Source organism: Flavobacterium ardleyense, assembly GCF_042686085.1.
GTDB lineage: Bacteria > Bacteroidota > Bacteroidia > Flavobacteriales > Flavobacteriaceae > Flavobacterium > Flavobacterium ardleyense.
In genome coordinates this window covers 115,344-230,686 of record NZ_JBHUOL010000018.1, presented here as the reverse complement: position 1 = coordinate 230,686, position 115,343 = coordinate 115,344, and the positions used below count along the sequence as shown (strand labels likewise).

At 32.5% G+C, this 115,343-nt stretch carries 117 protein-coding genes, 1 other RNA gene and 11 pseudogenes (1 of these 129 only partly in view); 95 read left to right on the top strand and 34 right to left on the bottom strand.

Features of this window, described 5'->3' with window-relative positions:
• Nucleotides 1-6 precede the first annotated feature (6 nt).
• The 3 genes from nhaC to ACFSX9_RS10985 all read right to left on the bottom strand — a co-directional run bounded on the left by nhaC (nt 7) and on the right by ACFSX9_RS10985 (nt 5,051).
• A complete protein-coding gene (gene nhaC, locus ACFSX9_RS10995; protein WP_379807591.1) occupies nt 7-1,464 on the bottom strand; it encodes a Na+/H+ antiporter NhaC in 1,458 nt (485 codons plus the stop codon).
• 104 nt (nt 1,465-1,568) lie between these two features.
• Nucleotides 1,569-3,740 carry a S9 family peptidase gene (locus ACFSX9_RS10990; RefSeq protein WP_379807589.1) on the bottom strand — a complete coding sequence of 724 codons (2,172 nt, stop codon included), beginning with the start codon at nt 3,738-3,740 and terminating at the stop codon, nt 1,569-1,571.
• A 108-nt stretch (nt 3,741-3,848) separates the two neighbouring features.
• Entirely contained in the window at nt 3,849-5,051 is a 1,203-nt protein-coding gene (locus tag ACFSX9_RS10985) for an aminotransferase class I/II-fold pyridoxal phosphate-dependent enzyme (RefSeq protein WP_379807587.1), read from the bottom strand.
• A gap of 180 nt (nt 5,052-5,231) precedes the next feature.
• Between ACFSX9_RS10985 and ACFSX9_RS10980 the strand changes: the two genes are divergently transcribed.
• The 3 genes from ACFSX9_RS10980 to ACFSX9_RS10970 all read left to right on the top strand — a co-directional run bounded on the left by ACFSX9_RS10980 (nt 5,232) and on the right by ACFSX9_RS10970 (nt 7,692).
• Nucleotides 5,232-5,684, top strand: a complete 453-nt coding sequence (locus ACFSX9_RS10980) for an Lrp/AsnC family transcriptional regulator (RefSeq protein ID WP_379807585.1) — start codon at nt 5,232-5,234, stop codon at nt 5,682-5,684.
• A 101-nt stretch (nt 5,685-5,785) separates the two neighbouring features.
• Entirely contained in the window at nt 5,786-7,189 is a 1,404-nt protein-coding gene (lpdA, locus tag ACFSX9_RS10975) for a dihydrolipoyl dehydrogenase (protein ID WP_379807583.1), read from the top strand.
• A gap of 32 nt (nt 7,190-7,221) precedes the next feature.
• On the top strand, nt 7,222-7,692 hold the full coding sequence (locus ACFSX9_RS10970) for a hypothetical protein (protein ID WP_379807581.1): 471 nt from the start codon (nt 7,222-7,224) through the stop codon (nt 7,690-7,692).
• A gap of 94 nt (nt 7,693-7,786) precedes the next feature.
• Here ACFSX9_RS10970 and ACFSX9_RS10965 read toward each other — a convergent pair whose 3' ends face one another.
• Nucleotides 7,787-8,680: a DUF4349 domain-containing protein gene (locus ACFSX9_RS10965; RefSeq protein ID WP_379807579.1), complete on the bottom strand. Its 894-nt coding sequence runs from the start codon at nt 8,678-8,680 to the stop codon at nt 7,787-7,789.
• A 183-nt stretch (nt 8,681-8,863) separates the two neighbouring features.
• Between ACFSX9_RS10965 and ACFSX9_RS10960 the strand changes: the two genes are divergently transcribed.
• The 3 genes from ACFSX9_RS10960 to ACFSX9_RS10950 are packed head-to-tail and all read left to right on the top strand — an operon-like array spanning nt 8,864 to nt 13,537.
• Nucleotides 8,864-10,162 carry an anthranilate synthase component I family protein gene (locus ACFSX9_RS10960; RefSeq protein ID WP_379807577.1) on the top strand — a complete coding sequence of 433 codons (1,299 nt, stop codon included), beginning with the start codon at nt 8,864-8,866 and terminating at the stop codon, nt 10,160-10,162.
• A 16-nt stretch (nt 10,163-10,178) separates the two neighbouring features.
• Nucleotides 10,179-11,483 carry a tRNA lysidine(34) synthetase TilS gene (gene tilS / locus ACFSX9_RS10955; protein ID WP_379807575.1) on the top strand — a complete coding sequence of 435 codons (1,305 nt, stop codon included), beginning with the start codon at nt 10,179-10,181 and terminating at the stop codon, nt 11,481-11,483.
• Nucleotides 11,484-11,485: 2 nt separating this feature from the next.
• Nucleotides 11,486-13,537, top strand: coding sequence for a protein-disulfide reductase DsbD family protein (locus ACFSX9_RS10950; RefSeq protein ID WP_379807573.1), 2,052 nt, complete (start codon nt 11,486-11,488; stop codon nt 13,535-13,537).
• Nucleotides 13,538-13,625: 88 nt separating this feature from the next.
• Here ACFSX9_RS10950 and ACFSX9_RS10945 read toward each other — a convergent pair whose 3' ends face one another.
• Both ACFSX9_RS10945 and ACFSX9_RS10940 read right to left on the bottom strand, forming a co-directional pair.
• On the bottom strand, nt 13,626-14,699 hold the full coding sequence (locus ACFSX9_RS10945) for an alanine/ornithine racemase family PLP-dependent enzyme (RefSeq protein ID WP_379807571.1): 1,074 nt from the start codon (nt 14,697-14,699) through the stop codon (nt 13,626-13,628).
• Between the two features lie 3 nt (nt 14,700-14,702).
• Nucleotides 14,703-15,140, bottom strand: coding sequence for a GNAT family N-acetyltransferase (locus ACFSX9_RS10940; RefSeq protein WP_379807569.1), 438 nt, complete (start codon nt 15,138-15,140; stop codon nt 14,703-14,705).
• A 312-nt stretch (nt 15,141-15,452) separates the two neighbouring features.
• Between ACFSX9_RS10940 and ACFSX9_RS10935 the strand changes: the two genes are divergently transcribed.
• Nucleotides 15,453-16,988, top strand: coding sequence for a YifB family Mg chelatase-like AAA ATPase (locus ACFSX9_RS10935; protein WP_379807567.1), 1,536 nt, complete (start codon nt 15,453-15,455; stop codon nt 16,986-16,988).
• An 88-nt stretch (nt 16,989-17,076) separates the two neighbouring features.
• Here the strand turns inward: ACFSX9_RS10935 and ACFSX9_RS10930 are convergent, their stop codons facing one another.
• The 8 genes from ACFSX9_RS10930 to panB all read right to left on the bottom strand — a co-directional run bounded on the left by ACFSX9_RS10930 (nt 17,077) and on the right by panB (nt 25,079).
• Nucleotides 17,077-17,493, bottom strand: coding sequence for a DUF2452 domain-containing protein (locus tag ACFSX9_RS10930; protein ID WP_379807565.1), 417 nt, complete (start codon nt 17,491-17,493; stop codon nt 17,077-17,079).
• Nucleotides 17,490-17,780: a TIGR03643 family protein gene (locus tag ACFSX9_RS10925; RefSeq protein ID WP_379807563.1), complete on the bottom strand. Its 291-nt coding sequence runs from the start codon at nt 17,778-17,780 to the stop codon at nt 17,490-17,492. Before ACFSX9_RS10925 ends, ACFSX9_RS10930 begins: the two co-directional genes overlap by 4 nt.
• Before the next feature lie 515 nt (nt 17,781-18,295).
• Nucleotides 18,296-19,150 carry a KPN_02809 family neutral zinc metallopeptidase gene (gene ypfJ / locus ACFSX9_RS10920; protein ID WP_379807561.1) on the bottom strand — a complete coding sequence of 285 codons (855 nt, stop codon included), beginning with the start codon at nt 19,148-19,150 and terminating at the stop codon, nt 18,296-18,298.
• Nucleotides 19,151-19,240: 90 nt separating this feature from the next.
• The gene (locus ACFSX9_RS10915; protein ID WP_379807559.1) at nt 19,241-20,011 is read right to left on the bottom strand and encodes a DUF2189 domain-containing protein; all 771 of its coding nucleotides are present in this window, start codon (nt 20,009-20,011) and stop codon (nt 19,241-19,243) included.
• 88 nt (nt 20,012-20,099) lie between these two features.
• Nucleotides 20,100-21,455, bottom strand: coding sequence for a hypothetical protein (locus ACFSX9_RS10910; RefSeq protein WP_379807557.1), 1,356 nt, complete (start codon nt 21,453-21,455; stop codon nt 20,100-20,102).
• A gap of 4 nt (nt 21,456-21,459) precedes the next feature.
• Complete coding sequence (locus tag ACFSX9_RS10905; RefSeq protein ID WP_379807555.1) at nt 21,460-23,463, bottom strand: response regulator; 2,004 nt, start codon at nt 23,461-23,463, stop codon at nt 21,460-21,462.
• Between the two features lie 60 nt (nt 23,464-23,523).
• Nucleotides 23,524-24,222, bottom strand: a complete 699-nt coding sequence (locus ACFSX9_RS10900; protein WP_379807553.1) for an RluA family pseudouridine synthase — start codon at nt 24,220-24,222, stop codon at nt 23,524-23,526.
• Nucleotides 24,223-24,260: 38 nt separating this feature from the next.
• Nucleotides 24,261-25,079 (bottom strand): 3-methyl-2-oxobutanoate hydroxymethyltransferase, encoded by an 819-nt coding sequence (panB, locus tag ACFSX9_RS10895; protein WP_379807551.1) that lies wholly within the window; start codon nt 25,077-25,079, stop codon nt 24,261-24,263.
• A gap of 133 nt (nt 25,080-25,212) precedes the next feature.
• Here panB and ACFSX9_RS10890 point away from each other — a divergent pair, with 133 nt between their 5' ends.
• The 3 genes from ACFSX9_RS10890 (at nt 25,213) to ACFSX9_RS10880 (ending at nt 26,500) form a co-directional block, all read left to right on the top strand.
• On the top strand, nt 25,213-25,365 hold the full coding sequence (locus ACFSX9_RS10890; protein ID WP_379807549.1) for a hypothetical protein: 153 nt from the start codon (nt 25,213-25,215) through the stop codon (nt 25,363-25,365).
• A gap of 66 nt (nt 25,366-25,431) precedes the next feature.
• Complete coding sequence (locus tag ACFSX9_RS10885; protein WP_379807547.1) at nt 25,432-25,665, top strand: hypothetical protein; 234 nt, start codon at nt 25,432-25,434, stop codon at nt 25,663-25,665.
• Nucleotides 25,646-26,500 (top strand): SLC13 family permease, encoded by an 855-nt coding sequence (locus ACFSX9_RS10880; protein ID WP_379807545.1) that lies wholly within the window; start codon nt 25,646-25,648, stop codon nt 26,498-26,500. The genes ACFSX9_RS10885 and ACFSX9_RS10880 overlap by 20 nt, the downstream gene beginning before the upstream one ends.
• 80 nt (nt 26,501-26,580) lie before the next feature.
• On the opposite strand, the gene ACFSX9_RS10875 is transcribed toward ACFSX9_RS10880, so the two are convergent.
• The 3 genes from ACFSX9_RS10875 to ACFSX9_RS10865 form a co-directional block, all read right to left on the bottom strand.
• Nucleotides 26,581-27,561, bottom strand: coding sequence for a YeiH family protein (locus ACFSX9_RS10875; protein ID WP_379807543.1), 981 nt, complete (start codon nt 27,559-27,561; stop codon nt 26,581-26,583).
• Between the two features lie 74 nt (nt 27,562-27,635).
• A complete protein-coding gene (locus ACFSX9_RS10870) occupies nt 27,636-28,532 on the bottom strand; it encodes a LysR substrate-binding domain-containing protein (protein ID WP_379807541.1) in 897 nt (298 codons plus the stop codon).
• 12 nt (nt 28,533-28,544) lie between these two features.
• Nucleotides 28,545-29,960 carry an L-serine ammonia-lyase gene (locus ACFSX9_RS10865; RefSeq protein WP_379807539.1) on the bottom strand — a complete coding sequence of 472 codons (1,416 nt, stop codon included), beginning with the start codon at nt 29,958-29,960 and terminating at the stop codon, nt 28,545-28,547.
• Between the two features lie 368 nt (nt 29,961-30,328).
• Here ACFSX9_RS10865 and ACFSX9_RS10860 point away from each other — a divergent pair, with 368 nt between their 5' ends.
• The 61 genes and pseudogenes from ACFSX9_RS10860 (at nt 30,329) to ACFSX9_RS10560 (ending at nt 71,327) form a co-directional block, all read left to right on the top strand.
• On the top strand, nt 30,329-31,246 hold the full coding sequence (locus tag ACFSX9_RS10860; RefSeq protein ID WP_379807537.1) for a neutral zinc metallopeptidase: 918 nt from the start codon (nt 30,329-30,331) through the stop codon (nt 31,244-31,246).
• Nucleotides 31,247-32,091: 845 nt separating this feature from the next.
• Entirely contained in the window at nt 32,092-33,441 is a 1,350-nt protein-coding gene (locus ACFSX9_RS10855) for an Asp23/Gls24 family envelope stress response protein (RefSeq protein ID WP_379807535.1), read from the top strand.
• Nucleotides 33,431-34,774 (top strand): hypothetical protein, encoded by a 1,344-nt coding sequence (locus ACFSX9_RS10850; RefSeq protein ID WP_379807533.1) that lies wholly within the window; start codon nt 33,431-33,433, stop codon nt 34,772-34,774. Before ACFSX9_RS10855 ends, ACFSX9_RS10850 begins: the two co-directional genes overlap by 11 nt.
• Nucleotides 34,775-35,158: 384 nt before the next feature.
• A complete protein-coding gene (locus ACFSX9_RS10845) occupies nt 35,159-36,952 on the top strand; it encodes a type VI secretion system Vgr family protein (RefSeq protein ID WP_379807531.1) in 1,794 nt (597 codons plus the stop codon).
• 8 nt (nt 36,953-36,960) lie between these two features.
• Nucleotides 36,961-38,304, top strand: a complete 1,344-nt coding sequence (locus ACFSX9_RS10840; RefSeq protein ID WP_379807529.1) for a hypothetical protein — start codon at nt 36,961-36,963, stop codon at nt 38,302-38,304.
• A 188-nt stretch (nt 38,305-38,492) separates the two neighbouring features.
• Entirely contained in the window at nt 38,493-38,753 is a 261-nt protein-coding gene (locus ACFSX9_RS10835) for an Imm17 family immunity protein (RefSeq protein WP_379807527.1), read from the top strand.
• Nucleotides 38,753-43,219, top strand: a complete 4,467-nt coding sequence (locus tag ACFSX9_RS10830) for an RHS repeat-associated core domain-containing protein (RefSeq protein ID WP_379807525.1) — start codon at nt 38,753-38,755, stop codon at nt 43,217-43,219. The genes ACFSX9_RS10835 and ACFSX9_RS10830 overlap by 1 nt, the downstream gene beginning before the upstream one ends.
• Nucleotides 43,210-43,470, top strand: a complete 261-nt coding sequence (locus ACFSX9_RS10825) for a hypothetical protein (protein WP_379807523.1) — start codon at nt 43,210-43,212, stop codon at nt 43,468-43,470. Before ACFSX9_RS10830 ends, ACFSX9_RS10825 begins: the two co-directional genes overlap by 10 nt.
• A 283-nt stretch (nt 43,471-43,753) precedes the next feature.
• Nucleotides 43,754-43,909 carry a hypothetical protein gene (locus tag ACFSX9_RS10820; protein ID WP_379807521.1) on the top strand — a complete coding sequence of 52 codons (156 nt, stop codon included), beginning with the start codon at nt 43,754-43,756 and terminating at the stop codon, nt 43,907-43,909.
• 41 nt (nt 43,910-43,950) lie between these two features.
• Nucleotides 43,951-44,646 (top strand): RHS repeat-associated core domain-containing protein, encoded by a 696-nt coding sequence (locus tag ACFSX9_RS10815; RefSeq protein WP_379807519.1) that lies wholly within the window; start codon nt 43,951-43,953, stop codon nt 44,644-44,646.
• Between the two features lie 14 nt (nt 44,647-44,660).
• Nucleotides 44,661-45,002 carry a DUF7668 domain-containing protein gene (locus tag ACFSX9_RS10810; protein WP_379807517.1) on the top strand — a complete coding sequence of 114 codons (342 nt, stop codon included), beginning with the start codon at nt 44,661-44,663 and terminating at the stop codon, nt 45,000-45,002.
• Nucleotides 45,003-45,317: 315 nt separating this feature from the next.
• The gene (locus tag ACFSX9_RS10805) at nt 45,318-45,605 is read left to right on the top strand and encodes a hypothetical protein (RefSeq protein WP_379807515.1); all 288 of its coding nucleotides are present in this window, start codon (nt 45,318-45,320) and stop codon (nt 45,603-45,605) included.
• 245 nt (nt 45,606-45,850) lie between these two features.
• Nucleotides 45,851-46,072, top strand: coding sequence for an RHS repeat domain-containing protein (locus ACFSX9_RS10800; protein WP_379807513.1), 222 nt, complete (start codon nt 45,851-45,853; stop codon nt 46,070-46,072).
• 27 nt (nt 46,073-46,099) lie between these two features.
• Nucleotides 46,100-46,615: pseudogene (locus ACFSX9_RS10795) on the top strand (RHS repeat-associated core domain-containing protein); the annotation flags it as partial.
• 2 nt (nt 46,616-46,617) lie between these two features.
• The gene (locus ACFSX9_RS10790; protein ID WP_379807511.1) at nt 46,618-47,502 is read left to right on the top strand and encodes a hypothetical protein; all 885 of its coding nucleotides are present in this window, start codon (nt 46,618-46,620) and stop codon (nt 47,500-47,502) included.
• Between the two features lie 129 nt (nt 47,503-47,631).
• Nucleotides 47,632-47,865, top strand: a complete 234-nt coding sequence (locus ACFSX9_RS10785) for an RHS repeat domain-containing protein (protein ID WP_379807509.1) — start codon at nt 47,632-47,634, stop codon at nt 47,863-47,865.
• 16 nt (nt 47,866-47,881) lie between these two features.
• Nucleotides 47,882-48,004: pseudogene (locus tag ACFSX9_RS10780) on the top strand (RHS repeat-associated core domain-containing protein); the annotation flags it as partial.
• Entirely contained in the window at nt 47,999-48,370 is a 372-nt protein-coding gene (locus tag ACFSX9_RS10775; RefSeq protein WP_379808327.1) for an AHH domain-containing protein, read from the top strand. The pseudogene ACFSX9_RS10780 and the gene ACFSX9_RS10775, both read left to right, overlap by 6 nt.
• A gap of 9 nt (nt 48,371-48,379) precedes the next feature.
• Nucleotides 48,380-48,931 (top strand): Imm43 family immunity protein, encoded by a 552-nt coding sequence (locus tag ACFSX9_RS10770; RefSeq protein ID WP_379807507.1) that lies wholly within the window; start codon nt 48,380-48,382, stop codon nt 48,929-48,931.
• Nucleotides 48,932-49,163: 232 nt separating this feature from the next.
• Nucleotides 49,164-49,988, top strand: coding sequence for an RHS repeat domain-containing protein (locus ACFSX9_RS10765; protein WP_379807505.1), 825 nt, complete (start codon nt 49,164-49,166; stop codon nt 49,986-49,988).
• A gap of 11 nt (nt 49,989-49,999) precedes the next feature.
• Complete coding sequence (locus ACFSX9_RS10760; RefSeq protein ID WP_379807503.1) at nt 50,000-50,506, top strand: CPCC family cysteine-rich protein; 507 nt, start codon at nt 50,000-50,002, stop codon at nt 50,504-50,506.
• Nucleotides 50,507-51,024: 518 nt separating this feature from the next.
• Nucleotides 51,025-51,237: pseudogene (locus ACFSX9_RS10755) on the top strand (RHS repeat-associated core domain-containing protein); the annotation flags it as partial.
• 12 nt (nt 51,238-51,249) lie between these two features.
• Entirely contained in the window at nt 51,250-51,465 is a 216-nt protein-coding gene (locus tag ACFSX9_RS10750; protein WP_379807501.1) for a polymorphic toxin type 50 domain-containing protein, read from the top strand.
• A gap of 13 nt (nt 51,466-51,478) precedes the next feature.
• A complete protein-coding gene (locus ACFSX9_RS10745; RefSeq protein WP_379807499.1) occupies nt 51,479-51,769 on the top strand; it encodes a hypothetical protein in 291 nt (96 codons plus the stop codon).
• A 154-nt stretch (nt 51,770-51,923) separates the two neighbouring features.
• Nucleotides 51,924-52,214, top strand: coding sequence for a hypothetical protein (locus ACFSX9_RS10740; RefSeq protein WP_379807497.1), 291 nt, complete (start codon nt 51,924-51,926; stop codon nt 52,212-52,214).
• A 1-nt stretch (nt 52,215) separates the two neighbouring features.
• The gene (locus ACFSX9_RS10735) at nt 52,216-52,626 is read left to right on the top strand and encodes a hypothetical protein (RefSeq protein WP_379807495.1); all 411 of its coding nucleotides are present in this window, start codon (nt 52,216-52,218) and stop codon (nt 52,624-52,626) included.
• A gap of 209 nt (nt 52,627-52,835) precedes the next feature.
• A complete protein-coding gene (locus tag ACFSX9_RS10730; protein WP_379807493.1) occupies nt 52,836-53,153 on the top strand; it encodes an RHS repeat domain-containing protein in 318 nt (105 codons plus the stop codon).
• Complete coding sequence (locus ACFSX9_RS10725) at nt 53,129-53,347, top strand: RHS repeat-associated core domain-containing protein (protein WP_379808325.1); 219 nt, start codon at nt 53,129-53,131, stop codon at nt 53,345-53,347. The genes ACFSX9_RS10730 and ACFSX9_RS10725 overlap by 25 nt, the downstream gene beginning before the upstream one ends.
• A gap of 292 nt (nt 53,348-53,639) precedes the next feature.
• Nucleotides 53,640-53,948 carry a hypothetical protein gene (locus ACFSX9_RS10720; RefSeq protein WP_379807491.1) on the top strand — a complete coding sequence of 103 codons (309 nt, stop codon included), beginning with the start codon at nt 53,640-53,642 and terminating at the stop codon, nt 53,946-53,948.
• Nucleotides 53,949-54,149: 201 nt separating this feature from the next.
• The gene (locus tag ACFSX9_RS10715; protein WP_379807489.1) at nt 54,150-54,815 is read left to right on the top strand and encodes an RHS repeat domain-containing protein; all 666 of its coding nucleotides are present in this window, start codon (nt 54,150-54,152) and stop codon (nt 54,813-54,815) included.
• A 57-nt stretch (nt 54,816-54,872) separates the two neighbouring features.
• Nucleotides 54,873-55,334, top strand: a complete 462-nt coding sequence (locus ACFSX9_RS10710) for an SMI1/KNR4 family protein (RefSeq protein WP_379807487.1) — start codon at nt 54,873-54,875, stop codon at nt 55,332-55,334.
• 232 nt (nt 55,335-55,566) lie between these two features.
• Nucleotides 55,567-55,905 (top strand): RHS repeat domain-containing protein, encoded by a 339-nt coding sequence (locus ACFSX9_RS10705; protein WP_379807485.1) that lies wholly within the window; start codon nt 55,567-55,569, stop codon nt 55,903-55,905.
• A 27-nt stretch (nt 55,906-55,932) separates the two neighbouring features.
• Nucleotides 55,933-56,241 (top strand): annotated as a pseudogene (locus tag ACFSX9_RS10700) (RHS repeat-associated core domain-containing protein); the annotation flags it as partial.
• Between the two features lie 195 nt (nt 56,242-56,436).
• A complete protein-coding gene (locus ACFSX9_RS10695) occupies nt 56,437-56,850 on the top strand; it encodes a hypothetical protein (RefSeq protein ID WP_379807483.1) in 414 nt (137 codons plus the stop codon).
• Between the two features lie 187 nt (nt 56,851-57,037).
• Nucleotides 57,038-57,259, top strand: coding sequence for an RHS repeat domain-containing protein (locus ACFSX9_RS10690; RefSeq protein ID WP_379807481.1), 222 nt, complete (start codon nt 57,038-57,040; stop codon nt 57,257-57,259).
• Between the two features lie 27 nt (nt 57,260-57,286).
• A pseudogene (locus tag ACFSX9_RS10685) lies at nt 57,287-57,472 on the top strand (RHS repeat-associated core domain-containing protein); the annotation flags it as partial.
• Nucleotides 57,473-57,484: 12 nt separating this feature from the next.
• A complete protein-coding gene (locus tag ACFSX9_RS10680) occupies nt 57,485-57,730 on the top strand; it encodes a hypothetical protein (protein ID WP_379807479.1) in 246 nt (81 codons plus the stop codon).
• A 42-nt stretch (nt 57,731-57,772) separates the two neighbouring features.
• Nucleotides 57,773-58,051, top strand: a complete 279-nt coding sequence (locus ACFSX9_RS10675; RefSeq protein ID WP_379807477.1) for a hypothetical protein — start codon at nt 57,773-57,775, stop codon at nt 58,049-58,051.
• Between the two features lie 138 nt (nt 58,052-58,189).
• On the top strand, nt 58,190-58,645 hold the full coding sequence (locus tag ACFSX9_RS10670; protein ID WP_379807475.1) for a hypothetical protein: 456 nt from the start codon (nt 58,190-58,192) through the stop codon (nt 58,643-58,645).
• 173 nt (nt 58,646-58,818) lie between these two features.
• Complete coding sequence (locus tag ACFSX9_RS10665) at nt 58,819-59,532, top strand: RHS repeat domain-containing protein (protein ID WP_379807473.1); 714 nt, start codon at nt 58,819-58,821, stop codon at nt 59,530-59,532.
• Nucleotides 59,533-59,546: 14 nt separating this feature from the next.
• Nucleotides 59,547-60,230 carry an Imm43 family immunity protein gene (locus ACFSX9_RS10660; protein WP_379807471.1) on the top strand — a complete coding sequence of 228 codons (684 nt, stop codon included), beginning with the start codon at nt 59,547-59,549 and terminating at the stop codon, nt 60,228-60,230.
• A 130-nt stretch (nt 60,231-60,360) separates the two neighbouring features.
• A complete protein-coding gene (locus tag ACFSX9_RS10655) occupies nt 60,361-60,582 on the top strand; it encodes an RHS repeat domain-containing protein (protein WP_379807469.1) in 222 nt (73 codons plus the stop codon).
• A gap of 27 nt (nt 60,583-60,609) precedes the next feature.
• Nucleotides 60,610-60,843 (top strand): annotated as a pseudogene (locus tag ACFSX9_RS10650) (RHS repeat-associated core domain-containing protein); the annotation flags it as partial.
• Nucleotides 60,844-61,117: 274 nt separating this feature from the next.
• A complete protein-coding gene (locus tag ACFSX9_RS10645; RefSeq protein WP_379807467.1) occupies nt 61,118-61,480 on the top strand; it encodes a VOC family protein in 363 nt (120 codons plus the stop codon).
• Between the two features lie 193 nt (nt 61,481-61,673).
• Nucleotides 61,674-61,895 (top strand): RHS repeat domain-containing protein, encoded by a 222-nt coding sequence (locus tag ACFSX9_RS10640; protein WP_379807465.1) that lies wholly within the window; start codon nt 61,674-61,676, stop codon nt 61,893-61,895.
• 27 nt (nt 61,896-61,922) lie between these two features.
• A pseudogene (locus ACFSX9_RS10635) lies at nt 61,923-62,045 on the top strand (RHS repeat-associated core domain-containing protein); the annotation flags it as partial.
• Between the two features lie 170 nt (nt 62,046-62,215).
• Nucleotides 62,216-62,380 (top strand): annotated as a pseudogene (locus ACFSX9_RS10630) (ribonuclease domain-containing protein); the annotation flags it as partial.
• Nucleotides 62,381-62,385: 5 nt separating this feature from the next.
• A complete protein-coding gene (locus ACFSX9_RS10625) occupies nt 62,386-62,682 on the top strand; it encodes a barstar family protein (RefSeq protein WP_379807463.1) in 297 nt (98 codons plus the stop codon).
• A 489-nt stretch (nt 62,683-63,171) separates the two neighbouring features.
• A pseudogene (locus tag ACFSX9_RS10620) lies at nt 63,172-63,294 on the top strand (RHS repeat-associated core domain-containing protein); the annotation flags it as partial.
• A gap of 69 nt (nt 63,295-63,363) precedes the next feature.
• The gene (locus ACFSX9_RS10615; RefSeq protein WP_379807461.1) at nt 63,364-63,618 is read left to right on the top strand and encodes a hypothetical protein; all 255 of its coding nucleotides are present in this window, start codon (nt 63,364-63,366) and stop codon (nt 63,616-63,618) included.
• Nucleotide 63,619: 1 nt separating this feature from the next.
• Nucleotides 63,620-64,069 carry a hypothetical protein gene (locus ACFSX9_RS10610; protein ID WP_379807459.1) on the top strand — a complete coding sequence of 150 codons (450 nt, stop codon included), beginning with the start codon at nt 63,620-63,622 and terminating at the stop codon, nt 64,067-64,069.
• A gap of 309 nt (nt 64,070-64,378) precedes the next feature.
• The gene (locus tag ACFSX9_RS10605) at nt 64,379-64,717 is read left to right on the top strand and encodes an RHS repeat domain-containing protein (RefSeq protein ID WP_379807457.1); all 339 of its coding nucleotides are present in this window, start codon (nt 64,379-64,381) and stop codon (nt 64,715-64,717) included.
• Nucleotides 64,718-64,744: 27 nt separating this feature from the next.
• Nucleotides 64,745-65,212, top strand: a pseudogene (locus ACFSX9_RS10600) (RHS repeat-associated core domain-containing protein); the annotation flags it as partial.
• A 10-nt stretch (nt 65,213-65,222) separates the two neighbouring features.
• The gene (locus tag ACFSX9_RS10595) at nt 65,223-65,693 is read left to right on the top strand and encodes a hypothetical protein (protein WP_379807455.1); all 471 of its coding nucleotides are present in this window, start codon (nt 65,223-65,225) and stop codon (nt 65,691-65,693) included.
• A gap of 45 nt (nt 65,694-65,738) precedes the next feature.
• Nucleotides 65,739-66,026: a hypothetical protein gene (locus tag ACFSX9_RS10590; protein WP_379807453.1), complete on the top strand. Its 288-nt coding sequence runs from the start codon at nt 65,739-65,741 to the stop codon at nt 66,024-66,026.
• Nucleotides 66,027-66,077: 51 nt separating this feature from the next.
• Nucleotides 66,078-66,299, top strand: coding sequence for an RHS repeat domain-containing protein (locus ACFSX9_RS10585; RefSeq protein WP_379807451.1), 222 nt, complete (start codon nt 66,078-66,080; stop codon nt 66,297-66,299).
• Nucleotides 66,300-66,323: 24 nt separating this feature from the next.
• Nucleotides 66,324-66,392, top strand: a pseudogene (locus tag ACFSX9_RS10580) (RHS repeat-associated core domain-containing protein); the annotation flags it as partial.
• Between the two features lie 119 nt (nt 66,393-66,511).
• A complete protein-coding gene (locus tag ACFSX9_RS10575; RefSeq protein ID WP_379807449.1) occupies nt 66,512-67,420 on the top strand; it encodes an EamA family transporter in 909 nt (302 codons plus the stop codon).
• Nucleotides 67,421-67,556: 136 nt separating this feature from the next.
• Nucleotides 67,557-69,437, top strand: coding sequence for a molecular chaperone DnaK (dnaK, locus tag ACFSX9_RS10570; protein WP_379807447.1), 1,881 nt, complete (start codon nt 67,557-67,559; stop codon nt 69,435-69,437).
• 76 nt (nt 69,438-69,513) lie between these two features.
• Nucleotides 69,514-70,590 carry a T9SS type A sorting domain-containing protein gene (locus ACFSX9_RS10565; RefSeq protein WP_379807445.1) on the top strand — a complete coding sequence of 359 codons (1,077 nt, stop codon included), beginning with the start codon at nt 69,514-69,516 and terminating at the stop codon, nt 70,588-70,590.
• 101 nt (nt 70,591-70,691) lie between these two features.
• Nucleotides 70,692-71,327 (top strand): hypothetical protein, encoded by a 636-nt coding sequence (locus ACFSX9_RS10560; protein WP_379807443.1) that lies wholly within the window; start codon nt 70,692-70,694, stop codon nt 71,325-71,327.
• Between the two features lie 51 nt (nt 71,328-71,378).
• On the opposite strand, the gene ACFSX9_RS10555 is transcribed toward ACFSX9_RS10560, so the two are convergent.
• Nucleotides 71,379-73,916 (bottom strand): zinc-dependent metalloprotease, encoded by a 2,538-nt coding sequence (locus ACFSX9_RS10555; RefSeq protein WP_379807441.1) that lies wholly within the window; start codon nt 73,914-73,916, stop codon nt 71,379-71,381.
• A gap of 180 nt (nt 73,917-74,096) precedes the next feature.
• Between ACFSX9_RS10555 and ACFSX9_RS10550 the strand changes: the two genes are divergently transcribed.
• From ACFSX9_RS10550 to ACFSX9_RS10540, 3 genes are all read left to right on the top strand, one after another.
• The gene (locus tag ACFSX9_RS10550) at nt 74,097-75,047 is read left to right on the top strand and encodes an NAD(P)H-dependent flavin oxidoreductase (RefSeq protein WP_379807439.1); all 951 of its coding nucleotides are present in this window, start codon (nt 74,097-74,099) and stop codon (nt 75,045-75,047) included.
• Between the two features lie 36 nt (nt 75,048-75,083).
• The gene (locus ACFSX9_RS10545; protein WP_379807437.1) at nt 75,084-75,470 is read left to right on the top strand and encodes a hypothetical protein; all 387 of its coding nucleotides are present in this window, start codon (nt 75,084-75,086) and stop codon (nt 75,468-75,470) included.
• 87 nt (nt 75,471-75,557) lie between these two features.
• Nucleotides 75,558-76,025, top strand: coding sequence for a hypothetical protein (locus ACFSX9_RS10540; RefSeq protein ID WP_379807435.1), 468 nt, complete (start codon nt 75,558-75,560; stop codon nt 76,023-76,025).
• A gap of 54 nt (nt 76,026-76,079) precedes the next feature.
• Here ACFSX9_RS10540 and ACFSX9_RS10535 read toward each other — a convergent pair whose 3' ends face one another.
• Nucleotides 76,080-77,123: a glutaminyl-peptide cyclotransferase gene (locus ACFSX9_RS10535; protein ID WP_379807433.1), complete on the bottom strand. Its 1,044-nt coding sequence runs from the start codon at nt 77,121-77,123 to the stop codon at nt 76,080-76,082.
• Nucleotides 77,124-77,211: 88 nt separating this feature from the next.
• On the opposite strand from ACFSX9_RS10535, the gene ffs reads away from it, so the two are divergent.
• The 3 genes from ffs (at nt 77,212) to fsa (ending at nt 78,968) form a co-directional block, all read left to right on the top strand.
• Nucleotides 77,212-77,309: signal recognition particle sRNA small type (ffs, locus tag ACFSX9_RS10530), an RNA gene on the top strand.
• A 75-nt stretch (nt 77,310-77,384) separates the two neighbouring features.
• Entirely contained in the window at nt 77,385-78,188 is an 804-nt protein-coding gene (locus tag ACFSX9_RS10525) for an SDR family oxidoreductase (protein WP_379807431.1), read from the top strand.
• Nucleotides 78,189-78,311: 123 nt separating this feature from the next.
• Nucleotides 78,312-78,968: a fructose-6-phosphate aldolase gene (fsa, locus tag ACFSX9_RS10520; RefSeq protein ID WP_379807429.1), complete on the top strand. Its 657-nt coding sequence runs from the start codon at nt 78,312-78,314 to the stop codon at nt 78,966-78,968.
• Between the two features lie 78 nt (nt 78,969-79,046).
• Here the strand turns inward: fsa and ACFSX9_RS10515 are convergent, their stop codons facing one another.
• The gene (locus ACFSX9_RS10515) at nt 79,047-80,447 is read right to left on the bottom strand and encodes a TlpA family protein disulfide reductase (RefSeq protein WP_379807427.1); all 1,401 of its coding nucleotides are present in this window, start codon (nt 80,445-80,447) and stop codon (nt 79,047-79,049) included.
• Between the two features lie 154 nt (nt 80,448-80,601).
• Here ACFSX9_RS10515 and ACFSX9_RS10510 point away from each other — a divergent pair, with 154 nt between their 5' ends.
• The 10 genes from ACFSX9_RS10510 to ACFSX9_RS10465 all read left to right on the top strand — a co-directional run bounded on the left by ACFSX9_RS10510 (nt 80,602) and on the right by ACFSX9_RS10465 (nt 90,598).
• Nucleotides 80,602-82,221 carry an ABC-F family ATP-binding cassette domain-containing protein gene (locus ACFSX9_RS10510; RefSeq protein ID WP_379807425.1) on the top strand — a complete coding sequence of 540 codons (1,620 nt, stop codon included), beginning with the start codon at nt 80,602-80,604 and terminating at the stop codon, nt 82,219-82,221.
• 50 nt (nt 82,222-82,271) lie between these two features.
• Nucleotides 82,272-83,795 (top strand): hypothetical protein, encoded by a 1,524-nt coding sequence (locus ACFSX9_RS10505; RefSeq protein WP_379807423.1) that lies wholly within the window; start codon nt 82,272-82,274, stop codon nt 83,793-83,795.
• A 126-nt stretch (nt 83,796-83,921) separates the two neighbouring features.
• Nucleotides 83,922-84,461 (top strand): bifunctional pyr operon transcriptional regulator/uracil phosphoribosyltransferase PyrR, encoded by a 540-nt coding sequence (gene pyrR / locus ACFSX9_RS10500; RefSeq protein WP_379807421.1) that lies wholly within the window; start codon nt 83,922-83,924, stop codon nt 84,459-84,461.
• Between the two features lie 28 nt (nt 84,462-84,489).
• Nucleotides 84,490-85,419 (top strand): aspartate carbamoyltransferase catalytic subunit, encoded by a 930-nt coding sequence (locus ACFSX9_RS10495; protein ID WP_379807419.1) that lies wholly within the window; start codon nt 84,490-84,492, stop codon nt 85,417-85,419.
• Between the two features lie 38 nt (nt 85,420-85,457).
• Nucleotides 85,458-85,790, top strand: a complete 333-nt coding sequence (locus ACFSX9_RS10490) for a ribonuclease Z (RefSeq protein WP_379807417.1) — start codon at nt 85,458-85,460, stop codon at nt 85,788-85,790.
• A gap of 391 nt (nt 85,791-86,181) precedes the next feature.
• Nucleotides 86,182-87,573 (top strand): NAD(P)-binding domain-containing protein, encoded by a 1,392-nt coding sequence (locus tag ACFSX9_RS10485; RefSeq protein WP_379807415.1) that lies wholly within the window; start codon nt 86,182-86,184, stop codon nt 87,571-87,573.
• 181 nt (nt 87,574-87,754) lie between these two features.
• Complete coding sequence (gene parS / locus ACFSX9_RS10480) at nt 87,755-88,288, top strand: type II RES/Xre toxin-antitoxin system antitoxin (protein ID WP_379807413.1); 534 nt, start codon at nt 87,755-87,757, stop codon at nt 88,286-88,288.
• Nucleotides 88,288-88,755 (top strand): RES family NAD+ phosphorylase, encoded by a 468-nt coding sequence (locus ACFSX9_RS10475; RefSeq protein ID WP_379807411.1) that lies wholly within the window; start codon nt 88,288-88,290, stop codon nt 88,753-88,755. Before parS ends, ACFSX9_RS10475 begins: the two co-directional genes overlap by 1 nt.
• A gap of 168 nt (nt 88,756-88,923) precedes the next feature.
• Complete coding sequence (locus ACFSX9_RS10470) at nt 88,924-89,829, top strand: ribonuclease Z (RefSeq protein ID WP_379807409.1); 906 nt, start codon at nt 88,924-88,926, stop codon at nt 89,827-89,829.
• A 112-nt stretch (nt 89,830-89,941) separates the two neighbouring features.
• Nucleotides 89,942-90,598, top strand: coding sequence for an HAD family hydrolase (locus ACFSX9_RS10465; RefSeq protein WP_379807407.1), 657 nt, complete (start codon nt 89,942-89,944; stop codon nt 90,596-90,598).
• Here ACFSX9_RS10465 and ACFSX9_RS10460 read toward each other — a convergent pair.
• From ACFSX9_RS10460 to ACFSX9_RS10440, 5 genes are all read right to left on the bottom strand, one after another.
• Nucleotides 90,595-92,055, bottom strand: coding sequence for a cryptochrome/deoxyribodipyrimidine photo-lyase family protein (locus tag ACFSX9_RS10460; RefSeq protein WP_379807405.1), 1,461 nt, complete (start codon nt 92,053-92,055; stop codon nt 90,595-90,597). The genes ACFSX9_RS10465 and ACFSX9_RS10460 overlap by 4 nt on opposite strands.
• Nucleotides 92,056-92,158: 103 nt before the next feature.
• Complete coding sequence (locus ACFSX9_RS10455) at nt 92,159-93,445, bottom strand: cryptochrome/photolyase family protein (RefSeq protein ID WP_379807403.1); 1,287 nt, start codon at nt 93,443-93,445, stop codon at nt 92,159-92,161.
• A gap of 87 nt (nt 93,446-93,532) precedes the next feature.
• Entirely contained in the window at nt 93,533-94,228 is a 696-nt protein-coding gene (locus ACFSX9_RS10450) for an SDR family NAD(P)-dependent oxidoreductase (protein WP_379807401.1), read from the bottom strand.
• 1 nt (nt 94,229) lies between these two features.
• Nucleotides 94,230-94,625 carry a hydroxyisourate hydrolase gene (gene uraH, locus ACFSX9_RS10445; RefSeq protein WP_379807399.1) on the bottom strand — a complete coding sequence of 132 codons (396 nt, stop codon included), beginning with the start codon at nt 94,623-94,625 and terminating at the stop codon, nt 94,230-94,232.
• A 5-nt stretch (nt 94,626-94,630) separates the two neighbouring features.
• Nucleotides 94,631-95,098, bottom strand: a complete 468-nt coding sequence (locus tag ACFSX9_RS10440) for an SRPBCC family protein (RefSeq protein WP_379807397.1) — start codon at nt 95,096-95,098, stop codon at nt 94,631-94,633.
• A gap of 139 nt (nt 95,099-95,237) precedes the next feature.
• Between ACFSX9_RS10440 and ACFSX9_RS10435 the strand changes: the two genes are divergently transcribed.
• Complete coding sequence (locus ACFSX9_RS10435; RefSeq protein WP_379807395.1) at nt 95,238-96,089, top strand: DUF2911 domain-containing protein; 852 nt, start codon at nt 95,238-95,240, stop codon at nt 96,087-96,089.
• A 679-nt stretch (nt 96,090-96,768) separates the two neighbouring features.
• Here the strand turns inward: ACFSX9_RS10435 and ACFSX9_RS10430 are convergent.
• Nucleotides 96,769-97,101, bottom strand: coding sequence for a DUF4870 domain-containing protein (locus tag ACFSX9_RS10430; RefSeq protein ID WP_379807393.1), 333 nt, complete (start codon nt 97,099-97,101; stop codon nt 96,769-96,771).
• 599 nt (nt 97,102-97,700) lie between these two features.
• On the opposite strand from ACFSX9_RS10430, the gene ACFSX9_RS10425 reads away from it, so the two are divergent.
• The 6 genes from ACFSX9_RS10425 to ACFSX9_RS10400 all read left to right on the top strand — a co-directional run bounded on the left by ACFSX9_RS10425 (nt 97,701) and on the right by ACFSX9_RS10400 (nt 103,021).
• Nucleotides 97,701-98,318 carry a hypothetical protein gene (locus ACFSX9_RS10425; protein ID WP_379807391.1) on the top strand — a complete coding sequence of 206 codons (618 nt, stop codon included), beginning with the start codon at nt 97,701-97,703 and terminating at the stop codon, nt 98,316-98,318.
• Nucleotides 98,319-98,418: 100 nt separating this feature from the next.
• Nucleotides 98,419-99,375, top strand: coding sequence for an SPFH domain-containing protein (locus tag ACFSX9_RS10420; RefSeq protein ID WP_379807389.1), 957 nt, complete (start codon nt 98,419-98,421; stop codon nt 99,373-99,375).
• 569 nt (nt 99,376-99,944) lie between these two features.
• Complete coding sequence (locus ACFSX9_RS10415; RefSeq protein WP_379807387.1) at nt 99,945-100,193, top strand: hypothetical protein; 249 nt, start codon at nt 99,945-99,947, stop codon at nt 100,191-100,193.
• Nucleotides 100,194-100,199: 6 nt separating this feature from the next.
• Nucleotides 100,200-101,135: a hypothetical protein gene (locus tag ACFSX9_RS10410; protein WP_379807385.1), complete on the top strand. Its 936-nt coding sequence runs from the start codon at nt 100,200-100,202 to the stop codon at nt 101,133-101,135.
• Nucleotides 101,136-101,155: 20 nt separating this feature from the next.
• Nucleotides 101,156-102,028, top strand: a complete 873-nt coding sequence (locus ACFSX9_RS10405; RefSeq protein WP_379807383.1) for a DUF6620 family protein — start codon at nt 101,156-101,158, stop codon at nt 102,026-102,028.
• 66 nt (nt 102,029-102,094) lie between these two features.
• Complete coding sequence (locus ACFSX9_RS10400) at nt 102,095-103,021, top strand: hypothetical protein (RefSeq protein WP_379807381.1); 927 nt, start codon at nt 102,095-102,097, stop codon at nt 103,019-103,021.
• A 67-nt stretch (nt 103,022-103,088) separates the two neighbouring features.
• Here ACFSX9_RS10400 and ACFSX9_RS10395 read toward each other — a convergent pair whose 3' ends face one another.
• From ACFSX9_RS10395 to pheT, 8 genes are all read right to left on the bottom strand, one after another.
• On the bottom strand, nt 103,089-104,771 hold the full coding sequence (locus ACFSX9_RS10395) for a sodium:solute symporter (protein WP_379807379.1): 1,683 nt from the start codon (nt 104,769-104,771) through the stop codon (nt 103,089-103,091).
• 209 nt (nt 104,772-104,980) lie between these two features.
• On the bottom strand, nt 104,981-107,428 hold the full coding sequence (locus ACFSX9_RS10390; protein ID WP_379807377.1) for a PIG-L family deacetylase: 2,448 nt from the start codon (nt 107,426-107,428) through the stop codon (nt 104,981-104,983).
• 84 nt (nt 107,429-107,512) lie between these two features.
• Nucleotides 107,513-108,049, bottom strand: coding sequence for a mechanosensitive ion channel domain-containing protein (locus ACFSX9_RS10385; RefSeq protein ID WP_379807375.1), 537 nt, complete (start codon nt 108,047-108,049; stop codon nt 107,513-107,515).
• The gene (locus ACFSX9_RS10380; protein WP_379807373.1) at nt 108,042-108,626 is read right to left on the bottom strand and encodes a Maf-like protein; all 585 of its coding nucleotides are present in this window, start codon (nt 108,624-108,626) and stop codon (nt 108,042-108,044) included. Before ACFSX9_RS10380 ends, ACFSX9_RS10385 begins: the two co-directional genes overlap by 8 nt.
• Entirely contained in the window at nt 108,619-109,536 is a 918-nt protein-coding gene (locus ACFSX9_RS10375; protein ID WP_379807371.1) for a geranylgeranylglycerol-phosphate geranylgeranyltransferase, read from the bottom strand. Before ACFSX9_RS10375 ends, ACFSX9_RS10380 begins: the two co-directional genes overlap by 8 nt.
• 142 nt (nt 109,537-109,678) lie before the next feature.
• The gene (locus tag ACFSX9_RS10370; RefSeq protein ID WP_379807369.1) at nt 109,679-110,209 is read right to left on the bottom strand and encodes a KdsC family phosphatase; all 531 of its coding nucleotides are present in this window, start codon (nt 110,207-110,209) and stop codon (nt 109,679-109,681) included.
• Nucleotides 110,193-110,951 (bottom strand): Rossmann-like and DUF2520 domain-containing protein, encoded by a 759-nt coding sequence (locus tag ACFSX9_RS10365; RefSeq protein WP_379807367.1) that lies wholly within the window; start codon nt 110,949-110,951, stop codon nt 110,193-110,195. The genes ACFSX9_RS10370 and ACFSX9_RS10365 overlap by 17 nt, the downstream gene beginning before the upstream one ends.
• Nucleotides 110,952-111,069: 118 nt before the next feature.
• Nucleotides 111,070-113,499: a phenylalanine--tRNA ligase subunit beta gene (pheT, locus tag ACFSX9_RS10360; protein WP_379807365.1), complete on the bottom strand. Its 2,430-nt coding sequence runs from the start codon at nt 113,497-113,499 to the stop codon at nt 111,070-111,072.
• Nucleotides 113,500-113,831: 332 nt separating this feature from the next.
• Between pheT and ACFSX9_RS10355 the strand changes: the two genes are divergently transcribed.
• A protein-coding gene (locus ACFSX9_RS10355) for a cation-translocating P-type ATPase (RefSeq protein ID WP_379807363.1) crosses the window boundary here: on the top strand, nt 113,832-115,343 show its 5' portion. It continues 993 nt past the right edge of the window; 1,512 of the gene's 2,505 nt are visible here — the first part of the coding sequence; the start codon lies at nt 113,832-113,834; the stop codon falls past the right edge of the window.

Below are 115,343 nucleotides of genomic sequence, written 5' to 3'. Positions count from 1 at the left end.
TGTTTTTTATTTTTTAATACTTGAAACTAATAGTTTTATTTTAATATTGAATGCCGCAAAAATTAAGGTCATTACTGGACTCAATAAATTGAAGAAAGCATAAGGTAAATAATCAAATGTATCTACTTGTAATGTACTAGATTGATAGGCTCCACATGTATTCCAAGGAATTAATACAGAAGTGACTGTTCCAGAATCTTCTAAAGTCCTACTTAAGTTTTCAGGTGCTAAACCTTTATCTTCATAAGCTTTTTTAAACATTTTACCAGGAACTACAATCGCTAAATATTGGTCAGATGCAGTAATGTTTAAAGCTAAACAACTTCCAACAGTGGCAGCAAATAATCCAAAAGTCGTTTTAGCTAAACTCAGTAATGATTGACTTATTCTTGCTAAAGCTCCAATAGCATCCATTATGCCACCAAAAACCATTGCACAAATAATTAACCATATTGTACCTAGCATTTTTTGCATTCCTCCCGATTTGAATAACTCTTTTAAAGTTTCATTTTCAGTTGGGATTACTGAATCTATTGTAATTGCATTTAGAATTCCTTTATATGCATTTGCAAAATTTAAATTTTTGCCTCCAGATAGCATTAAAACAATTTCTGGTTGAAAAATTAATGCAAACACAGCGGCCAAAAGTGTACCTATTAATAAAGCAATTAAAGGTTCTGTTTTTTTGATGATTAATCCAATTACAATAACTGGAACTAAAAATAACCAAGGTGTAATGTGAAATGATTTTTGAATATCAGCTAATAATGCACTTGAATCTGCAACACCTTTAATATCAATTGTAAGCCCAAGAATTGTAAATAAAATGAATGAAATAATAAATGTAGGTGTTGTAGTTAAAGTCATGTATTTAATATGCGTAAACAAATCTGTTCCAGCCATTGCAGGGGCTAAATTTGTTGTATCAGACATTGGTGAAAGTTTATCTCCAAAATAAGCTCCAGAAATAACCGCTCCGGCTACCATTCCCAAAGGAAAACCAATTGCTCCACCAATTCCTATTAATGCAATACCAACCGTTGCAGACGTTGTCCAAGAACTTCCTGTCGCAATAGAAATAACCGCACAAATAATTAAAGTCGCAGGTAGGAAAATAGATGGACTTAAAATTTGTAATCCGTAATAAATCATTGATGGAATAATTCCGCTTATTAACCAAGTACCAGCAAGTGCACCTACCATTAATAAGATTAAAATAGCTCCAGACGTAGATTTAATATTTTCAGCAACTTCATCAATCATTTTTTGAAAAGAAACTTTATTTAAAAAACCCATAATTGCTGCTACAGATGCACCTAATAATAGTATAAATTGATTGCTTCCACCAAGTGCATCATCACCAAAAATATAAACATTATAACCTAGCATTAGTACAAGAGCAAATACAGGAATTAATGCTTCCCAAATATTTAATTCTTTATTTGAATTTATTTTTGTATCCATTTATTTTTATTTGAGTCCGCAATATAGAAAAATGCTTTTTATTATAAAAACATATCACAAAAAAGAAATCCGCTGTGATATACAACGGATTTGATTTTTAATGTTTATTTTTTTAAGTGAATATCAAAATAATCTGCAATTTTAGCATACATATGAATTCTGTCTTTTCCACCCACATTGTGTTCGTGGTTTGGATATAAGAAATAATCTACTTGTTTGCCTGCTTTGATACATGCTTCCACAAAATTCATACTGTGTTGCTGTACAACTACTGGATCTTGCGCTCCGTGAATGATTAATAAACGTCCTTTTAAATCGTTTGCTTTGTTTAATAAAGACGATTTTTCATAACCTTCAGGATTTTCCTGTGGCATATCCATATAACGTTCTCCGTACATAATTTCGTAATATTTCCAGTCCATTACAGGTCCTCCTGCAACACCAACTTTAAAGGTTTCGTTGTGTTTCGTCATTAAACTAGTCGTCATAAAACCACCATAACTCCAACCGAAAACTCCAATTTTATCAGCATCTACAAATGATTTTGATTTTAGGAATTCAATTCCTTTCATTTGGTCTTCCATTTCATTTACACCCAAATTTCTATGCGTTACTTCACAGAATTTTTTTCCACGCGCATCACTTCCTCTGTTATCTAAAGTGAAAACTACATAACCTTGTTGTGCCATGTATAAATCGAAATAACCCGCACCACCTAACCAACGATTACTAACCAATTGTGCGTGAGAACCTCCATAAACATACACCATTACAGGATATTTTTTAGTAGCATCAAAGTTTGTTGGATAAATAATTCTTCCGTTTAATGGCGTTGTTCCATCTGGAGAAGTTAAGGTTACAAATTCAATTTTTGGTAAATCAATTTTTTCAGTAAATGGATTTTCGGATTTTACCAAAGATTTATTTAGCTTTTTATTTTTGATGTTTACAATCGCAATTTCATTTGGTGTAGTCAAATTACTGAATTGGTCTAAAATCATTGTGCCATCAGAAGAAACGGAAGCATTATGCATTCCAGCAACAGTTGTCAACTGAATTGTTTTTCCTGATTTTAAATCAACTTGAAATAATTGACGATCCAAACCATTATTAGATGTTCCTATGTAATTTATTTTTGTATTCTTCGCATCAAAACCTAGCATATTTGAAACGATAACGTCTTTAAAACCTAAGTTTTTCAATAATTTTCCGTCTGTAGAATACAAATACATTTGATTGTATCCGTTAAAATCCGTTTGGTAAATAAATTGTTTTGGATTGTTGGGTACAAAAGTTAAAGCGTGTTGTGGTTCTACCCAAGTTGTTGCTTTTTCTTCGAATAATGTCTTTACGAAAGCACCTGTTTTAGCATCATATTTATTGAATTTCAGATGATTTTGCTCTCTATTTAAAATGCCAATATAAATATGATTTCCCGTTGGATCCCAAGAAACCATCGTTAAGAATTGCTCTACTGGTTCACCTGTTTTAATGGTTAATTTATTTCCCGAAGCCACATCATAAACTACCAAAGTCACGTTTTCGCTAGTCATTCCAGCCATCGGATATTTGATATCTTTATTAACAGCTTCGCGTTCGTTCCAATTCGTTAGTGGATAATTTCCCACCATCGACTCATCTTTTCTGTAATATGCTAATTGCGTTCCCGCTTCATTCCACCACATTCCGCGATCAATTCCAAATTCTTGACGATGCGTATTGCTTGAACCATTAATAATTCCTTTATTTTCATCCGAAGTAACTTCAATAATTTTTCCTTCAGCCGAAGTTATTCTGATGTTATTTCCTTCCAACCAAGCAATGTTGTTGTTCGATGCGAATTTTGCTTCTGAACCTTCATTTGAATAGCTGACAGCCGAAGTAATTTGCTTAGAAACTACATCATAAATTACTTTATAATTGTTTTTCTTCCCAGCTACTTCCGTTTCAAAAGTGTTATTAGATTTCCATTCGATTGCATACGGAAACATTCGCAATGCAAATTCATCTGAAGTTATTTTTGATTTTAAAGCTGATTCAAAATCTGATTTTGTTGCTAAAGTGGTTGCTTCCCAATTATTGCCAGCGCTTTTTTCAGATAAAGTCGAATAATCAGTACTTAAATAAGTGATTGATTGTGAATCTTTACGCCATTGTTGGGCATTTAAAGAGGTTGGTGCATATTTCCGTGGACCAAAAACAGTTTCATCTATTGTGAAATTTTGAGCTACCGCAAAACTTCCGACCAATAGAAAGCTTAAAATGTATTTTTTCATTACAACTATAAATTTATTCTTTATTAGTTCTCAAATATACGGAATTGTTACAAAAAAATCCGATTCAGTGACGAATCGGATTTTAAAATATATTAATGTGGTGCTGAATTATAAAATTCCTAATTCAACCATGCACTGTTTCATCATTTGGTACGTTCTTTCGATATCGTTATCTAAACCAATTGAAATACGAACTAAACCATCGGTTAATCCCATTTCTTTTTGTTCGTCTAAAGGAATTTCAGATGAAGTTGAAGTTCCTGGAGCACTGAATAATGTTTTGAAGAATCCTAAACTAACTGCTAAATACCCTAAGTTTCTATTTTGCATTAATTCCATCAACGCATTCGCTTTGTCTAAAGTTCCCACATCAATTGTCATCATTCCTCCAAAACCATATTCTGGATTGATCATAGTTTTATAGATTTCGTGACTTGGGTGACTTTTTAATCCTGGATAAACTGTCTTAATTCCAGCTTCTTCAAACTTAGTCGATAAATAAAGTGCATTGTGACTGTGTTGTTTGATACGTAAATGTAAAGTTCTTAAGTTTTTCATCACTGACGCCGAACGCATACTATCCATTGTAGGACCTAAAAGCATACTTGCTCCCGAATTCACATTCTTCAAGTCATTAATAAACTCTTGTGAAGCACAAGTTACACCACCAACTGTATCACTACTTCCGTTGATGTATTTTGTTAATGAATGAATTACAATATCAGCACCTAACTTAATAGGAGTAACTGATAAAGGTGAAAATGTATTGTCAACTACTAATTTAAGATTGTGTTTTTTTGCAATTTTTGATAACGAAGCAATATCAGCAACTTCTAATAATGGATTACTTACGGTTTCGCAGTACAAAACTTTTGTATTTTTAGTAATTGCTGCTTCTACAACGTCTAATTTTGTGATGTCAACAAAGGAAGTAGTAACTCCCATTCTTGGAGCGAAATTTTTCAAAAAGGCATAAGTTCCACCATAAATCGTTCTACTTGAAACAATATGATCACCGTTTCCACACAATTGTAATAGGGTAGGAGTAATCGCTCCCATTCCTGAAGCAGAAACATTTGCTGATTCTGTTCCTTCCATTGCTGCCAAAGCTCTGTCTAAATACAAATTACTTGGCGAAGAATGACGAGAATAGAGGTAACAGCCCTCTGCATTTCCTTCAAAAGTGTCGAACATTGTCTTTGCTGAAAGAAAAGTATAAGTAGAACTATCTGATATTGAAGGATTTACCCCTCCGAATTCGCCAAAATATTGTAAATCTTGAATATTGTCAGCTGGATTGAATTTTTCCATAACTTTGGTTTTTTGTTGCTTAATAAAAATCAAAAATGCAAATTTTAAATTTATTTTTCAACGTTACCCCTAAAAATTAGATTTTTATTTTATTAATGTTATTATTTGTAGATATATTTTCTAGTAAAATCACTTTTAGGTTGTTTTTTCACTATATTACATTAATTAAAATTTTAAAAAATGGACGCCATTGACAAAAAATTACTAGGATTACTTCAAAGAGACACTAAAAAGACGACAAAAGAATTATCGATGGTTTTAAACCTTTCGGTAACTGCTGTATATGAAAGGATTAAAAAATTAGAAAGGGAAGGTATAATTAAAAAATATGTTGCCATTTTAGATCGAAATAAAATAGAAAAATCATTTGTGGTTTTTTGCCATATTAAACTGGTGCAACATACAAAAGATTTAATTCAAATTTTTGAAACAGAAGTAGTAAAGTTAGATGAAGTTTTAGAATGTTTTCATGTTAGTGGTGATTATGACTATATATTAAAGGTAAACGTAAAAGATATGGATGAATATCGCGAATTTATGGTTACTAAACTTACAGGTCTACAACATATAGGAAGTACGCACAGTTCATTTATGATTGGAGAAGTTAAAAACTCTACTGAATTTACTTTATAAAAGGCTGTAATATTTTTACCAAGATACTAACTGATAATTAATTCTAAAAGCGTTACTTTTGTATCCGAAAATAAGTTAAACAATAAACTTTATATAAAATCATGAGTCAATTTGATGTAACCATTATCGGTTCTGGACCTGGAGGATATGTTGCGGCTATCCGTTGTGCACAATTAGGTTTTAAAACAGCAATTATTGAAAAATATTCAACTCTTGGAGGAACTTGTTTAAATGTAGGATGTATTCCATCTAAAGCATTACTTGCTTCTTCACATCATTATGCTGAATTTAAACATTTTGCAGATCACGGAATTGAAGTTTCGGGAGAAGTTAAAATCAATTTAGAAAAAATGATTGGTCGTAAACAAGCAATTGTAGACCAAACAAGTGGTGGTGTTAAGTTCTTAATGGACAAAAATAACATTACTGTTTTTGAAGGTTTAGGTTCGTTTGAGAGCGCTACTTCAGTAAAAGTAACAAAAGCAGACGGTTCATCAGAAGTGATTGAATCTAAAAATATTATTATAGCGACGGGTTCAAAACCGTCAAACTTACCTTTTATCAAATTAGATAAAGAAAGAATTATTACTTCGACAGAAGCTTTGAAATTAAAAGAAGTTCCTAAGCATTTAGTAGTAATCGGTGGTGGTGTGATCGGAATTGAGTTAGGTCAAGTTTATTTACGATTAGGAGCTCAGGTTTCTGTAGTTGAATATATGGATAGAATTATTCCTGGAATGGATGCTGCTTTATCTAAAGAATTGACTAAATCGTTGAAAAAACAAGGCATGAAATTCTACACTTCTCACAAAGTGCAATCTGTGGAAAGAAGTGGCGATGCTGTAACGGTAAAAGCAGAAAACGCAAAAGGAGAAATCATTACTTTAGAAGGTGATTATTCTTTAGTTTCTGTAGGTCGTCGTCCTTACACAGATGGTTTAAACGCTGAAAAAGCAGGAGTAAAAGTTACAGAAAGAGGAATGATTGAAGTAAACGATCATTTACAAACTTCGGCTTCAAATATTTATGCAATTGGTGATGTAGTTCGTGGTGCAATGTTAGCGCACAAAGCGGAAGAAGAAGGAACAATGGTTGCTGAAATTTTAGCGGGGCAAAAACCACATATCGATTATAACTTAATCCCAGGAGTAGTTTACACATGGCCAGAAGTTGCTGCTGTTGGAAAAACAGAAGAGCAATTAAAAGCAGAAGGTGTTGATTACAAAGCAGGAAGTTTTCCTTTCAAAGCGTTAGGAAGAGCAAGAGCTGGTGGTGATTTAGACGGATTTGTGAAAATCTTAGCTGATGCAAAAACAGATGAAGTTTTAGGAGTTCATATGATTGGTGCGCGTTGTGCAGACTTAATCGCAGAAGCGGTTGTAGCGATGGAATTTAGAGCAAGTGCAGAAGATATTTCAAGAATGTCTCATGCACATCCTACGTATGCTGAAGCTATTAAAGAAGCTGCATTAGCAGCAACTGATAACAGAGCTTTACACGTATAATTGGTATCGGAAATTGATATAAAAAAGAGACGATGAAAAAAATTCTAACCCTATCAATAATTTTTGCTTCAACTAGCATGACGTTAACTTCTTGCAATTGGGCGAAGGAAAAAACTAAAACTGCAATTAGCAAAACAGGCGAAGTTGTGGGTAAAACAGGGTCAGAATTTGGAAATGGTGTTTATAACGGAATTAAAAAGAGTTTCGAAAATGATATAGAAATTTCAGAAGATTTAAAAAAAGCCGGATTTCAAATCGGAGAAGTAACAATCAACTCTACGGATTCTACATCAGACAATGTGCTAACTGTTTATGCAATTTTTAATCAAAAATTTGACAAGAATATTAGAATAAAAGTCTATAACGAAGAGGGTAAAGAATACGGAAGAACTTCTGAAAATATTAAAGGCGAAAAAGGAGATGCTGAATATATTGACTTTAATTTTGGAACACGAGTAAAGATTGGAGCTAAGGGAAATATTAAAATTGAACAAATCGAATAGGAATATTTTCAAGAGTTACTAAAAATACAAAATCCCAAATTCCATTTATTTACTGGAATCTGGGATTTTTTTGTAAAAATTTAAATTTTGAAATTTACTTTTTAATAAATTTTTTATAACCGAAAAAACCTAAAATCCCAAGTAAAAATAAAGGCCAAAGCATTACAATAGTGGCTATTATATTTTCAAAGACAAACCAACCTGTTTTTAAACTATCTAAAATTTGTAAACCAATATTTGGACGGTACGAATTGATGCTTTTTTCATTAGCAATCATTTCTTGCTTGATGCTTTCGTCCTGATAAATGTTTACTGTAATGGTGCTAAACTCAACTTGATCTTTTAATGATAAATTGTTAATTTTAGAATTGTCGTTTTGTTCTTTTTTTAGGTCTAATTTTTCTTCAGCATCTACAATTTGATTTAGTTTCTTTCCATTCGCATCAATTGCATTTTCCAAACGTTTTTCAGATGAAGTACTTCTTTTCTGGGCCATTTCGTTCGATAACATTTGTAAAGAAACATCGTCAGCTTTGATAATTCGATAATCTAAAAAATGAATTTGCTTGGCAATCGTTTTAATTACGGTATCCATTTTAGTATTCGGAACTCTAATTGTAATGTTATTATCGACTTTATATTTTGTAGTTACTAAAGTGCTGTCTTGACTTACTTTAGTTTTATCTTCATCATAAATATTACTTTGTAAGCTTGTAAAAATAACAAATCCACCAAATTTCACCGTTGCATCTTCAATCGCGTACGTAGACTTAGCTACATTCTTGACTTTAAACTTTACATCGGCTGTTCGGATGAATTTTCTAGTGCTATTTTTATCGACTACAGCAGCGGACGAAGAAATAACGCTTTCTACTTCTTTACTATCTGAGTTTTCGTAAGATGCTTCGTCACGATTTGAAGCCTGTTTACAAGATAAGACTAAGCCAAATGCAAGCAAAGTCATAACGATTTTGGTGTTCGTTTTCATAAAAGTTCATTTTTAAGGTATTTATTGATAATTGTTTGTTAGCGTAGTTTTGGAATCAATAGAGTATGAATTTTATGGATTAATAGTATTTTACTTATAATAAAAACCGTGCCAAGTTTTAACGAATCGGCTGTTTTCAAAACTATTTATTTGTTGTACTTTTGAAAGTAAAATTTTCAAGAATTGAGAACAACGATTTCAAAAGATATATCCCATTTTCCGAATTTTAAAAAGCAACTTTTACATTGGGCCAACCAACACAGAGAAGTGGTTTTTTTAGATTCAAACAGCTACCAGCAAAACTATTCGAGTTACGATTTGGTTTTGGCGGTTGATGCTTTTACATCGATTAAAACCGATTCTGAAAATGCTTTTCAAGATTTGTTTCAATACCAAAGTCAAACCAAAGATTGGATATTCGGTTATTTATCCTACGATTTGAAAAACGATACCGAAGCTTTAAAATCGAATAATTTTGATGGATTAGATTTTCCAGATTTGTTTTTCTTTCAACCCAAAAAACTCTTTTTAATCAAAGATAATCATGTTGAAATTCAGTATTTGCGAATGTGTGATGATGAAATTGATTATGATTTTAGCGAAATTACATCAGCCCAAACTGAGGAACTTACAACCTATAACTTAGAACATTTTTCTATTCAACAACGCATTTCTAAAGAAAATTACCTTTCTAAAGTTGCTAAGATGTTGGACTACATTCATCGTGGTGATATTTATGAAGCTAATTTTTGTATGGAATTCTTCGCAAATGACGCAAAAATTGAACCTTTAGAAATTTATCAGAAGTTAAACGAAATTTCGGAACCACCGTTTGCAGTGTATTTCAAAAATAACAACCACTATTTAATTTCAGCTTCACCCGAACGCTATTTGCGAAAGGAAGGAACAAAAGTAATTTCGCAACCTATAAAAGGAACGGCAAAAAGAAGTTTGGATGTTAATGAAGACGAACAATCCAAATTAGATTTAATTTCTAATGAGAAAGAACGTTCTGAAAACATTATGATTGTTGATTTAGTTCGAAACGATTTATCGCAAACCGCTACAAAAGGAAGCGTTCAGGTCGAAGAATTATGTCAACCTTACACTTTTAAACAGGTCCATCAAATGATTTCCACAGTTGTTTCTGAAGTGGAAATTACGACTTCACCGATCGAAATTTTAAGAACAACTTTCCCGATGGGAAGTATGACGGGAGCTCCAAAAATTTCGGCAATGCAAATTATTGAAGAATTAGAAGAAACAAAACGCGGTTTATATAGCGGAGCAGTGGGATATTTCACGCCAACGAATGATTTTGATTTTAATGTTGTAATCCGAAGTATTTTGTATAATTCATCGAACAATTATTTATCATTTTCTGTCGGAAGTGCTATAACTTCTTTATCAGATCCAGCAATGGAATATGAAGAATGTTTGTTGAAAGCAAAAGCGATGTTTGAAGTGCTTCAATCCAAATAAATCTGTATTTTTGACTATGCTTACAAAATTCAAAAACCATATTCAGACTAATTTTGCAACTCTAAAGGATCAGAAACTTCTTTTAGCAATTAGTGGTGGGATTGATAGTATGGTTCTATTGCGTTTATTTCACGAATTGAACTTTAATATTTCGGTGGTTCATTGCAATTTTATGCTTCGGGATGAAGCAAGTAATATTGATGAAGATTTTGTTAGAACGACTTGCGGATCCTTAAATATTCCCACTTACATTCAAAGATTTTACACCAATCAATTGGCTTTGGATTATAAACTTTCGATTCAATTAGCAGCTCGAAAAATACGTTATGAATGGTTTTCTGAACTTTTACAGACTGAAAATTTAGATTGTGTTTTGACGGCTCATCATTTGGATGACCAAATCGAAACGTTTTTAATCAATTTAACTAGAGGAACTGGATTAGAAGGTTTAACGGGAATTCCGGAAGTAAATGGAACAATAATTCGACCTTTATTAATTTTCACAAGAGAAGAAATTGAGAATTATGCCAAGGAAAATGATATCAAATGGCGAGAAGATGCTAGTAATGCTTCGAATAAATATTTACGAAATAAATTACGTCACGATGTAGTGCCGATTCTAAAAGAATTGAATCCCAGTTTTATGCAGTCGTTTCAAAATACGTTGAATCATTTAAAGCAAGCTCAAACTTTAGTCGACGACGCTTCTCGAATAATCTACAAGAAAGTTGTTCAGGAAGAAACACATCATAAGAAAATTAAAATTTCGGAGTTAACTCAGCTAGACAATTATAAATCTTATCTTTTTCAATGGTTGAAGCCTCTCGGTTTTTCCGCCTGGGAAGATATATATGATTTGGTAAATGCGCAATCTGGCAAGCAAGTTTTTTCGGAAAAATATGTATTACTAAAAGATAGAGATTCTTTTATTGTCTCGGAAAAGAATACGGCTCAAATTCTATCGTCTTACAATATAAAAAAAGGTGTTAAAGAAGTTAAATATCCCTTAAAATTGGCAATAAATGCGATGAAAAGCATTTCTAATCCTTCAAATGCAGCTATATTTGTCGACGAAGAAAAAATAACTTACCCTTTAATTCTGCGAAAGTGGCAAGAAGGTGATTTCTTTTACCCATCAGGAATGAACGGTAAAAAGAAATTGAGTAAGTATTTTAAAGACGAAAAATATTCGTTACTAGATAAAGAAAATCAGTGGTTATTGTGTTCTGAAGACCAAATTATTTGGATCATAGGAAAACGAGCAGACAACCGATTTATTGCAGATGAACACACACAATTAATTATAAAAATTGAAATTTAATAATGAAAAAATTACTTTTAAGTTTAATACTACTTGTTTCCTTTTTTGGAAATGCACAAATATTTGACCCCGTAAAATGGAAAACCAAAGTAGTTCAAAAATCTGATACCGAATATGAGTTGGTTATGGATGCAACGATCGATAGCGAATGGCATATTTATTCGCAATATACACCAGATGGAGGCGCTCAACCTGCATCTTTTGAATATAAAGATGCTAAGGGAAATTATAAATTAGTAGGCAAAACAGTTGAAGGTCCTTACAAAAAAGTTTTTAATGATATTTTTGAAGTAGACGAGTATTACTTTGCAAAAACAGCTCAATTTAAACAAGTTATTAAAATAACGAATCCTAAATTAAAAGAAGTCAAAGTATATATTGAATACCAAGCTTGTAAAGAGCAATGTATTCAGCAAGATAAAACGTTTACCTTCGTAATTCCTGAAAATAAAATAGTTGCTACAGTAGATACAAATGAAGCTATTCAAGCTACTGAACAAGCAGTTTTAACTTCGAATAATTCGGACACAACTGCAGTAGAAAAGGTTGTAGCATCACAAGATAATTCAAAAGTAAAGAAAGATAAGAAAGCAGGGAAAAAAGACAAAGCAGTTAATGTTTGGGTTTTATTTCTAGGAACTTTAATTGCTGGTTTATTGGTTACTTTTACACCTTGTGTGTTCCCTATGATTCCAATGACAGTAAGTTTTTTCTTAAAACAAAGTGCTAAAGGAGATAAAAAGAAAGGGAGAAATAATGCTTTAATGTATGGTTTCTTTATTGTATTTATTTACGTTTTAATTTCTTTACCGTTCCATATTTTCCAAAGTTTGAGTCCGGATATTTTCTATGAAATTTCGACAAATCCTTATTTAAATATCTTTTTCTTTATTGTATTTGTAGTTTTTGCGATATCATTCTTAGGAGCTTTTGAAATTACGATTCCATCATCTTTAGCAAATAAAGTAGATAGTGCTTCAAACAAAGGCGGATTCGTGGGAATCTTCTTTATGGCATTAACATTGATAATCGTTTCGTTTTCTTGTACAGGCCCGGCTTTAGGAGCGGTTATTGGAGGCGTTTTATCAACAGATGGCGGTGCAACATTACTAACGATAGCAATGCTTGGTTTCGGATTAGGATTAGCATTCCCATTTATGATGTTCGCTTTGTTCCCAAGTATGATGGGGAATTTACCAAAATCGGGTGGATGGTTAAATACCGTTAAAGTAGTATTTGGATTTATCGAATTAGCCTTAGCGTTCAAATTCCTTTCTATGGCAGATTTAGTTATGGATTGGCATATTTTAGAAAGAGAAACGTTCATTGCTGTTTGGATAACACTATTCGCAGGTTTAGCATTGTATTTATTTGGTAAAATTACTTTACCACACGATAGTCCTTTAACTCATCTTTCAGTAGGGAGATTGTTATTAGCCTTATTATCATTAGCATTTACAATATATTTAATTCCTGGACTTTGGGGAGCACCTTTAAATTTAATTAGTGGATTTCCACCTCCAATGAGTTACAGTGAAAGTCCGCATGGAGTGGGATATAAGAATATGCAATTGACGACAAATGGGACAACTTCCGAATTACCAGATCTTGCAAGTTATGGTCCACATAATATTGTTACGTTCCATAATTATGACGATGGTTTAGCTTACGCGAAAAAAGTAAACAAACCAGTTATGATTGATTTCACAGGGAAAACTTGTGTAAACTGCAGAAGAATGGAAGAAAAAGTGTGGTCACTTCCACAAATTTTGCCAATTTTAAAAGGTGACATTGTATTAATTTCTTTATATGTAGATGATAGAACGCCTTTACCAAAAGCGGAAATCTATGAAACACCGAATGGAAAAACTATTGACACTTACGGTAAAAAATGGAGTGATTTCTCTATTACAAAATACAAAGCGAATATTCAGCCTTATTATATTTTAATGGATCACGATGAAGAAAATCTGAATGAACCTGTTGGATATACACCAGATGTTGAAGAATATAAAACTTGGTTACAAGAAGGTATTGCTAATTTTAAAAAGTAATTCTTTATTGTCATTCTGAATTTATTTAGAAGCTAAAAAAGTCCTAATTTTTATTAATTAGGACTTTTTTTATTTCTTATACTTAATTTTATTCTACTACTTTCTCAATATAATCTGAATTTAAAAGATATAAAGCACCCATATATTGTAAGTCAAATGAAACTAAATCGCCAACATTATACTTGTTTTCTGAGTTGCTAATATCAATAACCGTCATGTCGGAACTCGAGTCAATAATAGTAATTGATTCATCAGTTGGAGTTAAATATTGCGGTTGCATATCCAACAGGCCAAAATCTAAAATTGCTCGAAGCGAAGTCTGACTTAAATCGACATTTTCATCGATTTCATAGGTATTTCCAGCTACATTTTCACCTAATTCTCCAATAGGATTATTTGGTTTTTCGGTAATTTCAATAATTTCGGCATATAATTTAAAAACATCATTGTGCATATTTTCAAAAGTTTCACCCGTAAATAGATTTTTGGCGAAAAATAAAGCTTCTCCAATTCGAAAATGATTCACAGCCATTGGACGAGCATTTTTCAACAGAAGAGGCACAGCAACAGATGTTCCGCCCGAAACCCACGGAATTATCACATTAAATTTTGCCTCAATCAGTTGTTTGTACAAGCTCAGTTGAATCAACTTATCTTGCGTTGGCATGACACCGCTCAAGCAGTTTAAATTCGTTCCTATTCCTCTAATTTCAATATTGGGTAAACTAAATACTTGTTCATAAAAACTCAGTAATTCTTCCCCTAAAACGCCTTCACGCAAATCGCCCATTTCAATCATAATGATGATTCCGTGGGTTTTATTTTGACGTTTTGCTTCGTCCGATAATAGTTGGATCGTATAAATTTCGGTATTGAAACTTATATCGGCATATTTTACGATTTTCTCAATATTTCGTTTGGAAGGTGGTTTGATATAAACTGTTTGAATGCTCGGATGTAGCTTCTTAATCTTCTTCAAATTACTAATTCTCGAATCGTGAATTTCAGTAACGCCAAGTTTAATTAATTCTTCCAGATAAATAACATTCCCACAAAGTAATTTAGAAACTACTCCCCAAGTGATGTTTCGTTCTTGAAACAATTGATCCAAGTAATTATAATTTTCTTGAAGTTTGTTTCGATACAATTTTAAAAATGCCATTGTTTATGATTTCGTTAAACGCATTTCTAAATATTTATTGGTAAACCCTAAATTTTCATAGAGTTTTTTAGCCGGATTATCAGGTTCTACGTGAAGTGCAATGTCGCCTTCTACTGAATCTATTGCTTTTTGCATTAATTTTTTTCCAAAACCTTTTCCTCGAACTGAATTATCAACTGCGATATATACCAAAATATTTTCTGGAATATAACCGTTCATTCCGGTCTGATTTAAAATGGTAATACCAACAATTTTTTCTTCGTCTTTACCAATGATAATTTGACCTCCTTTTTGAGGATTCATTACGTAATCGATGCATTTTTGAATAGCATCTTTTTGGTCGCCATATTGTTCTAAATGGGTAAATAAAAAATCGACGATTGTCTCAGTTGAGCAATCTGTTGGAATGCCCGTTTTGGCATTAATTTGTGTAAAAGTCATTACTTGTTTTTTTATCCGTATTTTTTCAACGAATGTTTACAATTTTTACCTAATTGGATTTTCCGAAAAGGCTTTCAGCATAGCAGCTGAAAGAGGAATTGTTTTTATAGAAAGGTTTTCACCTTAAAAGTCTCGATTAAGACTTATTGAATTATAACGAGTGCAAAGGTACAAAAAAATATTTAAAAGGTTTAAAGTGTTAATTTATAAGTTTTAATAGTCAATTTGAATCTTTTAATTGAGCTTATTAGGAAAATTAAAAATATTTTGCGAATATTTGTATTATATAAGCCATTTAAAAAATTATAAGCCATGTTAGTAAAAGTATTCGGAAGCGCCGTTTTTGGCGTTGAGGCTACTACGATCACCGTAGAAGTAAATATCGACAAAGGAATTGGCTACCACTTGGTAGGTTTACCAGATTCCGCAATTAAAGAAAGCAGTTATCGAATTGCTGCTGCTCTTAAAAATAATAATTATAATTTTCCAGGTAAAAAAATCACGATTAATATGGCTCCGGCCGATTTGCGTAAAGAAGGTTCTGCCTACGATTTAACGATTGCCATCGGAATTTTAGCAGCATCATCCCAAATAAAATCGGAAGAAATTCATAAGTATGTAATTATGGGCGAACTATCGCTTGATGGTGGAATGCAACCCATAAAAGGAGCTTTATCGATTGCAATTAAGGCGAAAGAAGAAGGTTTTAAAGGTTTAATTTTACCATTCCAAAATGTAAAAGAAGCCGCGATTGTAGAAGGACTTGACGTTTATGGCGTTGATAATGTTTTGCAGGTTATTAATTTTTTCGAAGGTAAAGAAGAACTGATTCCAACAAAAATTGATACAGATGAAGAATTTAATAAAACTTTAGATTTTCCTGAACACGATTTTTCAGATGTAAAAGGCCAAGAAGGCATTAAACGTTGTATGGAAATTGCGGCGGCTGGTGGTCATAATATTATTTTAATTGGTCCGCCAGGATCCGGTAAAACCATGTTAGCCAAAAGATTACCTAGTATTTTACCGCCAATGACCATGCGAGAAGCTTTAGAAACCACTAAGATTCATTCCGTTGCCGGAAAAACTAAAAATGTGGGATTGATGGCACAACGCCCTTTCCGAAGTCCGCATCATACAGCTTCAAGCGTGAGTTTAGTAGGAGGTGGGAGTTATCCGCAACCTGGAGAAATTTCCTTGGCACACAATGGCGTTCTATTTTTAGACGAATTACCTGAATTTAAGCGAGAAGTTTTAGAAGTGATGCGTCAACCCTTAGAGGATCGAGAAGTTACAATTTCGAGAGCGAAATTCACTATAACTTATCCGTCTTCTTTTATGTTGGTGGCGAGTATGAACCCAAGTCCGAGTGGCTATTTCAATGATCCAAGCTCAAGATCAAGTTCTTCTCCTATGGAAATGCAACGTTATTTAGGTAAAATATCAGGTCCATTATTAGATAGAATTGATATTCATATCGAAGTTACGCCAGTTCCGTTTGAAAAATTAACAGAAACACGTAAAGCAGAATGCAGCAACGAAATCAGAAAAAGAGTCACTAAAGCTAGAAAAATTCAATCGTTACGTTTTGAATCTTATGATTCTATACATTACAACGCTCAGTTAAGCAGTAAACTAATTCGTGAGTTTTGTGTTCTGGATGAAGTTTCTTTACAATTATTAAAGACCGCAATGGAACGTTTAAATTTATCGGCTAGAGCATACGATAGGATTTTAAAAGTGGCAAGAACTATTGCTGATTTAGAAGATGTTGAAACACTACAATCACATCATATCGCCGAAGCTATTCAATATCGTAGTTTGGATAGGGAAGGTTGGTTGGGATAGCGTTAGGTGGTCGGAACATAATAAACTAATTTGATAAACTTGTTTCAGATTCTGAAACAAGTTTAGTTTTACGGTAGTATTTTAATGATTAAAAAAAGTTATCATCTTTGGAGTCCAGATGAATCCATTTCTTGTTGCTGTTTAATTTGAATGATCCAATGTGTTCTTTATTCCAACTCGCTGGATCAATTAAAGAAAGGAAATTTGCTCCGTCTTTACCTAAATATAAATGATATATTTCTCCAATTACAGGTTCAAATGAGAATTTTGCATTATATACAATTTCATTCCATTCGTATTCTAGCATTAATTCCTCATATTGAACTTTAAGCTCATTGAACTTGGTTTCAAATTCTTTATTCACGTTTCGTACTCCCTTATTTTTCCAATCTATGACATTGTCCATTTTTATTGCGGGCGCACCTACGCTTGTAGCATATGCTAATACATTGGCATTGTATCCATTTTCTTCGGAATAAACTACGTTATCAGGAATTTTGCTCATCTTTTAGAAATTTTATTATTTGTAATAGCTCTTTGCAGTTTACATTTGAATCGGTCAATGCCTTCTGCTCTTTTTGCTAAATGTTTCGTTTTGCAGTTTTCAACTCTTTTTCGCCATAATTTATAACTGCTGAATTTTAGCTCTTTTTTCATTAGAACTTTTACATCGGCTTCCTTTAAACTAAATTGAAAGTTTATGGCCTCAAATGGTGTTCTGTCTTCCCAAGCCATTTCTATAATCCTATCAATTTCAATTTCTGTAAACTCTTTTTTAGAAGAAATAATCATTTGTTTAAGTTTTATTCGTAAAAGTTAAACAAAATTACAAAAAATATTTGCAATAGAAAAATTCATTTTGAATTAAATGTGTTTTATCCGTATCATTTTCAAATATGAGTAAAAAAAATCGGTTTGTTTATTTGAAGTTTTTTGAAGTTGCAACTGTACATTATCAGTGGAATCTAATAATCTTTTCAAATCATCTTCAAGAATATTTTTTTTTATTCTCCTTCATTTACAAATTTGGTTAATGAAATTAAAGTCGGCTGTCTAAAGTAAAATCTTTAAATACTTTGTCTAAGCTTTATTAAACGGTTATTATCTTCATAAAATGCTATCTTCTGTTCTTATAAAAATTGAATAAAAATATCATTTACAACATTTTATAAAGAAAAACGTAAAAATTCATTTGTTCTATTGTACTGTTTCTATTCTTTAAATAATGTTTTTTTAGCAAATAGAATTTTTCCATAAAAAAAAGAGTTACCGGAAAGTAACTCTTTTAAATAATTGTAGATTTATTATTATAATTCTTCGGCAAAGGTATCACCTAATTGGATATCTCCAGTTTCAAAACCCTTTTTAAACCATTTTTTTCGTTGTGCCGAAGTTCCGTGCGTAAAAGAATCAGGAACGACATGACCTTGCATTTTACTCTGAATAGCATCATCACCAACAGCTTGTGCAGCATCAATAGCTTCTTCTATATCACCAAATTCAAGATATTTTTTATTGTAATGTGCCCAAAGTCCACCATAAAAATCAGCTTGCAATTCTAAACAAACAGAAAGCCTATTAGCCTCTTTTTCGCTTTTTCCTTGTTGTAGTTTTCTCATCTTAGCAGAAGTTCCTACTAAAGTTTGTACGTGATGTCCCACTTCATGCGCGATGACGTAAGCAATTGCAAAATCACCTCCTTTAGCTCCGAATTTTGTACGAAGTTCTTCGAAAAATGTTAAGTCCATATATACTTTTTGATCACCAGGACAATAGAATGGTCCTGATGCTGAACTTGCGCCACCACATGCCGTTTCAACTGAACCTGAGAACAAAACCATTTTAGGCTGTTTGTAAATTCCAAGATTGTTTTCTGCAAATACTTTCGTCCAAATGTCTTCTGTATCTGCTAAAACGGTAGAAACAAATTCTCCCATATCTTTTTCTGCTGCCGTAAGTTCTCTTTGTTCTGTAGGGGCACTTTGTTGCTGATTAAACTGTTCTAAAACAGGTGTAAGCATTTTCATGTTATCTCCACCAAAAGTATTAAGTAGCAATATGACAATTCCAATTATTCCTCCTCCAATAATCGTTTTTCCACCACCAGACATTCCTCGTCTATCTTCTACGTTGTCACTTTGACGTCTTCCTCTCCATTTCATAATTTAACTTTTTTAGTGTTTTTAACAAAATCAAATATAAAAAAATAATATAAAACTATATTCAAATCAATAATAGTTTTAGATTTTTTCTTACTCTAATCCAATTTCGTCTATAACTGATTTATCATTAAATCCAATTGCCTGCTCGTATATGGTATATATAACTGAAAAATAAAATGGTATAGTAAAAAAGATACCAATACAAAGACCAATTAACCCAACTAAAATACCTAATGCACCAACAATAAATGCAATAAGAATAACAAATGGATTTTTTAGAAATAACCCTATTGATTTAACTAGAGCGTCCATATAATTTTGCTGGCCATAAATAATTAGAGGAATACAAAAAATAGTAAATAATGCAACTATAATTTGTAAGGACAATGCAAGAAATGGGCTATTGTTAATTGTTAAAATCGCTACAGTAGCATTTAAGAAAACTGAAATCAGCAATTGATTTAAGAAAATATCTTTAAAGAAAGTAGTTTTATAAAAATCAAAAAATGAGCCTAATCCAAATTCTTTATTATTTTTTGCGAGATGATTGACATTAATGAATCCAGCTACAATAGGTGCAGATAATGATCCTATCAAAACCCCTACACTAGCATTTATAATAATCATTGTAACATTAGATTTACCCATTTCTAAGTCGGCCATTGTTTTAGAAAAATCTCCAAAACCATACAAAATTCCAAAATATCCAACATAAATAAGTATCATTATCACAGCAATAATTATTGTTGCAATTCCTGATAGAACGAATGTCTGTTTATATCTTTCGAAGCTTTCTTCTATAATTTTCCCTAATTCTAATGGATAACCGCTCTGTAGTTTCTGATCAATACTTTTTTTCATGGTGAAGTTTTAAGTTGGTTTTAAAGTTTTATTTTGGTTTTCTGGTAATTTAAAATAACTACCATGTGTTTTTATTTTTTATGAAGGATTAAAATCCAAAACGTACACCTAAGTAAAGATCCGCTTGTTTTCCGTCAGTGGCTAAAGCAGAAATTGCACTGTTAGACCCGATAAAAAATCCAGCTAATCTGAAACCAATTCCACTTGTAAATCCAGAAATTTCATTTGACGCTAATGGTGCATAAGCTTCAAACCATCCAGAAGTAAATCTTGGGATTAATGTATATGAATTTTGTGTTGTAGTAAGGTCGCTTTTTGAATCATCTGATACTTTTTGATAGATACTTCCAGTTACGAACCATTTTTTAGTTAATCTTACATCAGCATACGCATTAATAACTGTCGGTAATTTTACTTTGAAATCAGCAGCACTAGAAGTAGTTTGAAAGTATGCAGCATTTATAGGATCATTTATGATTGCTTCAATCTCTGTCATGCTTTCTACACCATCAAACTGATTTAAATCTAAACTTTGAATACCGCTTACATTTAAAGCATAATTTTTGTTTAAATTATTATCCGATTTAAAAGTCATTGCTCCCATGTTTTTTACAGATAAACCAGCATTTACTTTATAACTACTGCTGTCATTTTCGTCTTGCCATCTGTAGTTAAAACCTAAATCTAATGCAAAACCATTTATCCCTTGTGAGAAAAATTCGTTGTAGTTACTTTGATCATCAAAATTATTAGCTAAAACACCGGCATAAGCGATATTAATATTTGCAGAAGTATTCATTAACGATATATTTCCTAAACTATTAACGATTGTACCATTTAAATTATCCGCAGCAAAGTTAGCATAACCTCCAGGAAATAATAAACGTAAATTTGTTCCTACGTTTATTTTATGTTCTGGTAAATCCACAAGATTTCTGGCAACATTAACACTTAATTCTCCCCAAGTAGTAGCATTTATTCTTTGGTTTTCACTTGATGATATAACAGTTTGTGTGAATAAATTACTTAACTCTCCGTTTTTAATAGCATCTCCTAATTTAGCATCAACGTTAACAACATTGGCTTTTATATTGGCTAAAGAATTTATTCCAAATCCCCATTTTCCTTTTTTAATTGCAAATGCAGGTCCATTTATTTGAGCATCCAAACGTAAGTTAACTACGCCGTTGCCTGCAAACATTTTTTCATCTAAATTATCACCTTTTATGAAATCATTAATTGATAATCTATCATTTGCCATAGCAATAGAAAAATTAAAAAGATTGACTTCATAAGTTGTTGACATATTTACTAATTCTGCCGGATTGTTAGCAGCATTTAGTAAACCACCTCTTTTAGAAGTTGAAATACCACTAAAATGCTCTTGAGAAAATAGAGAGGTAGTAATTAAACTAGTAGCGAAAATAATTTTGATAAGTTTCATTTTTCTAAATATATTTATTGATAACACTTTGTAATTCAGTTAATTTGTAAGGTTTTGAAATGTAATCATCCATTCCATATTCCAGACATTTTTCTTTTTCACTAACCATAATTCCGGCAGTAATTGCAATGATAGGTATTTTTTTTAATTTATTATTATTTCTTATTTCAATTGTAGTTTCATAACCGTTTTTTACGGGCATTTGAATGTCTAAAAGAATTAAGTCAATTGGCGTTTTTTCAAGTATTTCTAAAGCAATTTGACCATTTTCAGCTTCAAATATTGTACTATTAGGTAAAATAATATGAACCATTTTTTTACAAAGTAGCATATTTATTTTGTTGTCTTCAACTATTAATACATTTAGTAGTTTGCTAAATTTATGAGCTTCATCTTTCTGTTGTGTAACTGTGACAATCTTTTTTAAACTCTCAGGTTCTGGAGCCTCAGAAATTTTAAAGGTCACATTAAAATAAAAATTACTTCCTTCTCCTAATTTACTAGTTACTTGAATTTTACTTTTATTTTTTTCTAGTATTTTATTTGAAATTGATAATCCTAAACCTGTTCCTCCAAAACGTTTATTGGTAGATAGATCTTCCTGAACAAATGAGTGAAATATTTTAGCTAAATTTTCTTTTTTTATTCCAATTCCTGTGTCAATCACTGAAAATCTAATTGTAGAGTAGGTGTTTTTAACCTTCTTTATTTCTTCGATTTTTAAAACTACTTGTCCATAATGTGTGAATTTTATGGCATTTCCAATTAAATTAATTAGCACTTGTTTTAAGCGAACGGAGTCTGCAAAAATATAATCGGGAAGTTCTTCACCAAATTCTACTTTTAAATCTATTTGCTTATTAATTGAATGACTTTTAAATAAATCTATTATTTGATAGGCTAAAGCTTTTAATTCAACAGTCTCTTTATACATTTCAAACTTACCAGATTCAATTTTCGAGAAATCTAAAATATCGGTAATTATATCAAGTAGTAAATTGCCAGATTCATTTATTGTGCTCATATAAACCTGTTGATTTATATCTAATTCTGTTTTTAATAGCAAATCTGAAAAACCAATTATCCCATTTAAAGGGGTTCGAATTTCATGACTTACGTTAGTTAGAAAATCTGATTTTGCTTGATTGGCTAATTCTGCTGATTCCTTATCTTTTATTGCATTATCTCTTTCTTTTTGAGCCGTGATGTCTCTTGCATTACCTCTTAACTTTACTACTTTTCCTTCCTCATTTAAGATAGGTTTTCCAATACCTGATATCCATTTTTCCCTGCCATCTGGTAATGTTATAACCTGCTCAATTTCATAAGATTTTTTGTTGTGAATTGCTTCATTCGTTAGCTTTGTAAGATAATAGACAACATCTTTAGATAACCTTTCAAGAAATTTTTTATACAGAAAACTATCCGAGTCTTTATCAATCTCAAAAATATTATACATTTCATCAGACCAATGTAATTCCTGAGTCATCAAATCGAAATTCCAACTTCCAATTTTAGCCATTTTCTGAGATTCGTTAAGCAAACTTTCACTTAACGCAAGCTTTTCTTGGGTTTTATTAATTTCTGTAATATCTCTAGCAATTCCAAAAACTATTCTCGTTGTTGTATTGATCGTGGCAATCCATTGTAAATATATGCTATCTCCATTTTTTTTAAGATATCGGTTCCCAAAGTTAACGGTGTTTGTACCCTCTTTTAAATTTTGTAGTTCAGCTAAAGTTTTAGCAACATCATCTGGATGAACAAAACTTATAAAAGGTTTTGAAATAAGATCTTCCTCTGCATATCCCAACGCTTTTATAAAAGCAGCGTTTACTTTAACATAAAAGCCATCAAGATTGGCGATACATACTAAATCTGTAGTTTGGTTGAAAAAATATTGGAAATTATCGTGTAGGGAATCTTTGTTTTTATAGAATGCCAATTCAGCTTCAAGTGATTTGATTTTTTCTTTATCTTCGTTATTTGGTGCTGAAAAATTTTCCATGGAATCCGTTTTACCTTAAATAAAAATAATAAAAATATTCTTAAATATCTAATTTTTTACTTAATTTACTGAATTCCAAAGTACTTCTTTAGGAGCATTGGCAATAAAAGTTAAAACTTCTTTTGAAACAGGATGCGTTATTACTAGTTTACGCGCATGTAAATGAATACCTCCATCTGGATTGCTTCGGTCAAAACCATATTTTAAATCCCCTTTTATTGGGCAACCAATCGCTTGCAATTGGGCTCTAATTTGGTGATGTCTTCCCGTATGCAAATCAATTTCTAACACATAATAGTTATCTAGTTTTTTGATAATTTCATAAGTAAGGGTAGCTGATTTACTTTCAGGAACCTCTTTTAAATGCGCTTTTGAAGTATTGTTTTTTGTGTTGCGTTTTAAGAAATGATGTAAGGTCTCTTTTTCTTTTGGTGGGCAATTTTTTACAACAGCCCAATATGTTTTTTGAGTTTCTCTATTTTTAAAGGTTTCATTCAAACGGGTGAGGGCTTTCGAAGTTTTAGCAAAAACTATAATTCCAGATGTAGGTCGATCTAAACGATGAACTACACCTAAAAAAACATCACCCGGCTTGTTATATTTATCTTTGATATATTCCTTGACGATTTCAGATAACGGTTTATCACCTGTTTTATCGCCTTGTACAATATCACCTACGCGTTTATTAATCACAATAATATGATTGTCTTCGTGAAGGATTTGAAGATTATCTTTTTTAGAAACTACTTTTTCTGTCAAAACTTTTTGTGTTCTTAATTTACTATTGAGATGCCTTCCTAGTATTGTTCACTAGTATTTGGAAAATCTTTAGACTTTACATCTTCAACATATTTACCAATAGCTCCTGTCATTTGTTCATATAAATCAAGATAACGACGTAAAAAACGCGGATTAAATTCGTTATTCATTCCTAACATATCATGAATTACTAAAACTTGACCATCAACGCCACCACCAGCTCCAATTCCAATAACTGGGATTGATATGCTTTTTGCTACCTTTTCGGCTAGATGAGCAGGAATTTTCTCTAATACTAATGCAAAACAGCCTATTCTTTCAAGCATTTTAGCATCTTCTAGTAATTTATCTGCTTCTTCGTCTTCTTTTGCACGAACAGTATAGGTACCAAATTTATAAATTGATTGAGGTGTCAATCCCAAATGTCCCATAACTGGAATACCGGCATTTAATATTTTTTTGATCGAATCTTTAATTTCGCTTCCACCTTCTAATTTTACAGCATGTCCGCCACTTTCTTTCATGATTCTAATTGATGAACGCAAAGCTTCTTTAGGATCAGATTGATAACTTCCGAAAGGTAAATCAACTACAACCAAAGCTCTCTCACAAGCTCTAACCACACTTGAAGCGTGATAGATCATTTGGTCTAATGTAATAGGAAGTGTAGTTTCATGACCTGCCATTACATTACTTGCTGAGTCGCCTACTAAAATAACATCAACACCAGCGCTATCGACAATTTTTGCCATAGTAAAATCATAGGCAGTTAACATAGAGATTTTCTCTCCGTGTTCTTTCATTTCAATAAGCGTTTTTGTTGTAATTCTTTTGTAATCTTTTTTTGCTACAGACATAATTTATTCTCTTTATCCTACAAATGTAATAAATGTTTATTTGTTTTACTGATTCAAAAAAATAAATAACGATTAATAAAAGTATGTTAATTTTTTAATTTAAATTTAGCTCAGATTTTTAATCGCCCCACAGATGATAACAATTCTACTTCTTGTTGCTTTATTCGGTTACTTAGCAGTGATTCTTGAAGCGCCTATTCGAATTAATAAAACTATAACTGCTATTTTAACTGGAGCACTGTGCTGGGTTGTTTTAGCTGTATTTAACGAAGGTGATCCGCATTAAGTATCTGAGAAATTAATTAGTTACTTTGGTGAGATTTCAGGCTTATTAATTTTCCTTTTAGGAGCAATGTCAATTGTTGAACAAATTGATTTACACAAAGGTTTTACTGTAATTACCCATCGAATTAGAACAAAATCTGTTTTAAAATTATTATGGATTGTAGGAATTGTGACATTCGTTTTATCTGCTCTATTAGACAATTTAGCAACCACGATTATTATGATTACGCTTTTGAAAAAGCTGATGCCTAAGGGCGAAATTAGAATGCTTTTAGCAGGAATTGGTAGTTATTGCAGCTAATGCAGGAGGAGCTTTTAGTCCTATAGGTGATGTAACTACGACCTTATTATGGATAGGAGGACAAGTCAGTGCTTTTGGTATTGTAAAAATTTTGATTTTACCTTCAATTATGGTTTTAGTAGTTCCCTTGATTTTTGCTGGTTTTAAAATGAAAGGATTTGCCGTTTTAAGAGCTCAAATTTCTATGGCCGAAGTAAAGCGAGAAGAAAAAATGCGCGGAAGCGTAAGTGTTTTTCTAGCAGGAGTTTTCGGTTTGGTAATGGTTCCAGTAATTAAAACAGTTACAGGATTGCCACCTTTTATTGGTATTTTAATATCATTAGCTTTTGTTTCTTTAGTTTCTATTAATTACCACAGAAATAAAACGCAAGAAGAAAAAGATAGGTTTTCAGTTGCATCAGCATTAGCTAAAGTAGATGTGAGCTCAATTTTGTATTTTATGGGAATCTTATTGATGGTTTTTGCCCTTCAGGAAGCTAAAATTTTATCTCAAATGGCACAATTTCTAGAGCATAACTTAGAAAGCAATAATGCCATGGTAATAGCAATTGGTTTCTTGTCATCTATAATAGATAATGGAAGTTTAGTGGCAGCAACTCAAGGAATGTTTTCACTATCAGAATACCCGCTAGATAATTCATTATGGAAATTTATTGCGTTATGTGCTGGAACGGGTGGAAGCATGTTGATTATTGGTTCTGCTGCTGGTGTAGCTATCATGGAGAAAGAAAAGATTACATTTATGTGGTATCTTAAAAATATTGCACCTTTAGCCTTCGTTGGATATATCGCTGGAATTGTAACTTATTTAATTCAATCGTATTTAATTCATTAAAAAAATGAATGATTGAAATTAATATTGGAATCGGCCATTGACGTAACTATTAATTTTTTGAAACAAGTTCGAAGTAGTAACTAGTACATCGAAATTATTACCCACAAAGAAGTTGCCGAAATACAAATCCAAAGTATAATACCTAGTAATAAAGGTTTAATTCCTACTGAAGATATTACCTTCATTGACAAACCACTTCCAATTAAAAATAAGGTAATTGTTAATCCGATTTTAGCTATAGTAGTAATATACGAACTGAACTGGCTTACCATCGGAATATACGAATTGGCTAACATCGCCAATACAAATAACCCAATAAAGTATGGAATTTTAACCTTGCTTTCCTTGCTTTTAAATAGTACGATAGATAGCAGTGAAATTGGAATAATCCATAAAGCTCTAGCTAATTTTACGGTTGTCGCTACTTCTAATGCTTCGGGTCCAAATTTTGCGGCGGCTCCAACTACTGAACTTGTATCGTGAATAGCAATTGCACACCATAAACCAAATTGAGAAGCATCTAAATTCACCAAATGTCCAATGAACGGAAAGACAAATAAAGCAATTGAATTTAAAATAAAAATTGTTCCTAAAGCTACTGAAATTTGTTTTTCTTCCGCTTTGATAGCAGGAGCAATGGCTGCAATGGCACTTCCACCACAAATAGCCGTTCCTCCCGAAATTAAAAACGACGTTTTCTTTTCGATTTTTAAAAGTTTGGATACTAAATAACCCAAAACAAAAGTCAGCATAATTGAAAACACAGTAAATATAAAGCCTTCTTTTCCCGCTTTTAAAGCACTATTTGCGTTCATTCCAAAACCTAATCCCACTACAGAAAATTTCAACAGAAGTTGGACTATTTTATTATTAGAAGATAAGAAAGGATGTCCAACAAATTGTGCAATTAGTAAACCTAAAAGAAGCGCAATTGGCGGTGATATAAAAGGTAAAAAACAAAGGGCTAAAACGGCAACAAAAATTATTTTTTGTGGAGTAATATTTGAATTGAAAATAGGTTTAGTTAAAAAACTACTGTTTGTATTTTCGGTTGATTTCATAAGTAAATCATTTAATTTTACGCTACAAAGTTGTTTCGAAAAAACACTAAAAGGAAATCGTTTCTACTAATATGCTATAACGAAAAGTTATACTGTTTTGCATAATTTAAAAATTCCGAGGCCAAGCTATCATTTTGACCTTGGGTTTGAATAAAGTAAAAATCTCGGTGAATTACTAGATCTTCAATCTCTACAATTTTTAATTCATTGTTTTTCAGTTCTCTAAAAATTGAATGTAAAGACAGAAAAGCACAACTTTCAGAATTCAAAAGGTATAACTTGATGCTTTCAGAACTTGCCAATTGCATTTCTACATTTAAATCGGCTAATTTTATTCCAAAAGGTTTTAGCGCGTGTAAAATCACTTCTAAAGTTCCAGAACCTGATTCTCTTAAAAGTAAAGGTAAATGAGGCAATTCTTTTGGATGAATTACTTCGGACTTAAATAAGTTGGAGTTTTGTTTACAAACTAAAACGAGTTCATCTTTTAAAAACTTGTCATACTTGAGTGTTCTTTTTTTAGACTGGCCCTCAATAATTCCAATATCTATCTTTTTTTCTAGTAAAGCACTTTCAATGTGTTCAGAATTATTTACAGATAGTGAAATTTGGATATTTTTATGCTTTTCTTTAAAACCTGCTAAAATTAGGGGTAGAATATTTTGCGCAATTGTTGTACTTGCTCCAATTCTAAGTTTTCCGCTACTTTCATTAATCAATAAATTCATATCAAATTCTAATTTTCGATATAATTCTATGATTTTTTCGGTATTTTTTAAAAGTGCTATTCCTGCGGTTGTGATTGAAATAGTATTACCATGACGTTCAAAAAGCTTGACTTTAAAATGATGTTCTAATTCTTGAATGTGTTTTGTAACAGCAGGTTGCGAAATAAATAACTCTTCTGAAGCTTTTGAAAAGTTTAATTTTTTCGCAACCGTATTAAAAACATGAAGTCTAAAGTCGAACATAGATTTTTAATTTTAACAATCCGCTAATCCAACAGCTACTGCTAACCCACCTTCAGAAGTTTCTTTATATTTTGTATTCATATCTTTAGCAGTTTCCCACATGGTACTAACTACTTTATCTAAAGGAACTTTTGCATTTAAAGCATCAGTTTCTAAAGCTAATTCCGCCGCATTAATTGCTTTTATTGCACCCATAGTATTTCTTTCGATACAAGGAATTTGCACTAAACCACCTATAGGATCACAAGTTAAGCCTAAGTGATGTTCCATTGCAATTTCTGCAGCAATTGTAACTTGAGCTGGACTTCCGCCCATAAGTTCACATAAAGCCGCGGCAGCCATAGCACTTGAAACGCCAATTTCTGCTTGACAACCACCCATTGCAGCCGAAATGGTAGCTCCTTTTTTGAAGATAGAACCAATTTCTCCTGCAACCAGTAAGAATTGTTTGATTTCTTTTTCTCCTGCTTCGTGATTCTCAATTACTAAATAATACATTAAAACTGCCGGAATAACTCCAGCGCTTCCATTTGTAGGAGCAGTAACAACACGACCTAATGCAGCATTTACTTCATTTACTGCCAAAGCGAAACAACTAACCCATTTTAAAATTTGTCTGAATTTAACTTCGGTCTGTCTTATGTTTTGTAACCATGAATAAGGACTGTCATAAGGTAAAACGCCTATTAAATTCTTATGCATGTCGTACGCGCGTCGTCTAACCTTTAATCCACCAGGTAAAATCCCTTCTGAATGACAACCGATGTACATACATTCTAACATGGTATCCCAAATTCGCATTAACTCACTGTGAATTTCTTCCTCAGGTCGGAGTGCCTTTTCATTCTCGTATACAATTTCTGATATTGTTTTGTTTTCTGCTTTGCAATAAGCTAATAACTCATCTCCTTTTTCAATAGGAAATGGAACTTCTTTTGCATTGTCATTATCACTTTTCTCTTCATTTTCTTTTACAACAAATCCACCACCGATAGAGTAGTAAGTCTCTGAAAAAGTCTCTGAATCAGTTGTTGCGGTGAAGATTAAACCATTGGCATGAAAAGGAAGAAAGCTTCGATTAAAAACAATGTCTGTTTCGTAACAAAACGGAATTATAATCTGACCTCCTAGGAATATTTCTTTCTTGTTTTTTATAGCAGTAATAATAACATCAATACTTTCTATAGGAATATATTCTGGATCTGCGCCACTCAATCCTAGCATCAAAGCTAAATCAGTAGCATGACCAATTCCTGTTAACGATAATGAACCGTATAAATCAACTTTAATCCCATTAACTTGATCTACTAAATCTCGCTTTTTTAGTTCCGCTAAAAACTTTTCAGCGGCGCGCCATGGACCTAATGTGTGAGAACTTGATGGGCCAACGCCAATCTTTAACATGTCAAAAACAGATATAAATTCCATCGTAATATTAATTTTATACTCACAAAGATACTTATTAAAACCAATTAAGATAATATTCTGAATCAAGTTTTTTTATTGTGATATTTCTCATAATTTGTAATAATAATGTGATATTTATTTTTGATTTAATGGTTGTTTTGACTCAATAAAGTATCTTAGCTTTTTTTAATAATCTCAGGTTTTATGGTGTTTGACTGAGTATTTAGTATTATTTTATGATGAATCTAAGTTATTGTTTAAAAGCCTATTTTCGGTGTAAAAAACCAATTAAATGTAATTATGTAGATTATTTTTCTAAAAAAAGTTGTTTTGTATTGTTTTAATTCCGTAGTATTGCATAATTATTAACCTATAAACTTTTTTTAACAATGAAAACAACAACAAAATTCGTTTACGCTTTGACAGGTCTTTTTATGTCAGGTTTAGTTTTATCTTGTTCAGACAATGAAGATGTTCAACCTGTAGATGCATCTGCAGAAACTATGGTTGGTCCAGTAGACGAACACGGTTCAGATCATGATGGTTCATGTTCTTATGTAGACAATGCTTGGGCATCATCTGCAAATCTTTACACTAGCTTACCAAACAGTGGAAGTACATCTGGTGCAGATTTATTAGTTTCACAAAACGTAGCTATTAAAACTTTCTGGAGAGGAAGTTCTGTTGCTGCGCCTTTATTTAGATTTGTTAGAGATTTATCTAACCCAAGATCTACATTTAACGCAATGTCTTATTCTAGTGGTAAAATCTATTATGGTGAAGAAATTTACAAATGGGCTAAAAACAGAGACGGATCTAATTTAATTAACGTAATGATCTTAGCTCATGAGTACGGTCATCAATTACAGTATGCTTACGGATTACCTTCTAGACAAGAAAACACTGCGAGAGCTGGTGAATTAGAAGCAGATGGTATGGCAGGATACTATTTAAGAAGAGGTTACGGTAAATCATCATTTGCTGCAATTGCAACTGCTTATGAAGCTGCTTCTGCAATTGGGGATTATGATACAAACAGCGGAGGACACCATGGAACGCCTGCACAAAGAAAATCTGCAGTTCGTCTTGGATTTTTATTCGCAGATCCACAAAATGCTAAGTTAACAGCAACTAGTTTTGATTCAAACTTCTTCTATTACTATAATGGTGTATTAAACGGAACATACAGAATGGCTCAACCAAGTTCTGTAACTCCAGAATTTCATGCTTTTATGTTAACACATATGGAAGAGCTTGGAAAAATTGCTAACGGTGAAATGTCAGATGAGGAATATAGAAACCTATAAGACTTTTTTATAAGATTTAATTAAAGGATTGCTTTTTTAGCAATCCTTTTTTTTGCGTACAATTTTCAGTAGATTCGCTAAGTAGTAGGAAGTATATTTTAGTTATTTTGTACGAATTTCATCAAACTATTATTAATATCGATAAAAATTTTCATCGATTTTTTCTTCTTTAATAATGTGTTAAAACTAATTAAGTTGTTTTTTTGTTGTTTCTAAAAAGTAGGTGTGAAAGTAATAAAAATGTTTTTAATTCGTTTTTTTCTTTTCGATTCTCTAAATTCGTCGATCGTATCATTGATTATAAGAAGTATTAAGGAAATAAAAATTCCGATATAGTGTGTTTATTTAAAAAAAGTGATTCAATATTACGGTCGAAATAACAGCGGAATATTTTGTGGCGATGTGCATTCTTTTTTATTAAATAATCGATTCCTGCTAGAAGATATTAGAAATAATAAATTTTATGGTCATTAAAAATATAGAGAATATGTTTAATATGCCTTTGAAGTAGATTATTTAAATCAAACTAGAAAAATAATTAGCAATCCAGACGGTTACACTAATTTAAGAAGCGATAAAAACGGAAATTCAAAAGTGATTAACAAATTAAAAGCGGGTACTTACGTTGAGTTTACTTATGCTACTGGAGATCTGTGTAAATAATTGAAGACTAAAAAACCTTTTTTACAAACACGGTTATATTCATAAATCTAGAATGGTTTTAAAATAATAACTTTTATTGAATTTGTAGCATACTATAATAAAGGGTGAAGTAGTGAAGTTAGTGCTGAATAATAAAAAAGATTTCCAATTTAGCACGCGCGAGTAAATCAAAAAGAAAAACTATGAAAAAAAATTTCTACAAAATTACAATGCTTATACAGGTTTTATTAATCACTGTAGTTTCTGTGTATTTTTTAATAAATGAACCTCCTGCACGCGAGCACATTATTAGAATTCCTTATATACATCCTTTTGAATTTTATTTCGTTTTAGAATTAGGTGGTATTTTATTGATTATTAGTGCTGTAGTAGCTTTCTTAATTGGTTTATTCGTAAACTCTAAAAGCAAAGACAAAGGTTTAAGCCAAGAAGTTGTTGAAAAAAGAGTTAGAAAAGAGAAATTTTGGAAACTAACTTGCTACGGGAATTTAATTATTTCGATGTTGATTGTAGCATTAGGCGTTTTCATCTATATAACCGCACCATTTGAAATGATTTTATATTATCCCTATAGGTTTAACGATTATCTTCTTCCAGTGTTAATAAGTCAATTCGTAGCGAGTTTCTTTGTTGGCGCTTTATTACTCAGTTCAAATTTATTATGGAATCAGAATAAGGCATTAGGAATAGTTACACTTATATTCGGCTTTGTCTTAGCCTTTATCCCCTTAATTTTGGGTGTAAAGTTGCAAATGGAATGTCATTATGAAAATGAAGCGAGATCATATGCAGGTTATATAGAAGAAGTGTTGACGGAAGTTACCGCTACTGAAGAAGCCGAGGATGAGTACGGAGATACAGGAGAGGAGTACGAAGAAAGTGGTGATGAGTATTATTTTTCGTTCTCAGATCTTTGGAACGAACCTTCTAATGACGAAGAAAATGTTAGAAGTGCAATCACTGAAGTAGCAACTGGTCTTTTGTTCGAAAATGGAAAAAATACTATAAACAAATTGAGGTATTATTCCGAATTCTATGCTGTAAATAAGAAGTTTTCTGAAAAAGAGGGTTCTAAAGGATATGGATATTTTAGAAAAATTAGTGCTAAAATTGCCAGAAATCCGGATGTTATGAGAGAAGCTTTTAATGCGTACAAAGATGTACTGTATGAAGTTGTTTCTGTGAAAAGTTACACTAAAAACGAAGTCGATTCTTTTATTGAAATTTTGCTATTGGCTTATTATGATATTTATTCGGACGAAAATCCGGAAAATACTTTAAATGCGATTTTTACTGTAATGGAAACCAACAGTAGAAACGGGGTAGAATACATTAATTACAGCGCTATCAAACCTTTTATTTCTGATAAAACGGAAAGTAAAATGGATGAATTCGTTTTTAATGATGAAAGTAAGTTATATAATGCAGATAAAATATGGGCGTATAGCTTTTGGGCAAGAAGAAAGAAGGAAGGAAACACACAAGTAGTTTTAGATATTTTAAATGAAATAAAAAAGCATTATGACCAATAGTAGTACTAATAACTTCTTTAAAATAAATGCAATCGTTGTTTTTTGCGCAACACTAGTAATGGCTGTCTTAAGTTATATGCTTTCTAGTCCTCATGGTTCAGAAAATTATACTTTAAAAGAAATTTGTATTTGGTTAGTTTTTCCTCTTTTCGCATTGATGATCGCTCTTTTATTTTCTAAAATTATTTCATCAATTCTTAAAACAGAAGAATCGCAAACAACTGGTGTAAGAAGTTTTACTACAGTGATTTGGAAAAATTTATTTATTTTCTCTCTAATTAATACAGTTATCTTGTTTTTATTAGTGCCAATTTTTTTCTTAATTCATGATTTAAAAACACTAAGAATATATCAATCCTTCGAAGATTTCAACGGTTTTGATTATCTAGTTTGTTGTGTTGCAACGGGCTATTTTTTTGGCACTTTATATTCAGTGGCAACTAAAAAGAAAAAAAGTAATTGGGCATTAGTAGGTTTTCTTTTGCTTCAAGGCTTGATTGTTAGCTATTTTATTGCGGTAAGCGTTAGTGCTTATTCAGATGAGCCAGAAACAGAGGGATATGCGCGTGCAGTAAATGAAAGTGAATATGATGAAACGCGGATGGTTGAGTCTGGGGATAGTCAAACATATTCGGAATCTGAATATACAAGATATCAAGACAGTATCGAGGCCTTGAACTATAATTTGCCTTTTGAAGATTTAAGTTCTTTAAAAACAGGTGCTTATTTTGCAGATTTGTGGGAAAATCCTTCAGACGATAAAGATAGTACGTTACATGTGTTGCTCAACGTTTTTAACGATTATATAATACTAAGAAAAGAGGGAAGCGTTGGTCATTTTATAGATGCGCCAAGAGACGTTAATCTTCTAGATGCTACCGTTAAGGTTATGAATAAAATGGGTAATGATCCTGTAAAGCTTGCAAGTGCATTTAAAAGTTATAGAGCAATGATTTACTATCTAATACCCGAAGAAATATACAAGGAATCGGGATTGAAAAATTTAACAGAACTGCTTCTTCAAACACATTATGAGTTATATGATGATGAGAAAAAGTTAGATGAGATTTATAACATAATGACCATGCCGCGTGATGATGATCGTCACTTTGGAAGAAATGATTATTTCATTGATTTAAAAGGATTTTTCTCAAAAAAAATAATCAAATCTGTGCAATCAAGTGCTAATTTTTCCACTTATGATTCTATACTTAGCGATTATAGTAAAGGTCAAGTTGTTTGGCTTTATACATTTTGGGCAAGAAGATACAAAGAGAATAATGATGAAGAGGTTTTTCAAATTTTGAATGAAATAAAGGAACATTACAATTAAAACAAAGCATTGATTTTCATATAGTTACGCTAAAGCGCGAAGTTACAAGCTTTCAATAAGTACAAATTATAGCGTTTACTTCCAAAATAAATAAGCCAGATAAAAGCATCTCAAAAACTACCAATTTTAATTTTTAGAGTTAACTCCTATTTTTTATTTCCGTCAAATTTCCAACTGTAAATAAAATAGCACGAACGAAGCCATTTAAATGAATGTATTTTGAAATTATTTTTCGGAAGATCTGCAACATATCGATAATAAATGCATTTTAACGACTTTTTTAGTACAAAAAACACAATGCACTTTCGAACTCAATATATTTTACTATTTTCGCTTACTAAAGCAAGTTTCTAATTTGCGAATAACAATTTATAATTCCTTTTTATGGCCATCAGTACTAAAATCAGTATCACTATTGGAGGTGAAACACTTACACGTTTTTCTAAATTAGTTATCAATCAAAAAGTGCATACGCACCATACGTTTTCTGTACTACAACCTTTGCCAAAAGAATTTGTAAATCAAGCGATAGATAAAGCACAAAGCTACATTGGTGAACCCATTAAAGTAGAGATTACAGCAACTAGTCTTGCAACTACCGCTCCTTTTGTATTTAACGGAATCATTACGGAAGCCCAAATGATTCGTACTTCTGGTGCTTCTGGAGGAATTATTATCAACGGTTATAGTCCTACAATTGTTATGGAGGGTATGCCCAAAACGTTATCATACGCAGAACAATCCTTGTCAGATATCGTGAAGAAAATCACATCTAATTATGGACAAAAGGAATTGCAACCAAGTATAAAAGTAAATAATGACGGGTCGTTGCCATATACCGTGCAATATCGCGAAAGCGATTTCGGATTTTTAGCACGCTTAGCCCAGAAGAAAGGGCAATGGTTTTATTATAATGGCGAAGAATTAATTTTTGGCCAACCCACTTCAAAGAATTTTACCTTAGAATATGGTCGCTCTTTGCATAGTTTCAATATCGAAATGCGAACTAAACCACTTGGATTAGAATACATAGGTTATGAATCTAAAAGTGCTGAGACGCAAAAAGCAAATGCATCGGAAGCTAATTACCAGCCGGAAGGCTATTCAAAAGTAGCATTCGAGCGTTCTCAAAAACTGTTTCCAGAAGCAGCAACAATGCTTTACACGCATGCTATTGAGGAAGGAAGCGCAAGAACACATTTAATGGATCGCGTTACGACACAATTGCATTCAAGAGCTTCAGATTTAGTTACGGCTAAAGGCGATAGCGATGAAACGGGTTTGCGTATCGGTGACGTAGTTTCAATTCAAGAACCCGCCTTTTCATTAACTGGAAATTTAGCAGACGGCTTACAAGAACAAAATTTCGGAAGTTATATTGTGACGGATATTACGCATGTGTGCGATGAATCTGGATCATATCATAATAGTTTTCAAGCAGTGCCACAAGATGTTTTGGCGCCGCCTTACGGAAATGTACACAGTCATCCGGTGGCAGATACACAAACTGCAACGGTTACAGATAACAACGACCCTGCAGGATTAGGAAGAGTGCAAGTAAAATTTGCTTGGCAAGAAGAACACACGCCTTGGATCCGAATGGCAAATCCACATGCAGGTTCTGGAAAAGGTATGTATTTCATACCCGAAAAAGGAGAAGAAGTGTTAGTGGCATTCGAAGCAGGAAATGCTGAAAAACCATTCGTATTAGGAAGTATGTACAACGGAAATGAAGTTTCTGGCTTCGTAACACCTAATAACGACAAAAAGGTAATTCAGACAAGATCTGGCGCAAATATACTTTTTGATGACGAAAAAGGAAGCATCACAATTACAGATAAATCAGGAAGCAACACAATTGTGCTTGATGGAACGGATACCATCACAATTACAAGCAGCAGTAACATTGCGGTGAGTAGTGATAATATTACTATTTCTGGTAAAAGCTCCGTATCAATAGATTCGAAAGTGGTTTCTATAAATGGTTCAGATAGCGTATATATAAATAGTGAAAAAGCTAGTTTGAGTTTAGCGAGTTCAGGAGGTAAAGCCACTTTATCTGGTATAGACTCAATGGTGGATGGAACGAATACCAGTACCGTAAAAGGGAATAGTAAAACTACCATTGATGCTACGGGACAAACGGTTATAACAGGCGCTATAGTAAAACTTAACTAGGGTTTTTTATGAAAATTAAAGAGTCAAATCCCATTCAACAAAGAATAGAACAATTAGGAGAAAAGTGGGAAGATACAAAAGACGATACAAACATTAAACTGGTTCGATTGCTTTATGAAAAGAACGAAGAGGAAATGATGGATTGTTTTTTTAATTATATGCTAGGTGTTGACACGGATGTGGATGATATTCCAGTTAAATTTGAAACGCTTTTTACAGATCAAGCTTCTTTTAGTACGGATTTAGTAACTGAATTAGCCGAAGTAATAGAAGTTTGGAACGCATCCAATAAAGGCGAAGGAATTGAAGATTTTAAGATTGACTTCGTGCTGGATAATCAGTACGAAAAACACCCGAACAAGGCGTTGCATTTTATTCATAATTTTTCAAATTGCATTGATTTATTAGGTTTAGAAGAAGATCAATATGGTGTTGCTATTATTACGGATACCTATTCAGAACCTAGCAAGTTAAAACAATGGTTGAAAGACGCTTTGAAAGTAATCGACAGTAAAAAAGTCAGAATCTTAATCGCAGAAGAAAATAGTTTTCCAATACATTTTGATGATTTTGATGAAAACAATAAAAAGGTAGTAACTATCGTTTGTGATCTAGAAATGGACAAAGCAATAGAACAAGTTGCGGCAATGGGAGATCCCAGAGATCCTGCCACTTCTTTTCGAGTAGAATTTACAAAAATGTATCAAGCTATCGAGAAAAGAAAAAAAGCCGAAACCGAAAAACATGGAAATAATTGCATTGGGATCGCACTGAAAAATGCTGAAAAAGATCCGTATTGGATTACCCAAATTGTAACCGTTTATACAGCGCTAAGCAACGACCAAATTGGACATAAAGATTTTAAAAAGGCAATTAAATTTGCTGATTTAGCGGTTACTGCAGCACAAAAATGTGAAGGTCAAATTGATGATGAAATCAGTTTACGCCTTGTAGGACAAACTTTATTGTACCGAGGTTCATTGTTTTGTCAAGAAAAGGAATGGTTTAACGCATCAACAGATTTTACAAAATCCGAAGAAAGTTATACCAAGTGCAGGGATGTGGTCATGGGAATTGAAAGTTGTCGCATGGCGGCTTATGCCTTTAATAAAATTGGCTATTCTAAAGAAGCAGCCGGTTATTTAACGAAAGGTTTTGAAATTTCAGAACACGCCACACCTGAAGTTGTAAAAGCCAGTAGTTTTCCCTTGCTGATTAATGCGCTTATGAAAACAGGAGGCGTTTCGCTTTCCATAGAACGAATAGAAAATCATCTTCAAACCATTTATGGAGACGGTTGGAAAGAATATATCGCTAACATCTATAATCCTGAGTTACAAAATAATCAGTAAAAAGAAAAAAAGCGACTCGTTTGTCATGCTGCCCCGAAGATTCGTCATCGTTGTAGCATCAAAAAATAAATCACGCCTCGTTTGTCATGCTGCACTCGTTTCAGCATCTCAATACTATAATAATAATATAAACAAAATAAAAAACAAAGTAGTAAACTACTTATAAACTCACATAAAACGTATAAACAATGGAAAAAATCGCAGAATACTTTCAAAACAATCAAGGAGACTTTGGGTATGTAATGATCGTTGTATCTCTTTTTTTTATTTTTGGTGCTTACAAAGACTGGGACTGGATTGTTGCTCCTGGTGGTGGAATGGGGACTTTTAATAGAACTTGGATGGCTAATAATTTTGGAAGAAAAACAGTTAGAGTTTTAATTTATATTGTAGCCGGAATTTGCGCTTTAGTAGGTGTTTTATGGGTTGCTTTATATAAGGTGAAATAATGAGTAGTGAAAACGATACAATTGGTGCAAAGATTAAGGGTAATATTACCGATAAAGCTACGCAAGCCAAGGATTCTTACGCAAGTATTGCAGATAAAAACAGTGAGGTTACCAGCCATAAAAATGCAACAGATTCGCAAAAGGCTATTAGAACCACGATCTCTGCTGCGGAAGGAGCATTAGCGACTTTTAATCATGTAACAAGCATTGGGTCTAATTTGTCTGAAGCAATGGTGATGCCTTTGCTAGAAAAATTAGCGGTCTTTAAAGGAGTAGCCATTTTACCTGTAGCCAAGCAAACAGATCCTGTAATGGGAATTGATGTGCACATGGTAACGATTCCACCAAGTCCGGCGCCAGTTCCCATGCCACATCCTTACATAGGAATGATGTTCAAAGCAGCAGATTTTGTTGCAACAGCTTTGGCAACGATTCTTCCTACGCCAGATTTAGCAGAACCGCTTGAAGAAGAATCTACAAGAGAAGATATAGGCGCAGCAAACACACAAGATGCTAAAGCGCTAGGTCATCAATTGGCAACTATAGCAATAGGAATGCTAGGTGCAACCGTTAAAATTGGTGGGTTTCTGCCAAGAGTAACCGCTTCAACGCCTTCTAAAGCAATCCCACATTTTCCTATGGGCGCTGGTTTTCACCCTGTGTATTCCAGAATGGTGACTAAAAATCATGGGCATGCCTTACTAGGTAGTTTATTTGTTTTAGCAGATGGAATGCCTTTGACAGGAGGTACGCCCCATTTACATAATGATTGTTGGGATATTGGGGTTTTTACACCGCATGATGTCAGCAATAAAGCAATAGGAATGAAGCTTTTTATTCCTAGTGGGATGATTATGCCTATTCCATCGGGGAAACCCGTATTAACAAATTTAGTGCCTTCGCCTATTAATCCGCTCTTTGTCATGAAGAGTTTGTTTAAAGGAGGTTTCGCAAAACTAAAGAGAAAAAATAAATCGTGTAATAGAGTTTCTAGAAAATTACACACTTTAAATAATAAATTTGGTGGAAATAAACTCGTTCGAAAAGCGATCCAAACCTATGTAGGACATCCTATTGACGTGGCGGGTGGTTTCTTATTTACGGATGAAGAAGATTTCTTTTTACCAGGTCAAATTCCACTTGCTTTTGAACGCATTTGGTACAGCTCCAGTGAATATAACGGACCATTAGGTTCGGGCTGGCACCATAGTTTAGACTGGGGAATTAAAATTGATGAAGCAACGCGTTTCGCTAACGTAAGAATGGGCGATGGTAGAGCAGCGCTTTTTGATAATATTCCCATAGAAAGCATCGACGAGCCAAGATACAACAGGTCCGAAAAAATGTTTTTAAACAAACATCAAGACGGCTTTTATTATGTGAAAGATCAGAACGGCTTGCTGTATAATTTTTCAAAAACAGCTTATCCGGCCAGGCAAAACGATTATTTGCTGACTTCTATTGCCAATACAAATGGTTTTGCAATCCGATTAAAATATGATGCAGTCGGAAATTTAATCGAGATTATTGACAGTGCATCAAGGGTGCTAGTTTGTACCAATAATGCCAAAGGCCAACTGGAGAAAATTGAAACTCAAAATCCAAGAAATGTTAATGAAAAAGCAGTTCTAGCAACTTATACGTATGATGAGGAAGATGATTTAATCCAACATAAAAATGCAGAAGGGTATTCCATGTTTTTTGAATATGAAAATCACTTGTTGCACAAAGAAATTTGGAGTAATGGCGCGGTTTTTCACTTCCGATATGATGGCGCACAGATTGGTGCTAAATGTATTGAAACTTGGGGCGATGGCCGACTTTTACATTATACTTTAGACTATCAAGAAAATACAACCATAGCCACAGACAGTTTAGGAAATGTCACCACTTACCACCATAGAAATGGTATTGTAATTGAAAAAGTAGATCCTAAAGGCGGCATTCATAAATCTGTATTTAACAGTTTTGATGAATTAGAGTACGAAATAAATGCGTTAGACCAGATAAAAGGGCAAACGCATGATGCTTATGGCAATGTCATTACGGCTACAGATACCGATGGAGCAACTGTTTTATTCGAATATTTTGATGGTAGTAATCCGTTTTTATTGACCGAAGCAACAGATGCTACTGGTGGTAAATGGATTTGGGAATATGACTATGCCGGAAATTTAGTGATGAAGCAAAATCCGGCTGGGGCCAAAACGCATTACGATTATCAAGACGGTCTGTTGTATAAAATTACGAATACAGAAGAGGCAGTCACACATTTAGAACATGATGAATATGCGCAGCTGTGCAGAATTATCTTCCCAAATAATACGACTGAAGAAATTAAGCACGATTATTTTGGCAACAGCATTTTACAAAAAGATGTCAAAGGCAATGAAATTAGCAGGAAGTTTGACAAATTAGGCCGACCTACTGAAGTGCGATTACCGGATGGCAACCTGCAAAAAATGACTTATGATGCGCTAGACAACATCATTTATTACAAAGATCAGCAAGAGCAAATAGAAATGCGTTACAACGCCATGGGCAAGTTGCGCACAAGAACACAAAACAAAGCTACTTTAGAATTTAAGTACGATACCGAAGGGCAACTGAGAAACGTAATTAATGAGAAGGAAGAGTTTTATACCTTTGTGTATGACGCCAATGGAGAAGTAGCCCAAGAAGTTAGTTTTGATGGTATTACAAAGACTTATGAGCGCAACAGTATCGGTTGGGTAGAAAAGCAAACCAAAAACAAACAACACACCATTGTTTATGAACATGACGAAGCCGGCCGAGTACTTAAAAAAACATACAACGACGGTTTTGTAGAATGTTTTGATTATAAAAACGGACAGCTTGTTTTGGGTGCAAATCCAAACAGTTCAGTGGAATTTGCCTACGACAAAGCCGGAAATATGATTGCTGAAAAGAGCAATGATGGCACGGTAGAAAGCGAATACACAAAATTAGGCCGTCGTTCTGGATTGACAAGCAGCATGGGTGCGGTCATCAATATGGAGTACAACCTCATGGGCGATATTGTAACGCACCAAGCCTCGGGCTGGGAAAGTAAAACAATACACGATGAATTTGGTTTAGCAGTAGAACAACATTTGCCAGGAAATATAAACAGCAAATGGGAAAGAGACAGCATCGGACGCATTAAAAAGCACCGAGTTGCCAGTAAAAGGGCCACAAAAATACAACGCACCTATTATTGGGGTGTAAACAATCGTTTGAATCAAGTTGATGACAACAATTCAGGACTTTCTTCTTTTGAGTACGATGGTTGGGGTAATTTAAGCAAATCACATTATCAAGGAGGAGTGGCACAATTGCGAAATCCAGATGAGGTAGGAAACCTTTTTGTAACCAGCAATAGAACCGATAGAACTTATGGCACAGGAGGCAAGCTTCTTAGAAATAAAGGCGTTTATTACCAGTATGACGATTTAGGGAATTTAGTTTTAAAAACGAAACGACTTATTACCTTACAGAATGAACTGCCACCGATTTGGAAATTAGGAGATTGGCTTTATAGTTGGCAAGAAAACGGCATGTTAGCTTCAGTGCGCAGGCCAGATGGCGCAATCATATCGTTTACCTATGATGTGTTTGGGCGAAGACTTACCAAGAAGTTCAAAAGTACTACAACGCATTGGCTTTGGGACGGAAACAAACCACTGCACGAATGGAAGACTTTTGAAACCAAAGACGCACTCACAGAAGATACGATAACTTGGGTTTTCAACGAAGATGATTTTTCACCGGTTGCCAAGTTGCGAGGTGAAAAAAAATTCAGTATTTTAGCGGATCATTTAGGAACTCCTACACATTTATTAAGTGAACAAGGCGACACCATTTGGGAAGGTTCATTAGACAGTTACGGAAAACTACGCATTGACAAAGGGGAGATTGGTTCATGTCCTTTCCGTTATCAAGGACAATATGAGGATGTTGAAACAGGTTTATATTATAACCGTTTTAGATATTACGATCCTGAGGAAGGAAGATATATAAGTCAGGATCCGATTGGGTTGATTAGTGGTGAGCCGAATTTATATGCTTATGTTCATGATCCGAATGGGTGGTTGGATGTTTTTGGGTTAAGTTATGGAGATTTGGGTAAACTTAATAGCAAATTAAGTGCATTAGAAAAAGCTTCATCAAATGCAGCTAACACACGAGTATTGCCTGATGGAAGAACACGTTATTATGGAGCAGAAAGAGCATCTCGAGCCCCTGGACCTACAAGAGGAGCTTCTTATGTTACCGAATATGATCCGAAAACAGGAAATGTTCGTTCTTGGATGGAAAGTTATGACCATTCAGGAAAAGTCAATAGGGTTCATCCAAAAATGGTTAATGGAGTTCAAGTCGACCTACCACATTATCCACCAACGAAAGCTGATATAGATGCAGGAAAAGCAACACCTTCAGGAAAAGCAATAAAAGGATGTCATTAGAAAAAAAAATTAAAGAAGATTTTATAAAAGGATTGAAATTAATAGTTAAACAAGGGTATAATCCAGAAATAGCTACCAAATATGCTTTTGATTTTTATTTAAATAATAAAATAACAGATAAAATATTATATGAAGTGGTTGAGGATATTATGATAATTGATTCAGGACCCGAATTTGTATTAACCGAAAAAGAACTAATTACTTTGGTAAAAGACAAATTAAATATAAATATTTCAGAGATAATAGATTAGAATAATTGACAGCTAAAAATTAAAGCATAAAAAATTAAAAGTCACAGCGATAGTTGTGGCTTTTTCTTTGCTCAAAGTTTTCGTTAAAAAGCTACGCTTTTTTAATGAAACTCTTTGTTTTTAATTCTAAAAAGCAAAGGTTATTAAAAATTACAATTATTGCTCCCGATAGCAAAGATTTGCAATCCGTACCCACAAACATTCTAATGACAATAAACTCCAGCCATCCGAAGTCTCCCCACTTCGGATTTGCTTTATTTAGGAGCCTGCTAAAACAAACCAGATGGCGCAATCATATCGTTTACCTATGATGTTTTTGGGCGAAGACTTACCAAGAAATTCAAAAGCACTACGACCAATTGGCTTTGGGATGGAAACAAACCACTACACGAATGGAAAACATTCGAGACCAAAGACGCACTCACAGAAGACACAATAACTTGGGTTTTTAACGAAGATGATTTTTCACCGGTTGCCAAGTTGCGAGGTGAAAAAAAATTCAGTATTTTAGCAGACCATTTAGGAACTCCCACTCACTTATTTAGTGAACAAGGTGATACCATTTGGGAAGGTTCATTAGACAGTTACGGAAAACTACGCATTGACAAAGGCGAAATAGGTTCATGTCCTTTTCGATATCAAGGACAATATGAGGATTTAGAGACAGGACTTTATTATAATCGCTTTAGGTATTATGATCATGAGGAAGGAAGGTATATTTCTCAAGATCCAATTGGGTTGATTAGTGGTGAGCCGAATTTATATGCTTATGTTCAAGATCCTAATGGATGGGTTGATGTTTTTGGGCTAGAAGGTATTACGTCAACAGTTGGAGATTTGAGATCAGCACGGTTGAAAGATGCTCATCATGTTATACAAGATGCTGCAGTTCGTGATTTACCAGGTTATGACACAAACAAGGCAAGGGGAGTTCAGCTAGAAGGCCCATCTACACAAAAAGGAACACCTCATTATGAAGCAACACTAAGTCAAAGAAGTGCGGGTGGTGGAACATATGGTGCTGAAAGAAGAATAGGTTATAAGGCTTTAAGAAAAGCAGGATTATCAAGATCAGATGCAAGGGCTGCTATTTTTGAATCCGATAAATATTTTGAATCAATTGGAGTAACAAAAGATACTAAAACTCGCAAAGTAGGTAATAGAAGATGTAGCTAATTAAAACTTGATAAATGGGACATAAATTAAAAGATTATGAAGATATTATTGCGGAATTGGTATACAATATAGCAAATAATAAATATAATATCATAAAAGAAAAAGGCCAAAATGGTCGAGTAAATATAGACGATTTAATAGATGTAATTCAGCAATATGATTGTACTATAGTGCCATTACCTGAAGAAGCGTTTTCTCTAGCAGAAGTATTTCAAGTAAAAGATGAAGATATTTTAGATGTTTACCTACCTCTTTGGACAAAAGAAGAAGGAAGAAGTGATTTAACAATATCTTTATCATGTTTAACTAAAAATGGGGAAAAAACGATTATAATTGAAGATTTAGGCGTTTTATAAATTTACATATCTAGCTCTCCGAAGTATCCCGATTTCGGATTTACTTTATTTAATAGCTTATTAAAATACAGCCGATAACGCAATACTTACCTATATGGCGGATTTCCAATCCGTGCCAATAAAGATGTTTACAATAATAAACCCAGCAATCTGCTGGGTTTGTTGTTATCAGTTAAATTTAAGACGCACTCACAGAAAACACCATAACATAATCCTATAACGAGTATGATTTTTCACCAGTTGCCAAGTTGCGAGGAGAAAAAAAAATCAGTATTTTAGGAGACCATATGTTTTTGGATCTTAATTTAAAAAAAAATGGAATATAAATTACGATTAAATAAACAAATAGTAAGTGAAGATATTAGAAGTATTCATTCCTTATTAAAAACAAATGGCTATCAAGATGTATTAACTGACAATGAATTCTCTATATGGATTCCATATGAAAATAAAGAATGGGGAGATCGATTTTTATTAGAGTTTAAAAATAGTAAAGATGAAGGTTATTTATATGTTGATTCAGATAGAACTTCTAGAAATGAAATTATAAATATAATTGAATCATTTTTTGAAGATAAAATAATTTCATTTGATGAATGTTAATTTACCCCCTGCTATGCGAAGTCTACCCACTTCGGATTTACTTTATTTAACAGCTTATTAAAGCACAGCCTATGACGCAATCCTTACCTATATGGCGGATTTCCAGTCCGTGCCAATAAAGATGTTTACAACAATAAACCCAGCAATCTGCTGGGTTTGTTGTTATCAGTTAAATTTAAGACGCAATCGCAGAAAACACCACAACATAATCCTATAAAGAGTATGATTTTTCGCCAGCTGCTAAGTTGCGAGGTGAAAAAAAATTCAGTATTTTAGCAGACCATTTAGGCACGCCAACTCATTTATTTAGTGAACAAGGCGACACTATATGGGAAGGTTCATTAGACAGTTACGGAAAACTGCGTATTGATAAAGGGGAGATTGGATCTTGTCCTTTTCGATATCAAGGACAGTATGAGGATGTAGAAACCGAGGCAGGAGGTTCACGAACTCAAAAAAAACAATAATAAAGTTGTGAGTAAACTGGACTTTATTACAACCGTTTTAGATATTACGATCCGGAAGAAGGAAGGTATATTTCTCAAGATCCTATTGGGTTATTGAGTGGTGAGCCTAATTTATATGCTTATGTTCATGATCCTAATGGGTGGTTGGATACTTTTGGGTTAATTGTAGCACCTGCTACTGTGCCTAATTCTTCTGGAATTTACTCTTTATCTAATGCTACTACAAATCAAGCTTATGTAGGGTCTTCTTTGAATGTAAATAGTCGAATGTCAGATATAAATCATACCAAAGCCCAAGATTTGTTAAACCATCCTGATACTAAGATAGAATTTACACCAGTAGATTTAGGAGATGCAAATAAATGGAAAGAGCAAAATAGAATATTAAGACATTTTGAACAAAAAGAAAAACTAAGACTTGAAAACGCAGGCTTTAATATGACCAATTCTAACAATCCAGAAGCATCAGTTAAAAATGCAAGAAATAGAGGAATAGTTACAGATGAGGGAGCTTCTGCGGGTAGACGTATAACTTGTAATTAATTATGAAAACATTATATAGTAAATTGAAGGCTAATTTTTTAAAGTCTAGAACGAATAAGTGGTCATTTTCTTTTGTTGAAGAAGAAAGAGAAGAAAATGGAGTTGTTTATAAAGAATTTAATAATTTTCCTCCCAAGGAATTATATTCCAAAATTGAAGCTATTACCTTTTTAGTTTATGATGATGATTTAGAAAAAGTGAAAAGTAAGCCTGATTTTTTAACTGAATTACGTAACCTAGAAGTTTTAGATATTCCTATAGATTGGTTATGTCATTTAGAATTTCCAATTAATATTAAGGCTCTTTCTCTTATTGATTCAATACATACACAAACCAAATATGAGTGGTGTAATGGTTTGATTTTAAAGGATTTAAAGTACTTAGGTATTCCTGAACAAATAAATCCTTTTAATATTGATTTTAATAATGTTCCAAGTCTTGAATGGATTAGTTTAGATTTGAAAGCAGAAAAGAAAGCAGAAAAATTAAATGATTTATCTAAAATCAAAACGTTAAGACATTTGATTCTTAGCCAAGCTAAAAATTTTGATGTATTCACACCTTTTTTAGCTCATAATATAGAAAGTATAGAATTGTTCTCTTGTAAAGGGAATAAGTTTCCTATTCAGAATATTCAATTATTACAAGACTTAAAGTACATTAAGATTAATAATATTTCTGTTGCTTTTGATTGCTCTTGGTTATTAAAATTACCAAATCTTATAGAATTAGAAATTTTGAATGTGAAAAATGTAGTTAATGTAAAAGAATTACTAAAAATTAAAACGTTAAAGAGCATATCTATTTTAAACTGTAATGATCCATTTGAAAATAAAGAAGAATTTAAATCTAAAAATTTTCAATTATTAAAGATTGATTATGCTTAGAGTTGCAATAATGTCTCCAGTAAACCCTGCAATTGCTGGGTTTATTATATCACTTAATCTAAAGACGTACTCACAGAAAACGCAATAATATAAGCCTTCAACGCAGACGATTTTTCACCAGTTGCCAAGTTGCGAGGGGAACGAAAATTCAGTATTTTAGCAGACCATTTAGGAACTCCTACACATTTATTTAGCGAACAAGGTTATACCATCTGGGTAGGTTCATTAGACAGTTACGGAAAATTACGGATTGAAAAAGGGGAAATAGGTTCTTGTCCTTTTCGTTATCAAGGACAATATGAAGATATAGAAACCGACGCAGGAGGTTCACAAACTCCAAAAAAAGCAATATTAAACTTGTGAGTAAACAGGACTTTATTACAACCGTTTTAGATATTACGATCCTGAGGAAGGAAGGTATATTTCTCAAGATCCAATTGGGTTATTGAGTGGTGAGCCTAATTTATATGCTTATGTTCATGATCCTAATGGGTGGTTGGATATTTTTGGGTTGACGGCTTGGAATTATGGGAACATGCCTAAAATTGACGGATATCAAAATCATCATGTGATCCCTCGTTCGCTGTCAGACCATCCAGCAATAAAAGCAGCTGGTTTTGATGTAGATAAATCAAGTAATTTGATCTATTTACCAAAAGAACAAGGAACACATCCTTTTAGAAGTCAGCACAATGGTTGGAATAGGCAACATAAAGCATATAATGCTGATATGAGACAAAAATTAAACGATATTCACGATATAGGTAAAGCAGATGGATGGAGTAAAAAACAATATTCTGAAGCTATTGAAAGTTTAAGAGGCGACACACGTCAAGATTTAAGAAAAGGAAAAATTAAATGTCATTAAATTAAAAATATGTATTACGAATTATCACACTTTTATAAAAGAGATGTTTATTTTCTTTATGACGACGAAAATAATATTGAAAGTAATGAATTTGAAAAAGGAAACATTATTAATGTAGAAGGTAAATTAATTTATCGAGTAGATAAGTTAGATAGTTATCTTTCGACATACGATATTTTACCCACTTTCAACACTCCTTTAGTTAGTAAGAAATTTGCAGATTTCTTTAAAGATTTAAACTTACAGTTTATAAACATTACAATTATTGATAAACAAGGTAATAGCAATAATGATTATTATATATTAAATGTATTAGATGTAGTATCTTGTATGGATTCTGAAAAATCAATTGTAGAAATAAAAAAATATGGTTCTGCAAATATTATGACAATAAAGAAATTATATATTATTCCAGATTCGCTAAACAATCTTTCGATTATACGAATGGAAGAAAAAAAATCTTATATAATTATAACAGAAGAATTTAAAAAGCGTTGTGAAGAAGCAGGTTTAAAAGGAGTTGAGTTTATAGAAGAAGGACACAGTATTTATACAGAATAACAATATAAAAACCGCTTCCTCCGCTGGCCCGAGCAGAAATTCTACAAAGGCTAGTGCTAGCTTCTAGCTCGTACCCACAAAGTTAATCAATCCCCGCTCTTCAAAGTCTCCTGACTTTGAAGTAATTTAAACAATAAAATTTGCTCTCCGAAGTCACTCGACTTCGGATTTGCTTTATTTAGTAATCTGTTAAAACATACCAGATGGTGCAATCATATCGTTTACCTATGATGTGTTTGGACGAAGACTTACCAAGAAATTCAAAAGTACTACGACCAATTGGCTTTGGGACGGAAACAAACCACTGCACGAATGGAAGACTTTTGAAACCAAAGACGCACTCACAGAAGATACAATAACTTGGGTTTTCAACGAAGAAGATTTTTCACCGGTTGCTAAGTTGCGAGGAGAAAAAAAATTCAGTATTTTAGCAGACCATTTAGGCACGCCAACTCATTTATTTAGTGAACAAGGCGACACTATTTGGGAAGGTTCCTTAGACAGTTACGGAAAACTGCGCATTGACAAAGGGGAGATGGGGTCTTGTCCATTTCGATATCAAGGACAGTATGAAGATGTAGAGACAGGACTTTATTACAACCGTTTTAGGTATTACGATCCGGAAGAAGGAAGGTATATTTCTCAAGATCCAATTGGGTTGATTAGTGGTGAGCCTAATCTATATGCTTACGTTCATGATCCGAATGGGTGGTTGGATGTTTTTGGTTTAACAAAATGGAAAGGCTTTAGTTCAGAAAAGGTCGGAGGAAAAACAGGTCTACAAAGACATTACGATAAACACGTTACTAGAGAAGGAGAGTTTGGAAATATTTCGCAAAATGAATATTTAAAAAAATCAAAAGAGTTTGGTAATCAAACAGGAGGAAATATCAAAGAAGCAGATGTGGGGAATTTTAAAGTAAAGTATAATCCAGACACAGGTGAAGTATTTGTTGGACATACTAAAAAAAGAGAAATAAGAACTTATTATATTGATGATGGTCGTAGTGGCGACGCATTTGAAGATGCAAAGAATAGGGCAAAAGGATGCAAATAAGTAATAATGTTATGGGAATTGAGTTAAGTAGAAAAGAAGCTATAAGAATAATTCAAGATTATATGCTGTTGCATCTAAGTATCGAAGAGAAAGGTAATATTTTAATAGGATATGGGGGAAAAGTTATCAATGAGGATAATGATGAGTGGATTGTCAGTGAAATATTAAATATTAAGAATAATAGGATTATCAGAGCAAACTATAATTATTCTAAATTGATAACAAATACGTATTTAGAATTGAAAATTAAAGAGTTTTATGATCTTGAAATAGCTATTATTTCTAATAAAAATTATGATTTTGATAGTTATTATTCTTGTGTCTGTTGCAATTATATAATTTCGAAGAAAAGAACACTCTATAGTATTTGTCCTGTATGTTATTGGGAAGATGACTTTACTGAAGGTGAAACTTATAGCGGACCAAATCATTCTTCATTGAAAGACTATAAATTAAAGTTTTTCAAGCAAAAAGAATTAAATTCCAATGATGATGTGTATTTACAATATTACAAATGATTAACAAAACCAGCTATCCGAAGTCTCCCGACTTCGGATTTGCTTATTTAATAGCTTTTTAAAATACCGCACGACGGCGATATCTTTTCATTTACCTACGATGTTTTTGGGAGAAGGCTTACAAAGAAATTCAAAAGCACTACAACCAATTGGCTTTGGGACGGAAACAAACCACTGCACGAATGGAAAACATTCGAGACCAAAGACGCACTCACAGAAGACATAATAACTTGGGTGTTTAACGAAGATGATTTTTCACCGGTTGCCAAATTGCGAGGTGAAAAAAATTCAGTATTTTAGCAGACCATTTAGAAACTCCTACACATTTATTTAGTGAACAAGGCGACACCATTTGGGAAGGTTCATTAGACAGTTACTGAAAAGTACGCTTTGACAAAGGGGAGATTGGTTCTTGTCCATTTCGCTATCAACGACAATATGAGGATGTAGAAACCGAGGCAGGAGGTTCACGAACTCCAACAAATCAATAATAACCTCGTGAGTAAACTGGTCTTTATTACAACCGTTTTAGATATTATGATCCGGAAGAAGGAAGGTATATTTCTCAAGATCCTATTGGGTTGTTGAGTGGTGAAACGAATTTATATGCTTATGTTCATGATCCTAATGGGTGGCTGGATGTTTTGGGATTAAGTCATTGTAATATTTCAACTAAAATTCATGAAGGTGCTCAAGGGAAACACATTCCTAGACATAATAATTTTGTATAAGGAAAAAGTATTTTGAGTGCAGATGCTCAAAAGTTATTATATAACTATCACTCAAGAAATGTTAATAGTTCTAGAGTCATATCCGAAACTAAAGTTAAAGTTGATTTTGGAGAAGTAATTGGAAGTACAAAAGCAGTAGATAAAGTAATGACGGAAACTACTTCAGGAATAATTCATAGCGGAAAAAATGGAGCGTATATTGTACCAGGTCTGCCAGACTCTTTTTAAATAAACATAAATAATGAATAAGGACAATTTATTACAAGTTCTGCATACATCTTTTTTAGGAGCAATTGCAAGTAATGTAAGAGCAATTGCTTTTGATTATAATATTGATACAATTTCTATATACACTTATATCGATAAAAATCCTGAAGAGGAAGATTATGAAATTATAGATATGGCTATTACTGAAGTTATGGCATCTTTACCCTCTATTTTATATCAAAAAATAGAAATAGTAGAAACTCATGAGCCTATTGGTAAATTGAAATCATATAATGGATGGATTTTCGTACGATATGAAGAGTAAGAAAAAGAATTTCTAGAAACAATAAATCTGATCCTGACGGATTCATGGACATTATAACTTCCCATAAATTTGAAGAATATGAATATTATAGATTTAATAAATAGAAATCATTTTCCAAAGCAACTTTATCCCAGCTATCCGAAGTCTCCCGCCTTTGGATTTACTTTATTTAGTACTATATTCAACCACGGCAGATCATGCTCAGACAGCTATTCATGGTCGCATGGGATCTCAAGGAAAGCTTTTTAGGCAACAGCCAAAGCATCATATTAAAAATGGTAGATTTGATAAAGCTATGAAAATGGATATTGATGATATTAATAGTAAGATGAAATCTGGAGTTATAAAAGGTAATTACTCACAAAGTATGATAGAAGCTGTAGAAAGAGCAAGATCAAAAGGAAATTTAACAGAGGCTCAATCCAAACGATTAAAAAAATCATGAAATGAAAAAAGTATATGAAATAGTTCCCTACGTTTCAGTTGGAGAGATAAAATTTGGAATGAAAAAAGAAGAGGTTATTGCGGTTTTTGGTAAAGAGCCTGATTTAATCACTAAAGGGTTTCTCGGAACAATAGAATTACAGTGGGAAAGTGTGGTTGTTAGATTTAATAAAAAAGGGTTAGTAAATGAGGTTTCTTTTTTACCAAATAATAACGTTTTTTTTAATGGTAGAGATATATTAAATGACCCTGAAACATTAAAAATACTAAGTAAATTAGAAAAACCATATATCACAGTTGGTTTCAAAGTTTTTTTTAATTTCGGAATCGCAGTAACAGGATTTAGTAAAAAAATCGACCATAAAGCATTAACTGTTTTCTCAAAAGAATTAGTGAAAGTTTGGAAAGAATAATACAAATAGCTTGATAGTTCGGATTTACAATGTTTCCGCACAAAGATTTTAACACCCGGATAGCGCGGATTTCCAATCCGTGCCCATAAAGATTTTATAACAACAAACCCATCAAATTGCTGGGTTTGTTGTATCAATTACTATAAAGACGCAGTCACAGAAAATACCATAACATAAGCCTTGAAGATGATTTTTCACCGGTTGCTAAGTTGCGAGGAGAAAAAAAATTCAATATTTTAGCAGACCATTTAGGAACTCCTACACATTTATTTAGTGAACAAGGCGACAACATTTGGGAAGGTTCCTTAGACAGTTATGGAAAACTGCGCATTGACAAAGGGGAGATTGGATCATGTCCTTTTCGTTACCAAGGACAATACGAAGATGTAGAAACCGAGGTAGGAGGTTCACGAATTCCAAAAAAAAACAATAATAATCTTGTGAGTAAACTAGACTTTATTATAACCGTTTTAGGTATTATGATGCTGAGGAAGGACGCTATATTTCTCAAGATCCAATTGGGTTGATTAGTGGTGAGCCTAATCTATATGCTTATGTTCATGATCCTAATGGGTGGTTGGATGTTTTTGGGTTAGCTAAAACCTATGATTCTAATAGTAATCGATGGAGAGACACAGAAACTGGGAGATATTCAAAAAAACCTACTGACCCAGGAGAAATGGTTCATAATGGTCAAATAAAACATGGAGACATACAGTAGTGGGCTAGTGAAAATGGGATTTCTGATACCTGGGGAGCAAGTAATACATTTCCTTCGGGAGGTTTTAAATACGAAAACAACAATCACAAAGTTCACGGACATGGGATAAATCCAAATGCAGTAACTAGGCATCCTGGTTCGAATTCCGCAACAGGTCCAACTGCTTCAATAAAAAATAAAACAACCGATCAAAATACTAGAGCAGATGGAACTTTAGGTACTTTTGGGTCTGACCCAAATGGAGCGCATATACCATTAACAGGCTCTTCATATTAAAAAACATATAATTTTTATGCTAAACGACATTTTAATAGAAATAAAAAAATATCCTACAATTTTGAATATAGAAGATGAAATATTTTTTATGACAAGAATTGAGAAAATTTCGCTTGATGAAATTATAAATAATGAAAAAATTATTTTTGAAATTCTTAGTATTCTTGAATCATCACACGAACAAACAATTTTTCAAGTAGATGATGAAAATATTATAAAATACAGGAAGTTTAGCACATGGATTAGACAGTTAAAAAAAATATTTTTAAATAAGGATAATTACATTGAAGTTTTAGCAGAAAATATGGAGGCTACTTTCAGGTGATATTAATCCTCTACATCCTAGATTTACAATGTGTAATCATACTTGACTTTTCTTTCCATAAAAATACCACCAAATAGTGTCTAGCTTTTTGGGGGCAGTCTAATTTGCGGGGTTTATTATATCACTTAATCTAAAGAGGCACTCACAGAAAACACCATAAAATAAGCATTCAAAGAAGACGATTTTTCACCAGTTGCTAAGTTGCGAGGGGAACGAAAATTCAGTATTTTAGCGGATCATTTAGGAACTCCTACACATTTATTTAGTGAACAAGGTGATACCATTTGGGAAGGTTCATTAGATAGTTATGGAAAACTGCGTATTGATAAAGGGGAGATTGGATCTTGTCCATTTCGATATCAAGGACAATACGAAGATGTAGAAACCGGGCTTTACTATAATCGCTTTAGGTATTACGATCCGGAAGAAGGAAGGTATATAAGTCAGGATCCTATTGGGTTGGCTTCTGGGGAATTTAGTTTTTATAATTATGTTGGGGATCCTAATGGCTGGGTGGACATTTTTGGGTTAAGTGGTTATATTGGGAGTGCTACTACATTTACAGACTCGGCAGGAACAACATTAACTGCTAATGGATATACAGATTTAAGCCATTTGTCAAATACTCAATTGAATCAATTGGAATATATGAATACTCATGGTGTAGGTATGTCTCCAAAAGATAAACAAGGGAATGTAATTGTTGGGCATCATCATAAACAACAGGCCGAAGGTCCTATTGTAATGCTGCCAGTCAAACATCATGATAAAAAAGATACAAATCCTGGTCAACATCCAAATGGAAAGAAAAAGGGAGAAGGATTATCAGCAGTGGAACGTAGAGAATTTAATAATTGGAGAAAATAGTTTTATGCAGATTTAGCTTCAAAAGAAAGAAAAAAGAGAAATACTTATAAAAAATAAATGGAACAAGATTTAATAAATAGAATTTCAAATTTTATACATCCAAATTCAGAAATTGATTTGTCTGGAATTCCCGCAACTGATTTAGAAATAATAAATGCAGAAACAATTCTTAATGTAAAATTTCATAGTGATTATAAAGAGTTTATTAAAAAGTTCGGTGGATCATATGCTGGAATCCCAATATATGCTTTCAAAAACAATGAAATGTTATCAAGTGATACAGTTATTGATCTAACTAAGAACTTTAGACAAGATTATCATGAAGACCGTAGGAGTAACATTATTAACAAAAGTTATGTTATTTCTTTTGACGATATGGGAAATCCAATCATGATAGATAAAGATGAAAACATGATAATTTTTTATCATGACTCTGATGGATATGCGATATTAACTAATAGTTTTGCTTCCTTAATTCAAGGAATACTTGAGGGCAAAAGCTTATATGATTTTAATTAAATTTTAATTCCTTAAGTTAACTCTGGAGAAAAGGATAAAAATATTCTAGTTTTTCTCCCGCTCCGCAAACACAGCTCTCAGAAATCTCGCAGCTTTCCGAAGTCTCCCGACTTCGGATTTGCTTTATTTAGTAGCCTGTTAAAACACAACTTATGGCGCAATCATATCGTTTACCTACGATGTTTTTGGGCGAAGACTAACCAAGAAGTTTAAAAGCACTACAACAAATTGGTTGTGGGACGGAAACAAGCCAATGCACGAATGGAAAACATTCGAGACCAAAGACGCACTTACAGAAGATACGATAACCTGGGTATTTAAAGAAGACGATTTTTTACCAGTTGCCAAGTTGCGATGCAAACGAAAGTTTAGTATTTTAGCAGACCATTTAGGAACTCCTACACATTTATTTAGTGAACAAGGCGACACCATTTGGGAAGGTTCATTAGATAGTTACGGAAAACTACGCATTGACAAAGGCGAAATAGCTTCTTGTCCTTTTTGCTATCAAGGACAGTATGAAGATGTAGAAACCGAGGCAGGAGGTTCACGAACTCAAAAAAAACAATAATAAACTTGTGAGTAAACTGGTCTTTATTACAATCGTTTCAGATATTACGACCCTGAGGAAGGACGGTATATTTCTCAAGATCCAATTGGGTTGATTAGTGGTGAGCCTAATTTATATGCTTATGTTCATGATCCTAATGGGTGGTTTGACCCATTTGGACTGGAGATGGTTACTGTTTGTCATTATACTAGTACCGAAGGATTTAAAGGTATATCAGGAAATGGAGTAATTAATGCATCAGATCCAGGAGCTAGAGGTAGTGGTGCTATTAATAAATCCAAAGGTGTTTACTTAACCAGATTAAAACCTACAGACTTGCAAAAAATCAGGACTTAGAGGTCAAATGGGATTAACTAAATCTAAGAGTACACACTATATTGAATTTCAAATTGATGACAGTAAACTTAAGAAATTAGACCCGCAAGATAAAATTAAGCGACTTCGGATCGATGAAGATGTTAATTTAAGACAATCAAATAATAAATTGAAAGATGGAGTTACTATTGGGAAAACTTCATGCAAATAAATAATATGGAATTAACAGGGAATTTATATGGTTTTTACTCGAATAAACCAATATCGAGCGTATTTAAAGATTTAGAACAACACGCGAAGAATATCAATTTTAAATTTAAAAGCACTTCATTTCAGGACGATGAGTGTATGTTTTTTTTCAAAGATCAAACCATGTTTGAACACCACGATGAAATAGGTTACAATACGGAACTTAATAACGAAGGTTGTTTTAATGTGGAAGCAAAAAAAACAAAACTAAAAGGAATTGCAACATTATTTGAATTTGAAGGCGAATCCGATTTTAATCCGTTTGATATTAATCTTGTTTTTACTGAGGTGTTTTATTATGTTCTTACTGTTCCACATTTGAAAGAAGAAGATAATTTTTCGCAAAAAACACATGATTCGTTTATGAATATACTGGGTTAACTTATCCAATGTTTCAGGGTTGGTGTAAATCTCTCGATATCGCTGATTTCCAATATGTGCTCACAAAGTTTTTAATATCAATAAACCCAGCAATTTGCTGGGTTTATTGTATCAATTAATATAAAGACACAGTCACAGAAAATACCATAACATAAGCCTTGAAGACGATTTTTCACCAGTTGCCAAGTTGCGAGGAGAGAAAAAATTCAGTATTTTAGCAGACCATTTAGGAACTCCTACACATTTATTTAGTGAACAAGGTGATACCATTTGGGAAGGTTCATTAGATAGTTACGGAAAACTACGCATTGACAAAGGGGAGATTGGATCATGTCCATTTCGATATCAAGGACAGTATGAAGATGTAGAAACCGACGTAGGAGGTTCAAGAACTCCTAAAAAACAATAATAATCTTGTGAGTAAACTGGTCTTTATTATAATAGATTTAGATATTACGATCATGAGGAAGGACGGTATATTTCTCAAGATCCAATTGAATTGATTAGTGGTGAACCGAATTTATATGCTTATTTTCATGATCCGAATGGGTGGTTGGATGTTTTTGGGCTTAATAGTGTTGGAAACCCTTTGCCTGGAAATGAAAAAGTATTCAGAATTTGAGACCAAGTTAATTTGAGTACTGCAGAAGCAGGGTTAAATCCGGCGGGAATTTCTGTAATTAGAGCCAATAATGCGAATGAGGCTGGTAATAGTATGAAAGAAGCTTTTCCAAAAGCGACAAATTTGCACAAATCAATTGATGCAGGAAATATTATGGAGTCTACAGTAGATAATATTAGAAAGAGTGGATTTGATGTGCTTGAAAATCCTACAAACAATTTAGGTGACGCACACGCAAGACTTATTCATTCTGATTGAGTTGATGGATTGATAAAAATAAGAATAAATTAAAAAGAGCTTTTGGATGTCAATATAGATAAGATAATTTCTGGGAAATTTAAAAAGGTCGTTGCTGAGATTGAAGTAAAATCATTTAAAAATGACGGTATAGAATATAACGCACTAATTATTAAGAATAATTTTCCTATTAAGTTATTGATGCTAATAAAAAAGTTTCACGAAGAAGTTGACAATTTCGCTTTCTCGATCGTTGATGAAGTAGAGAGAGAAATACAATTATATGATTTGTATATTGAGAGCAACAATTCTAAAATATTTCACTTGAAGATGATAGAATAGACTTTTATACAAAATACCCAACAGGGAAAGGTTTTTTAGATGATTATCCAAAATTGTAGAAGTATTCGACCCGCAAAATGATAGTTCATGCAGATTCCAATTGTTGGGTGCAATCCGCTTATCCTTTATAACAAAAAAATGAAAATATTATATAATATTAATTTAGAAGATTATCAAATAATACAAATGAGAAATTATTTGAATTATTCTACAATAGAAATTGCTAATAATTTACTTTTTGCAGATGTTGCTTTTGTAGATGAAAAGGGCCAAAACACATTGTTCTTCAAAGCAGAAATTTTAAAGCTTTTTATTGATTTAAATCAAGTTTTAGAGAAGATTAAATTAGGAGAGATAGAAAATGAAATGATTTTTAGTACAGATCAAAATTATATGTTCAACATTGAAATTAATAAAAAATTTATTGTTTTAAATTATAATAAAAATAAAATTTTAAAATACGATTTTAAGAAGTTTCAATTAGAACTAGCAAGAAATACAAAAAAAATATTTTCAGATTTTAAAATTTTATATCCAAATTATAAAGATATTAAAAATATTGATTTCCTAGTAAAGTCTTTAAGTAGATTTTAACTTATTAGGTGTATACCCGATAGCGCGGATTTCGAATTCGTGTCCACAAATATTTTACAACAACAAATCCAGTAATCTGCTGGGTTTGTGTCATCACTTAATATAAAGAATCACTCATAGAAAACGCCATAACATAAGCCTTTAACGAAGATGATTTTTCACCAGTTGCTAAGTTGCGAGGTGAAAAAAAATTCAGTATTTTAGCAGACCATTTAGGAACTCCTACACATTTATTTAGCGAACAAGGCGACACCATTTGGGAAGGTTCATTAGACAGTTATGGAAAACTGCGTATTGACAAAGGGGAAGTAGGTTCTTGTCCTTTTCGTTACCAAGGACAATATGAGGATGTAGAGACCGGTTTATATTACAACCGTTTTAGATATTACGATCATGAGGAAGGAAGGTATATTTCTCAAGATCCGATTGGGTTATTGAGTGGTGAACCTAATTTATATGCTTATGTTGAGGATCCTAATGGTTGGTTGGATGTTTTTGGATTAAGTTCAGGAGCTCTAAATACTGCTTTAAATGGGGTAAAGGGAGATAATATGCAAGCCCATCATTTGATACCTGAACAAGTATGGAGAGATAATAAACCATTTCTCGATAGTATAAACATAGGGGGTCAAAGAGATGCTGGGACAAATGGAGTATTACTTCATGACAGCGAAATAGGTGCAAGAGCAAATGGAAAAGCGGTATATCATAATGGAAGCCATATAAACTATAGCAGAATGGTAGATGCAAGAATAAGAAACATTCAAAGGAGTCATAATATTCATGGAGATGATGACAGAGCAAGAAGGGAAATTGCAGATTTACAAAATCGTTTAAGAAGAGTTCTAGATAGGCAATCTAGAGGAGGTTGTAGCAGAGTAAGTTAAAAAATATTGAGAAAATGGAAAATTTATATATTTGGTTTTATACAACAGCAAGAAAGCATAAAGGAGTTCCTTATATTATTGAAAACAGATCATTAAGCGATGTTTTCACTGCGAAAAAAGATGAAGGAATGGGTAAATGGTCAGATTATAATCCTACTAAAGATGGCTTTCCTCCAAGGGATAGCCGATTAAAATTCCCGAAGGATTTGTTTTTTATAGTACAAAAAGAGAAGGAAATACTTTTAGATTTCATGCCTTATCACAACAATTTAATGATTATTTCTGATGTTTTTTTAGATTATTTAAAAGAACAGAAGATAGATTTAAATTTTGAAATAGCTAATTTGAAAGTTGTTCATAGAAATGGATTAGAATTAAAAGTTGATAAGAAGTATTTTGCAATTAGAATTGGGAAGTTTGATGATGAATTATTTGATTTAGATCAACAAAGTAAAAAAAGAGCTGCTGGGAGTAGAGATTTTTTCCTTTATCCAAATTTAAAGCTCAAAATAAAAAATATTGAAAGGGATCTATTCTTTCTTAATGAATTATGGTATAGCGAAGCATTAATTCTTACCGAGAAAGGAAAAGAAGAAGTAAAAAAAAGGTTTTATTCACCAGAAATATATAAAGCAGAGGATTATCCTCTAGCGTTTAATAATCAGTTAAATATTAATTATTTGCCAGAAATTCAATAATATCGATTGCTCGGAAATCAAATAATATTCACCGCAACACGAATGGAAAACATTCGAAACCAAAGACGCACTCACAGATGACATCATCACTTGGGTTTTCAACGAAGATGATTTTTCACCAGTTGCTAAGTTGCGAGGGGAACGAAAATTCAGTATTTTAGCAGACCATTTAGGAACTCCTACTCATTTATTTAGTGAACAAGGCGACACCATTTGGGAAGGATCTCTAGACAGTTACGGAAAACTACGCATTGACAAAGGGGAGATTGGTTCATGTCCTTTTCGATATCAAGGACAATATGAGGATGTAGAAACCGAGGCAGGAGGTTCACGAACTCAAAAAAAACTATAATAAACTTGTGAGTAAACTGGTTTATATTACAACCGTTTTAGACATTACGATCCTGAGGAAGGAAGATATGTAAGTCAAGATCCTATTTCTATTTTGGGAGGATTAAATGTCTACACTTATGTTAAAAATCCTAACATTTACAATGATATTTTTGGTCTAAGTCCAATTGTTATTTTAGGAGAGGGGCAACAAGCTGTAAATGAGAGCGCTAGATTGTTAAGGGCTCAGGGCTATAATGCTGAAAGTATGATTTTTCCTTAAGTCCAGTGGAAAGGTGGGCGCTTATACGAAGGAATGCAAGATGCTGATTTTCAAAGAGCTGTTGATTGGAATAAACAATGGCTAAAGGATAAAATTGCGAATGGTTACAAAGTAGTAGATATTGGTTCCGACGGTAGAGTAAAAAGGAGTTAATTTTATCAGGCTGAATTAGACGCAATAAAGGAAATGAACTCAACAAAAAACACTATTAAAAAATTCGCTAATGGAGAAACTGTTGAGCAAATGAGGACTAGAGTAAAAAGTTGTAAATAAAATGAAAAAATTCTTTATACATTTAAAAGTAAATTCAATAGATAAAGCCATTACATTTTATTGTGATGAAATAAAGTTATTTGAATTTTATCAAGATTTTGGAATGGAAGAAGTGGCTTTAGTATGTAAAAATAATAAAACTATTATCTTGCTTCTGTCTAAAGGTAATGGACATGTAGATTGGCCAGTATTTAGTATTGAGGTTGAAAATTGTGAGCATATTTTTAAAAAGATGAAAGATCAAGTTTTTGAGACAGGTGCGAAATTATTAAATAAAGAAGTTTTTGACTACCCATTAGGAAAAAATATAACTTTAAAAGATCCATCAGGAAATACTATTATTATTTTTGAAGAATATAAATAATGTTCTTACCATGATAAAGTACGTAATCTTTGCGGCGATAGCCCTGATTAACAATCCATGCCAATAAAAATTTTCATAACAATAAACCCAGCAAATTGCTGGGTTTATTGTTATCATTTAATATAAAGAAACACTAGCAGAAAACACCATAGCATAAGCCTTCAACGAAGATGATTTTGCACCAGTTGCCAAGTTGCGAGGAGAGAAAAAATTCACTATTTTAGCAGACCATTTAGGAACTCCTACACATTTATTTAGTGAACAAGGTGATACCATTTGGGAAGGTTCATTAGATAGTTACGGAAAACTACGCATTGACAAAGGGGAGATTGGATCATGTCCATTTCGATATAAAGGACAGTATGAAGATGTAGAAACCGACGTAGGAGGTTCACGAACTCAAAAAAAACAATAATAAAGTTGTGAGTAAACTGGTCTTTATTATAATCGTTTTAGGTATTATGATCCGGAAGAAGGACGGTATATTTCTCAAGATCCTATTGGGTTATTGAGTGGTGAACCGAATTTATATGCTTATGTTCATGATCCGAATGGGGGGTTGGATGTTTTTGGGTTAGCGAATAGTTATGGTAAGAAAAACAAAAATGGGATTGCTGATGGAAAATCTAAGAAAAGAAGATTAAAAAAAATAATCAATGAGATAAATACTCGAAAAAGACAGGTGAACAGTTTACAACGTTTAGAAATAAAGACAAAGTTCTACCAACCCATAATAATGGAAAGCCAGTTAAATATACAGAGCATGATTATGATCCAGTCCCAACTTTATCACAAAGAGATAATGGTGCGAATAGAGGAACGAAAAGGGTTGTAGTAGGAGATGATGGAAATGCTTATTATACCAATGATCATTATGATAATTTTGTTAAAGTAAATTGAGTATTATGGTAGAAATAGATTTAAATTTTCAGGATATCAAAAATAAAAAAAGCTTTTTTAATCTAATGTCAAAGTCTTTTGATTTGCCTAATTACTTCAAAAACAGCTTTGATTCCTTAGATGAATGCATGAGAGACCTAAGCTGGTTGTCAGGAGATTATTTAGAAATTAAAATAAAAAATTTAGATCCAATTAAAATAACAAATCAAGAATTGTATAATGATATTATTGAAAGCATTGAATTTTATAATCAATATTGGATAAATTCCAACGATAAAAAGGTTATATTTTCATTTGAGTAATAAATAAAAACAATTATATGTTAATAATTGTAGAAAATTATTTAACCATAAATGACATTTGGATTTTTTAGAATAGTTCTTTTAGAGTAAGAAGCCCGATAGCGCGGATTTCGAATACGTGCCCATAAATATTTTATAACAACAAACCCAGCAATCTGCTGGGTTTATTGTATTTCTAAATATAAAGACGTACTCACAGAAAACATTCAACATAAGCGTTAAACGAAGACGATTTTCCCCCAGTTGCGAGGAGAAAAAAATTCAGTATTTTAGCAGACCATTTAGGAACGCCAACTCACTTATAGGGGACAAGGTGATACCATTTGGGAAGGTTCCTTAGACAGTTACGGAAAACTGCGCATTGACAAAGGGGAGATTGGATCATGTCCTTCGCGTTATCAAGGACAGTATGAAGATGTAGAAACCGAGGCAGGAGGTTCACGAACTCCAAAAAAACAATAATAATCTTGTGAGTAAACTGGTCTTTATTACAACCGTTTCAGATATTACGATCCTGAGGAAGGACGCTATATTTCTCAAGATCCAATTGGGTTGATTAGTGGTGAGCCTAATCTATATGATTACGTTCATGATCCTAATGGGTGGTTGGATGTTTTGGGGTTATCGAGGACTCCAATTAATTTGGGAGATAATTATCGTGGTAGATTAGATAGATTCCCTATGGGGTCGGGAGTGGATTTTGAAATTCACGTAGTTAATAAAGCAGGCGTCGAAGTCGGCATATTTGGAAGTGATGGTTTTATGAATAAGCACCGTTTATCCGGAGATGATGTGAATGTGCCTGATAGCGTTAATCAAAGACTCAAAGGAATTGCGATAGATGAGATGAGGAAAGCGGGAAGAATAAGTTCTAAAGGAGAAGATAATATCAAAGGAGATAACTGGAAAAGACCTCGATTAAAAGGATGTAATTAATATGAAATATGTAGATTTAACCGATATGATAGACTATAGACCTTATCTGTCCTATCTAGAAAAAATTAAAGAAAAACTGCCACAAAGCGCTAGAGAGTATGCCACAAAAAAAGACCATTGGGATTTTAGTAGTGATTATTGCCCTCATGACTATTGGCTTGAATCCATAAATTTTAATGATATTAATGACTGTGAGAATTTTAGTTTAAAATTACAATTTACAAGTGGAAAATATAGACTAGAATTTTATTATGAAAAAGTAATTAATTATAGCTTCGAGGTTAAGAATTTCATGGATGATTTTAAAATGTTAGGCTCTCAAATAGTAATTGATGAAATCACGATAGATGAGCATAATGAGAATGTTATAGTTCATGAAATCGCTCTTATATATGGGAGTTTCGTGATTAAATGCTCAAATATGAAAGCCGAATGGACTGAAATCATTTAAAAAGCCAAATAGCTGGCATTTAAAATCATAATTTTCAAAAGCTCATAAAGAACTATTTTTGAATGAAATACGATGAACATTTTAAATTTCATTTCTAATCTGTATTAGAAAAATTATCATTAGAGTACAAAGTTGTCTATCATATAAAGAAACTAGAGGGACAACCGACCTATCCGAAGTCTCCCAACTTCGGATTTGCTTTATTTAGCATTCTTTTAAAACACAACTGATGGCGCAATCATATCGTTTACCTATGATGTTTTTGGGAGAAGACTAACCAAGGAGTATAAAAGCACTACAACAAATTGGTTGTGGGATGGAAACAAACCACTACACGAATGGAAAACATTCGAGACCAAAGACGCACTTACAGAAGATACGATAACTTGGGTTTTCAACGAAGATGATTTTTCACCGGTTGCTAAGTTGCGAGGGGAACGAAAATTCAGTATTTTAGCAGACCATTTAGGTACGCCCACTCATTTATTTAGCGAACAAGGCGACACCATTTGGGAAGGTTCGTTAGATAGTTACGGAAAACTACGCATTGACAAAGGCGAAATGGGGTCTTGTCCTTTTCAATATCAAGGACAGCATGAAGATGTAGAAACCGAGGCAGGAGGTTCACGAACTCCAAAAAAACAATAATAACCTTGTGAGTAAACTGGTCTTTATTACAACCGTTTTAGATATTACGACCCAGAAGAAGGAAGGTATATTTCTCAAGATCATATTGGGTTATTGAGTGGTGAGCCGAATTTATATGCTTATGTTCATGATCCCAATGGGTGGTTGGATGTTCTAGGGTTAGCTCCAACCTACAGTCAAAATTCAAGATCTCATGTTTACACTCACGGCCATTCAGCAAATTCGCGTCGTCCAAAAGGATCCGGTAAAAGTAAATTTAGAGTAGGCGAGGGTGGTGATAGTTTCATGAACGAAATTGTAAATCATCCGAATGTATTCATTACCAATCAAGGTAAGGGAAGAGTAAAATATGAAGTTTCAGACTTAGGAAGAAAAACAGGTTATGATGTCATAGGCGATGATGTTAATGGTGTTACTGTGATTGTTGAGGGGAACAATCCTTCTCCTAGATCAATATATACTACTGATGAAGTCGTGACAATGTATCCAACATAAAAAACAATAAATGAAAGATATAAATTTTGAAAAATTGATAGTAGAACAATGTAACAATTTACCTGCATTTTACGATCGAGTAAAAAGCATTTATAATTTGTTTTTAGACAATTTCGACACTTATCAATATCTGAACCAGGATATGAATTATTCAGCAGGTCAGTCGATTAATATGTATATTGACAATAATTGGGGCAATGTGAAAAACATTACTGATTCTTCATATTGTATCAAAGTATGGATAAGTTCTAAAAGTCAATTTTATTGCGTGAAAATTTTTGTAAAAGAAAAGAATTTGTGGTGTTTAACTGAAATAACATTTACTAATAAAATATTTGAGGTAATCCACAAAATTATGGAGTTAAGTGGTTTAAGAGAATTTCCGTCAGATAAATTAAATGAAATTACATTAAATAATTTTACAGAATTATACGGTGAGCCTGCTAATTTTTTCGAAGTTTTTTTTTCGGAAATTGATTAAAATAAAGTTTGATTTCAGAATAATGCTAAAAGCTTCGAGGTATCCATGCTTCGGATTTTTTTATACGACGATGTAGATAACTTGATAGAGAAATGTAAAAAACAGGAAGTCTTTTTAGTTTTAAAGCACAAATTACAAGTACTTTATGGACCCAATTCGGGAATGTTAATTGTTGTGTTACGACCGGATGGCGCAATCATATCGTTTACCTATGATATGTTTGGGCGAAGACTAACCAAGAAGTTTAAAAGCACTACAACGCATTGGTTGTGGGATGGAAACAAGCCACTGCACCAATGGAAGACTTTTGAAACCAAAGACGCACTCACATAAGACACAATAACTTGGGTTTTCAACGAAGATGATTTTTCACCAGTTGCCAAGTTGCGAGGGGAACGAAAGTTTAGTATTTTAGCAGACCATTTAAGCACGCCAACACATTTATTTAGTGAACAAGGCGACACTATTTGGGAAGGTTCATTAGACAGTTACGGAAAATTACGCATTGATAAAGGGGAGCTGGGGTCTTGTCCATTTCGATATCAAGGACAGTATGAAGATGTAGAAACCGAGGCAGGAGGTTCACGAACTCAAAAAAAACAATAATAAAGTTGTGAGTAAACTGGTTTTTATTACAACCGTTTTAGATATTACGATCCTGAGGAAGGAAGGTATATAAGTCAAGATCCAATTGAGTAATCTACCTAATATAAAAAGCAGTTAAATAAAAATAAAAAGAGTGAAAATAAATAAATTAATTATCATACTATTAAGATTTGATTTGCTTATTTTTTAGTTCATTTGCACAAAAAAATAAGATGCCTTTTAATAAATACTTCTTAGCTGCATTTACCGCTTTTTCCATCTGGGGCTTTTTTAGTTTAGTTTTAAAACCTTTGGCTATTTATCCTTCTTTAGATATTCTTTTTTTTAGGGTATTTATTGCGACTTTATTCTTGATGTTAATCAATATTTTATTTAGAAAAAGAACTTTGATAGCAGCGAAAGAAACTTTTATGCAGTTTTCAAAAATCAAAAAGAGAAATGCTATTGTAATGGCCATTTCTGGTGGGTTTTTATTAGTGCTAAACTGGTTTCTATTTATATATGCCATCAATCATGTGAGTTTGCAATCAGCATCTTTCGCCTATATCATTTGTCCAATCCTTACAACCGTTTTAGCTTATGTTTTATTGAAAGAAAAAATAGACTTTTGGCAATGGATCGCAATTGGTTTATGTGTAATAAGTTGTTTGATTCTCTCTTTTGGAAATTTATATGAATTACTATATAGTGTCGTTATTGCATTAAGTTTTGGTTTGTATTTAATTTCACAACGCATTAATACTGATTTTGATAAGTTTTTAATTCTAACGTTTCAAATGCTTGTTGCATCATGTGTGTTATTACCTTTTTATCCCTTTTATGGTGGAGTAGTTCCAGATAGTAGTAGCTTTTATATCTTATTAATTGTGATTGTAGTATTATTTACAATTATTCCATTGTTTTTAAATTTATATGCGTTGAAAGGACTAAACTCAGCAAGCGTTGCTATATTAATGTATACCAATCCTCTCATTCATTTCTTCTTGGCTGTTTTCTATTTTAAAGAAGCTGTTTCTTCTTCTCAAATAACTTCTTATCTGCTTATTGCGGTTTCAATAGTAGTCTTTAACAAGAATATTTTAGCAGATTATAGAGCTAAAAGGCAAAGAATGTTGTCATAAATGTCATATTGTCAGTAATTTTAGTACTGACAAAAGTGTAAATCTGTCAATTTCCCTATTTTTCTGTAATGGCACAATCATTGAATTAGAGATAGTGAGTTTAAAAAATGAAAATTAAAATTTAACTAGTATAGAAATGAGTAAAATTATTGGAATCGACTTAGGAACAACCAACTCTTGTGTGGCTGTTATGGAAGGTGGAGAGCCTGTTGTAATTGCAAACGCAGAAGGACAAAGAACAACGCCATCTGTTATTGCTTTTGTAGAAGGTGGTGAAATTAAAGTTGGAGATCCGGCTAAAAGACAAGCAGTAACTAACCCTACAAAAACAATTGCTTCTATTAAGCGTTTTATGGGGAATAAGTACACTGAAAGTGCTAAAGAAGCATCAACAGTAGCTTACAAAGTAGTAAAAGGAGATAACGATACACCACGTGTAGACATTGATGGTCGTTTATATACTCCACAAGAATTGTCAGCAATGACGCTTCAAAAAATGAAAAAAACAGCTGAAGACTATTTAGGTCATTCAGTTTCTGAAGCAGTTATTACTGTTCCAGCATACTTTAACGATGCACAACGTCAAGCTACTAAAGAAGCAGGTGAAATTGCTGGTTTAAAAGTAATGCGTATTATCAATGAGCCTACAGCAGCAGCTTTAGCTTATGGATTAGACAAAAAAGGAACAGATCAAAAAATCGCAGTTTACGATTTAGGTGGAGGTACATTTGATATTTCTATCTTAGAATTAGGAGACGGAGTTTTTGAAGTATTATCTACGAACGGAGATACACGTTTAGGTGGAGATGATTTTGACCAAGTAATTATCGACTGGTTAGCAAACGACTTTAATGCAACAGAAGGACTTGACTTACGTAAAGACCCAATGGCATTACAACGTTTGAAAGAAGCAGCTGAAAAAGCGAAAATTGAATTATCTTCTTCTGCACAAACAGAAATTAACTTACCATATGTAACAGCTACAGCTTCTGGACCTAAGCATTTAGTTCAGACGTTAACAAGAGCTAAATTTGAGCAATTAGCTGAAACTTTAGTAAAACGTTCAATGGAGCCAGTTATCAAATCTTTAAAAGATGCAGGTTTATCTGTTTCTGATATTGACGAAGTAATCTTAGTAGGAGGTTCAACTCGTATTCCTGTTATTCAAGAGCAAGTTGAAAAATTCTTTGGTAAAAAACCATCAAAAGGAGTTAACGCTGATGAGGTTGTTGCAATTGGAGCAGCTATTCAAGGTGGAGTTTTAACTGGTGAAGTAAAAGACGTATTATTATTAGACGTTACACCTTTATCATTAGGTATTGAAACAATGGGTGGTGTAATGACAACTCTTATTGAATCAAATACAACTATTCCAACAAGAAAATCGCAAGTTTTCTCTACTGCAGCGGATAACCAACCAACAGTTGAATTACACGTTTTACAGGGAGCAAGAGCAATGGCGGCTGACAACAAAACGATTGGTCGTTTTAACTTAGACGGTATTCCACCAGCACCAAGAGGAGTTCCTCAAATTGAAGTAACTTTCGATATTGACGCGAATGGTATCATCAAAGTATCTGCTACAGATAAAGGAACTGGAAAATCTCATGATATTCGTATCGAAGCTTCTTCAGGTTTAACAGCAGAAGAAATTGAAAAAATGATTAAAGATGCTGAAATGAATGCGGAAGCAGACAAAACAGCTAAAGCTAGAGCAGAAAAATTAAACGAAGCTGATTCTATGATTTTCCAAACAGAAAGTCAATTGAAAGAAATTGGTGATAAATTAACTGCTGATAACAAAACTGCAATTGAATTTGCTTTGACTGAATTAAGAATGGGTCATGAATCTCAAGATTTAGACGCTATCCAAAAAGGTTTAGACAATGTAAATGCAGCTTGGAAAGTAGCTACAGAAGAAATGTACAAATCGCAAGAAGGAGCTTCTCAAGCTGAACCGCAAGGAAATGCTGCAGGAGATCAAACGCAAGATGTTGATTTCGAAGAAGTAAAATAATTACAAGATGTAAATAAAATTAAACCGAGTCAGAAATGATTCGGTTTTTTTTTGTTCATTTGTTAAAACTTATAACATGAAAAAAAATTACATCTTATTCCTTTTTTTGATTTCTAATCTTGTTAGTGCTCAAATTCAGAGTTGTTTAAACGCAAACCCAATATGTGCAGATGGCAGCTTAATTGCTAATACAACAAATAATATAAGTGCTGCAACTGTAGGATGTCTCATCAGTACACCAAATCAAAAATGGTATATTTTTAAAGTTGGAGATAGTGGTGATATTAGTTTAAAAATTAGTCAAGGAGATAATGCCCCTTCTTATGATAATCAAGATATAGACTTTATTTCTTGGGGGCCGTTTGATCATTTGCCTGATTGTACAACTGAATTGTATGGTTATTCATCTAATTTTACACAGGCAAGTAATGTTGTAGGTTGTAGTTATTCTGCGTCGTCTATAGAAAATTTCAATTTGTTAAATGCTCCAAGTGGAAAGTTTTACGTAATTATGTCTACAAATTACAGTAATTTACCTGGTAGTATTTTAGTGCAACAAATCAATCAAAGAGAAGCAGGTGCAGGTTCATTAATATGTGATTATGTGATAATCGATCAGCAACCTGATAATCGAACGTATGCCGTAAATGGTACAGTTTCATTTTCTTTAGAAACTTTAAACGCATCAACATATAGATGGGAAATGAGTACAAATGGTACTGATTATTCAGTTTTGTCTGAAGGAGGTTCTATGCCTGCAATTACGGGTGTTGAGACGAATACATTAACATTAGCGAATACTCCTTCAATTTATGATGGGTACTCATTTAGAGCTTTAGCATCGAATAATGGGGATTCTGTCTATTCTAAGGTTTCAACATTAAACTCAACTTTGTCTCAAAATAGTTTTGAAAACAACTTATTTTCTGCTTATTATGATGCTACTAAAGATGTAATTGTTATTAAGAACAATGATAATACCAATGCAAAATTTCAATATAATTTATATGAACTTAATGGTAGACTAATTTCTTCGGCAACTATTCAGTCTCAAATTGAAAATGTGTCAACAGCTAATTGTTATTCGGGAGTCTACTTATTAGAGCTATTTAACGGAGAAACACGACAAGTTAAAAAGATAATAAAAAGATAAACTATTAAAGCCGAGTCAGAAATGATTCGGTTTTTTTGTTTTAAAAACTTGGCGTATTTATTTTTTCGTACATTTAGAAACTTAATCAACTACCTACTATTATGAAAAGACTTGTTTTATTGTTTGCTTTATTGGCTTCTACTGTAGCTTTTTCCCAAAAAGGGAAAGCAAAGACAAAGGCATCGCCAACTCCTAAAAATATCATTTTAACTAAAGTTGACAATATTTCAGCTGAGGTTATTACCGAAAAATCAGGAAAGAGAGTAGTGCTATTTGTAAAAAATGACAAACAAGTTGATACTTTAGAAGTAAAAAAATTAGATAAAGCAGATTTTAAGCCGGTCAATTTCACAATTAAAAGTTATACTACACAAGGGAAAAAGTTTTACTATGTAAATTGGAAAGAAGAAGTAAAAGTAGATACGAAATTAAAAAAAGAAAATGGAGTCGTTACAGAAGATCAACTTTGGGATACTGCAAATAAGACTCTTTTGTTAGGAAATACACAGAAATCTTCTCAAGTGAAAGAAACTATTTTCCTAGATGCTAATAAAACGGCTTCTCACGATGTAGAGAAAAAACGCAATGAAGGTTTTGAATTCGCTTTAAATGCCGATGGAAGTTTTATTTTGAAAAGCAAGACACAATCAAGTACTTATGCTTATAATGCAACGGCAGATAGATACGAGATTAAAAGCAGTCCAAAAGCAGCAGCACCTTCGAAAAAGAGGAGATAGACATAATTTTAAATAAAAAAAGGGAATCATTTGATTCCCTTTTTTGTTGCTTTATTTTGGCTTCATTGCATTTTCAATTCGGGCCACTAAATCATTTAAATGAAACTTTGTCAATCGGTCCGTTGCAACTGCAGCAGCTCCTTTTAATTGGGTTTTAAGTTCATTCAATTGTCCTCGCGCAATGGAAGGAATGTCAGTTTCAGTTAAGTTAATTCTTCTACCATTAAAATTGGCAAAATTACTTTTTTCAGTTGACATCGCTTCGGCAAGTTTTGTAACAAATAATTTCTGTAAATTTCTACGATAAATATCTATAGGAGCATTACTTCTAACTTCAGAGAAAATTCCTTTTTTCAAATCGCTCATCAATTTATCTACTGAATAATTGGCATTATTTTGAGAAGATGTCTCTAATAATCGAACTAAGCGATCTCCAGATAATAAACTCGTTAAAGTTCCATCTTGAATCGATTTTATGGCCTCAACTCCGTTTTCAGGTCTAATTTTCGATAATATATTTTGGTCTAATAGCCATTTTGGCGTTTTGAACAGTTGATCATTCAAGAAAGTAACCGCTTCATTTTGAATTATTGCAGGCACAACTTCATATTTGTCTCCTTCCATGTCATATGTTTTAGGAGATTCATATATTCCACCTACATTTTTAGTAACGTGACCCATATATCGTCTAAACTGACCCGTAAGTGAATTGTATAAACCGTTTAATTCATCATAATCTTCACCTGATTCTTTACTCCATTCTAGTAAGTTAGGTAAAATTCTTTTTAAATTTTTTATTCCATATTCAGAAGCTTTCATTGCATTATCTCCTAAATCTTCTGTTTGGAATCTTGGATCATAAGGATTGGTTTCCGTACCAAACCACAAACGAGGATTTTTATAAGCTTCTTTTGTCATGTCATTTAAGATGCTTTTTTCGTCCACTTCCGTATTTGCATCTTGAAAATAAGAATAACCCCATTTAATTGCCCATTTATCATAATCTCCAATTCTTGGGAATAAATCAGTTACGCCATCTTCAGGTTGTGCCACATAATTAAATCGGGCGTAATCCATAATGGAAGAAGTGTGTCCATTTGCTTTTTGAAAGTCCTTATCTCTTAATTTTTCTACTGGAGTAGCAAAACTTGCTCCCATATTATGTCTTAAACCTAATGTATGTCCTACTTCGTGAGAAGAAACAAAACGGATAAGTTCGCCCATCAACTGATCATCAAATTTTTTATTTCTAGCTTTAGGGTCAACAGCTCCGGTTTGAATTAAATACCAATCACGAAGTAAACTCATAATATTATGATACCAGCCAATATGACTTTCTAAAATTTCACCTGTTCTAGGATCATGAACGTTAGGACCATAAGCATTCTGAATGTCAGCTGCAAAATAACGTAAAACAGAAAATCTAGCATCTTCTAAACTCATGTTCTCATCATTTTCTGGCCAATATTCACCACGAATGGCATTTTTCCAACCTGCAAATTCAAATGCTTCTTGCCAATCATCAATACCTTGTTTGATATATCCTCTCCATTTTTCTGGAGTTGCAGGATCAATATAGTAAACGATAGGCTTTTTAGGCTCGATTAATTCACCATTTTTAAGCTTTAGAGCATCTTCTTCGTTTTTAGGTTCTAAACGCCATCTAACAGCAAAAACCTCTTTATCAGATTTGTGAGAATCTTCGGAAAAAACATCATATTTATTAGCAAAATATCCCACACGCTTGTCAAAAGCTCTTTTTTTCATAGGCTTCTGAGGCAATAATAACAGCGAAGTATTAAATTCAAAAGTGACTACACCTGCATCAAGTCCTGCTGGTAAATCTGTACCAATTCTAGGTGTTGGCGTAATTGAAATTTGTCTCGGAGTTGTAGCAAAAGTCTTAACAGTTCTAATTTCTGTGTTGATCGGAAATGTCTTTATACTTTGAATAAATGAACGATCTTTCTGGAAAGCCTGAATTTTTAACAATTGTTTGTTCATAGGACTCAAAGAAAAAGTCTGAACGTCAGCATCAAAAGCAGTATTCATATCGATTACATAGCCGGTATTTTCTTTTCCATTACTGCTTTTTTTGTAGGCTAAAATATCGTAGTTCCCTATTATAGGATCTGAACTTGAATTTCTAACCGCTTGAGTAATTGGTTTATCTTCGTCTGGCGTCATTATAATATAAGTAACCGAACGAACAAGAATGTTGTGATTTAATCCTTTTTCAAATTTGATAACTTGACGATTTACTTCTTCACCACCAAATATCCCTCCACCAGCAGGTGTTTTTGAATAACGTGTAATTGCAATAATTTCCTTTCCAATTAAAGTATCTGCAATTTCAAAAAGATATTTATCACCCACTTTGTGAACTTCTATTAATCCTTTTTGCGAAATAGCAGTGGTGTCAATTACTTTTTTGTAAGGTTTAGGTTCCTTTTTTAGATCTGGTTTTTTAGCTTCCGGCATTTCTACAGGAGTTGAACCTTTTTTATCTTTCTTTTTTCTTTGAGCAGTAGAATCTGTCGCGAAAAGAAATAGAACGAGACAACTCATCAAAGTTAGTTTTTTAATCATTTTTTTTATTTTTGGTTAATGGATTTCAAATTTATCCGAAAATCCTATCTTTACTAAGCATATTAAGATATTATTAAGATTTTTAACAACTGTTTCAGCGTGTTTTTTTATAAAAAATAGTTTTTTATATGCATGCATAGTATTTATTTTTATTATATTTGATACTTAATTAAATTTACAATGGAAAAACAATCTTTAACATCGCTTTTAAAAATTACACATCCTATAATTATTGCACCTATGTTTTTAGTTTCGAATACTAAAATGGTAATTGAGGGAATGAAAAGTGGCATTGCAGGTTGTATTCCAGCTTTGAATTATAGAACTTTAGAGGAATTACGATTAGCGATTCAAGAATTAAAAGCCGGGAAAGTAGAAGGTGGAAGCTTTGGGTTTAATTTAATTGTGAATAAATCTAATGTAAAATACAAAGAACAACTGCGTGTTTTATGTGAAGAAAAAGTAGATTTTATCATTACTTCATTAGGTTCACCAGAAGAAACGATTAACGAAGCGCATAAAGTTGGCATTAAAGTATTTTGTGACGTAACTGATTTAGGATTTGCTAAGAAAGTAGAAAGTCTTAAAGGTGATGCATTAATCGCAGTTAACAATTTAGCAGGTGGACACCGAGGTGAAATTGATCCAGAAAAATTAATTAAAGAATTAAATGAACATACTTCTTTACCCGTTATTTCTGCTGGTGGAGTAGGGAGTAAGGCTGATTTAGACAAAATGTTAAGTTACGGTGCAATTGGTGTTTCTGTTGGAAGTCCGTTTATTGCTTCAAACGAAGCTGGAGTTTCTCAAGAATACAAACAAGCCTGTGTTGATTTTGGTGCAAAAGATATTGTGATGACGGAGCGTATTTCTGGAACTCCTTGTACGGTTATTAATACACCTTATGTTCAAAAAGTGGGAACGAAACAATCGTGGTTAGAAACTAAATTAAATAAATATAAAAGTTTAAAGAAATGGGTCAAAATGATTCGTTTTTATATCGGAATGAAAGCTACAGAAAAAGCTGCAACGCAAGTAACTTATAAAACAGTTTGGGTAGCAGGACCAAGTATTGAAGATACAAAAGCAATTTTACCATTAGCTGAAATAGTAACTAAATTAGTCCACTAGTTTATTTATTGTTACTTTTACTCCAAAGAAATTCAATTGAAAAAAATAGCGAATTATTTCATTTCCTTATTAATCGTTTTTATATTCGGTTTTTTGGCGTGGAATAGTTCGGAAGATTCAGTTTCGAATCCATCAGCTGTTGCTTTTTCAAAAGAAGTTAGTTCTAAAATCGAACAAAATAATTTCGAATTTAACGCGGAAGGCATTCAAAAAGAATCTTTTTCTTTTAAAGCCGGACAAAGTAATTCGCGTTCTAATGAAATTGTAAGAAAACTTACTTATCCATTTTTTCATACGATTTCATTTTTTCAAATAGAGTTGATTCTTAAAAATAGCTTTGAAGTTTTCTTTAGTAAAAAGAACTTTATAGATTTATTTTTCACAACATCCATCATCATTTTTCCTTTTCATTATTTTTGGTAAATCTTATTTTATATTATAGTTAATCCCTTGTATTTAGTATACTTTGGGAACAATGCTCGTACACTTAATTTAAAATAAAATCAAAAAATGGATATTACCAACACTATACTTGGAGCCGTACTTTTTTCATTCATCATCGGACCAATTTACATCATCAATAAAAACGTTAAAAAGAAAAAAAATCAAGCTTTAAAAGACCTAAACCAATTATCAGTAGATAAAAACGACAAATTCATAGATGCTGATTTCTGGAACAATGATTATGGAATCGGATTAAAAGCAGAAGAATTATGTTTTATTGGAAAGCATGAAGATGCCGTGTTTAAAGATGTAATTCGAATGAAAGAAATCAAAAAATGTACAATCGTTAAAATGGGAAAATCTGGAGTTCCAAAACAAAACCACGATATTGTAAAACTTTCTTTGCATTTAGAATTTAAGACGCAAAAAGATATGCATTTAGTATTTTTTGAAACCAGTCCATCTCACTTTATTATTGGTGAAGAAGTTCGATTAGCTACAAAGTGGCAACAATTGATTAGCAGTAAGATTTAAAACTAAAAAAGCCTCAATGTAAGTTGAGGCATTTTTTATGAGTTTTCGAGAATATTATTCAATTGCTAATTCAAATACTTTATCCCAATTTTTACCAGTTACAAAATAGGTCTTCGTTGCAGGATTGTAAGCTATTCCGTTGAAAGCATCTAATTCTTCATGTTGAGTAACTTTGCTTCTTAAATCTGAACAATTGATTACATTTTCTACAGCGCCCGTTTTTGGATCAATTACGGCAATAGAATCTTTTTGATAAATGTTTGCCCAAATTTTGCCATTAATCCATTCCATTTCATTCACCGCTTCAATTCTTGCACTATTAGTAAATACATTAATAAAATTTTCCACCTTTAAAGTCTCTGGATTTAAAATGTAAATTTTTTCAGAACCATCGCTCATGTATAACTTTTCACCATCATTTGTTATTCCCCAACCATCGGTGTCAATTGTAAAGGTTTTTTCTAATTTGAAAGTTTTAGCATCATACACAAAACCTGTTTTTTCTTTCCACGTTAATTGGTAGATTTTATCTTTTAAAACCGTAATTCCTTCGCCAAAAAATCGATCTTCTAGTTTGATTGATTCTAGTACTTTACCGGTTTTATAATCAGTTTTTCTTAAAGTAGATTTCTTATATTGACCTGTTCCTTCAACTAATACGCCATTATAAAACTCTAAACCTTGTGTATAAGCAGTAATATCGTGTGGATAAGTATTTAAAATTTTATAGTTTATTATTTTTGGTTCATGCGATGCAAAAATTGAAAAGCTAGAAATAACTTCTACGTTCTTTCCTTCAAAATAAACCAATGCTTTAATTGTTTGGTTGCCCAATTTTTGATCTTTTAATTCAAAATTTAGCTTCTCATTTCCTTTTACAGTTCCAACTTTTATGTTATTAATAAAATATATTGTAGAGTCAATAACTTTGTTTTCCTTGTTTTTTAAAACCAAATTAACGCTCTCTTCTAGCTTTAAAATGGGTTTTATGCTTGAATTATCGACTTCGAACAAATTTTTTAATGCATTTTCATCGTCTTTACATGCAGTTGAAATCAGACCTAATACTATGAAAGCGAATAGCTTAACTTTTAACATGGTTTAAATATTTTATAGGGTAAATATACAATCATTTTTTATACTCACAATTCGCTTGCAAAAATATAAAAAGATTGTATATTTGTACCGGCAAGTCCTACACGACCAGCTCCTGCAGACTCCTCCAGGGTGGGAACACAGCAAAGGTATGTGGTTGTAGCGGTGCGATGTAGGTCGCTTGCCATTTTTTATTAAATCTCCCATTGTAGGAGATTTTTTTTTGTCCTAAAGTTGCGTAACTTCGCATCATATCCTAATAAAATGAGTAAAGTAGTACTAATTACAGGCGGTTCATCAGGCATTGGAAAATCTATTGGCGAATTTCTTCATCAAAAAGGATTTGTAGTGTATGGAACAAGTCGTAATCCTGAGAAAATCACCAATTCAATGTTTCCATTAGTGGCATTAGATGTTCGAAATAAGGAGAGTATTGTAAAATGTGTTGCTGAAGTAATTCATAAATCAGGACGTTTAGATGTTGTAATTAATAATGCAGGCGTTGGAATTACGGGGCCAATTGAGGAAATTCCTACAGAAGAAATAAAAAATAATTTCGAAACGAATTTATTTGGACCGATAGAAGTAATGAAAGCAGTTTTACCTCAAATGCGTCTACAACAATCGGGATTAATTATTAACGTTACTTCTATTGCTGGTTATATGGGATTGCCTTACAGAGGCGTTTATTCCGCTTCAAAAGGTGCTTTAGAACTTATTACTGAAGCCTTAAGAATGGAAGTGAAATCCTTTGGAATTCATATTACAAATGTGGCACCAGGAGATTTCGCAACCAATATTGCAGCAGGTCGTTATCACGCGCCAGTAGTAAAAGGTTCGGCTTATGAAATCACTTATGGCACTACTTTAAAAGAAATGGACAATCACGTAGATAGTGGTAGTAATCCAAACGAAATGGCAACTGCTATTTATGGAATAATTCAAGACAATAATCCAAAAATTCATTATAAAGTTGGTGCTTTTATGCAAAAGTTCTCTATAGTCTTAAAGCGAATTTTGCCTGATAAAATCTACGAGAAAATGCTAATGAATCATTATAAATTATAGAATTAGAAGTTAGAATTCAGAAGTTAGAATTTTTGAACTTGAGATTGAGTTTGCAATTGATTTTTGAATTTGATTCCTTACTTTTGTAATTCAGAACAACACACACTTATAAAATAGAACAATATGAAATTTTTTATTGACACAGCTAATTTAGAGCAAATTAAAGAGGCACAAGAATTAGGTATTTTAGATGGCGTTACAACAAATCCATCATTAATGGCTAAAGAAGGAATTACAGGTAAAAATAATATTTTAAAACATTATGTGGACATCTGTAATATTGTGGACGGTGATGTAAGTGCCGAAGTAAATGCAATGGATTTAGAAGGCATGATCAGAGAAGGTGAAGAATTAGCTGATTTACACGAACAAATCGTTGTGAAATTACCTATGACTAAAGAAGGTGTAAAAGCATGTAAATATTTTTCAGACAAAGGAATCAAGACAAATGTAACTTTAATTTTCTCTGCTGGCCAAGCTTTATTAGCGGCTAAAGCGGGAGCAACTTACTGTTCGCCTTTCGTAGGAAGATTAGATGATGTTTCTACAGACGGTTTAAACCTTATTGATGAAATTCGTCAAATCTATGATAACTATGGTTTTGAAACTCAAATTTTAGCAGCTTCTGTTCGTCATACAATGCATATTATTAATTGTGCAAAAATTGGTGCAGACGTAATGACTGGACCATTATCTTCAATTACAGGATTATTAAAACATCCCTTAACTGATATTGGAATCGCTCAGTTTATTGCAGATTACGAAAAAGGAAATAAATAATTTCTTCAAGTTGTACAAAAGCAAAAAGCGTCTCGAATTCGGGACGCTTTTTTTAGTTAAAATAAGTAGTAACTTTTATTATAAATTCTGTTCAAAATGAACATCAAAGAAATTCGCGAAGCCATTTTTAATAGTTCCATCGGAATTTAAAACAATAATGCGATGCACTTTTGTGATTACCCACAGTTTACGAATGGCTTCAAAATCAACTGAATGAAGTTCTTTTATAGTATTTAATTTGTATTTCTTAAGTGCATTTCTCCATTTAGAATCAGAATCATTAATGTTGATAGCAATAAAATCATAATTTGGATATTTCTCCTTGAGTTCCATTGCTTTCTTATGAGCTGTAATTAAATGTGATTCTGCTGGCGTTGTCCAGAAAAACAAAACGGTAGGTTTTTTAATTGACGTGCGAATGTCAAAAGGCTCATTGTTTTCATCAATTAAACTGATTTCTGGTAATTTATTCCCAACTTTTAAATTCTGTACCGAAGAATATATTTCAGTAATTTCTTTTTCTTGTTCAACATTTGTAGATAATTGCAAGTACCGTTCTACAAATTTTTGATTATTATACATGTTTTGATCTTCTAACAAATACATCAAAGCCACGTTGTTCAGCACAACATTTTTCGTTTTTTCGTTTTTAATTAAAGTATCAGTAATGTTTAATTTCGCAATATTATTATTTAAAGAATTTTCATTTAAATCATTTGCGTTGTTTTGAAGTGCCACATTAGTTAATAACGAATTCACATACCTTATATAAGGCGCGAAATCGGTTAAGCTTGTATTGTCAAAATCAACTTCCTTTCGATGGCTGTAGTAATTTTTTGGTAGCGTCTGTCTAATGTTTTCTCCTGTACGAAATTGATGTGCGTAAGGATAAATCTCTTTTTTCGAAATATGATGAAAATCTAAACTAGATTTCGCAATTAAATCAAAATTAGCATCCCAGCCAATTTCAGCTTTTTTCTTCAAGTAAAGTGATTTTCGAATGGCAAAACTAGAATCAATATTTTTTACAAATCTGTTTACATCTCTATCGAAGACCTTAAACATCAAGGCTTTGTCTGCTTCGTTTTGAAGATATAATTCCATTAAGAAATTATTTTTTTCATCACCACGACCACAAAAGACAATTGAGTTATCAAAATCGAATGTATTTAATCGTATCATTAAACTATCATTCTTATCAAAATAGATGTATTGATATTCAGGATCATGCTTAAAAGTATATAATCCAGGTACTAATGAATCAAATTTATGCATAAAACGATTGTCTTTATCCAAGAAAATCGTGTCAATAAGTTCATTATCTTTCAAAAATAAAACGAAATTTTCTTGCGGATTGACAATTTCACCACCTATATAAGCCACATAGTTATCGGCGTCAAACCCTTTGCTACAAGAGGTCAAAGTAGAAAAAATTGCGATAGATAGGGGGAGAAAATATTTAAAGTAATTCTTAATCATCTAATAGATTATTAATTTATGAACAAATGTATTAGTTTAAAAGAAAATAGCTTGTTAACGTTCAGTTAAATTAAACCTATATTAATTCTAAATTATCCTTCCGAAAATCTACTATTTTTACTACTTTTGCATCAGTTTTTAAAAGATACAAAAAATGTTAACAATTTCAAATTTATCGGTTCAATTTGGTAAACGAATTTTATTTGATGAAGTAAATACGACTTTCACACAAGGAAACTGCTACGGAATCATTGGAGCAAATGGTGCTGGAAAATCTACCTTCATGAAAATTATTGCAGGCGAAATGGATCCTACTTCAGGTAGAGTAATCCTTGAACCTGGAAAACGTATGTCAGTTTTAAATCAAAATCACAACTTATTTGACGAACATACTGTTTTAGAAACAGTTTTGATGGGAAATAAGGTGTTACATGCTATTAAAACAGAAATGGATGCATTATATGCTGATTATACCGACGAAAACGCGAACAAAATTGGCGAATTGCAATTGAAGTTTGATGAAATGAACGGTTGGAATGCAGAAAGTAATGCGGCGACAATGTTATCTAACTTAGAAATTGGAGCAGAACACCATTATACTTTAATGAGTGAAATGGACGGAAAACTAAAAGTTCGTGTCTTATTAGCTCAAGCTTTATTTGGTAATCCTGACGTTTTAATTATGGATGAGCCTACTAACGACTTGGATTTCGAAACAATTGGTTGGTTAGAGAATTTCTTAGCAAACTATGAAAATACTGTTTTAGTAGTATCGCATGACCGTCACTTTTTAGATGCAGTTTGTACTCACGTTTCTGATATTGACTTTGGGAAAATTACGAATTACTCTGGTAACTATACGTTTTGGTACGAATCTTCGCAATTAGCGGCACGTCAAAAAGCACAACAAAATAAAAAGGCTGAAGAGAAAAAAGCAGAATTAGAAGAATTCATTCGCCGTTTTAGCGCGAACGTTGCTAAATCTAAACAAGCTACTTCTCGTAAGAAAATGATTGAAAAATTAAATTTAGACGAGATTAAACCTTCAAGCAGAAGATACCCAGCAATTATTTTCGATACGGAAAGAGAGGCTGGAGACCAAATCTTAAATGTTCAAAACTTAAGTGCTTCTGTAGAAGGAGATGTTTTATTTAAGGATGTAAACATAAACATGGCAAAAGGAGATAAAATTGTAGTTTTCTCTAAAGATTCTAGAGCAACAACTGCTTTTTATGAAATCTTAAATAATAATATGACGCCTGACTCAGGAACATTTGATTGGGGAATTACTACGACACAATCTTATTTACCGGTTGATAATCACGCATTTTTTGATGGTGTAGATTTAAATTTGGTTGACTGGTTACGTCAATGGGTGAAAACAGAAGAAGAAAGAGACGAAGTTTATGTTCGTGGATTCTTAGGTAAAATGATTTTCTCTGGCGAAGAAGCATTGAAACAATGTAATGTTTTATCTGGAGGAGAAAAAGTACGTTGTATGTTATCGCGTATGATGATGATTAGAGCTAACGTGTTGATGTTAGATGAACCTACGAATCACTTGGACTTAGAATCGATCACTGCTTTCAATAATTCATTGAATAACTTCAAAGGTTCTGTATTGTTTACAACGCATGACCACGAATTTGCACAGACAGTAGGAAATAGAATCTTAGAATTAACACCAAATGGAGCTATCGACAGATACATGACATTTGATGAATATTTAGACGATGAAAAAGTAAAAGAGCTAAGAATTAAAATGTATTCTTAAATATACTATAATCCCAAATGAAAATTTGGGATTTTTTGCAAATAAAAATTATGAAAAAATATTTATTTTTACTTCTAATCACTTGTTTTTCTGCTTTTGGACAAGAAATGTATGTTCCTTATAAAATAGGGAATAAGTATGCAATCTCAGATTATAATGGTGTTTTAAAGACTGAAGCCGTTTATGACTCGTTAGATGTTAATAGTAATCAAAATGAAATTTTAAATTTTAAAAGGGATACACTTTCTGGCTTAGTATATCAATTAAAAGAGATTGTTATAGGTAATGATTACATAGATTATTATTTAAAAAAAGAGTATATTTTAGCAAAATACAATACTAAAGAATACTTTCCATACCATAATTTTTTTAATCTATATGGAAAGAAAATGCTTTCAGATAGCTATTATCATTTAGAATTTTTTAAGTATTGCGAAAATTGTTTATTCCATATTGTAAAAGCACAATATTACGAAAAAGGAGTAAAAAAATATGATTTATATATTTATAATTCTAAAAAACAAGATCTTGAAAGTATTTCAATAACCAATGTAGACGATGTTTCAGTGCCCTATCTATCTGATTTTACAAGTAAAATTATAAAAGTAACTAAAGCTAATAAGATAAATTACTATGAAATAGCTAAAAATCAAGATAAAGTTGTTTTACAAGATGCTTCTGCAAAGAAAAAAGAGCTTAATAGTCAATCAATGATTATAGAAAGGAGCACTTATAATGAAGATAATGAAGAAGTATATCATTATTCATTTCACACGTATAAGTTTACTGCAATAAAAGTTAAAGAAAACAAATACTTTTTAGAAACATCGATGGGTAGGAAAAAAGATACAACAGAAATAAGTTTGTCCAAAAAAGCAAAAGATTTAAAAATTGTAGATTATAAATTTGACTATTATTTTGGTAAAAAACCAACTGGAGTATTTAACTATTTGGAATATAAAATAAATAATAATATTGGCTATTATTTTACAGATTCAATTTACATGAGTCCTGAAAAATATTATTCTGTTGCTTTTTTTAATTCTAATTTGAGTACTAAAAACACTATTTCACAAAGTTATATTTACGGAATTAAAGACAAGAAAACGAAAAAAATAAAATATGGAGTAAATGATTTATTTGGAACTGAAATAATCAAACCACTTTATGATCGGATTAAAATAAATTTTACTGATAACAATAGCCAACAGAAACTTTTTAAAAATATAGAAAATTACTTTATCGTTTATAAAGACGCTAAATTCGGTTTCCTAACAACTACGGGTGAAGAAGCACTTCCTATCAAATATGATACGTATTATAAAAATGAATATAAAAGTAAACAATACGATTCTAAGTTCTCTATTTTAAGGCACGGTGAAAATTACAGTATTTTTAATATTTATGGACTGAATAATTTTCAATATTCAAAATATGAATTTAAGTATAAGCCAAAATTTTACATTTCTCATTTTTATGATGTAAAAGAACACATTCTATTTGGATTGTTTAACGAAGCCAATGAATTTTTAGGATATGCCAACGAAAATGGAGTCTATTTTTTTAAAGAATAATAGGAGAGCTTTTTTATTGAAAATTGGTGTTTTTTCTAAATTTTAAAGACTTTACAGAGTGAAATTATACTTATAAAAATGATTTAAAAATTATATCTTTACAAGAATTACACAACTAAAATAAATATGAGTCAAAAAGTTTTGCTCACTTCAAAAGAAGTACACATTATCTTGCATCGATTAGCTTGTCAACTAATTGAAAATCATCTTGATTTCTCAGATACTATTCTTATTGGACTACAACCAAGAGGTAAGTTTTTAGCCGAAAGAATCAAACAAATTTTAGAATCGGATTACCAGATAAAAGATATTCAGCTGGGCTTTTTAGATATTACATTCTTTCGTGATGATTTTAGACGTAGCGAAAAGCCATTGGAAGCTAATAAAACCCAAATCGATTTCTTAGTAGAAAATAAAAAAGTAGTTTTCATAGACGATGTTTTGTTTACAGGAAGAAGTATTAATGCGGCATTAACCGCAATTCAATCTTTTGGAAGACCATCGGAAGTGGAACTTTTAGCCTTAATTGACAGACGTTTCAGCCGACATTTGCCTATTCAGCCTGATTATAGAGGAAGACAAGTCGATGTAATCAACAACGAAAAGGTTTTAGTGAAATGGCTAGAACAAGATGGAGAAGATGCCGTTTATTTAGTTACCAAATAAAAGAACTACAAACACACACTACATATAAATGAAAGAATTATCAGTAAATCATTTAATCGGAATAAAGAACATCACTAAAAGGGATATCGAATTAATCTTTGAAACTGCCGATCAGTTTAAGGAAGTAATAAATCGTCCCATAAAAAAAGTACCTTCATTACGTGATGTTACTATTGCAAATATCTTTTTTGAAAACAGCACAAGAACTAAATTATCTTTCGAATTAGCTCAAAAACGACTTTCGGCAGACGTAATTAGTTTTTCGGCGGCGCAATCTTCGGTTAAAAAAGGTGAAACCCTAATTGATACTGTGAACAACATCTTAGCTATGAAAGTAGATATGGTTGTGATGCGTCATAGTAGTCCGGGAGCCGCACATTTTTTATCTCAAAATGTAAGTGCAAGTATCTTAAATGCTGGTGATGGTGCTCACGAACATCCAACACAGGCTTTACTAGATAGTTTTACGATTAGAGAAAAATTAGGAGATGTTGGCGGTAAAAAAGTAGTAATTGTCGGTGATATTTTACATTCGAGAGTTGCTTTGTCAAATATCTTCGCGCTTCAAATGCAGGGAGCTGAAGTAAAGGTGTGTGGTCCAAAAACGCTAATTCCCAAGTATATCGAATCACTTGGCGTAACCGTAGAACCAAATCTTCGTAAAGCCTTAGAATGGTGTGATGTAGCAAATATGCTTCGCGTACAAAACGAACGCTTAGATGTAAGTTATTTCCCTACTACAAGAGAATATACCCAACAATATGGTGTAACAAAAGAATTGTTGCAATCACTAAATAAAGAAGTTGTAATTATGCATCCTGGACCCATTAATCGCGGTGTAGAAATCACTTCTGATGTGGCAGATTCGGGACAATCAGTGATTCTAAATCAGGTAGAAAATGGAGTAGCAGTTCGTATGGCGGTTATTTATTTATTGGCTAGTAAGATTAAGAATTAAATAGTATATTAGCTTTATCCATTAGTAAAAATAACTTTATGAAAGTAGAACAAAAAGGTCATACAACGGTTTTAAAACACACCCTTAATAATGTGGAAGCTTTTGTTGAAAAAATCACCAATCAGTATCACGAATTCCAAACTCAAAATTTAATTTTGGACCTTTCTCAAGCGAAAGAAGTTTCAAATGACTGTTTACTTCATTTTAAAGATTTTTCTAGAAACCATACAAAAGCAAAAAAATCTATTATTATCGTGACGGATAAAGTCGATATTGACAAAATACCTGATTATCTGAGTGTGGTTCCTTCTGTTTTAGAAGCGCACGATATGATTGAAATGGACGAAATTGAACGTGATTTAGGCTTTTAATTTTTCGTATAAAATACTATATTTAACGTAAGTTATTATTTTAAATACTTTTCTAAAAGCTAAAAACAACTGCTGTTTTTAGCTTTTTCTGTTTTATAATTATACCTTTAAATCCTAAGTAAAGATTTGTGAGCTAAATATGAAATTATATTTTAACACTAAAAAGCGTCTTTTTAATGTTAAAAGTAGTTTAAAACCACATAAAATAAGATTTAAACTTGTAAAATCTTCTGAATTTTCGTATATTGTGATTTAAAGGAATTTTAGCAATATTTATATTGCAATCTTATAAATTCCATAACTCCACTTAGAGTTAAAATTATACATAAATATATGCACTAACAATTTGCACTGGTTTTACCTAGTGTAATCTAATTTTATATACACAAAAATGAGTAAAAAAAGAGTCGGAATTATTGGCGCTGGTCCCAGTGGATTAGCCCAATTGAGAGCTTTTGAAGCCGCTAAGAAAAAAGGGTTTGAAGTACCAGAAGTTGTTTGCTTCGAGAAACAGAGTAATTGGGGTGGAATGTGGAACTTTTCCTGGAGAACAGGAGTAGGGAAGTATGGTGAGCCAATTCACGGAAGTATGTACAAATACTTATGGTCTAACGGACCAAAAGAGTGCTTGGAATTTTCTGACTATTCTTTTGATGAACATTTTAAAAAGCCGATTTCCTCTTATCCTCCAAGACCTGTTCTGTTTGATTACATTCAAGGTCGAATTAAAAAAGATGACGTTAGAGCATATATTCGTTTTGACACCACGGTAAGATGGGTGAATTTCAACGAAGCAACTAAGAAATTCGAAGTAGTTTTAGATAACCTCAAAGATGACGTTACTTATACAGAAGAATTTGATTATTTAGTTGTCGCTTCCGGACATTTCTCTACACCAAATATGCCCTATTTTAAAGGAATTGAACATTTCCCGGGACAAGTTTTGCACGCACATGATTTTAGAGGAGCTGATCCTTATAGAGATCAAGATATTCTAATTGTTGGAAGCAGTTATTCGGCGGAAGATATCGGTGTGCAATGCCACAAACACGGAGCGAAATCGGTTACCTTGAGTTATCGTACTAATCCGATTGGCGTAAACTGGCCAGAAGGAATTTCAGAAGTGCCGTTGTTGATGCGTTTTGAAGATGACATCGCCCATTTTAAAGACGGAAGTTCAAAACGATACGATGCCGTAATTCTTTGTACGGGTTACCAACATAAATTTCCATTCCTGCCAGATGAATTGCGAATGAAAACCAAGAATAATTTATATCCCGATCAAGTTTATAAAGGTATTTTCTTCAACGAATTACCAAAAATGATGTATCTTGGAATGCAGGATCAGTATTATACATTTAATATGTTTGATACGCAGGCTTGGTTAGCTAGAGATTATATGATGGGGACTTATAAATTACCAACTAAAGAAGAACGTAGAGTAGATATGGATAAATGGTTGCGAGCCAATCAAAAATTAGAATCGAGCTTTGATCATGTTGATTTTCAAACCGATTATATTAAAGATTTATTGAGTTTATCAGATTACCCTGATTTCAATGTGGATAAAGTTGCCGTGATGTTTAAGGAATGGTTAAAAGATAAAGACGAAGATATTTTGACCTATCGGGATAAAACATTTCAAAGTGTTGTGACCGGAACTATGGCAGAAACCCATCATACGGAATGGATGGACGAATTAGATGATAGCAAAGAACGCTATTTATATATGGATGAATCTAACGATGAAATGGAATTTACTATGGAGAAAAATACGCTATAAATACATTTTAAAATACTTATTTGTTTTGAAACCTCACTTGTCCTTTTGATTCGTGAGGTTTTTTTTTACCATTTAATCAGTTGATCCATTAACTTATTCATTAGTTGCCAGTGAGTTGAAATAGTAATTGCATAAGATTGAAGTATTAATGATAGATATAAAAATTTGAAAAGCAACAGTTATGTTGTATATTTACAATAAATCTATTGTAATTATGAAAGAGCCTTCAAATAAAACTGTACCTTTTGATACAACAAAAAGTATTCAAAATGCTTCTGAAAAAAGTGTAATGGGTAAAAAGTGGACTTTAATATCTGATAATAAAGAATATGTTTGGACTAATAAAATCGAACGGGTTCAAATTATTAGAGCAGGTATTCCTTATGGTTCCATAGAAGTTATAAGTAAAAGATTGAACCGACCTGTAAAATCCATGTTGACTTTAGTAGGTTTGCCACAAACCACTTACAATAAAAAGAAGAGCGACCACGCATTACTTGATAGTCGTGATAGTGAATTAGTAGTATTAATTACTGAATTAATTGATTTTGGTGTTGAAGTATTTAACCATGAGAATGAAAAATTTCAAAGATGGTTAAAAAAGCCAAATCTCTCGCTTGGAGGGAATTCACCTGAAAGTATGCTAGACACAATCACTGGAATTGATGAAGTGAAATTTTGTTTAAATAGAATCGAATTCGGAAATTTCGCCTGATGGTAGTTTTTAGAATCGAAAGGGAAAAATACTTAGCAATGACACTACAAGGTATTGGTGCGTCTATGTCAAAAGGATACCGATGGAACAGTATGTTTACAAGAGTTGTTTATACAGCCGAAAGTAGAGCTTTAGCCACACTAGAAGTTTCTGTCCATTTGGACTTAAATGAAGACTTACCAAATGATCGTTATTATGTAGAAATTGAAATTCCAGATGATGTATTAATTTCCGAAGTTAAACGCGAAGATTTACCTTCAGATTGGGATAATAAACCGCCAACGACAACTACGCAAATAATAGGCGACGATTTCATTCATTACAACGAAGCTGCTGTTTTAAAAGTACCGAGCAGCATTGTGCCACAAGAATTTAACTACTTAATAAATCCAAATCATCCCGATTTTACTAAAATAAAAGTCATTACTTCCTATAAAATGAATTTTGATTCCAGAATTAAACCTTAATTGTCTTTTAAAAAGAGTTTCTAAATTAAGTTAAAATTCCTAAAAGTAGTTTTGTGCTTCTAAAGTTTTGTCTTAAATTTACGAATATTGCCTGTACCAAAATAGTATGAAGTAGAAAACAGAAATTTGGTCCGACAAATAGTATTAAAAACCTGAAAACTTTTTATCTTGAAACTACAAATACTCGGCTGTTATGCCGCAACACCAAGAACGATAACCAATCCCACTTCTCAAGTATTAGATATTAAAAATCATCTTTTTTTAATTGATTGTGGCGAAGGAACGCAAGTTCAATTGCGAAAGCATAAGATCAAATTTTCTCGTATCAATCACATCTTTATTTCTCACTTACATGGCGATCATTTTTATGGCTTAATCGGTTTAATATCGACGTTTTTGTTGTTAAATAGAGAAAATGATTTGCATGTTTATGGTCCAAAAGGAATCAAAGAAATTATTTTATTACAACTAAGAGCTTCGGGTTCGTTCACAGGGTATAATTTGTACTTTCACGAATTAGAATCCAAAGAAAGTGAAGTGATTTATGAGGACGATAAAGTAACGGTGAGTACAATTCCATTAAATCATAGGGTTTATACCAATGGATTTTTGTTTCGAGAAAAAGTTGGAAACCGTCATTTAAATATTGAAGCAGTTGCCAAATATAAAATAGAAAAATGTTATTTTGATAAAATAAAACTAGGTGGAAATGTTACATTAGATTCTGGTGAAGTTATTGATAACGAGCTTCTTTCCTTTCCTCCGGATGTTCCTAAAAGTTATGCCTTTTGTAGCGACACAATGTACGACGAATCAATTGTACCGCTAATTAAAGAAGTAGATGTTTTGTATCATGAATCCACATTTTTAGATTCAGAACAACAATATACTGAAAAAACGAAACATTGTACGGCAAAAGAAGCAGCTAAAATTGCCAAATTAGCCAATGTTAAACAACTTATTTTAGGACATTATTCCACAAGATACGGATCCATCGAACCTTTCAAAACTGAAGCAGAAACTGTTTTTGAAAACGTTTTATTGGCCGATGACGGTAGGGAATTCGAATTTTAAATTAGGAAGCAACACAGATTTTATAAATTCAAGAAATTAATAGAATCTATTCTAAAACTTATATGACTTATATGTTTCAAAAACAAGAAGTCAAATTTTCAATAAATAAAATATGATACAAACGGTTATTTTTGATATGGATGGCGTAATTGTAGACACTGAACCAGTGCACCATTATGCTTATCACGAACATTTTAAAGAATTAAATATTGATGTTACGCCTGAAATGTATGCTTCTTACACAGGAAATTCAACACGTAATATTTTTCAAAAATTAAAGGAGCGATTTGATTTACAAGAAGATGTTGAAAATTTAATCTTACGCAAACGCCACTTGTTTAATGAAGCATTTGACACCAAAGAAGATTTGTTTTTGATTGAAGGCGTAGAAGATTTGATTAAAGATTTACACAAAAATGGAATCCAATTGATTTTAGCATCTTCGGCTTCTAAAACTACTATTGAGCGTGTTTTCAATCGTTTTGACTTGCACCAATATTTCACGCATAAAGTTTCAGGTGAAGATTTTCCAAAATCAAAACCACATCCTGCCATTTTCGAACATGCAGCAAGTTTATCATTTGCATCAAAGGAAAGTTGCATTGTAATCGAAGATAGTACAAATGGAATTCAAGCTTCGGTTTCAGCAGGCATTTTCTGCGTTGGTTACAATAGTTTTCATTCTAAAGACCAAGATTTATCCAAAGCAAATACGGTTGTACAGCATTTTAATGAATTAAATTTTGAAATAATACGCGATTTGAATTAATCGCGTTTTTCACCTTGCAAAGTATGTTTGTCAACAATTCGTTTTCCATCCTTTTTTACAGCTTCGTCATTTCGCATTGACCAAAAGAAATCACTTGAAAATTTGCGAGCTTCATCTAAATTTACAATAGGAAATGGATAATCACGTCCAATTTCGAAATCGTAAAAAAGTTGCTCAATTGGAGTCAATTTCCAAGGTTCGTGCACAAATTCAGACGGAATATTCGCTAATTCTGGAATCCATTTTTTAATAAAAGTTCCATCTGAATCGTGTTCGTAAGAATTCTTCACGGGACTGTAAACGCGTAAAGTATTGATTCCCGTCACGCCAGCTTGCATTTGAATTTGTGGATAATGAATTCCTGGTTCAAAATCTAAAAATTGTTGGGCTAAATGTGGACTGCAATTCTGCCAAGGTTGAAACAAATGATGCGTATAAAACGAAACAACTAAAGCACGCATTCTAAAATTCAAATACCCCGTCGTATTTAAGCATCGCATACAAGCATCTACAAGTGGAACGCCAGTGTTTCCGGTAATCCAAGCTTTGTGATAATTGGCATCAACTCGTTGCTTTAGATTGCGATAACCTTTATTTACAGCAATAAATTCCATATCACTTTCCATTTCAAACTTCTGAATAAAATGGCCTTGCCAACGCAATCGCGAAGCAAAATTTGTAATCGATCTTTTAAATTTTCCTTGTTGGTGTACTTCCCAAGCTCTCGTATAAACTTGACGAATGGATAAATTTCCCCAAGCAATATAAGGTGACAATCGACTGCAACCTTTTCGAGCTAATTCGGGTTTGGAAATATGACTGCTGTAATTTTGAACCCGTCCTTCAAAAAAGGAATTCATATAGCGCATTGCTGTGAGAACACCGCCTTTTTGAAAATTTGTATTGTGAATGGTTTTAATAGAAGGAATATCAAAATGGTTTTCTAATTCTTCAATTTCGATATATTTTACAAAACTTCTTGGTGTTGGTTGAAAAGGCAAACAATCTTTATCCATATAACCATACCAATCTTCTTTCCAATTTTTACGGTTTTTGATACCTCTAATTACTCCATTGGTGATGTATTCATTCCAAATAATTTCTTTTTTCTTCAGAAATTCTGCTACAGCTAAATCTCGTTCGAAAGTAAGTTTTATTCCAGTTTCTTGATGTGAATAGACACTTTTAATCGAAATTAAAGAGGTTAACTTTTCAAAGACAGCAAGTGCTTCGCCTTGAACAATTAAAATTTGGGTATGAAAAGGCAGTAATTCTTTCTGAAGTGCTTCTAAGGATTGTTTTATGAAATCAAAATGACGCTGACTGTAATGATAATCTTTTAGTAACGATGGTTCGAAAATATATAACAATAATGTCTTTCCAGAAGTCGATAAGGCTTCTTGTAAGGCTTCGTGATCCTGCAAACGCAAATCTCTCTTGAACCAAACAATTTTCATTTTTTATTCTTTTTTTGCCACAAAGACGCTAAGTCGCAAAGTTTATATTATGAAGCGAAGAAAACTAGTTAGAAGATAAAATAACAAATAACTATTCTCTTTGTTATCCAACCGCTTCTTTGTAGACTTTTAGACAGCGTTCTCTTGCTTCTTTATGATCTACAATTGGCTCAGGATAATATTTGGTTTCCAATTCTGGAATCCATTTTTTTATATATTTTAAGTCTTTGTCAAACTTTTTAACTTGCTCTGTTGGATTGAAAATTCGAAAATAAGGAGCAGCATCTACTCCAGAACCAGCAGCCCATTGCCAATTGCCAACATTACTCGACATTTCATAATCTAAAAGATGCAATGCAAAATAGGTTTCGCCCCAACGCCAATCGATAAGTAGATGTTTACAAAGGAAACTTGCAACAATCATTCGTACACGATTGTGCATATGTCCGGTTGCGTTCAATTCACGCATTCCTGCATCTACAAAGGGATAGCCTGTTTTTCCGGCACACCATTTTTGAAATAATTCTTCGTTATTTTGCCAAACAATTGCATCGTACTTCGGTCTGAAACTCGACTTATATGTATGTGGAAAATGCCATAAAATTTGCATAAAAAATTCACGCCAAATTAATTCATTCCAAAACGTTTCATTTTGTTCAGCATTAGCTTTTCCAATCATTTTCCGAATAGAAACTGCTCCAAAACGCAGATAAATTCCCAAATAGGAAGTTTTATTTAAAGCTGGAAAATTTCGAGTTGCTTCGTAATTCTGAATCAAATCTTCAGAAATATCAAAAGGCGAAATTTTAATTTCCGATTTTTCGAATCCAATTGCCTCTAAAGTTAAAAAAGGATAGGAGTGAAGTGCTATTTTTTCTAACTTTTCTTCCGAATTATAATGAACTAATTGAATCTTTTTGAAATTTTCCTTCCATTTTTTTGAAAACGGTGTAAAAACTACATAAGGCGTTCCATCGTCCTTCACCACTTCACTCTTTTCAAAAATCACTTGATCTTTACTCGTTAAAAACGATACATTTTGGGAAACAAAAAACTGATTCATTTCCTTATCCCGTTTTCTTGCATAGGGTTCGTAATCGTGATTCGTATAAACCGAAGTAATCTTGTTTTCTGAAAGCAATTGTTTAAATACATCCGAAGGTTTCCCATGAAAAACCGCTAAAGACTTTCCAATTTTCTGCAATTCGGATTGAATTTTCTCTAATTGGGTATGAATAAACGTAACTCGTGCATCGTTTTTCGGCAATTGCGATAAAATTTCATCATCAAAAATAAAGATAGGCAACACTTCTTCCGTATTATTTAAAGCGTGAAAAAGTCCAACATTATCTTCCAATCGCAAATCGCGTCTAAACCAAAATATATTCATATTTATTTCAATAACAATAACAAAATTCAATTTCAAAAATCAAAAAACAAAATCTTTCAACCTTTTAAACCCCAAACTTATAACCTTCTAATTCACCAATAAAGTCGACATTCCTCCATCAACGTTAAAGGTTTGTCCTGAAATCCAAGAACTTTTATCACTTAATAGAAAACTTGCCATTTGTGCAATATCATCTGGTTTTCCAAAACGTTTCAACGGATGGCGTTCGGCTGATTTTTCTTGCTTCGTTTCGTTGTTTAAGAATTTATCGGCTAATGGCGTATCAGTTAACGATGGCGCAATTACGTTTACTCTAATTTTTGGAGCATATTCAGCAGCTAAAGCTTTAGCGAAACCTTCAATTGCACCTTTTGAAGCAGCTACACTTGTGTGGAAAGGCATTCCCATAGAAGCAGCAACCGAACTAAACAAAACAATACTCGATTGTTCCGAAGCTGTTAAATTAGGCAAAATAGATTGAATAACTTTCACTAAGCTAATAAAATTAATTTGCAAATCGTTTTCAAAAGCTTCTGGTTTCAAACCTCTAAACGGACGTAAATTTATACTACCCGGACAATATACTAAACCATCAATTACAGCTGGTAATGTGGAAAGATCTAAAGTATCGGTCAAAGCATCGAATGGAATATAAGTTACATTTAAGTCGTCCAAATTCTCGTTAGTTCTTGATGCTACAAATACATTATTACCTGCATGTAATTCTTTAGCAATTGCTAATCCGATTCCGTATGAACCGCCAATTAATAAAATATTTTTCATACTAATTTCCTCTATATGTTGAATAACCGTTTGCACTTAATGTAATAGGTACGTGGTAATGTTCGTTGTCTTTTATTTCAAATACTACTTCTACGAAAGGGTAGAAACTTTCTAATTTTTGGCTTTCAAAATAAGGTTTTACCATAAATATCAGTTTGTAAACACCAGTATTTGAAGTTTTCATTTTTAAAAATTCCTTAATTCTTCCATTACTATCTGTTTTGCTTTCGTCGATTGCAACCCATTTTTTACCATCTAATTTTTCTAACTGTACCAAAACGTTTGAAGCACCTTGACCTTTTGAAATGTCCAAAATGTGTGTACTCAATTGAAATTTTTCCTGTGTGTAACCCAATGTACTAACAAATAGAAACAATAACACTACTAACTTTTTCATAATTTTTATCCTTTAAATTCTCCGTATAATTCAATTAATTTTTTTCTTCTGTATTCAAATATTTCATTCAATTTTGGTTTTACCAAGAACGGATGAACTAATTGACCTAAAATCCCCATAGGAACTTTGTAATCTACAATATCTTCCATCTCAACGCCACCAGGAATCTCTTTTATAAAATGTTTATGGTGCCAAAGTGCATAAGGACCATAACGCTGTTCATCTACAAAGTAAGATTTATCTACAACATGCGTAATTTCCGTTACCCATTTCGTTTTAATTCCCAAAATTGGCGTTACTATATATTGAATCAATTGTCCAGCATACATAGGTCTATCCGCACCTGATAAAATATTGAAACCGATATATTCAGGAGTAATGAGTTTGAGATTTTTTGGATTTGATAGCAATAACCAAGCTTGATCCAAAGTGATAGGTAACTTCTGTTTGGTATGCATTGTATAGATTTTCATTTCTTTAATTTTTTGTAAATTTACAACTTTGTTTAAACTTATTTCATAAAAATTAAACAAAATTACTTCATTTAAGTTTAAATTAACATTTGGTTTCAGAACTATTTGTAATTTTGGACTTCTAATAAAAAATAAACCTATGAAAAAAATTATCGTGGTATTGGCTTTCGTTTTAGCCAATTTCGTAATGGAAGCCCAAGTTAAAACACCTCAATCTAGTCCAATGACAAAAATTGAGCAAGTAGTTGGATTAACAGATGTTAAAATTGAGTATTCAAGACCAAGTGCAAAAGGAAGAACTGTATATGGTGATTTAGTACCTTTCGGAAAAAACTGGAGAACAGGTGCAAACGGAAATACCACTATTTCCTTTAGTGAAGATGTAACCATTGGTGGGCAACAATTGAAAAAAGGAAAATATGCTTTATATACAACTCCTAAATCTGAGAAATGGGACATCATTTTTTATACAGACACTAATAATTGGGGTTTACCAGAAAACTGGGATGAAAGTAAAGTAGCTTTAAGAACTTCTGTAAAAGCAGAAACGCTTAACAAATCAGTAGAATCTTTTAGTATTTTCTTGAATGACTTATCAAATGATGCAGGAGTTTTAGAATTGTCTTGGGAAAGAACAATGGTTTCTATTCCATTTACAGTTCCTACACAAGAGGCTGCAATGAAAAGTATTGAGAAAGCATTAGCAGGTCCTGCAGCAGCAGATTATTTTGCAGCAGCGCAGTACTTTTACCAAACTAATGGTGATATGACTAAAGCATTATCTTGGGTCAACAAAGCAGTTGAAGACACACCAAAAGGTAAAGACGCTCCATTCTGGTATTTGAGATTAAAATCTTTAATCCAAGCTAAAAATGGAGACAAAAAAGGAGCTATTGCAACTGCAAAAGAATCTTTAGCTTTAGCAACTAAAGCAGGAAATGGAGATTACGAAAAAATGAACAAAGACAGCATTGCTGAATGGTCTAAATAATAATTTAGGTCTTAATTCCTGATAATATTTACTTTAATTTATAATTCATAAAATTACAGGAGTAGATTCAATAAGCGAACTTAAATTCTTCATTTTATTTGTGTTTAAATGTATCAGGATTTATAATAAAATAAGAGATTCCGCCCCAACAAGGCGGAATTTCTATATTTTGGGAGGAACTGTAATTTTACCTCTTGTTTTGAACCGTAATTAACCAACTATAGAAATAAATGACATCGAAAATTAGTTGATTGTTGTGGGATTATTTGTCAAATTATTTAGCGCTATGGATAATTTTGTTAAAAAAATCAACTATTACAAAGCGTTGCGCATTAGTGAATTACAAGTTAGAATAACCGCTCTGTTATATTTTGCAACTTTATTAATTTTTAGATTGAAAAGCAGGATAATAAAACTTTCTAAAGACGAAAGTGTGGAGTTGGATAAATTGCTGAATTACTGAAAATTGGAATTATGATAGTTTTAGCAGGTACTCTGCAAGCAGACTTTTTATTTTTTTATTGTAAAGCAATAAAATTATTTATTATGATGAATCTAGATAGTGTAGAAGAATTAGATTCTTAACTAGTAAATAAATAACTGAAGTTGTAATTTATAAAGTATGAATTATGAGTTTATAATTTCCAAACTCATAATTCATTATCTCTTTGCCTATTATTTATTTGATAAAACTAAATTTGTCTTCAAAAGTTTTTCCAATAATTGGTAGTGGTTTTTGTACTTCATTTGCAGCATTTACTATTCCGATTATCATCAAAACAAATAGTAATAAACTTACTAATGAAAAAATAATTCCAATTGCTGGTACAAACATTATTAAAATTCTTGAAATTAATCCGTAAGCTATTCCTACAACAGCAAGCCCTAAAGATTGCTTTTGATGATAAATAACTAAAGAGCTTTTGCTCAAATTGTCTTTAGAAGAGAAATACGAAATTAACCATCCGATGACAGTAATGTAAGAAACGATTGAAAGTGTTTTGTTGTCCATTTGTTTTTGTTAAAATTAATTAGCTGCAAATATATTATTAAACATATAACAATTGCTAAAAAATCGTCGATAAAGTGTCTGCACGTGATTCTTTAATCTAACGATCTATTTTTTTTCTTTAATTATTTTAAGATTATCGTAATAATAGTAGTGGGTTAAAATAGTATATCATTTTAAAAACACTAATTTCGAGCTTTGAAAAATTGTAAACTAATTATTTTCATTTTTAGTCTTTTAATCAATGTTCTCGAAAGTAGATAATATGTATTTTTTCCAATTAAATAAAGTACAAAGCATTATTAGTCGAGTTGTTTTGAGTTAGACTATTCGTCACGTTTACCTAATGTTGCAAAAAATTTCAATTTGAGATAAATTATCAATAATAAAATAAACTGGTTTCGAAATTGAAAATATTTAGAAAAAATCTATGCTCAATGCGTTTGCCGAAGGCCAAAGTCAATAAAAGATTGTTTTAATAACAAAAGTATAATAGTATGATTATTTCTTTTCAAATACGGTCAAAAAACCATAAAACGCTTGACTTAAAAGAGTATAGTTGTCCTATTTGCAAAAATAAAAGCTCTTTGAAAATGCTAATAATGCAAAAGTACGCCTGGCTATTAGGTCCAATGGCACCTGGTCGTAAATATGCAGTACTAGAATGTTCTGTTTGCAACATAGCAATTCCTCAAGATAAATGGACAAACAAATTAAATGCTATATTCCAGGAGGAAAAAAAGAAAATTAAAACCCCTTTACGAATGTGGCGGGGAACCGTTATTCTGCTTTTATTATTGATTACGCCTTTTGCGCTATTGGAAGCAAGAATTGCTAATCCTTTTAATTTTAAGAGAGTAAATAATAATGAGTTAGTAAACAAAACAAATGTCCAAGACTTTAAAATAAATGATGTGTTTTTTATATGTAAGGACGACCTTACAAATACTAATGAATTTGTATATGTCCCACATCATTATGCAGCAAAAGTGATAAAAACAGAAGAGGACAAAACAACAATAGCATTGTATGATGAAAAATTTGAGTTTTTACAACAATATGACATACAGCTTTCCGATTTAGAGGATTCAAAATTCAAAGAACAAATAGAAGTTAAAACGCAGCCGTTACGAACTCTTGGGAATTTAGTTTACTACATTGCCCCTGCAAAAAATTTGGAGTATCGAGCTTTTGGCAGGGCATTTTTAGTAATAAAATAAAGATTATCACGTTGTATTTATTACCTTTTTTTTATAAATAGCTTTCATTATTGCCTAAAAATATTAGGAAGGCTCTAAATCAATTCATTAAAAAATTATTATGAAAATACCGTTTTTAGAAATTATAGAAGCAACCACGTCGGACCCTAATTTGTTGATGTGGCAATATGAAGATGACGATAAAGAAATTAAAAACGGAGCAAAATTGACAGTTTACGAAAGTCAGCATGTTCTTTTTATGAATGAAGGAGAAGTAGCCGATGTTTTTGGGCCAGGAACTTATACTTTAGAAACAAAAAACATACCAATTCTTACGTCGCTCAAAAGTTGGAAATATGGTTTTGATAGCCCATTCAAAGCAACTATTTATTTTTTTAATACACACCAATTTATCAATAATAAGTGGGGTACTCCCGCACCTATTTTGATGCGCGATCCAGAGTTTGGACAAGTTAGGGTCAGAGCCTTTGGAAGTTTTGATTTGCGAATTTCAGACCCTAAAGTATTCTTTCAGCAATATGCAGGAACATACGAGCAACTCACTATTTTTGAACTGCAGCAACAATTAAGAGATTTTATAGTTCCAAAATTCGGCGAAGTTCTTGCAACAGAGCAATTGTCGGTTATGGATGTAGCAGGAAATATATCAGAAGTTAGTAAAAAAATAGAACCTCTTCTAAAACCTTATTTTTTGCAACTTGGTGTAGAACTTACTCACTTTATTATTACGAGTGTTACACTTCCAGATGAAGTATCTGCACATTATGACAAAATTACCAATATGAATATGGTAAGTGATATGGATAAGTTTACTAAATTTAATACTGCAACTGCGATAGGACAGGAGGGTACTGCGGCAAATGACGGCACACAAAATGCTATTATGGCTGGTTTGATGATGAAACAAATGCAACAGTTGGACAGCCAGAACCAAGTTTCCACGCCAACAGAAGATATTACCAGTAAACTCAAACAATTAAAGCAATTATTTGAAAATGAGCTAATTGATGAGCAAGAGTACAAAGATAAAAAAGCAGACTTAATAAATAAAATGTAAGTAATTTTGAGAATGGTGAACAATTAAGGCTATTAGTTGAAGCACTCAAAACTAGACAAAATATTATTCATTAAGCGTTTAAAGATTTAAAATTAGGCAGAGGTATTGGTATTTATGAAGCAGATGCAATTGATTAATATTTAAAACGTAAAGAAATTCTTTATCAGGAGTTAAAATCCAAAGATGAGCGAGAGAATAAAAAAATTCACTTCGTCTTTACGCGATTTTAGGCTATTGCAATTCAGCGTACACTTTTGTGGACAGGGAAGGATTGGATTTTTTTATAAGTTTTATTTAATTTTTGAGGCAGTATAGATCTTTTTTTTGAGATATAGAAAGTGATGATAGTGCAACGTAAAGTAATTGTAGCTTTTATGTAATATCAATTAGATTGATTATAAAGCAACACTTGATTTTTGACTTGTCAACTGAAAGCAAGTTTCGAAACGTTTATAAAATAAAGTGTGACAGACCCTTAACTTTTGATTAAGCTATGGAAGAATTAGAATTATGAGAACAATATAGTATACTGCTACAAATAAGAGCATGAATAAAAAAAAATTAATTTAATGGAAGAACAAGTAAACAAGCCATTATCCTATCTGGAAAAACTAAAATTAAAAACGACGAGCCAGCAACATTATGGTGGTGTAAGCAAAACCGAAGAAGCCACAGTCGGAGCGAGAACCTGTATTAATTGCGGAGCGGGTCGAGCAAAAGAAGATGGTTTAACAAAATGTGGTTATTGTGGTTTTGAATTTTTGACTGTAAAACTATCAGACGGTTTGCACATAAAAAAAGAAGATAACTCCAAATAATGAAATATGTTTTTTACAAAAGATAATAGTAAAGAAGTTCCGGAGTGGTTGCCCCAAATGCAGGAAAATCAAACAAGATGGTTTGCATTTATTGAGAAAATGACAGAAAAAGCGCAGGAACTTTTCGACGCATCTCTTCCTGAATTGAAAGAAGTTTTCAACGACGATCCTGATGTAAATAAGAGAGCTCAAGGTAGCATGCTTGCAGGTATAAATGGTCAGTTTGAACATATGCGTAAAAAAGCGCATGGGGTTTATGAAGAAAAAATAAATGATTTTTACTATTACAATAATAATTTAAGTCGATTCGGTAGTAATTATCAAGATGTTTTGGGAAATTTTAGAGAGGATTGCTATCAAACTAAAAATGCTTTTGAAAGTGCGCTCCAACGTTATAAAGATTTGTTAAGCAAAGCAATTGAACCCGATTGGGAAGTAGAATATCAAAAAGTATTAGATGCCTTTGATGCTGTAAAAAATAAATTTCAATGCATCCAATGTAGTGCGTTTCTACCACTAGAAAAAATATATTTTATAAGTACTTATATTACCTGTAGCCATTGCCAAACTCAAAATACATTTAACCCAGGCACTCAAATTTCAATGTTGCAAAGCATTGGACGAAGCCTTGCCGAACAGCGCACCGCACATTTGTTGCAACTTTATTCTTTAGAGAAAGGAAAGGAAAGAGAGTTGTATTATAAACTGCACGAAAATAGAGTTCATCATACAGATGATGCTGCTACAAAAAAAATAAAAGAAGATCAAAACGAAATTTGGGATGCAGAGCGAAAAGCGGCAGTTGCAAATGCTCCGGCATTGTATGAAATGTACCTAAGAGCAATGTTTGATGAATGGATAAAAATTGTACCCGATTTAGCGATACAAAATGAAAAATTTCACGATCGAATGCTTGCCGATTTTAGAAAAAACCGATTTTAAATAAAACCAATTATAAAACTATGTCTAGAAATGAATCAGGTCAAGAAACGACCTACAATCCAGAAACTTTACACGGAACGCATTACACGATTGAAGCATTTAATGATGAAGTAGATCGGCTGGTGCAGGAATGGATTGATGATGAAGAAGAAGCTAACGGAGAAACACCAAGCGCTTCAGAAATTGATAATGTAAAGTTCAATTACCGTCGTGATGTATATGTAGATTGGACGGGTGCAGACTCTGATCAAATGCTACAGTGGGAAATGGTAAATTCTTTAGAATTCACTGGTTATGCAACTTCAGGCTTTGTAAAAGAAGAAAATGACAACCCATTATTAGAACCTATTCACGGTCTTTCATTGCGAGATTATGCGGCTATGGTTATAAAAATGAGCTCTGGCGTGGACGAAAACGAAATAAATAAAGCAATGGGTATTGAGCCTGCGATATGGCAAGAAGTAAATACACTTTGGGTTACTCGTATGCAAGAAGATCCCTCTTTTACTATCGCAGTTTTGTATGGTCAGTATTTTATGGAAGGTGCAACGCATCCAAAATTGGCTCATTTGCAACCTGCAGTAAACGAAGCTGGTGCTGAAAATTTACAAAAAATGCGAACAGATCAATATTTCTTTGAGGAATTAAGTGGAGCAAGAATTGCAGCTTATAATTATGGTTTAGATGGTGCACAGTGGATTTTAGATAATTACGGAGTTACACTAGGTGATTTTCAGGCTGTAGCTATGGAATATATGACGGCTAGAAACATGGATTTCAATTCGGAAGAAATTATGAAATTCGCTACTTACCAACAAGAAAAACAAGCAGAATACGAAGAGAAATTTGCAGCAGAGCAAGGTGGTAATGTTGCCGATGATGTTGATTTTTAATAATTAAATTGAGAGGTTGCCAATTCTTTTAATAAATAGTAACCTCTCTTTTAAACACTATCCTATATGGGACTATTTGATGTATTTAAAAAAAGTTCAAAGTATGAACTTCCTGAAATGTATAATGGTATAATCAGCAAGGAAGAATACAATGAAATTATGGCAGTTTGTATAAATTACCATAAAGAAAACAATATAACAATTACGAAAATAGACGAAGGTGAACTTGTCGTTTCAGTAGATGATTCTGTACAAAATCGTTATTTAGATAATCTAGTACGTGTTTTAGCGGCAAATGAAAAAATTGAATGGCAACATTTAATATACCTACATTTTGATAAAATGAAAGACCAATCATCCGCTTATAATTATCTGTATAAAGATTTTGATTACGCATCGCAATTTTTAAGGGTCTTAATTAAAGATGAATTTTATAGTCTTCAAGCTAGTATTTCCACATTTTTACATCGTGTCGATTTTCCTAAAACGAATACCTTTCTTGTTTTAGAATTCGAAGAGCAATTTGCGTATGTAAAAAAAGAAGATATTGTAGAATGGGGAAAAACCGAAAATGAATTAATTGAAATTGGAATTGCAAACACACCAGAAAATGAGATAGAAGTAGAAGAACACGAAATTGCTACTTGTAAAGTATTCATTTTTACCAGTGGAGATTTCGCAGCTTCCTTAATGCTTGACATTGAAAATAGAATACCGTATACTATTGGTAAATATGGTACTTTGATAGCAATACCATCAAAGAAAATAGCATATGCACATCCTATTGAGGAAAACAATATTTTGGATCTGATACAAATTATAAACCCAGAACTTCTTGATTATTATAATGAAGATCCAGGTAATGTTTCTACCAATTATTATTGGTATTACGATGAGAAAATTGAAGTTTTCCCCATCAAAGAAGATGAAAACGGTCAACTTATCAGATTGCCAGAAAATTTGAATAAATTATTCGGTAATTCAAGCACATGAACAAAACAATCAAATCAGAAGCTTTTCAATAAAAAAATAGTCCCGAAATATTTCGGGACTATTTATATTAGTTTGATCTGTTGAAAAATCTCTGTATTACTAGAGATAAAGATATGGTTAATAGCGCACCAATAAAGTTGAGCCATAAATAACTAACTATATCTAAATAGTAGATATAGAAGATTGTTAACTGACTAATACAAGCGCCTATAAATACAGCTTTCCCTTTAATATAATTGATATAAAATCCAATTAGGAAAATACCCAACACCGTTCCATAAAATACAGAACCAATGATGTTTACTAATTGAATTAAATTCTCAAATAAGGAACTAACACAAGCAAAACCAATTGCTATTATTCCCCAAAACAATGTGAAATATTGCGTTGCATAAACATAATGTTTGTCGCTTTTTTCTGCGACATTTCGTTTGTAAATGTCAATTGCTGTTGTCGCTGCGAGGGAGTTTAATCCGGATGCACTTGAAGACATAGCGGCGCTGAAAATTACTGCTAAAAGTAAACCTAAAATCCCTTTTGGCAAGTAATGCATTATGAAATATAGGAACACATAATCTTTGTCATTGGTTTCAGTATTTTTGTCTGCTTGAGCAATAACTTCTTTAGCTTCTTCACGTAAATCTTTTTCTTTCAGTGAAAGTGCCACCATTTGTTTTTTCAGGATGGGATTGTCAAATTCATTGTGTTTTAGCTGTTCGATATAAATTTGATTGACAATCTTTTTATCGGTATTAATCTGCTCTAATTTATATTCTAATTTTTCGTAATTCTCTTTTTGATCCGATGCTTTTACTTTTTCAACGTTTGTTGGATTAAAATGCAAAGGCGCATTATTAAATTGAAAGAAAACGAAAACAAGAACTCCTGTCAATAGTATGAAAAATTGCATTGGCACTTTCAAAACACCATTCATAATCAGTCCCATCTGGCTTTCTTTTACAGATTTCCCCGATAAGTAACGTCCTACTTGTGATTGATCGGTTCCAAAATAAGACAACATCAAGAAGAAGCCTCCAGTAATTCCACTCCAAAACGTGTAACGAGTTTCCGGATTATAAGAGAAATCTAGAATATCCATTTTTCCATTCGCACCAGCGATATGAAGTACATTCGAAAAATCTACTTCGGGTGGCAAGTTGGAAAGAATAATGAAGAACGTAGAAAACATTCCTAACATAATGATGAACATCTGTTGTTTTTGGGTCATATTCACCGCTTTAGTTCCTCCAGTTACGGTGTAAACTATCACTAATGAGCCAATAATGATATTCAACATCGTCAAGTTCCATCCTAACAATGCCGATAAAATAATCGAAGGCGCATAAATCGTAATTCCAGTTCCTAAACCACGTTGTATTAAGAATAATATGGCTGCTAAAGTTCGGGTTTGGACGTTAAAGCGTTGTTCTAAATATTCGTAAGCCGTAAATACTTTTAACTTATGATAAATTGGAATAAATGTGTAAGCAATAACAATCATTGCTAATGGAAGTCCGAAATAAAACTGCACAAATCCCATTCCGTCGTGATAAGCTTGTCCGGGCGTTGATAGAAATGTAATGGCACTTGCTTGAGTTGCCATTACTGAAACTCCAACGGTGAACCACGGGGTTTCATTATTATCTAACAGATAGTCTTTAACGTTGGCGCTTCCTTTTGTTTTTAAAGCACCATAGATTACGATAAAAAATAGGGTAGTGGATAATACAATCCAATCTAAAATCTCCATATTAGTTGTAAATTTCCATTATTAGATAAAAAATCAAAATGTAGATAGCATTCAGTAATAATACGATGCTATAACTTTTTTTCCATTTGTGTTTTTCTTTGTCCATTTTTATTTTAAGTTTAATTACAAAAATGTAGGTTGTAAAATTTTTGTAATTTCTTTAATTTTTCAAATTTGTGTCCCAAATAAATCGTTTTTGCTTTCAATTATTATTTATCCAAAGCAATCATATTAGCTAATAATCTGTAAGCGCCACTTACGCCTTCAGGCAATTCTCTAAAAAAACTTAAACCGGTATAAATATAATTTCCTTTTCCGTATTTTGCTATTAATAAACCACCTTTTTTAGAAGACTCGCCGTCATCATTCGATGCTAAAATAGGAATAAATTCGGAACCCCATTTGTTTGGGTAGTATAAACCTTGCTCTTGAACCCATCCTGTAAAATCTTTTTCGGTAATTTTATTAGGCGAATTTAATACTTTATGAGTTGGAGCTAAGAAAGTCACTTTGGCATTTTCATCTGTGACTCTGTCTCTTGATATTTCTAATTCAAAAGGAGCTACTTCTTTAGTAATTAAATTGTTAGTCGTGTTGTATTGAATAATTAGATTACCACCTTCATGTACGTAATTGAATAAGATTTTATTCTTATATTTCAATTCGTCAATTACATTGAAAGCTCTAATTCCTAAAATTACTGCGTCAAATTGTTTTAAATTTTCAGTGGTAATTTCGCTCGGATTTAAATTAGTAATTTGAAATCCTAAGTTTTCTAAATTTTTGTTTACTTCATCTCCAGCTCCCATCAGATAACCAATTTTCTTACCTTTAGTGGTAATATCTAATTTCACTAATTTTGATTGTGAAGGCACTAAAATCGTTTGTTTAGGAATGTGTGGATATTGGATTGTTATTAATTTATTGTCAAATGTTTGATTTCCAATTTCTACTTTTGCACTTAAAGTAGTAGCAATTTCTTGCTTGGTTGGATAAAGCGTGAAAGTAAATTTTTTCTCCTCGTTTTTAGTGGCAATTTCAAAAGGAATTTCCTTTGGATTTATCTTCCAATCAGCCGGGATATTTAGTGATAAAATTCCTTTTACATTAGATCTGTGAGCTTTTACAGTAACTGAAATTTCTTTTCCCTGCGTTCCATTAAAAATGATAACTTCGGGTTCAATTTTAGAAGTCACATCGGGTAAAACCGTAAAAGGAACATACGTTTCGCCATCATCTGGATTATTGAATTTATAGCTGATATTCTTCACGAATTCAATCGTTTTCCCCTCAATTTCAACCGTAAAAATTACAGGAAAACTGCTCGATACTTCCGGAAGAATTCGGATTGATTTGTCTGGAACTTGATACATTCCTTCCGTTTGTTTTTGTTTTAACCAGAATAAATTCGAATAATCAACTTTATTTCCAACTACTAAATCTTTGAATTTCAAATTCAAACCTTCATTATATTTTAAAGGAGCGTTTTTAGTTTCATTTTTAAGGTTTAAAGCGTTTACCGAAATCAATTTCACATTAGACTGACTTCTGTTGATTACTTCAATATTCAGGTTGAATTTACTGTCTTTCGTCGTTGTTTCTGAATCGGCAACCGCTTCCATAAACAAACCACTGCACGCTTCAATCACTTTTATGATTTGTTTTGACTTGATTGCTTTCCAATGCGAATCTTCTAAATTCTGAATTAAATCATACGCTTTGATTAAATTTGGAATATGAACGGAAGGATTTCCGAAATTGAAGTTCTTTTCGATATCATATAATATTTTTCCAATAGCTTCGCCACCTTTAACACGATTCCAAGACGTATCAATTCCTTCAAATAGATTTGTATTGCTTGGTAAATCGCCTTTTAGTAATTCTAAATATTCCGTTTCGCCACCACGACTTCCTACAGTTCCAAAACCTTGGCATTTGTGCTGACTTCTGCTTAACGCAGCAATTTCGTTGTTACTTTTTCCTTTTAACGGATAATAAACATTAGAATTAATAGCTAATAATTTTGATTTATCAGCCGCATCAAAAGCTTCTTGACTTCCATAAAACCACCAAGAAGTATTAAAAAATATGCGTTTTGGTTGATATTTCACTAAATCGTACGCTTCTAAACTCAACATTGCTGAAGCGGTATGATGTCCATGAGTAGTTCCTGGCGTGTTGTGACTAAAACGATTCACAATAATATCAGGACGAAAGGTTTCAATAACTTGAATAACATCTTCCATCACTTCTTTTTTATCCCAAATGGCAAAAGTTTCATTCGGTTCTTTTGAAAATCCGAAGTCATTCGCACGCGTAAAAAATTGTTCACCGCCATCAATTCGGCGAGCTGCTAGAAGTTCTTGTGTTCTAATTGCTCCTAATTTCTCTCTTAATTCTGTTCCGATTAAGTTTTGTCCACCATCTCCACGAGTTAGCGACAAATAAGCCGTTTGTGCGTGATAATGATTCGAAAAATAGGTGATAAGCTTCGTATTTTCATCATCTGGATGTGCGGCAACATACAACACTTTTCCTAAGAAATTTAGTTTTTGAAGTTGCTCAAAAGTTTCCACTGCATTCAGCTTTTGCGGGGCTTGAGCTAGGTTAATCGCTGTAATAAATAAGAATAGAAATGAGGTAACTTTTTTAATCATAACATTGGATTTGTTTCAAAAATAGGGAAATAAAAAAAAGGAAGTTTTGATTGCTTCCTTTTTAACATTAAATTATAAATTGATTTAGTCGAAAAACTCTTTTTCTTCGTGAAATTTATAAATTACCGAAATTCCTTTTTGCATAATTAAGTTGTTTGGATAAGTAACCATTTCACCATCTGCAGATTTTAAAATCATATAAAATGCTTTAATGTCATAAATCTCACCTTCAACTGGATGCTCTTTGTCGTGTATTTTTATTTTGTCACCAATTTTAAAAGGATACGAAAAGAAAATAATAATTCCTGCGGTAACATTACTTAGTATCGACCATTGAGCAAAGGAAGCTACGCCTACAACTGCAAAAATAGAAGATGTGAAAAGGAAAATTTGATCTTTTTTTACCCCCCAAATAATTATAATAGAAATCACTGCCAAAATATTTAGCAAGAGGTTCATATATTTAACTATAAGTTTAGTTCTTTGATCAAATGAATGATTTAAACTAGCAAATTTGAGAATTAATTTTGAAAGGCTAATTCTTAAAATTACATAAATTAACAACACAATTAAGGATGCAATTTCTTGATCTAAATAGGGGTTTTCTATTAGTTTAAGCATAATTCGTTAATTTTTTAAATAACATTTCGGTCGGTAATCCTACCACATTTGTATAGGAACCTTCAATTTTTGAAATACCAATTAAACCAATCCAATCTTGAATGCCGTAACTTCCGGCTTTGTCAAGTGAATTATAATTGGTGATGTAATAAAGAATTGCTTCATCCGATAAAGCATTAAAACTAACTTTGGTAACGCAATGAAATACTTCCGTTTTTTCAATCGATTTCAGACATACAGAGGTAATTACTTCGTGTGTTTGATTCGCCAATTGTTGCAACATTTGAAAAGCATCTTCAGTATCTTTTGGTTTGCCCAAAGCTTTTCCGTTTAACCAAACGATTGTATCGCTCGTTACTAAAATATCGTTCTCTTTTAAATCATTTTTGAATGCTTCAGCTTTTAATAGGGCTAAAAAATCAGTAATTTCTTCCGCTTTTAAATGATCGGGATAGATTTCTTCAATTTCCTTCAACTGAATGGTAAATTTCAAATTCATTTCTTTAAAAAACTGCTGTCTTCTAGGTGAACCCGAAGCTAAAATGATATTTTTATTTTGTAAAATTGTACTAAGCATTTTTTAAATTATAAACGATTACGCCAACAGATAAAATTCCGAAAAACAACACCACTTTTAAAATCATACTCAAATGATGAAATTCCTTTTTAGCTTGTGCATTAATTAGTTTTGCTCCAAAATAAACTAAAGGTGCGAAAATAAATACAAGAGCATAATATATGGTATAATCCAATTCATATAAACTCGTTTTTAGATAATAAGCCAAAAGTAAAATAGCAATTACTGTTAAAACACCTACGATCACTTTGGTCTTTTGAATTCCGATAGCAATTGGTAAAGTATTCATTCCGGTTTGATAATCGCCATCCATATCTTCTAAATCCTTTACAATTTCACGAATTAGATTGATGATAAAAGCAAAAATGGCATAATCCATCAAAATACTGAACGCTTCTTTCATTCGAATTCTATTATCTTGATCAATTGCTGGTAAAAGGTCGAAAAAAGCTATAATTATAATACTTACGGAAAGTAAAGCCGCCACAATAATATTTCCAACAACTGGAATTTGCTTCAAATTGGTTGCGTAAACATATAATAAAGTTGCTACCAAAATAAACATTGAAGCAAAAGTGGGTTTGTAGATTACGTTTGATAAATAAAATCCTATTCCAACTCCTAAAATGGTTAGCCCAATGTACCAATTGTAAGCAACCGTCTCCGAAATAGAAACGCCAACAACACGAATTTGAGGTTTTGAAATGGCATCCGTATCTTGATCCATAATGTTATTAATTACATAACCACCAGCAGCAATACTTATAGTAGCGATAATTAATAAAATATAATTGAAGTCCGTCAAAGCCAAATCAACATAGGATTGCTTTAAGAATAAATAGCGAAATACTAATTGCATAAAAGCAAGAAGTAGTAGATTTTGGTATCGGATTAGTTTTAAGTATTTCATTTTTTTGAAATGTATAATGTATTGATGTAAATTGTATAATGTAATTAAAGTCGATTGTTAATAGCTAATATACTTTATAGGTATATTTCACAATTTTTAGCAGCTAACTGAAAACTGAGAACCGACAACTGAGAACTAAAAATTAGTCACTTGCTGAAGCATCAAAATGTTTCATCCATTTGCCTTGTACTTTCATCACTTGTTCAATTACATCGCGAACAGCACCTTTTCCTCCATCAACATGGGAAATATATTTTGAAAGACCTTTGATTTCTTGAACAGCATTTTGCGGACATGTTGGTAGTCCGACCAATTTCATAACGTGATAATCCGGAATGTCATCGCCCATATACAAGACATTTTCCGGATTGATGTTGTAAATATCTGTGAATTCTTTAAACGTTTCAACTTTATCAGGAACGCCTAGATAAATATCCGTAATTCCTAAATTTCTCAAACGAACACGAACTCCTTCATTGCTGCCTCCCGAAATTATACAAACCGTATAACCACTTTCAATAGCCGCTTTCATAGCATAACCATCACGAATGTTCATATTTCGAAGCATTTCACCATTTGGCGATACGTGAATAGTTCCATCAGTAAGCACACCATCAACATCAAGCACAAAAGTGTTGATGTTATTCATTAATTCCTTATAACTTTTTGACATTTTGAATCGATTGCGTTAGTAATTCGTATATTTTTTTATAATTTTCATTTTCTAAAAAGTCCAAATGCTTTTCGATAGTTTTAGTATCGTTTCGCAAGGCGGGACCCGTTTGTGCTTCCGTAGGTGAAAGTTCCTTTATTTTCTCTGCTGTTTCCTGAATTAGTGGATGCAGTACTTCAAAAGGAATATTGTTTTCTTCACAAATTTGATTTCCGATTTGGTACAAATGATTCACAAAATTACATACAAAAACTGCTGAAACATGTAAACTTCTGCGTTGCTCCGAACTAATAGCAAATACTTTTTTGGATAGTGTTTTAGCTACTTGTTCTAAAAGTTGGAAATCATTTTCGTTTGCAGCTTCCAAACACATAGGAATAGGAGTGAAGTCGATTTCTTTATTTTTGGAAAAAGTTTGCAAAGGATAAAAAACGCCTTTTCTGTTTTTGTCTGCTAAAATAGAAATATCCGATGAACCCGAAGTATGAACCACCAAGCGACCTTCAAAAGGTAAATTTTCAGAAACTTCTGCAATAGCATTATCGGAAACCGAAATAATGTATAAATCAGCTTCAGTAATTTTTTGATAATCTGATGTGATTTTTTCCTTTGGAAGTAAATGACTTAAATGACTTGGCGTTCGAGCAAAAGCTTGAACTAAATCTATTTCCTCTGAAGCTGACAACGCTTTAATTAAGTGTTGGGCCACATTTCCTGAACCAATTATAACAACTTTAATCATCTGGCTAAAATAGTGAATTTTGACTGTCTTTGAATCGTTTTTTTAAACAAAAGACCTGACAGGTTTTTGTTACTTGTCAGGTCTAGTAGTATAAGTTTTTGAACTTAAATTTTATTGATTAACGCAAACTAGCTCCCAACTGACTTTCAAAATTATTTTGCAATTTGCTCATAATTTTATCAATTTGAGTATCGGTTAGGGTTTTTGTATCATCTTGTAAAATGAAACTCACTGCGTATGATTTTTTTCCTTCTGGTAAATTGCTTCCTTGATATACATCGAATAAATTGATGTCTTTTAGTAAGCTTTTTTCCGTTTGTTTGGCAATGTTAAAGATTTGTTCAAATCGCACGTTTTCATCTACTAACAAAGCAAAATCACGTTTTACTTCTGGATATTTTGGAATCGCTGTAAATTTAATTTTGTTCGAAATATATTTTTGAATTTTACCCCAATTGAAATCAGCATAAAAAACTTCTTGCTTGATATCAAAATGCTTGGCAATGGATTTTTTCACAGTTCCAAATTCTACTAGAACTTCCTTTCCAATCGCTAAAGCTAATCCTTCAGAAAAAACGTCATTTTCGAAAGGTAAAGCAGTAAGTTTTTTATCCACTCCAACACGGCTCAAAACTGTCATTACGTAGCCTTTGAACAAAAAGAAATCTGATTTTTCTTGCGCTCTCAACCAACTTTCGTTGTTTCTATTTCCTGTTGCAGTTAAAGTTAGGTGCTTATTTTCTTCGTAAGAACCCGCAATATTATGATATGTTTTTCCAAACTCAAAGAATTTTAAATCACTTCTCTTTCTATTGATATTGAAAGAAACTGCTTCCAAAGCGGAGAACAATAGCGACTGACGCATTGCTGACAATTCGTTGCTTAGCGGATTCAACATCAAAACGTTGTGTTCCTCTTTTAACTGTTCTGAAATTTTAATATAATCAGGTGTTGTTAATGAATTTGCCATCATTTCGTTAAAACCTAACGAACACAATTGGTCAGCAACTACATTTTGAACATTATGTTCTGCTGTTCTAACTGAATTTGAAATCGTAGCGTTTAACTTCGAAGGAATTTCGATATTATTATAGCCATAAACACGAAGAATCTCTTCCACAACATCAATCTCGCGCGTTACATCCACACGATACGATGGAATGCTTAAGCCAAGACCTGTTTCTGTAATATGATTAACTTTAATATCTAAAGAAGCTAATATTTTTTTAATAGTTTCTGGAAGAATTTCCTCACCTACAATTTTATTTACTCTATCAAAATGAAGGAACACAACAAAGTCTTCAATCTTTTTAGGATAGATATCAGTAATATCTGATGTAATTTCTCCACCAGCAACTTCTTGAATTAACAAAGCTGCACGTTTTAAAGCATATTCTGTAATCGATGGATCAATTCCTCTTTCGAAACGAAATGATGCATCTGTATTTAAGCCGTGTCTTTTAGCCGATTTTCTAATAGAAACCGGATTAAAGTAAGCACTTTCTAAGAAAATTTCTTGTGTACGTTCTGTAACACCAGACATCTTTCCGCCAAAAACACCAGCAATACACATTGGACCCACTTCGTCACAAATAAGTAAATCTTCTTCATGTAAGGTGCGTTCCACATCGTCTAATGTGATGAATTTAGTTCCAGTTTCCGCAGTTTTTACAATGATTTTGTTTCCTCTAATTTGAGAAGCATCAAAAGCATGTAAAGGTTGTCCTAATTCGTGTAACACGTAATTAGTAGCGTCAACAATATTATTTTTTGGTGTTAAACCAATAGATTTTAAGCGATTTTGCAACCAGGCCGGCGACGGTTTTACCGTTAATCCTGAAATAGTAAGACCACAATATCTAGGTGCTAATTTATCATTCTCTACTTTAACGTCCATTTTTAAGGTACGCTTTTCTACTTTAAATTTACTCACAGATGGAGTCATCAACTCAAAGTTGTTTCCTTTTTGAGATAGTCCTGCTCTTAAATCTCTTGCTACACCCATATGTGACATAGCATCTGCACGATTTGGTGTTAAACCAATTTCGAAAACTTCGTCCGTTTCAATATCGAATACTTTTGACGCTTTAGTTCCTGGTATTAAATCTTCAGACAGAATCATAATTCCATCGTGACCTTCACCAATTCCTAATTCATCTTCAGCACAAATCATTCCGTGACTTTCTTGCCCACGAATTTTTCCTTTTTTAATTTCGAAACCAACACCTTCTTTATCATAAAGTTTTGTTCCAATCGTTGCTACAGGCACTTTTTGTCCAGCAGCTACATTTGGAGCACCACAAACAATTTGAACGGGTGGATTTCCATCGCCCAAATCAACAGTGGTTATCTTTAATTTATCGGCATCCGGATGTTTTTCGCACGTTAAAACGTGACCAATAACCACACCTTCTAAACCACCTTTTAAACTTTCAAATCGGTCTACACCTTCAACTTCCAAACCTAAATCGGTAAGGATTTCAGAAATTTCTTCAGATTTTAGATCAGTTTTAATAAATTGTTTTAACCAATTGTATGATATACGCATTTGTATCGAATTTTAAGAGTGCAAAGATAGTTTAAAGTTTAAGAGTTTAAAAGTTTAAAAACTACTTTTTGCATCCTAAATTAATCTTTGAAAGTCCTTTTTAAGCGATTACAAAATAAGCTTATCTGCGTTTGATGGTTTGATGAATGTTAAAGTATAATGAATTATTAAATACTAATTGATTACTGGTGCTATTAAGCACGAAACATTAGTTACAAAAATTTTAATGTTTATCCTTTTTTTTAACTGTAAAATATAAATTCAATCATCTTGTTTAATACCGCAGAATGTGTACTTTTGAGTTGATTAATCCATTATAAGAAAAACTAAAAATGCCTTTAAATAATTTCGATATCAAAGGATTAACGAATGCAGAAGTACTTTCGTCAAGAAAGAAATTTGGAGAAAATACTTTGAATTTTAAAGAAGAAAGTGGTGTTTTAGAAGCTATAAAAAGTCTAGCAAAAGAACCAATGATTGTTCTATTACTGGTGGCTTCTGCAATTTATTTTGCGAGTGGCGAAACAGGAAATGCTGTTTTTCTATTAGCTGCTATTGTTATTGTTTCCGTCATTTCGTTATATCAAGATGCAAAAAGCAGAAATGCTTTAGAAAAGTTAAACGATTTTTCGCAACCCAATTGCAATGTAATTCGAAATGGTGAAATAATTGCCATAAAAACTGAAGATGTAGTAGTTGGTGATAGTTTGATGGTCGAAGAAGGCACTTCAATTACAGCCGATGGAATTATTGTGCATTCCAATGATTTTTCGGTAAACGAATCCATACTTACGGGCGAATCGTTTGCAGTTTTTAAAGATAAAACCAAAGAAGATAATTTTATTTATAATGGAACAACGGTGGCAACTGGCCTGGCAATCGTTAAGGTTACGCATATTGGAAATCAAACTAAGCTAGGGAAAATTGGCGAAAGTTTAGAAAGTATTCAAGAAGAAAAAACACCATTAGAAATACAAATCAACACCTTTGTTAAGAAATTAGTACTATTTGGCGCGCTAGTTTTTGTAATTGTTTGGGGAATTAATTATTTCTATTCCTATAATTTATTAGATAGTTTACTGAAAGCATTGACACTGGCGATGAGTATTTTACCAGAAGAAATTCCGATGGCTTTTACCGCTTTTATGGCACTTGGAGCTTGGCGTTTAATGCAAATGGGCGTTGTAGTAAAGCAAATGAAAACGGTTGAAACATTAGGCTCGGCTACGGTTATTTGTACCGATAAAACAGGAACAATTACTGAAAACAAGATGAGTTTGGCTCACGTATTTTCGCTTAAATCTCAAAGGATTGTCAAACAATCCGATGTTAATTCCAATGAAAAGCACTTGTTGGAAATCGCGATGTGGGCAAGTGAACCGATTCCGTTTGACCCGATGGAAATTGCTTTGCATCAGGCTTATAGCGATTTGAAAATTCAAGACGAAAGACCTAATTTTAAAATGATTCATGAATATCCATTGGACGGAAAACCTCCAATGATGACTCATATTTTTAAAAATGAAGCAGGTCGAAGAATTATCGCTTCCAAAGGTGCTCCCGAAGCTATAATGCAAGTTTCTAATTTATCAACAGAGGAAATCCAACAGATTGATGAAGCTGTAAAAACAATTACTTCGGAAGGTTATCGTGTTTTAGGAGTTGGTGAAGCTGATTTTACAACTACTAATTTTCCTGAAACCCAACAAGAATTTCAATTTGAGTTCCTAGGAATTGTTGCCTTTTATGATCCACCAAAAGCTAATATTGAAAGTGTTTTGAATCATTTTTACGAAGCTGGAATTTTAGTAAAAATTGTAACGGGTGATAATGCAGAAACTACT

Excerpts from the sequence above, each read along its gene's own strand:
- nhaC (WP_379807591.1), bottom strand. The coding sequence starts at position 1,464 with ATGGATACAAAAATAAATTCAAATAAAGAATTAAATATTTGGGAAGCA.
- ACFSX9_RS10990 (WP_379807589.1), bottom strand. The coding sequence starts at position 3,740 with ATGAAAAAATACATTTTAAGCTTTCTATTGGTCGGAAGTTTTGCGGTA.
- ACFSX9_RS10985 (WP_379807587.1), bottom strand. The coding sequence starts at position 5,051 with ATGGAAAAATTCAATCCAGCTGACAATATTCAAGATTTACAATATTTT.
- ACFSX9_RS10980 (WP_379807585.1), top strand. The coding sequence starts at position 5,232 with ATGGACGCCATTGACAAAAAATTACTAGGATTACTTCAAAGAGACACT.
- lpdA (WP_379807583.1), top strand. The coding sequence starts at position 5,786 with ATGAGTCAATTTGATGTAACCATTATCGGTTCTGGACCTGGAGGATAT.
- ACFSX9_RS10970 (WP_379807581.1), top strand. The coding sequence starts at position 7,222 with ATGAAAAAAATTCTAACCCTATCAATAATTTTTGCTTCAACTAGCATG.
- ACFSX9_RS10965 (WP_379807579.1), bottom strand. The coding sequence starts at position 8,680 with ATGAAAACGAACACCAAAATCGTTATGACTTTGCTTGCATTTGGCTTA.
- tilS (WP_379807575.1), top strand. The coding sequence starts at position 10,179 with ATGCTTACAAAATTCAAAAACCATATTCAGACTAATTTTGCAACTCTA.
- ACFSX9_RS10950 (WP_379807573.1), top strand. The coding sequence starts at position 11,486 with ATGAAAAAATTACTTTTAAGTTTAATACTACTTGTTTCCTTTTTTGGA.
- ACFSX9_RS10945 (WP_379807571.1), bottom strand. The coding sequence starts at position 14,699 with ATGGCATTTTTAAAATTGTATCGAAACAAACTTCAAGAAAATTATAAT.
- ACFSX9_RS10940 (WP_379807569.1), bottom strand. The coding sequence starts at position 15,140 with ATGACTTTTACACAAATTAATGCCAAAACGGGCATTCCAACAGATTGC.
- ACFSX9_RS10935 (WP_379807567.1), top strand. The coding sequence starts at position 15,453 with ATGTTAGTAAAAGTATTCGGAAGCGCCGTTTTTGGCGTTGAGGCTACT.
- ACFSX9_RS10930 (WP_379807565.1), bottom strand. The coding sequence starts at position 17,493 with ATGAGCAAAATTCCTGATAACGTAGTTTATTCCGAAGAAAATGGATAC.
- ACFSX9_RS10925 (WP_379807563.1), bottom strand. The coding sequence starts at position 17,780 with ATGATTATTTCTTCTAAAAAAGAGTTTACAGAAATTGAAATTGATAGG.
- ypfJ (WP_379807561.1), bottom strand. The coding sequence starts at position 19,150 with ATGAAATGGAGAGGAAGACGTCAAAGTGACAACGTAGAAGATAGACGA.
- ACFSX9_RS10915 (WP_379807559.1), bottom strand. The coding sequence starts at position 20,011 with ATGAAAAAAAGTATTGATCAGAAACTACAGAGCGGTTATCCATTAGAA.
- ACFSX9_RS10910 (WP_379807557.1), bottom strand. The coding sequence starts at position 21,455 with ATGAAACTTATCAAAATTATTTTCGCTACTAGTTTAATTACTACCTCT.
- ACFSX9_RS10905 (WP_379807555.1), bottom strand. The coding sequence starts at position 23,463 with ATGGAAAATTTTTCAGCACCAAATAACGAAGATAAAGAAAAAATCAAA.
- panB (WP_379807551.1), bottom strand. The coding sequence starts at position 25,079 with ATGTCTGTAGCAAAAAAAGATTACAAAAGAATTACAACAAAAACGCTT.
- ACFSX9_RS10890 (WP_379807549.1), top strand. The coding sequence starts at position 25,213 with ATGATAACAATTCTACTTCTTGTTGCTTTATTCGGTTACTTAGCAGTG.
- ACFSX9_RS10885 (WP_379807547.1), top strand. The coding sequence starts at position 25,432 with ATGTCAATTGTTGAACAAATTGATTTACACAAAGGTTTTACTGTAATT.
- ACFSX9_RS10875 (WP_379807543.1), bottom strand. The coding sequence starts at position 27,561 with ATGAAATCAACCGAAAATACAAACAGTAGTTTTTTAACTAAACCTATT.
- ACFSX9_RS10870 (WP_379807541.1), bottom strand. The coding sequence starts at position 28,532 with ATGTTCGACTTTAGACTTCATGTTTTTAATACGGTTGCGAAAAAATTA.
- ACFSX9_RS10865 (WP_379807539.1), bottom strand. The coding sequence starts at position 29,960 with ATGGAATTTATATCTGTTTTTGACATGTTAAAGATTGGCGTTGGCCCA.
- ACFSX9_RS10860 (WP_379807537.1), top strand. The coding sequence starts at position 30,329 with ATGAAAACAACAACAAAATTCGTTTACGCTTTGACAGGTCTTTTTATG.
- ACFSX9_RS10855 (WP_379807535.1), top strand. The coding sequence starts at position 32,092 with ATGAAAAAAAATTTCTACAAAATTACAATGCTTATACAGGTTTTATTA.
- ACFSX9_RS10850 (WP_379807533.1), top strand. The coding sequence starts at position 33,431 with ATGACCAATAGTAGTACTAATAACTTCTTTAAAATAAATGCAATCGTT.
- ACFSX9_RS10845 (WP_379807531.1), top strand. The coding sequence starts at position 35,159 with ATGGCCATCAGTACTAAAATCAGTATCACTATTGGAGGTGAAACACTT.
- ACFSX9_RS10840 (WP_379807529.1), top strand. The coding sequence starts at position 36,961 with ATGAAAATTAAAGAGTCAAATCCCATTCAACAAAGAATAGAACAATTA.
- ACFSX9_RS10835 (WP_379807527.1), top strand. The coding sequence starts at position 38,493 with ATGGAAAAAATCGCAGAATACTTTCAAAACAATCAAGGAGACTTTGGG.
- ACFSX9_RS10830 (WP_379807525.1), top strand. The coding sequence starts at position 38,753 with ATGAGTAGTGAAAACGATACAATTGGTGCAAAGATTAAGGGTAATATT.
- ACFSX9_RS10825 (WP_379807523.1), top strand. The coding sequence starts at position 43,210 with ATGTCATTAGAAAAAAAAATTAAAGAAGATTTTATAAAAGGATTGAAA.
- ACFSX9_RS10820 (WP_379807521.1), top strand. The coding sequence starts at position 43,754 with ATGGCGCAATCATATCGTTTACCTATGATGTTTTTGGGCGAAGACTTA.
- ACFSX9_RS10810 (WP_379807517.1), top strand. The coding sequence starts at position 44,661 with ATGGGACATAAATTAAAAGATTATGAAGATATTATTGCGGAATTGGTA.
- ACFSX9_RS10805 (WP_379807515.1), top strand. The coding sequence starts at position 45,318 with ATGGAATATAAATTACGATTAAATAAACAAATAGTAAGTGAAGATATT.
- ACFSX9_RS10790 (WP_379807511.1), top strand. The coding sequence starts at position 46,618 with ATGAAAACATTATATAGTAAATTGAAGGCTAATTTTTTAAAGTCTAGA.
- ACFSX9_RS10770 (WP_379807507.1), top strand. The coding sequence starts at position 48,380 with ATGTATTACGAATTATCACACTTTTATAAAAGAGATGTTTATTTTCTT.
- ACFSX9_RS10760 (WP_379807503.1), top strand. The coding sequence starts at position 50,000 with ATGGGAATTGAGTTAAGTAGAAAAGAAGCTATAAGAATAATTCAAGAT.
- ACFSX9_RS10745 (WP_379807499.1), top strand. The coding sequence starts at position 51,479 with ATGAATAAGGACAATTTATTACAAGTTCTGCATACATCTTTTTTAGGA.
- ACFSX9_RS10735 (WP_379807495.1), top strand. The coding sequence starts at position 52,216 with ATGAAAAAAGTATATGAAATAGTTCCCTACGTTTCAGTTGGAGAGATA.
- ACFSX9_RS10720 (WP_379807491.1), top strand. The coding sequence starts at position 53,640 with ATGCTAAACGACATTTTAATAGAAATAAAAAAATATCCTACAATTTTG.
- ACFSX9_RS10710 (WP_379807487.1), top strand. The coding sequence starts at position 54,873 with ATGGAACAAGATTTAATAAATAGAATTTCAAATTTTATACATCCAAAT.
- ACFSX9_RS10695 (WP_379807483.1), top strand. The coding sequence starts at position 56,437 with ATGGAATTAACAGGGAATTTATATGGTTTTTACTCGAATAAACCAATA.
- ACFSX9_RS10670 (WP_379807475.1), top strand. The coding sequence starts at position 58,190 with ATGAAAATATTATATAATATTAATTTAGAAGATTATCAAATAATACAA.
- ACFSX9_RS10660 (WP_379807471.1), top strand. The coding sequence starts at position 59,547 with ATGGAAAATTTATATATTTGGTTTTATACAACAGCAAGAAAGCATAAA.
- ACFSX9_RS10645 (WP_379807467.1), top strand. The coding sequence starts at position 61,118 with ATGAAAAAATTCTTTATACATTTAAAAGTAAATTCAATAGATAAAGCC.
- ACFSX9_RS10625 (WP_379807463.1), top strand. The coding sequence starts at position 62,386 with ATGGTAGAAATAGATTTAAATTTTCAGGATATCAAAAATAAAAAAAGC.
- ACFSX9_RS10615 (WP_379807461.1), top strand. The coding sequence starts at position 63,364 with ATGGGGTCGGGAGTGGATTTTGAAATTCACGTAGTTAATAAAGCAGGC.
- ACFSX9_RS10610 (WP_379807459.1), top strand. The coding sequence starts at position 63,620 with ATGAAATATGTAGATTTAACCGATATGATAGACTATAGACCTTATCTG.
- ACFSX9_RS10595 (WP_379807455.1), top strand. The coding sequence starts at position 65,223 with ATGAAAGATATAAATTTTGAAAAATTGATAGTAGAACAATGTAACAAT.
- ACFSX9_RS10590 (WP_379807453.1), top strand. The coding sequence starts at position 65,739 with ATGCTTCGGATTTTTTTATACGACGATGTAGATAACTTGATAGAGAAA.
- ACFSX9_RS10575 (WP_379807449.1), top strand. The coding sequence starts at position 66,512 with ATGCCTTTTAATAAATACTTCTTAGCTGCATTTACCGCTTTTTCCATC.
- dnaK (WP_379807447.1), top strand. The coding sequence starts at position 67,557 with ATGAGTAAAATTATTGGAATCGACTTAGGAACAACCAACTCTTGTGTG.
- ACFSX9_RS10565 (WP_379807445.1), top strand. The coding sequence starts at position 69,514 with ATGAAAAAAAATTACATCTTATTCCTTTTTTTGATTTCTAATCTTGTT.
- ACFSX9_RS10560 (WP_379807443.1), top strand. The coding sequence starts at position 70,692 with ATGAAAAGACTTGTTTTATTGTTTGCTTTATTGGCTTCTACTGTAGCT.
- ACFSX9_RS10555 (WP_379807441.1), bottom strand. The coding sequence starts at position 73,916 with ATGATTAAAAAACTAACTTTGATGAGTTGTCTCGTTCTATTTCTTTTC.
- ACFSX9_RS10550 (WP_379807439.1), top strand. The coding sequence starts at position 74,097 with ATGGAAAAACAATCTTTAACATCGCTTTTAAAAATTACACATCCTATA.
- ACFSX9_RS10540 (WP_379807435.1), top strand. The coding sequence starts at position 75,558 with ATGGATATTACCAACACTATACTTGGAGCCGTACTTTTTTCATTCATC.
- ACFSX9_RS10535 (WP_379807433.1), bottom strand. The coding sequence starts at position 77,123 with ATGTTAAAAGTTAAGCTATTCGCTTTCATAGTATTAGGTCTGATTTCA.
- ACFSX9_RS10525 (WP_379807431.1), top strand. The coding sequence starts at position 77,385 with ATGAGTAAAGTAGTACTAATTACAGGCGGTTCATCAGGCATTGGAAAA.
- fsa (WP_379807429.1), top strand. The coding sequence starts at position 78,312 with ATGAAATTTTTTATTGACACAGCTAATTTAGAGCAAATTAAAGAGGCA.
- ACFSX9_RS10515 (WP_379807427.1), bottom strand. The coding sequence starts at position 80,447 with ATGATTAAGAATTACTTTAAATATTTTCTCCCCCTATCTATCGCAATT.
- ACFSX9_RS10510 (WP_379807425.1), top strand. The coding sequence starts at position 80,602 with ATGTTAACAATTTCAAATTTATCGGTTCAATTTGGTAAACGAATTTTA.
- ACFSX9_RS10505 (WP_379807423.1), top strand. The coding sequence starts at position 82,272 with ATGAAAAAATATTTATTTTTACTTCTAATCACTTGTTTTTCTGCTTTT.
- pyrR (WP_379807421.1), top strand. The coding sequence starts at position 83,922 with ATGAGTCAAAAAGTTTTGCTCACTTCAAAAGAAGTACACATTATCTTG.
- ACFSX9_RS10495 (WP_379807419.1), top strand. The coding sequence starts at position 84,490 with ATGAAAGAATTATCAGTAAATCATTTAATCGGAATAAAGAACATCACT.
- ACFSX9_RS10490 (WP_379807417.1), top strand. The coding sequence starts at position 85,458 with ATGAAAGTAGAACAAAAAGGTCATACAACGGTTTTAAAACACACCCTT.
- ACFSX9_RS10485 (WP_379807415.1), top strand. The coding sequence starts at position 86,182 with ATGAGTAAAAAAAGAGTCGGAATTATTGGCGCTGGTCCCAGTGGATTA.
- parS (WP_379807413.1), top strand. The coding sequence starts at position 87,755 with ATGTTGTATATTTACAATAAATCTATTGTAATTATGAAAGAGCCTTCA.
- ACFSX9_RS10475 (WP_379807411.1), top strand. The coding sequence starts at position 88,288 with ATGGTAGTTTTTAGAATCGAAAGGGAAAAATACTTAGCAATGACACTA.
- ACFSX9_RS10465 (WP_379807407.1), top strand. The coding sequence starts at position 89,942 with ATGATACAAACGGTTATTTTTGATATGGATGGCGTAATTGTAGACACT.
- ACFSX9_RS10460 (WP_379807405.1), bottom strand. The coding sequence starts at position 92,055 with ATGAAAATTGTTTGGTTCAAGAGAGATTTGCGTTTGCAGGATCACGAA.
- ACFSX9_RS10455 (WP_379807403.1), bottom strand. The coding sequence starts at position 93,445 with ATGAATATATTTTGGTTTAGACGCGATTTGCGATTGGAAGATAATGTT.
- ACFSX9_RS10450 (WP_379807401.1), bottom strand. The coding sequence starts at position 94,228 with ATGAAAAATATTTTATTAATTGGCGGTTCATACGGAATCGGATTAGCA.
- uraH (WP_379807399.1), bottom strand. The coding sequence starts at position 94,625 with ATGAAAAAGTTAGTAGTGTTATTGTTTCTATTTGTTAGTACATTGGGT.
- ACFSX9_RS10440 (WP_379807397.1), bottom strand. The coding sequence starts at position 95,098 with ATGAAAATCTATACAATGCATACCAAACAGAAGTTACCTATCACTTTG.
- ACFSX9_RS10435 (WP_379807395.1), top strand. The coding sequence starts at position 95,238 with ATGAAAAAAATTATCGTGGTATTGGCTTTCGTTTTAGCCAATTTCGTA.
- ACFSX9_RS10430 (WP_379807393.1), bottom strand. The coding sequence starts at position 97,101 with ATGGACAACAAAACACTTTCAATCGTTTCTTACATTACTGTCATCGGA.
- ACFSX9_RS10425 (WP_379807391.1), top strand. The coding sequence starts at position 97,701 with ATGCAAAAGTACGCCTGGCTATTAGGTCCAATGGCACCTGGTCGTAAA.
- ACFSX9_RS10420 (WP_379807389.1), top strand. The coding sequence starts at position 98,419 with ATGAAAATACCGTTTTTAGAAATTATAGAAGCAACCACGTCGGACCCT.
- ACFSX9_RS10415 (WP_379807387.1), top strand. The coding sequence starts at position 99,945 with ATGGAAGAACAAGTAAACAAGCCATTATCCTATCTGGAAAAACTAAAA.
- ACFSX9_RS10410 (WP_379807385.1), top strand. The coding sequence starts at position 100,200 with ATGTTTTTTACAAAAGATAATAGTAAAGAAGTTCCGGAGTGGTTGCCC.
- ACFSX9_RS10405 (WP_379807383.1), top strand. The coding sequence starts at position 101,156 with ATGTCTAGAAATGAATCAGGTCAAGAAACGACCTACAATCCAGAAACT.
- ACFSX9_RS10400 (WP_379807381.1), top strand. The coding sequence starts at position 102,095 with ATGGGACTATTTGATGTATTTAAAAAAAGTTCAAAGTATGAACTTCCT.
- ACFSX9_RS10395 (WP_379807379.1), bottom strand. The coding sequence starts at position 104,771 with ATGGAGATTTTAGATTGGATTGTATTATCCACTACCCTATTTTTTATC.
- ACFSX9_RS10390 (WP_379807377.1), bottom strand. The coding sequence starts at position 107,428 with ATGATTAAAAAAGTTACCTCATTTCTATTCTTATTTATTACAGCGATT.
- ACFSX9_RS10385 (WP_379807375.1), bottom strand. The coding sequence starts at position 108,049 with ATGCTTAAACTAATAGAAAACCCCTATTTAGATCAAGAAATTGCATCC.
- ACFSX9_RS10380 (WP_379807373.1), bottom strand. The coding sequence starts at position 108,626 with ATGCTTAGTACAATTTTACAAAATAAAAATATCATTTTAGCTTCGGGT.
- ACFSX9_RS10375 (WP_379807371.1), bottom strand. The coding sequence starts at position 109,536 with ATGAAATACTTAAAACTAATCCGATACCAAAATCTACTACTTCTTGCT.
- ACFSX9_RS10370 (WP_379807369.1), bottom strand. The coding sequence starts at position 110,209 with ATGTCAAAAAGTTATAAGGAATTAATGAATAACATCAACACTTTTGTG.
- ACFSX9_RS10365 (WP_379807367.1), bottom strand. The coding sequence starts at position 110,951 with ATGATTAAAGTTGTTATAATTGGTTCAGGAAATGTGGCCCAACACTTA.
- pheT (WP_379807365.1), bottom strand. The coding sequence starts at position 113,499 with ATGCGTATATCATACAATTGGTTAAAACAATTTATTAAAACTGATCTA.